The sequence below is a fragment of the Vibrio sp. 10N.286.55.E10 genome, from assembly GCF_002872555.1.
GTDB classification, from domain to species: domain Bacteria; phylum Pseudomonadota; class Gammaproteobacteria; order Enterobacterales; family Vibrionaceae; genus Vibrio; species Vibrio crassostreae.
This window is the reverse complement of record NZ_MCSD01000059.1, coordinates 115344-197832: the sequence shown is the minus strand read 5'-3', so window position 1 is coordinate 197832 and position 82489 is coordinate 115344. Positions and strand designations below refer to the sequence as shown.

Below are 82489 nucleotides of genomic sequence, written 5' to 3'. Positions count from 1 at the left end.
ATGTCGATATAACTATAAAGCTTTGCTGCGGTCGTGGCGGAATTGGTAGACGCACCAGATTTAGGTTCTGGCGCCGAGAGGTGTGAGAGTTCAAGTCTCTCCGACCGCACCATTATTTCTCTTTAATTAGAGAACAAATAATGAATCTATTAGATTTATTATGGCTACTTAGCTCAGTTGGTTAGAGCACATCACTCATAATGATGGGGTCGCAGGTTCAAATCCCGCAGTAGCCACCACTTATACAACGTCTTATTGAAGCACCAATATTCGATATGACTATAAAGATTTGCTGCGGTCGTGGCGGAATTGGTAGACGCACCAGATTTAGGTTCTGGCGCCGAGAGGTGTGAGAGTTCAAGTCTCTCCGACCGCACCATCATTGAATGAAACCCAGCTTTTTAGCTGGGTTTTGTTTTATCTGGAATATGTAAATCTGATAACTCCGTCACCAAGTATTTCTCTCTATCTAATCACTTCATGACTTTTTTATAAGACAATGTCTGCTCCATTTTCTAATTGAGTATGACTTCCCTATGAAAAACCTCACTCTAACGCTCGGTTGCTACACAGACACTCCCAGTAAAAGCCAAGGCGTATATCAGGCTCAATTAGACTTGGAAAGCGGAAAGCTATTACCTTTAGAGCTCGTTGCAGAGTGCACTAACCCGTCTTTTGTCGTAGCGACAAAACTTGGCATCTATACCGCGTCTGAAATTGATCAGCCAAAACAGCCGCAGCTGATTCATATTCCTAGCCCTAACTCAAAGACGGTTAAGAACTTCGGTACTATCGCTGGCGGTCACCCCTGTCACATCACGATAGATCCACACAATAAGTTTGCTATCACGTCGCAATACTCATCAGGCACATTCGATATTTTTAGCTTAAGTATCAATGGCAACATCGATAAGCGCCTCAAAACAATCAAGATGGTTGGTTCCGGGCCAAACAAAGAGAGACAAACTAGCCCGCACGCCCACCAATGTCTGTTCTTACAAAACTCGCCACAGTTTGTGACTGTCGATCTCGGCACCGATCGAATCAACTTCTATTGCTTCGATGAAGAACAGGAAGAGTTTCTAGACGGGCCTATGCAGTCTATTAAAGTGCCAGCTGGCAATGGACCTCGCCATTTAATCTTTAACAAAGCAGAAGACAGAGCCTATGTGATCTGCGAGCTCTCTGAATCAATACTTATGTTGGAAAAGGTTTTGGGTGTATGGAATATCGTAGAAGAAATTGATGCGCTTCCCAATATGGAGAAAGGAGAAGCTACGGCTGCGATAAAACTATCGCCGGATGAGCAATTCCTCTATGTATCTTGTCGACACCAATCAAGGATCAGTTGCTTCAGAATCGAGCCTACAACAAAAATGCCTATTTTTATTGATAGCTATAATACTGAAGGCAACTTCCCTCGCGATTTTCATATTACTGACTGCGGACGATGGGTTATCGCAGCAAACCAACACTCCAATAACATCACCTCATTCAAACGAAATAATGAGGATGGGTCTTTGGTTTATACAGGATACTCTTTAGAGATCGATGCACCGGTTTGCGTTACACAGCAGTTATAGCACTCAGCACCAAACAAAAAAGGAGAGCATCTGCTCTCCTTCTCTATATAGATAATCTGAACTAATAAATTAAAGGCCTAAGGCGTATTTCAATACTTGGGTTTTAATCGGCCCAGAGTTCTCTGCTAATTTTAGCGCAGCATTACGTGCAAACTTGAGCGGACCAATGTCGTTGCTGAATGTCTTGTAGAAAAAATCCATGCCACTCTGCATCATTAGGTTGTCGCCTCTTCTCATCACTTCATAACGTCTTGCTACAAACTGATTCAATTCACCCTTTTCGTTGGTGACATCCAACAGTACTGATACATCTTTAAAGCCTAAGTTAACACCCTGCCCTGCCAATGGGTTGATCGTATGTGCAGAGTCCCCGACTAAAATACAGTTATTCTTCGAATATGATTGAGCATGACGTCGTGTCAGAGGAAAAGAACCCGAATTCAAGACTTTAATATCACCTAACTCTTTAGGAAAGTGAGAAAGTACTTCGTTACGTAGTTTTTCAGGGGTCATTGCTGACAGTTGCTTAATACGCAGTGGAGAATCATACCAAACTAATGACCCCTGCCCGATTTCTTGACCGTCAGAGGTTAGAGAACACAAAGGCAAAAATGAACGAGGACCACTTGGTAAAAATTGCTGCCAAGTAATATCTTGCTGAGGCTGCTCGGTTTCTACGTTGATAAGCATACAGTGCTGGCGGTAGTCCCAAGCAGTAATACCGATACCAGCTTGTTGACGAACGGCTGAATTGGCGCCATCCGCGCCAATCACCCATTTCGCGGATAGCTCAGCCCCAGATTGAAGCTTAACGATATTGATTTCACCAAACTCAATCTCATCGAGCTTTTCTGGACATAGCAATTCGAGGTTGTCGTGTTCAGCAAATTGAGACCATAAACCTAATTGAATGAGTCTGTTCTCAACGATATAGCCCAAACGAGGAAGGTCCAGTGATGCAGCATCAAACCGAGTACGACACTCTGGGTGTTCCCACGTCTCTAAACGCTTATATGAACACACTCGCATCGCTGCAATACTTCGCCATGCACCAAGATCTTCAAGCAACTCGACCGATGCTTGAGAAATCGCTGACACACGAATGTCCATCGTTTGTGACTCATCAAAAGCTTGTGGGGCAAAACCTTCGATTACCGCAACACTCAGACCTTGCTTTGCAAAACCGATAGCTGTTGCTGCGCCAACCATGCCGCCACCGACGACTACAATATCGTAACTGTTCATATTTTGTACTTATCAGTTTGATTCTTTGACTGTTTTTGATTGTACTTTTTCATAACTAACTTGTAACCAAAAACCTTATTCGAAAAAAGGGTTATCCCTTATGGCATATGGCGTTAACGATAATAAAAGCCACTACATAAGAGATTTGTTCAGACTACTAGTCAGTCGGTTTTGAAACCAGTACAATACGCCGCTTGCCGCTAGAGCCTGTCATAAAATTGAATACTGAATTATGACATATGGAGCTAGCGGATGAATAATGGGCGATTTGCTCCCTTAAATTAAACTAACGATCGAGCGAACATATAATGAGTAAGAAACTGCTAATTAAAACTTGGGGCTGTCAGATGAATGAATACGATTCATCAAAAATGGCCGACCTGCTTAACGCTGCAAATGGCTATGAGCTAACTGAAGTACCTGAGGAAGCAGACGTACTACTATTGAATACTTGTTCTATCCGCGAAAAAGCACAAGAAAAAGTATTCCACCAGCTTGGTCGTTGGAAAACGCTTAAAGATAAGAAAGAAGGTGTGGTGATCGGTGTGGGTGGCTGTGTAGCGACTCAAGAGGGTGATCACATTCGTCAACGTGCACCTTACGTAGACGTTATCTTTGGCCCACAAACACTGCACCGTCTGCCAGAGATGATTAAATCATCACTGTCTAACGAAAAGCCAGTAATGGACATCTCTTTCCCAGAGATCGAAAAGTTCGATAACCTGCCTGAGCCAAAAGCTGAAGGTGCGACGGCATTCGTTTCTATCATGGAAGGTTGTTCTAAATACTGTACTTACTGCGTTGTACCATACACACGTGGTGAAGAAGTTAGCCGTCCAATGGATGATGTACTGTTCGAAGTGGCTCAACTTGCAGAGCAAGGCGTACGTGAAGTTAACCTACTAGGTCAGAACGTAAACGCATACCGCGGTCCAACACACGAAGGCGATATCTGTTCATTCGCAGAACTGCTTCGTCTTGTTGCTTCTATCGATGGTATCGACCGTATTCGTTTCACAACTAGCCACCCGCTTGAGTTTGGTGACGACATCATTGAAGTTTACAAAGATACTCCTGAACTAGTGAGCTTCCTTCACCTGCCAGTACAAAGTGGTAGTGACCGTATTCTTACGATGATGAAGCGTCCACACACGGCTATCGAGTACAAGTCTATTATCCGTAAACTGCGTAAAGCTCGTCCTGATATTCAAATCAGTTCTGACTTTATCGTTGGTTTCCCTGGTGAGTCTAAACAAGACTTCCAAGATACAATGAAGTTAATTAAAGAAGTTGATTTCGATATGAGCTTCAGCTTTGTTTTCTCTCCTCGTCCGGGTACGCCAGCGGCAGATTACCCATGTGACGTACCAGCACAAGAGAAGAAAGATCGTCTATACGAACTGCAACAAACGGTAAACACACAAGCTATGCGCTTCTCTCGTCTAATGCTAGGCACAGAGCAACGTATCCTTGTTGAAGGTCCATCAAGAAAGAACCTAATGGAACTTCGCGGCCGTACAGAAAACAGCCGTGTTGTGAACTTCGAAGGTTCTGCAGACCTAATCGGCCAGTTCGTAGATGTGAAGATCACTGAGGTTTACACCAACTCACTACGTGGTGAGCTAGTTCGCACAGAAAAAGACATGGGTCTACGCGTTGTTATGACTCCAGCAGAAATGATGGAAAAAACAAAACGTGAAGACGAGCTAGGTGTAGCGACATTTACACCGTAGGCAATACAACTGTTTGAGCACAAAGCGCAAACACAAAGCTTGAAATTACCTAACTAAGTGACCATCTTAGAAATAGGGATATCACAATCAAAAGCCCGGTCTAAATCGGGCTTTTTGCTCTTTGTTTTATTTAAGAGCGAGTGGCACAAAATGAGAGGCTAATTTGAGCAATAAAATCGTTACCTTAGAGATAAATCTAGAGCCAGCCGACAACAAGCGCTTGGCTAGCTTATGCGGACCATTCGACGACAACATCAAACACCTTGAGCGTCGTCTTGGCGTTGAGATTAATTACCGAAGCAACTTCTTCACCATCGTTGGTAAGCCTCACACAGCAGCCGCTGCTTTAGACATCATCAAACACCTCTATGTTGAAACGGCTCCAGTTAAAGGCAACATAATCGATATCGAACCAGAGCAAGTGCATCTGGCGGTCACCGAATCTGGCATTTTGGAACAACACGTCGAGTCTGAAATCGACTACGGCAAAGAAGTGACCATTAAGACTAAAAAAGGCGTCATCAAACCTCGTACGCCAAACCAAGCACAGTACCTAATGAACATGGTCACCCATGACATCACCTTTGGTATTGGGCCAGCAGGTACAGGTAAAACCTATTTAGCCGTTGCAGCAGCAGTTGATGCACTTGAACGCCAAGAGGTTCGCCGGATCCTACTGACTCGCCCTGCTGTAGAAGCCGGTGAGAAGCTTGGGTTCCTACCGGGTGATTTAAGCCAGAAAGTCGACCCATATTTGCGCCCACTTTACGATGCACTGTTTGAGATGCTCGGTTTTGAACGTGTTGAAAAGCTAATTGAACGTAACGTGATTGAAGTCGCTCCACTGGCTTACATGCGTGGACGTACACTAAATGATGCATTTATCATTCTTGATGAGAGCCAAAACACCACGGTAGAACAGATGAAAATGTTCTTAACCCGTATCGGTTTTAATTCGCGTGCAGTTATCACAGGTGACATTACGCAAATCGATTTACCTCGTGGAGCGAAGTCTGGTCTTCGTCATGCAACTGAAGTGCTGAGTGAAGTGGATGACATCAGCTTTAATTTCTTCATGTCTGAAGATGTGGTTCGTCACCCTGTTGTTGCTCGTATCGTCAACGCCTACGAGAAATGGGAAGCGAAAGACCAGAAAGAGCGCAAAGAGTTTGAAAAGCGTAAACGTGAAGAGCGCGAAGCCAAACTTCTTGAGGCTCAGCAGGCAGTTACGACACAATTAGCAACACAAAATAGTTCTGTGATTACAGAACAAGGTGATAAATAGATGTCTATTGAACTAGACCTGCAAATAGCAGTCGAAAATGAGCAAGGTCTTCCAACTGAGCAAGATATTCAGCTTTGGTTGGACAAGACAATTCCTCAGTTTCAAGAGAACGCTGAGTTGACGGTTCGTATCGTTGATATGCAAGAAAGCCACCAGCTCAATCATGAATACCGTGGCAAAGACAAGCCAACTAACGTGCTGTCTTTTCCATTCGAGGCACCTCCAGGGATCGAGCTAGATCTGCTAGGCGACCTCATTATCTGCCGTCAAGTTGTCGAAAAAGAAGCAGAAGAGCAAAGTAAGCCTCTGCTAGCACACTGGGCTCATATGGTTGTACATGGCAGTCTGCATCTGCTAGGTTATGATCATATCGAAGATGATGAAGCTGAAGAGATGGAATCACTCGAGACAGAAATCATGCAAACTATGGGGTTTGAAGACCCGTATATTCTAGAAAAGTAAATTGATTCTAGTAAAGTAGGTTGCAGAGAAACAATAACTCATCGAACCTGTGATTTCCGCAGGAATCTGAGTTGTAACGTGTGCTATCACACTTCTGATAGCGTTATTTTTTGAGAAATCATGAACGAAGGTAACCCCCCCACTTCTGAGGGAAGTAAAAAATCTGAAGGTCCGAGTAGAAAGTCCTTCTTTGAACGCCTAGGCCAACTATTTCAAGGTGAAGTAAAAGATCGCCAAGAGCTCGTGGATGTAATCCGCGACTCAGAAATTAATGACCTAATTGACCACGACACGCGCGACATGCTCGAGGGTGTAATGGAAATTTCAGAGATGCGAGTACGCGATATCATGCTGCCTCGCTCTCAAATGGTTACAGTTGAACGCACCGATGATTTAGATACATTGATTGCGCTTATTACTGATGCTCAACACTCTCGCTACCCAGTGATCAGTGAAGATAAAGACCATGTTGAAGGCATTCTATTAGCGAAGGACCTACTTAAGTATTTGGGTTCAGAAAGTGCCCCATTTGATATCGAACAAGTGATTCGCCCTGTCGTAGTTGTTCCTGAAAGTAAGCGAGTTGATCGCCTGCTTAAGGAGTTCCAAGAAGAGCGTTACCACATGTCTATCGTTGTCGATGAGTTTGGCGGAGTTTCTGGCCTAGTAACCATTGAAGATATCCTCGAAGAAATCGTTGGTGAAATTGAAGACGAGTTCGACGATGAAGAAGAGTTAGATATTCGTAAGCTGAGTAAGCATACCTTTTCTGTAAAAGCTTTAACCACTATTGAAGAGTTCAACGATACGTTTAACACTGCCTTTAGTGATGATGAAGTAGATACAGTAGGCGGCATGGTTATGACAGCACTCGGTCACCTGCCGGTTCGTGGCGAAATTGTAGAAATTGAAAACTACCATTTCAAGATAACATCAGCAGATAACCGTCGTGTAATTCAGCTACAGGTAACCATTCCTGACGAACAGCCTCTTCCGACTATCGAAGAATAACAACTTCTCTCTAAAGAGATGACAGAAATTAGATGACTAAGACCTTTATTCATCGCCTATTACGGCCGCTTGCGGCCGTTTTTGTTGGCGCTATAACCACCCTTTCATTCGCTCCATACTCCATATGGCCTCTTGCTATTCTCAGCCCAGCTTTGTTGCTGTTACTGATCCACAACCGCTCTCCTAAAAGCGCGCTTTGGATTGGCTACGCATGGGGTTTAGGCCAATTCACGACAGGTATCAGCTGGGTATACGTCAGCATTGATGGTTTTGGTGGCATGCCACTGGCGGCTAATCTATTTTTGATGGCATTGCTCGTTGGCTACCTAGCTGTTTATTCAGGTCTGTTTACCTGGAGTTTGAACAAGTTCTTCCCTGTTAATAATCTAAGCCGCTTTTTCCTCGCTGCTCCAGCATTGTGGTTAGTCAGTGATTGGCTACGTGGATGGGTAATGACGGGCTTCCCTTGGCTTTGGTTGGGCTACAGCCAAATCGATTCGCCATTAAGTTCGTTTGCACCGATTGGCGGCGTAGAGCTAGTAACTCTAGCGATCATTGTTTCAGCCTCTGCATTCGCTTATGCGATTGTTAACAGGGCTTGGAGTATCGCTATCATTCCCGCCGTCGTATTTAGCGCAGGTTTTGGTATTCGAAATATCGATTGGGTCACGCCGAACCCGGAAAAAACTACGTCAGTCGTTTTAATACAAGGCAACGTCGATCAAGACAGTAAATGGCTACCAAGTCATCGCTGGCCGACCATGATGAAATACACCGACCTCAGCAGAGAAAACTGGGATGCGGATATCATCATCTGGCCTGAAGCCGCTATTCCTGCTTTTGAAGTCGAGATACCCTCTTTTCTGCGCAACTTAGACAGCGCTGCTAAGATGAATAACAGCTCAATCATCACAGGTGTACTGAATCAGTCTGAAGACAAGAAGTACTACAACAGCGTTCTCTCACTTGGTGTAAACCCATACGGTGAATACAGCTACGATCCAGACGAGCGCTATCATAAACATCACCTACTGCCATTTGGTGAGTTTGTACCGTTTGAGGACATATTGCGCCCATTGGCACCATTCTTTAACTTGCCAATGTCTTCGTTCAGTCGTGGTGATTTCATCCAACCAAACATCGTGGCCAACGGTCGTCATCTTGCGCCTGCGTTGTGTTACGAGATCATCTTTAATGATCAAGTTAGACAGAATGTGACTGATGAGACTGACTTTATCCTCACGCTCTCCAACGATGCGTGGTTTGGTCGTTCGATTGGGCCATTGCAACATATGGAAATCGCACAAATGCGGGCTCTGGAGCTTGGTAAGCCGCTTATTCGCTCTACCAACAATGGTGTGACGGCGGTGACAGATTACAAAGGCAACATCATCAAACAAGTGCCTCAGTTTGAAACGGCCGTATTAAAAGCTGAACTCATTTCAACGGATGGTCAAACGCCTTATCACACAATAGGTACTTGGCCACTGTATATATGGGCGATGCTCAGCTTGGTGATTGGTTGGCTAATAAGAAAGCCAAAAAGCTAGATTCGAGATTCGAGATTCGAGATTCGAGATTCGACGAAAGGTGATTGGAGGGTTGACTGACTGGGTCAACCCTTTTTATTGCTGTGGTTTTACGTTGATACTGTATTATGGTTCAGGAGCTTACGGCTTAAGGGCTTTACGACTAAACCCTTTAGAACCACATTTAATGCATGGAATGATATTGGTTGGGTGGTTATATTCAGTTTGGTGACCACACTCGTCACATACCAAGGTTCCTAAGCCTATGACTTCACCCGCTTGATACAGCCCCTGATGTTCTAAATCTTGGAACAGTTCAACCCACTCCACCTTAGTGCGGTCAGTGATATCCAACAGTCCTTGCCAAATAGAGTCTGCAATCATCAAATAGAATGGACCACTTTTACTCTCTTCATAGCTTTCAGAAAACTCTTTTAAGTCCGACTTCACGTAGGCAGAAATCAGCGATAGTTCATCTTTGGTCATGTCGTTGGCTGCTTTCGCATACTTGCCTGACGTTTCGATTTTGTTGTTGAGCTCTTCAGGACTATGCTTCAGCGTTTCAATCACCTCTTCGACTACTTCTTCATAGAGCGCTTTTTTCTTCGGCATAACAACCTCCTTAAGATAACCAACCTTTTAGTGAGCAAACGGGTGCGCTGCAATGCACTCCCGCTCACAAACAAATGCAATTCATACTCTTAAGTATAGTTGCCCTGCGAAATTCAGTGAAAATTACACAATCTACTAGGTAGCAACTGCAAGTATGAAGGGTATAACTATTGTTGTACTCAGCTCCTTTAGGTATTCTATGACGATCTGTAAGATTCTGTTCTAACCGAACTCACAAATTCCAAGATAACCGGATACCATCGATGCAAGAACAATATAACCCGCAAGAGATTGAACAAAAGGTTCAACAACACTGGGATAACAGCGAAACTTTCGTTGTAAGTGAAGACCCAAACAAAGAAAAATTCTACTGTCTTTCTATGTTCCCTTACCCAAGTGGCCGACTGCACATGGGTCACGTGCGTAACTACACCATCGGTGATGTGGTATCTCGTTTCCAACGTCTACAAGGCAAAAACGTAATGCAGCCAATTGGTTGGGATGCATTCGGCCTACCTGCAGAAAACGCAGCTGTTAAAAACAACACAGCGCCTGCACCATGGACTTACGAAAACATTGAGTACATGAAAAACCAGCTTAAACTTCTAGGCTTTGGTTACGACTGGAACCGTGAATTCGCAACATGTACTCCAGAGTACTACCGTTGGGAACAAGAGTTCTTCACTAAGCTTTACGAAAAAGGCCTGGTTTACAAGAAGACATCTTCTGTTAACTGGTGTCCAAACGACCAAACAGTACTAGCAAACGAGCAAGTAGAAGACGGTTGCTGCTGGCGTTGTGATACTCCAGTAGAGCAAAAGAAAATTCCACAGTGGTTCATTAAAATCACGGAGTACGCTCAAGAGCTACTAGACGATCTCGACAACCTTGAAGGTTGGCCTGAAATGGTTAAGACCATGCAGCGCAACTGGATCGGCCGCTCTGAAGGTGTTGAGCTGTCTTTCGCTGTCAACGGCGAAGAAGCGCCACTGGAAGTTTACACAACTCGTCCAGACACACTGATGGGTGTTTCTTACGTGGGTATCGCTGCAGGTCACCCTCTTGCAGAGAAAGCATCGAAGAACAACCCAGAGCTTGCTGCATTCGTTGAAGAGTGTCGTAACACTAAAGTTGCTGAAGCTGAACTAGCAACGATGGAAAAGAAAGGTATGGATACTGGCCTAACGGCTATCCACCCTCTTAACGGTCGTGTTGTTCCTGTTTACGTAGCAAACTTCGTTCTTATGGATTACGGCACAGGTGCGGTAATGGCGGTTCCTGCTCACGATCAACGTGACTACGAATTCGCAACTAAGTACGGCATCGACATTATCCCAGTAATCAAACCTGAAGACGGTTCTGAGCTAGATGTGTCTGAAGCGGCTTACACCGAGAAAGGCGTATTGTTCGATTCTGGTGAGTTCGATGGTCTTGCGTTCCAAGAAGCATTCGATGCAATTGCTGCGAAGCTTGAAGCTGAAGGTAAAGGTAAAAAGACAGTAAACTTCCGTCTACGTGACTGGGGTGTATCTCGTCAGCGTTACTGGGGTGCTCCAATCCCAATGGTAACCACTGAAGACGGTGAAGTTCACCCTGTCCCAGCAGACCAATTACCAGTAATTCTTCCTGAAGATGTGGTAATGGATGGCGTAACTAGCCCAATCAAGGCAGACAAATCTTGGGCTGAGACAACGTTCAACGGCGAACCAGCTCTACGTGAGACTGACACGTTCGATACGTTTATGGAGTCTTCTTGGTACTACGCACGTTACTGTTCACCACAAGCAGACGACATTCTAGATCCAGAGAAAGCAAACTACTGGCTACCAGTTGACCAATACGTTGGTGGTATCGAGCACGCTTGTATGCACCTGCTTTACTCTCGTTTCTTCCACAAGCTTCTACGTGATGCTGGTTACGTGACGTCTGACGAACCGTTCAAGCAACTACTATGTCAAGGCATGGTTCTGGCTGACGCTTTCTATCACGAAAACGAAAAAGGCACCAAAGAGTGGATTGCACCGACTGACGTAACGGTTGAACGTGACGGTAAAGGTCGCATCGAAAAAGCAGTCGACGATCAAGGCCGCGAAGTTGAGCACTCAGGCATGATCAAAATGTCTAAGTCTAAGAACAACGGTATCGACCCACAAGAGATGGTAGACAAGTACGGCGCTGATACAGTACGTCTATTCATGATGTTTGCATCACCTGCAGACATGACGCTTGAGTGGCAAGAGTCTGGCGTTGAAGGAGCTAACCGCTTCCTTAAACGTGTTTGGAAATTGGTTCACGCTCATTCTTCTAAAGGTGCAGCTGAATCTGTTGACGCTTCTGCGCTATCTGGCGACCAAAAAGCACTTCGTCGTGATATCCACAAGACTATCGCGAAAGTAACGGACGATATTGGCCGCCGCCAAACGTTCAACACAGCTATCGCTGCAATCATGGAACTAATGAACAAGCTAGCGAAAGCACCTCAAGAGTCTGTACAAGATCGTGCAATTCTTGATGAAGCGCTAAAAGCAGTAGTTCGTATGCTTTACCCTATGACTCCACACATCTCTTACGAAATGTGGATTGCACTTGGTGAATCAAACGTAGACTCAGCAACATGGCCAACTTTCGATGAGAAAGCGCTAGTTGAAGACGAGAAGACTATCGTTGTCATGATCAACGGTAAGCTACGTGCGAAGCTAACGGTTGCTGCTGACGCGACAGAAGAGCAAGTTCGTGAACTTGGTCTAAACGATGAGAACGCTAAGAAGTTCCTAGATGGCCTAACGATTCGTAAGGTTATCTTCGTTCCTGGTAAGCTTCTAAACATCGTTGCTAACTAATTTCGTTAGTACAGTGCAATTGCTAAAGAATTAACGAACTTAATTCATCAAAAGCAGTCTGTAGACAGGGTAGCTAATTGCCCTGTCTACTTATTTAAGCGCTTTAGATTTGAGCCTAACAACTCAATCTAGCTAAAGCCTTTAAATAAGTATTCTACCTTCATGAGAGCCATCAAATAATGCGCCTGATTTCACTATCTTCATTGAAAGTTACTATTGTTGTTTTAACCGTCAGCCTGTTAAGTGCGTGTGGTTTCCACCTGCGTGGTGATTACTCCGTACCAGAAGAACTCAACAAGATCTCCGTAACCAGTTATGACCAATACAGTACGTTTACACGTATGATGAAAGGTCAGCTACGCATGAATGATGTAGAAATCGTGCCACCTGCTGAAAATACCCCTAACCTACACATTATTAGTGAGAGCGTTGGTGAGCGTACCCTTTCTCTATACCAAAACACTCGTGCTGCTGAAATTGAACTTACGTTTTATGCTTCGTATCGCGTAACTATCCCAGACCTTGGCTCAAAGACATTCTCAACCAGTGTAACCCGTAGTTATCTAGACAACCCACTGACTGCACTTGCGAAGTCGGTTGAACGAGACATGATTGAAGATGAGATGCGCAAGTTGGCAACAAGCCAAATCCTACGTCAAATGGCTCGACTAAAAGCGAACATCGCAGCTGATAGCATGGATTTAGAAGCGTTAGAACACGTTCAAGTGAAAGAGCTCGAAAAGCAATACAACATCAAGAATGTTGAAATTGACGACGTTGAGATCGTACCGGCTTCAGAAGAGCAACCAACACTTAGCGAACCGGCTGAGTAATAGGTTTATTTGATGCGTATTTTTGCTGACCGCTTATCAGAGCAACTTGCTAAACAGCTAAGCAGTGTTTACCTCATTTTTGGTAACGAGCCTCTGCTATTACAAGAAAGCCGAGAAGCAATTCAAAAAGCTGCAAAACAACAAGGTTTTGAAGAACGTCACCGCTTTGCTATTGATAGCAGCCTCGACTGGAATCAAGTCTACGACTGCACTCAAGCACTGAGCCTGTTCTCTAGCCGTCAAGTCATCGAACTTGAATTACCAGAGTCAGGCGTCAATGCCGCGATAGCAAAAGAGCTACTCGCGATCTCCGAGCATATCCACAGTGATATCCTATTGATCTTGGTCGGCACTAAGCTAACCAAAGCTCAAGAGAGCGCGAAGTGGTTTAAGGCGCTCTCGAATCAAGGTCACTGGGTCAGTTGCTTGACTCCAGATGTCAGTCGACTTCCTCAGTTTGTCCAAGCTCGCTGCCGTCAAATCGGTTTGACGCCAGATCCTGAAGCGATTCAAATGCTGGCACAATGGCATGAGGGTAACCTATTTGCACTAACCCAAAGCCTAGAAAAACTGGCTCTCCAATACCCAGATGGAAAGCTCACACTAGTACGCTTAGAAGAATCGCTGAGTCGCCATAACCATTTTACTCCATTCCATTGGAGTGATGCGTTATTAGCAGGCAAAGGAAACCGAGCACAACGGATCCTGCGTCAGCTAGAAGCCGAGGGTATAGAGCCAGTCATTTTACTGCGTAGTATCCAACGTGAACTTGCCCTGTTGTTGCAAATGCAGCAACAAATGAAACAGATGCCGATTGGTCAAGTCTTCGACAAACACCGCATCTGGCAATCTAAAAAGCCTCTTTATAACGCCGCGCTAACAAGAGTTTCGATTTCTCAATTACACTCTTTGTTCGCGTTGCTCACCCAAGCTGAATTGATGACAAAGACTCAATATGAGCAGTCGCCTTGGCCACTAATTCATCAGTTAAGCGTAGAGTTTTGTATCCCTTCAGCTTCAATACCATTTCACGCATAAAAGCGTGGTATATTCTAGGGTCAACAGCCCCTAAAAAGCTAAATTCAGATTAAAGGAACACCCCGTGTTACGTGAAGAACTAAAAGATTTTCTTGCAGACAAAGCCGACGACATGAAAGCAGAATCGATTGTGACTATCGATGTAGAAGGCAAATCAAGTGTGACTGATTACATGATTGTTTGTACTGGCACCTCTAAGCGCCATGTTGCTTCTATTGCACAGCATGTTGCTGATGAAGTACGTAAAGCAGGCATGCAACCACTAGGCATGGATGGCCAGCAAGAAGGTGAATGGGTTGTTCTAGATATGGGCACAAGCATGCTCCACGTTATGCAAGAAGAGCATCGTGAACTGTACCAACTAGAAAAACTTTGGGGCTAAGCTTTGAAGATCCAGTTAATCGCAGTTGGTACAAAAATGCCAAAGTGGGTTGAAGAAGGCTTTAAAGAATATAAACGCCGCTTCCCTCATGATATGCCATTAGAACTCATTGAAATCACTGCGGGTAAACGCGGTAAAAATGCGGATATTGCACGTATTCTTCAAAAAGAAGGCGAAGCAATGTTGGCAGCGGTTCCGAAAGGTAACCGCATTGTCACGCTTGATATCCCAGGTAAAAAATGGGATACCCCTCAGCTGGCAGAGCAATTGGAAAGTTGGAAATTGGATGGACGCGACGTTTCTATCCTTATTGGCGGGCCTGAAGGACTAGCACCTGCATGTAAAGCGGCAGCAGATCAAAGTTGGTCTCTATCGGCACTTACTCTCCCTCACCCATTAGTACGCGTTATCATGGCTGAAAGCTTGTATCGAGCTTGGAGCATCACTGCTAACCACCCTTATCATCGAGAATAAGCGTTAATGTTACGTAAACGTAGCCAAATCCGTGACTACAAAGCAGAAGCACGACTATTTACTAGCCGTGCTTTTGTTGCGTTTGCAGGGATCATAGTGATGATGTCGATGTTGGTTATGAATCTTTACAACATTCAAATCAACCAATATCAGGACTATAAAACCCGCTCTAACGACAACCGTATCAAGGTCGTTCCAATCGCACCCAACCGAGGTTTGATTTACGATCGCAACGGTGTACTTCTTGCTGAAAACCGCCCTGTTTTCAATCTAGAAATCACACCAGAAAAAATAAAAGATATGGATGACACGCTCGCCCGCCTACAAGCGTTAATCGAGGTCCCACCAGAACGTGTCGAGCGTTTTAATCGTGATCGTCGTAATTCACGACGCTTCAAGTCAGTACCGATTCTGAACCAACTTACAGAAGAACAGGTTGCGGTCTTTTCTGTAAACCAACATAAGTTCCCTGGTGTTGAGGTCACTGGCACGTTAAAACGTTTTTACCCTTATGGTGATGTGCTGACTCACGTTATTGGTTATGTATCGCGCATCAATGACCGTGATATGCAGCGCCTAGCACGAGAAGAGAAAGACGCCAATTACCAAGCGACTCGCGACATCGGTAAACTTGGCATTGAACGCTACTACGAAGACATGTTGCACGGTACCGCTGGCTATCAAGAAGTCGAAGTAAACAGCCGTGGACGAGTGATCCGTACCCTTAAGTTTGTACCTTCGGTTCCGGGTAAAGATATCGTGCTCAACTTGGACATCAAGCTACAACTATACGTACATAAGTTACTTGATGGCCGCCGTGGTTCAGCTATCGTTCTCGACCCGAAAGACAATGGCGTGTTAGCTATGGTATCTAGCCCAAGCTACGACCCAAATGCATTTGTACATGGTATATCCTCTAAAGGTTACAACGCACTGCTTCAAGACAAAGACCGACCTTTAGTTAACCGTGCAACGCTAGGTATTTATCCACCAGCATCGACGATCAAGCCATTCATTGCTGTTGCGGCTTTGCAAGAAGGTGTCATTACACCGAATACCACACGTAACGACCCTGGCTACTGGAAGATCCCGAACTCTAAAACCAGACCATTCCGTGACTGGTTGCGTTGGGGGCACGGTGTCGTTGATATAGAGAAAGCGATTGAAGAGTCAGTGGATACTTTCTTTTACCAAATTGCTTATGATCTCGGAATTGACCGCATATCCAAATGGATGATGATGTTCGGCTTTGGTGACTACACTGGCATCGATATTTATGAAGAAAGCAAAGCCAATATGCCAACTCGTGATTGGAAAATGGCAAGACACCGTGTGCCTTGGTACCAAGGTGACACCATCCCTGTTGGCATTGGACAAGGCTACTGGACAGCAACACCAATGCAGATTGCAAAAGCCACATCAGTTTTGGTGAATGAAGGTGAAGTAACAGCCCCTCATCTACTTCGTTCAACCATTGATAACGGCCGCCCATTCGATGAACAAATTATGTCGGATATTGAAACTTACCCACCGCTAACCGGAGTTAAGAAGAAGTATTGGGACATCGCTCAGGAAGGTATGAGGCTGGCTAACCACGGTAAGAAAGGCACCGCAAGACGTTCATTCCAGAAGATGTCTTACCAAACTGCTGGTAAATCGGGTACCGCGCAGGTATTCGGCTTAAAAGAAGATGAAGAGTACAACGCGGATGAAATCGCAGAGCACTTACGCGATCACGCCCTCTTTACGGGTTACGCGCCTTTTGAAGATCCTGAAGCAGTCGTGACTATCGTTCTAGAGAACGCAGGTGGCGGTTCGTCTAACGGCGGACCAGTAGTAAGAAGAATTTTAGACCATATTATCCTTGCAGAAGATTATCAAAGTGAGCCAATTAAATAATGAAACTTGATCCTTCAACTGGACGAAATAGAGCCCTATTCGAAAGGCTGCATATCGACCTGCCGCTTTTGCTCGGCATTCTGGTTTTAATGGGCTTTGCCCTACTGATCATGTACAGCGCAAGCGGACAAAGTCTTGCTATGATGGATCGCCAAGCAATGCGTATGGCTCTATCTTTAGGTGTGATGATCTTCCTAGCGCAAATCTCACCTCGCACTTATGAGACCTTGGCACCACTGCTGTTTGCTGGTGGTGTCATCTTACTATTAGGCGTGTTGTTCTTTGGTGAAGCCTCGAAAGGTGCCCAGCGTTGGTTAAACTTCGGCTTTGTTCGATTCCAGCCCTCAGAGCTATTAAAGCTTGCAGTGCCTTTGATGCTGGCACGATTTATCGGTAAGCGTTCACTTCCACCTACCTTCCAAACATTAGCGATCTCGCTAGTGATGGTATTTGTACCGACGATTCTAATCGCAAAGCAACCCGACTTAGGTACATCTATCCTTATCGCCGCATCCGGTATCTTCGTGATATTCCTGGCAGGTATCAGTTGGAAAATCATTGCTAGTGCGGCAATCGCGTTGGGGGCGTTTATCCCAATCTTATGGTTCTTCTTGATGCGTGAATATCAAAAAGTACGTGTAAGAACCCTTTTTGACCCTGAATCAGATCCATTAGGTGCGGGTTACCACATCATTCAAAGTAAGATTGCGATAGGTTCTGGTGGTATATCAGGAAAAGGTTGGCTGCAAGGCACTCAATCTCAACTAGAGTTCATCCCAGAGCGCCACACCGACTTCATTTTTGCGGTAATTGCCGAAGAGTGGGGCATGATTGGTATCTTGTTCTTGCTTGCTATCTATTTGTTTATTATTGGACGTGGCTTAGTGCTTGCTAGCCAAGCTCAAACCGCATTCGGCCGAATGATGGGCGGCAGTATTGTACTGAGCTTCTTCGTCTACATTTTTGTAAACATTGGCATGGTAAGTGGCATTCTACCTGTGGTTGGTGTTCCTCTTCCTCTAGTCAGTTATGGCGGTACTTCAATGGTTACCCTTATGGCTGGTTTTGGTATTTTAATGTCAATCCATACACACAGAAAAGCATTCTCAAAGGCGACCTAATCGATGTCTATTACAACGTTCTCAAAAAAAGCATCCCTGGTTGATGAGCTGCCATTCAAAAAAATAGCCTCTATCTTAGGGCTAGCGATTTTAATCAATGGCTGTTCTTCACAGAAGCCAACAGGTCGCTACGATATTGATTCAGATATTGCGCCAGACGCACCGATCTCGGTAGAGCATTTAGAAGATGCTCACCCTCAGTATGAACCTTATAGTTTAGGTGGTAACACGGATTACACTCTGCGTGGCGAAGACTATAAGATCGTCAAGGAGACGGAAGGATTTACCGAGAAAGGAAAAGCCTCTTGGTACGGTAAGAAATTTCATGGTCATTTAACGTCTAATGGCGAAATCTACGACATGTATTCGATGTCTGCAGCACACAAAACATTGCCTATTCCAAGCTACGTAAAAGTGACCAATACCGATAATGACAAAACAACGATTGTACGCATCAATGATCGTGGTCCATTCCATGAAGGCCGAATCATTGACCTTAGTTATGCGGCCGCTTACAAGCTCGATGTATTAAGAACCGGCACTGCAAATGTTGAGATAGAAGTCATTACTGTAGCTATGCCAACCGACGCTAAGAAAAAGGCCGCTTTGCCACAATTTATTATTCAAGTTGCCACATCTCCACATGAAGATAGAACAGAGAAGTTAGCTAAAGATCTAGCCGAAAAACTAGAAGTAGCAACGTTCTTGCAGTCAAATGATGACAACTACCGTCTGATGATTGGGCCATTTCATGACTATGCTCTGACTCAAGAAAAATTAGAACAAGTTAAGCTAATGGGTTACCCGTCAGCTTATATAAAAAAACACACCCTAACTCGCTAATTAATCTAACAGTTACTTCTGGTAATCAGCGCTCTGGTGTGACAGAGTGATTCTGTTAATATATGAATAGTTCACCAAATAATTGCATTCAAAATGATTAAATCTAATAAACTTGTTAAATCGATTTTTGCTACTTCTGTTGCTCTTTCTGCAACGATAGCTACATCGTCATTCGCCGCTCCTATTGTTGTTCCTGATGCACCTCAAATCGCCGCTAAAGGTTTTGTTCTGATGGATTACCATTCAGGCAAAGTACTAGCAGAGAAAGAGATGAATACTCAACTTTCTCCAGCAAGTTTAACCAAGATGATGACGAGCTACGTAATTGGCCAAGAGCTAGAGCGTGGCAACATCAACTTAAACGACGATGTTGTAATCAGTGAAAATGCTTGGGCTAAAAACTTCCCAGATTCATCTAAGATGTTCGTTGAAGTAGGTACAACGGTTAAAGTTGAAGAACTGAACCGCGGTATCATTGTTCAGTCAGGTAACGATGCTTGTGTTGCCATGGCTGAACACATCGCCGGCTCTGAAGATGCATTCGTTGACCTAATGAACGCATGGGCAAGCTCTATCGGTATGAAAGACACGCACTTTGCTAACGTGCACGGTCTAGACAACCCGAACCTATACTCAACGCCTTACGATATGGCGCTACTTGGTCAGGCGCTGATTCGTGACGTTCCTGATGAGTACCGTATCTACTCGCAGAAAAAATTCACTTACAACGGCATCACCCAATACAACCGTAACGGTCTGTTATGGGATAAGAGCATGAACGTTGATGGCATCAAAACGGGCCACACAAGCAATGCAGGTTACAGCCTAGTAAGCTCAGCGACCGAAGGCAAAATGCGCCTAGTTGCTGTAGTTATGGGCACCAAGAATGCTAATGCTCGTAAAACAGAAAGCAAAAAACTGCTTAGCTACGGCTTCCGTTTCTTCGAAACAGTGGCGCCACATACAGCGGGTGAAACCTTCGTAGAAGAGAAAATCTGGATGGGTAGCAAGGACACAGTTGCGCTAGGTGTCGATGAAGATACTTTCGTAACTCTACCTCGTGGCCAAGCTAAGAACCTAAAAGCAAGCTTCGTACTTGAGAAAGAGCTAGAAGCGCCAATCAGCAAAGGCGATGTAGTTGGTAAACTATTCTACCAAGTCGACGGTGAAGACGTTGCTGAATACCCACTACTAGCACTTGAAGATGTAGACCAAGGCAGCCTATTCAGCCGCCTATGGGACTACCTAGTTCTTCTGTTCAAGGGTTTATTCTAAACCAGCCAAAGGTTTGTTCTAAGTAAAACCTAAGCTTGTTGTATAGCTAACCTAATGAGTAAGTTCATGATTTACTCATTAGTGAGCCAAAAGCCGCCATGTGCGGCTTTTGTTGATCTTGAGTTCAGTGATATTTACACGTAATATTCCGCCTTATTACTCGTGTCTGTTGACCGAACACGCTTTTTATCGACATTTCGCCAATTTGCGAGAGTCTAGCCTTTTGGAGCTAATCATGAACATCAATTCTGATGCAAAACTAAAAGATCTCTTAGAGTTCCCTTGTTCATTTACTTACAAAGTAATGGGCCACGCTAAGCCAGAACTAACAGAGCTAGTGCTAGAAGTGATCCAGCGTCATGCTCCTGGTGACTACAGCCCAACACTAAAACCGAGTGCGAAAGGTAACTACCACTCTGTTTCTATCAATATTACTGCGACTTCAATCGAGCAAGTAGAAACTCTTTATAAAGAACTGGGCGAGATCGAAATCGTTCGTATGGTTCTGTAATCTCCGATTACACATCAAAAACAGCGGCTTATTGCCGCTGTTTTTGTTTAAAGCCCCCTAACGAGTTCAAATTCATTCAACTTAATTTTCAATAAATACAAAGAAAGTTGAAAAACCTTGCAGTCCGTCTGTAGTTAGAATCATGTTTCGCGTTTATAATGCGTTCACTTTATTAATCCTTGAGGGAGTGCAGCTTTGCAAAATAAGCTAATCGTAAAAAAATTAGGCCGTCAGGATTACGAACCTGTATGGAAAGCCATGCATAAGTTCACAGACGAACGCACGGAAGAAGACGTAGACCAAGTTTGGTTGGTTGAACACAACCCTGTCTTCACTCAAGGACAAGCAGGCAAAGCTGAGCATGTATTAAATGCCGGTGATATCCCTGTGATACAAAGCGATCGCGGTGGCCAAGTGACTTACCACGGCCCAGGCCAATTAGTTGCTTACTTTCTGATTAACATCCGCCGCAAGAAATTCGGAGTACGTGATTTGGTTACTCATATCGAGAACCTCGTAATCAATACTCTGAAAGCTTACAATATAGATTCAGCTGCCCGACCTGACGCTCCTGGTGTTTATGTCGATGGCAAGAAAATCTGTTCACTCGGATTACGTATTCGACGTGGCTGCTCGTTCCACGGGCTAGCACTTAACGTCGATATGGACCTGTCTCCATTCCTACGTATTAACCCATGCGGTTACCAAGGTATGGAAATGGCGCAGGTAAGCCAACTTGGCGGACCAAGTGAACTGGAAAACGTTGAGCAACAGTTAATACAAGAGCTCGTAGAGCTACTCGGCTATGACCAAGTAGACATTCAAGCCACCAGTAACATTACAGCAGAAGCATAAAATCATGAGCAAACCAATCCAAATGGAAAAAGGCGTTAAATATCGTGACGCTGACAAAATGGCATTAATTCCCGTAAAGAATATGCCTGCTGAACAGAAAGAAGTTCTACGTAAGCCTGAATGGATGAAGATTAAACTTCCTTCAGACAGCCATCGTATTCAAGAAATCAAATCAGCAATGCGCAAAAACAACCTGCACTCAGTTTGTGAAGAAGCGTCTTGCCCTAACCTAGCCGAGTGTTTCAACCACGGTACGGCAACGTTTATGATTCTTGGCGCTATCTGTACTCGTCGCTGCCCGTTCTGTGATGTTGCCCATGGTCGTCCTGTTGCTCCTGAAGCAGAAGAGCCGAAGAAACTGGCTAAGACGATTAAAGACATGAAACTGAAGTACGTAGTAATCACTTCAGTTGACCGTGATGACTTGCGTGACGGCGGTGCTCAGCACTTTGCTGACTGTAACCGTGAGATTCGCGAGCTAAACCCAAATATTCGTATCGAAACACTGGTTCCAGACTTCCGCGGTCGTATGGATGTTGCGCTTGATCTAATGAAAGACAACCCGCCAGATGTTTTCAACCACAACCTAGAGACAGCACCACGTCTATACCGTAAAGCGCGTCCAGGTGCGAACTACAAGTGGTCTCTTGATCTACTGAAGAAATTCAAAGAACAGCACCCTGATATCCCAACAAAATCAGGTGTGATGATGGGTCTTGGTGAGACGAAAGAAGAGATCGTTCAAGTACTGAAAGACCTTCGCGAACATGGTGTGACTATGCTGACACTAGGCCAATACCTAGCACCAAGCCGTCACCACTTACCAGTAGAACGCTACGTGCCGCCTTCTGAGTTCGATGAACTAAAAGAGATTGCTCTAGAGCTTGGCTTCACTCACGCAGCGTGTGGCCCGTTTGTACGCTCTTCTTACCATGCAGATCTACAAGCTCAAGGTATGGAAATTAAGTAATCACGATTGCTTAACTAAAAATACAAAGGCGCTGAATATTATGTTCAGCGCCTTTTTTCTATCTTCTTGGTGCCGCTAAAAACAACAAAGCCACTCATTAAGAGTGGCCTTGAATAGCAAATATAATGATGTAGCCGTCAGCTGGTCACTATCCGAAAGAAGCCCAAATAACCGTTGCCACCAAGATTGGGCAGACAAATTTCACATACATTGGCCAAACTTTACCAAACCAACCCAGTTGAAAATCAGGGCAGCCTTGCTCAAGCTCTCTCACTTTTGAAGCTCGGCTCCACACCCAGCCACCAAACAGGCAAAACATCAATGCCGCTACAGGTTGAAGGTATTGAGTTGCAATCATCGCTACCATGCCAAACATCGCAGCAAAGTTGTAAACAATCACCACACTAAACAGCGCGATAGCACCACCAATCACCCAGCTTGTTGGCGTTCGTCTAGTATTGAAACGCTCACTCACTAGCGCTACCGGGCCTTCAAGCATCGAGATAGAAGAAGTCAGTGCAGCAATCGTTAGTAGTAAGAAGAAGACAATTGCGAAGATCTGACCAAGCACACCTAAACTATCAAACATCAACGGCAGAACCGTGAATACTAGCGTGTCAGAACTTAATAGTGAGCCGTCTTCCGCGTAGATTTGAACGCCTTTTTGCATCGCAACAAACATTGCAGGCATCACCACTAGTCCAGCAATAAAAGCGACAGCAGTATCAACCAAAGTAACGTTCATTGCCATTTTTGGCAGGTTTTCTTTCTTACTTAAGTAAGAGCCATAAACCAACATTGAGCAGCCACCAATGGTGAGCGAAAAGAAACCCTGCCCCATTGCCGCCAGAATCAGTTTTCTATCCCACACTTTCTCAAAGTCTGGAACGAGGTAATGTTTTAGGCCTTCCATTGCACCAGATTGCGTCATGATGTAAACAAACAATAAGCCAAATAAAACAAACAGCGCAGGCATCAAACGAGTCGACCACTTCTCGATACCTTGCTTAACACCGCCCTGTACAATCAAGATAGTCAGTACATAGAACGCGACGGTACCAAATACGTTGCGCTCAACACTGAAGCCTTTAAACCAATCAGCAGCAGCCTCTAGACCAATCAGATCCGCAACAGCTCCAATTAGGAAGCAAATCAACCAACCGCCAACAATGCTATAAAAGGCTAGCACTGCACTTGGAACACTCAATCCAATCCAACCGACAAACTCACCGACTTTCTTACCCAAAGGGTTTGTCGTCAAAGATCGCATGCTATCAACTGGGTTTGCTTGGCCGTGACGGCCGATAGCCATCTCTACCACCAGCATAGGGAAAGCAACCACGAAGATCATGATCAAATAGACCAAAAGGAAAGCACCGCCACCGTTGCTGGCAACTTGAGTCGGGAAACCCCAAATATTACCCAAGCCAACCGCTGCACCAGCCGCTGCTAAAATAAAGCCTAAACGAGAGCTAAAGTGCTCTCTTGAAGAGGAAGATTGTTGGTCCATATTGCCCGCATTAAAAATCAGTGAACTAGTTGAGAAGTACAGTAATAAAAAGCAATGATAGGCACAACCAATAAATGAACAATTCTCTGATTTTTACAATCAATGCGCTATTTAGAACCACAAAATTAACAAATAACCAGTCTTATCATTCAATCATAAGCAATAAAGCAAAGTGGCGGGCTTGAGAAGCAAATCGATTAAATAGAGATAAATACTCGTTGCGTGGTTCCATTTATACAAACAAAAAGAGCACCAACCGGTGCTCTTGCTATTCATCATTAGATTCACATTAAATTGTGAATACTTGGTAATCTTTTAGGTTCGGAATAATTTCATGCAGTTCTTGCTCTTGCTCTGCCATCTCATCAAGTGAATCACAGAACTCAGTGCCTTCTTCTTCCATTTGCTGAGCATGTTCTTTCATTCGCTCTTCAACTTTCAGCTTTAATTCAGCCATGCTGTCAGCCAATTCAGTCAGGTTTAGGCCACCGTCTTGTTTCATCTTTTCTGACATCGCATTAAAAGCGCTAGATATAAATTCTTGGTTAAAGATTTCTTTCGCCTTCTCGAAATCTTCAGACCAGCCATTTGCCATCGAGTCGAAACTGTCTGCTGGTAGTACTAGCTCACCATCTTTGTAGTAACGCGCCTCAAGTTCAGCAAAATACGTCTTCATTGACTCTTTTACATTATCAAACGACTCAGGCGAATCTAGGCTAGCGGCAATATCATCAATAACGTCATTGGCTAATGCTAAGCTCTCGTTAGCCATTTGCTTTGCGCGAGGTAAATACTCACTCATACTTTCACGATACTTTTCAATTGCCGCTTGTTGGTCTGCATCAAGCTCAACTTTCTCACCATGAATATAGAGATCGTTGTTGTTATCGAACACGGCGCTATTGCCATTTACCTGATGAATTTCGACTTTCTGATCATCGATTCGTAATTCATTCTTCAAATCAACTCGACACTGAGCAGCAAAAGTTGGCAGGCTCACGACAGAGATTACCGCTGTTAACGATGCGATTAATACATTGTTTTTCATAAACATTTTGTTTTTCATAAATACATTGCTTTTCATAACATCCTCTCATCAATCTGACAAATTACTATACCTTGGGTGTATGCTTCTTTGTCAGAGCAACGTCTTATATTCCCTAGCCAATTATTCAGTCAACCGATACCACTTCGTAGCAAAACTGTTTATCAGCGACCTTAAACTCAATTTCATCGCCAACTTCTTTACCCATTAACGCCTGACCAAAAGGCGCATTTGCCGTCACGATAGCTACTTCATTGTCATTCCACGTGACAGCCAGTCCCCCAACTCTCGGCCCCATAAAGAAGTGTTTATATTGGTCATGCTCATCAATCACCACCACATAGCTACTCACAGTAACTTTTTCACTGTCACGCAATACAAGGTTTCGATAGCACTGAATATCATCTTCACACTCTTGCACTCTCACCGCTTGTCCGTGGGCAAGATACGAGGCTTCTAGAGCTAAGGTGTCGTACTTGTGTTCTGGCACTGTCTCTTCATCGGTCGCGGCGTCAATGGCACGTTGAGTGGCAGATTGTGCGATACGCAATCGGGATTCGAGTTGCTCAATGATTATTTGTCGAAGCTCAGGCTTATTCATACTATTGGGGTGCTTTTCTATAGGAGCTACAGAATAGAATTAGGTACAATCAGGTGCAAGACATTTGATTCATCAAGCGACGCTATCATGAATAGGCGCCCGCTTTAGCATCAATACGACACTTAATAACTCAGGTAGAACATAAATGATTGAGCAGAAACTAAAACAAGTATTCGGATTCGACTCACTGCGTAATGGACAAAAGCAAGTCATTGATAATGTTCTATCTGGTCACTCAACTGCGGCCATATTTCCTACAGGCTCAGGTAAATCTCTGTGTTATCAATTACCAGCATTAGAATTGCCGCACTTAACCTTAGTGATATCACCGCTGTTAGCCTTGATGAAAGACCAACTCGCTTTCCTGCACAGTAAAGGCATTAGCGCAGCTGCCATCGAATCAAGCCAAGACAGACAAACCACACAACAGGTCATGCAGTCGGTACGTAACGGTGACACAAAGATCCTCATGATCTCAGTTGAGCGCTTGAAGAACGAGCGCTTTCGTCAGTTTATCTCTCAAGTGCCGATCTCACTGCTTGTGGTCGATGAAGCGCACTGTATTTCAGAATGGGGACACAACTTCAGACCAGATTACCTGAAGCTTCCTCAATACCAGAAACAGCTCAATATTCCTCAAGTACTGTTACTGACAGCAACCGCGACGACATCTGTTATCCAAGATATGAAGTCGAAGTTTGAAATTGATGAGGAACGCGTTGTGGTTACGGGGTTCTATCGTCAAAACCTCGACCTGTCGATTCAACCTTGCGAACAAACCAGCAAGCTAGAAACCTTGAGCAATGTCGTCAACCAAGCTTCTCTCGCTCCGACTATTGTTTATGTCACCCTTCAACAAACAGCAGAGATGGTGGCTCAGCAACTTCGAAACGCTGGCGTTAATGCCGTGGCTTACCATGCGGGTCTTAAGCCTGAAAACCGAGATGCAATTCAACATCAATTCATGAATGATGAAGTGAGCTGTATCGTGGCAACCATTGCGTTTGGTATGGGCGTAGATAAGTCCAACATTCGCCGAGTGATTCACTTTGATTTACCAAAATCGATCGAGAACTACTCACAAGAGATCGGCAGAGCGGGACGAGATGGACAAGCTTCTGAGTGTATATTGCTCGCGAACAAACACGGCTTGAGCACACTAGAGAACTTTGTATTTGGCGATACTCCAGACAACATATCGATCCAGGCAGTATTAAAAGAGATCTACGAAAATCAAAACATTGGCGCTTCTGGTTGGAACCAATGGGAGATCATGCTTAACCAACTATCACGTGAATCCAACATTCGTCAGTTACCGCTAAAAACACTGCTGGTGTATCTCGAAATTGAAGGTGTGATTGAGCCGAAGTACAGCTACTTCGCAGACTACAAATTTAAGTTCATTCGCCCGAAACAGCAAATCACCGAACAGTTCCAAAGTGAACGTCGTCAATTTGTCGAAGCGATTTTCCAATGCTCTCCTCAGGCAAGAGTGTGGTGCCAAGTCGACTTCGATGCGCTTTGGACTCATTTCCAAGCTGATCGTCAGCGCGTGATTGCGGCTATCGACTACTTCAATGAACAAGGTTGGATTGAACTGGAAAGCAAGCAGATCACAGATGTCTATGCGATTCACAATACCTCAGAAGATATGATGCAGCTGTCAGAGCGTCTAACTGAGTTGTTTAAGGTAAAAGAGAACAGTGAAATCAATCGTCTTAATCAGATGCTGAGCTTCTTTGAAGCCGACACCTGCCTAAGCTCGCGCCTTGCAAGTTACTTTGCCGATGATAAGGCGCCAGCAAACTGCGGTCATTGCTCTGTATGTCGAGGAGAAGTGGCAATCTTACCAACCGTTGATGTTGAACCTGTCGATGATGAGACGGTGATGACATGGATACATGAGTTTATTTCGACTAGCCAACAACTGATTACCGACGAGGCAATTACTCGCTTCTTATGTGGAATCGCTACCCCGCTTTCAACCAAACTCAAAGCCAGCAAAATGGTTGGTTACGGCAAGCTAGAGCAGCAACCGTTCAGTGATACCTTAGCGCGAGTTAAACAGCTTCCTAGATAAGCCAACTTCCATACTTAGGTAAAAACCGATTAGGCTGTGAAGTCTAGTCGGTATTCAAATACCAACAACACTTTCAACAACATTTCTAAGCCGAACCTCTCAGAGCCTTTCCCTAAAAGAAACTCAACTGACGCATTTGGTCTTTGGGTTGCAGCATTACGCTTAAACCAAGCAGACGTATCTCTCGCCCCTGTTGTCTTTTCAGTATTTCACTTAGCAGTTCTTTGAAGTGTTCACGATCTAAAGAGGCGTGGATATGTTCAATCGTGGTTTGCTGAAAGTCGGCGAACTTGAGTTTGATTCCCTGCTTGATGATCGCTTTAGTTGGGCTGGCTTTTTCTAAGCGAGTTTCGAGCTCAGGAAATAGCTTGTCTTCGATTACCTGCCAACATTCAGCGTAAGTTGAAATATTTTGAGTGAAGGTGCGCTCTACGCCTACCGATTTTCGCTCGCGCTCGATGATAACTTCTCGATCATCAATGCCATGACTGCGCTTCCAGAGTGATGCACCTTGACGGCCAAACTTGAGTAGGAGGTCTCGATAGTCAGACTCTTTAATATCCTTACAAGTAAAGAAACCTGCTTGATGCAGCTTTTCAATGCTCACCTTGCCGACACCGGGAATCTTTTCTAGTGGCAACTCATCAATCACTGATTGTACGTCTTGTGGAGGGATAACAAACTGACCATTGGGCTTATTCAGATCCGAGGCAACTTTGGCTAAGAACTTGATCGGGGCAATGCCAGCCGAAGCGGTCAGGTTGAGTTCATTCCAGATATCACGGCGAATCGACTCAGCAATAAGTGTTGCTGAACCATGACACTGCGTAGAATCGGTGACATCAAGAAACGCTTCATCTAAGGAAAGAGGCTCTATGACAGACGTGTATCGAGAGAAGATTTCACGGATCTTTTTAGATATCTCGACATAGACCGACATTCTTCCCGGCACAACCAATAGATTAGGACAAAGCTGTAGCGCTTTTCCGGTCGGCATTGCAGAGCGAACACCAAACTTGCGGGCTTCATAATTACATGTGCTCAAAACACCGCGTTGCTTCTCATGCCCACCAACAGCTAACGGGCGATTTCGGTAAGCTGGGTTATCACGCATTTCTACAGCCGCATAAAAACAATCCATATCGACATGAATTATTTTTCTTATTTTCTCTTCGCCTGCGCTACACATCTAGGAATGACTCGACCTTACAACTGTATCAATAAACAGTATAATCCAAATTTTATCAGATTTAAAACGATCTCGAGTCCAGCTAAAAAGGTTTCGCTTCAATAGTCATAAGCTCTTCTGATACTATTGTTAACGAGTATTTAGTCTATAAGTAGGGATCGCTTGTGAGTGAAAAAATACTAGTGGTGGAAGATAGCCGAGCATTCCGCAACTACCTGTACCAACAGCTTAAAAATAGCGGTTATGAGGTCGCACTTGCTGAATCTATTGCAGAAGCAAAAAACATCTTGGAACAAGAGACGGATTTCTTATGTGCCGTATTAGATTACTGCTTACCTGACGGGCAAGACGGTGAGATCATTGATCTCGTATTAGGCTATCAACAGAAAATAATTGTTCTTACCGGGATGTTCGACAATCAACTGCGAGAGCAAGTCCTAGCAAAAGGCGTTATTGACTACATACTTAAAGACAGTATGTCATCAGTAAGCTACCTACTCCCTCTGGTTCAAAGAATTTCGAATAATCGCCACCACAAAGCATTGGTTGTCGATGATTCAGCGGTTGTTCGCCGTTACATAGCTCAACTTCTAGAACACCAATATATCCAAACTATCCAAGCCGAAGACGGCGAACAAGCATTAAAGCTTCTTCATAACGATCCCGATATTACATTCGTTGTTACAGACCATGATATGCCGAACAAAGACGGTATAGCGATGATCCGTGAAATTCGACGCGATCACGATAGAAACCAGTTGGCTATTTTAGGGCTATCAGGTAGCGATGACCGCACCATGACAGCGCGATTCCTTAAAGCGGGTGCTAACGATTTCCTTTACAAGCCTTTTAACCAAGAAGAGTTTTTCTGCCGTATCCATCAACTGCTTGATATGAAAGAAGCGGCCAATGAGCTATTTCGACATGCCAACGAGGATGCTCTTACTGGCTTATGGAATCGTCGCTACCTGTTTAATCATCCTTGTAAGGGCTGCGATCAACGAAACATCGCGATGATGGATATCGACTTCTTTAAGAAAGTGAATGATACCTTTGGCCACGATGGTGGTGATGCCGTGCTGATCGATGTAGGGAAAATCATCAAAGATCATTTCAAAGACGATGTCGCTGTGCGCTTCGGTGGTGAAGAGTTTTGTATTCAGTCATGCGGTGCATTTGAGAGCTTTGTTGACAACTTAGAGTCCATGAGAGAAGCCATTGAAAGCCATGTTGTTGAGCATGACTCTCAAAGAATCAAGGTCAGTATTAGCATCGGCGTAACCGATTTAGACGCCAAGTTAGATGAGCAGATCAAAGCCGCTGATGAGCTTCTTTATACGGCAAAAGAGCAAGGTAGGAATCAGCTAGTGTTTGCGCGTAACAGCATGCAAATCGAACAATAGTCATTCGTTTTTGTTTCCATCGTTAATCTGCCAAGATAAATGACTAAGCCTCAAAACCAAAAAAGCTCAAGATGATAATCTTGAGCTTTTCAATTTAAGGGCATAGATAACTCTACCCCTTATGACTGTCACCCATTAAGCGATACGGTCTTTACTCCAAGCCGCTTCTTTTTGTTGGCGCTCAGCCAGCTTCTCTTCACGGTAAGCTTCACGTGCTTCACGCTTCTTACGCGCGTCGCAAGGTTCAGGGCAGTTACATACTTTATCAATACCAACAGCACCTAAGCCACCACAGCTACCTTTCACAACTTTCTTTTGGATAATGTAGCCAATTGACATCGCTGCGATTACTGCAAGAAAAACACCAAATGTAATCAGAAATGTATTCATAATTATCTCGCTTACCTTATTTACCTAAGTATGGCTTAAATGCTTCAGAAGCAATTTCTTTAAAGCCATCTGCTGTTTTTACCACCATGAACACTGGGATGTTATGCTGGTTTGCGACTTCCATTCCTTTTTCCTCACCTAAGACCATAAGGCCAGTAGATAAGCCGTCTGCAGTCATTGAAGACGGGTTTAAAACAGTCACAGAAACCACTTTATGATGAAGAGGCTTTCCTGTTTCTGGGTTGATGATGTGTGAGTAACGAACACCATCACGCTCAAAATAGTTGCGGTAGTCACCAGACGTTGCGATCGCCATATCACCAGGCTCGATGATCTCTTGGATGTTACGTTCGTCAATACTTGGCTTTTCGATGGCAATACGCCAGCCTACACTTTCACGGTTTAGGCCTTTCAAACGGATTTCACCGCCTACTTCTACCATGTAGTTGTGAATACCAATTGAATCAAGGTAATCGGCAACAACATCAACGCCCCAACCTTTTGCAATAGTTGACAGGTCGACATACAAATTAGGCAAGTCTTTAGTTAGCTTGTTGCCTTCAACGCTCAAGTGGTGAATACCAACCTTAGCTTTACGAGCAGCAAGTTCTTCATCTGATGGAACGACTTCCGGACGCGCTTCAGGACCAAAACCCCAAAGATTAACCAATGGGCCAACCGTAACATCCAACGCACCTTCAGTAAGACCGTTCAAACGAATGGCTTCTTTCACAACGATAGCAGTTTGTTCAGATACTTCGAATGCGTCCGCACCTTTGTGTTGATTGAAACGGCTCAGCTCTGAATCTTCACGGTAAGTCGACATTTGATCATTCACTTCTTCAAGTAGACGATCGATCTCAGTATGAACTTCATTAGATTCAGGAAATTCATCACCATTGATATATTTAATATTGTAACTGGTACCCATTGTTGGGCCACTTAAATGCACTTGCTCTCTTGCCTGATCACAGCCCGCAAGAAAAATCAAAGAAGTTAATGCAACAAGCCAAATTCTCACTTGCTTACTCCTGTCTAATGTTAAGGATTTATATAAGGAAAAATAAGAGTAAAAAATAGGTATTTTGAATGCCTTACTCTTTCTTATATAAGCCAGTATGTTGTCAAAAATAGTCTTAGAAAAACAAATGGCTGACTCGTGAGAGTCAGCCATAATATCAATCACTTAAATGGATTAACCACCGAAGTCATCTAGTAGGATGTTTTCATCTTCTACACCAAGATCTTTCAGCATGCCGATAACAGCCGCGTTCATCATTGGTGGACCACACATGTAGTACTCACAGTCTTCAGGAGCTTCGTGATCCTTCAGGTAGTTTTCGTACAATACGTTATGGATGAAACCTGTGTAACCGTCCCAGTTGTCCTCTGGTTGAGGATCAGACAGAGCACAGTGCCACACGAAGTTCTCGTTTGCAGCCGCTAGGCCATCGAAATCTTCAATGTAGAACATCTCACGCTTAGAACGTGCACCGTACCAGTAAGACATCTTACGAGTAGAGTTAAGACGCTTAAGTTGGTCGAAGATATGTGAACGCATTGGCGCCATACCTGCACCACCACCGATGAATACCATTTCATTGTCTGTGTCTTTAGCAAAGAACTCACCAAATGGACCAGAAATAGTACATTTGTCGCCTTCTTTAAGAGACCAGATGTATGAAGACATCACACCAGGAGCTACGTCAGGGTTGTTTGGCGGCGGAGTTGCGATACGCACGTTAAGCTTGATGATGCCTTTCTCTTCTGGGTATGAAGCCATAGAGTAAGCACGGATCGAGTGCTCTTTAACGATAGACTCGTAACGGAACAAGTTGAACTTATCCCAGTCACCACGGTATTCCTCAGGAATATCGTAATCTGCGTATTTCACGTGATGTGGTTCAGCTTCAATCTGAATGTAACCACCCGCGCGGAACGGAACTTCTTCACCTTCAGGGATCGCTAGAGCAAGTTCTTTGATGAAAGTAGCTTCGTTGTTATTCGAGATAACAGTACATTCCCACTTTTTAACACCAAAGATATCTTCGTCTAGTTCAATCTCCATGTCAGTTTTCATAGCAACTTGACATGCAAGACGTTCACCTTCGCGAGCTTCACCTTTTGTGATGTGATCAAGTTCAGTTGGAAGGATGTCGCCACCACCAGACTTAACTTTTACACGACACTGACCACAAGAGCCACCGCCACCACAAGCAGAAGATACGAAGATACCAGCGCCAGCTAGGGCACCAAGTAGCTTGCTACCAGGTTGAGTAACGATCGCCTTTTCAGGGTCGCCGTTTACAGCAATAGTGATGTCACCTGATGGTACTAGCTTAGACTTAGCGAAAAGAATCACTAGTACTAGAGCCAATACAATAATGGTAAACATCGCTACGCCAAGAATAATGCTTTGCATTTGTTATTCCTTATTACTGGGTGCTTACCCTACAGTTGAACACCAGAGAAAGACATAAAGCCTAACGCCATCAGACCAACAGTAATGAACGTGATACCAAGGCCACGAAGACCTGGAGGTACGTCAGAGTACTTCATCTTCTCACGGATACCCGCAAGAGCAACGATAGCTAACATCCAACCCACACCAGAACCGAAGCCGTAAACAACAGATTCCGCAAAGTTGTAGTCACGAGTTACCATGAAAGATACACCACCAAAGATTGCACAGTTAACTGTGATCAGTGGAAGGAAGATACCTAGTGCGTTGTACAAAGGTGGGAAGAAACGGTCTAGAACCATCTCTAGGATTTGTACAAGTGCCGCGATAACACCGATGAATGCGATGAAGTTAAGGAAACTTAAATCGACACCTTCAACAAGCGCGTTTTCTTTCAGGATGTGTGTGTAAACAAGGTTGTTTACAGGAACAGCGATTGTAAGTACTACAACTACCGCAACACCAAGACCAAAAGAAGTTTTAACTTTCTTAGATACCGCTAGGAATGTACACATACCTAGGAAGAAAGAAAGCGCCATGTTTTCGATGAAAATCGATTTAACTAGCAGACTAATATAATGTTCCATGACTACCTTACCCCTTCGCTTCTACTTGTTCTGGTTTGAACACACGAATTGCCCAAATCAAGAAACCAATTAGGAAGAATGCAGAAGGTGCTAGAAGCATCAAGCCATTTGGCTGATACCAACCACCGTTGCTCACTAGAGGTAGTACTTCCATACCAAATAGTTTGCCAGAGCCTAGAAGCTCACGGAAGAAACCAACAGTGATAAGAACGAAACCGTAACCAAGACCGTTACCAAGACCATCGATTAGAGATGGGATTGGCGCAGACTTCATTGCGAATGCTTCAGCACGACCCATTACAATACAGTTAGTAATGATTAGGCCTACGAATACAGATAGCTGCTTAGAGATATCGTATAGGTATGCTTTAAGCACTTGGTCTACCACGATTACTAATGATGCGATGATTGCCATCTGAACGATGATACGCACACTGTTAGGAATGTGGTTACGGATCAAAGAAACGAAGAAGTTAGACAGAGCAGTAACGAACATTACCGCGATAGTCATAACAAATGCTGTTTCTAGCTTAGTGGTTACCGCAAGAGCAGAACACACACCAAGAACCTGTAGCGCGATTGGGTTGTTGTCCAACACCGGCGCTAAGATGCTCTTTTTAATTTCTTTTGCACTAGACATTAGTTCAGACCTCCGTCACGAACTTTTGCTAGGAACGGACCAAAGCCCATATCACCTAACCAGAAGTCAAATGTATGTTGAACACCAACGCTAGTCAGTGTTGCACCAGAAAGGCCATCTACACCGTGCTCAGAACCTTGAGGAGCGCCACCTTTAACAACCTGAATAGCAGGTTTGTGGTTTTCGTCGAATAATTTCTTACCAACGAATTGAGCGCGCCAAGTTGGGTTCTCAACTTCACCACCAAGTCCAGGAGTTTCACCTTGCTCGTAGTAAGTGATACCAGAAACTGTGTTGCCATCAGTTTCTACCGCAACGAATGCGTACATCATTGACCATAGACCGTTACCGTGAACAGGGATGATAACTTTAGAAGTTTCAGCGCCATCTTTCACAAGGTATACAGTACCTGTGTTAGCACGACGAATGATCTTAGCGATGTCATCTTCAGCTGAAAGCTTAATTGACTGAGCTGGATCTTTTGCCGCTTTACGTTGGTCGTATGCAGCAGCATCGCCGTCAACGAAATCACCAGTAGCGAAATCAACTAGACGAGGTTCAATGTTCTCTGCGTACAGTGCTGGAATGTTACCCGCAAGTTCAATGCCCGCAACTTCAAGGATCTTAGTTTGCTGATCCAGAACCGCGTTAGCTTGTTGCTTAGGTTTAAGAACAACTGCAGCTGTTGAAACGATGATTGAGCACACTAAGCTCAATGCGATAACAACAAACAGCGTCTTTTTAATGCTATCGTTATTACTTGCCATAGCGCGCTAGTCTCCGCTTAATGTTCTTCTCGATTACAACGTGGTCAAACAGAGGAGCAAATAGGTTTGCGAATAGAATCGCAAGCATCATGCCTTCTGGGTATGCAGGGTTAACTACACGGATCATTACACACATTGCGCCGATTAGGATGCCGTACCACCACTTACCTTTGTTGGTAAATGAAGCTGATACTGGGTCAGTCGCCATGAAGAACATACCGAACGCGAAGCCACCAAGAACTAGGTGCCAGTGCCAAGGCATGCTGAACATTGCGTTAGTATCAGAACCGATCACGTTAAACAGCGTAGACACAGCAATCATACCGATCATTACACCAGCAATGATACGCCATGAAGCGATACGCATGTATACGATCATCGCAGCACCGATCATAAGTGCTAGAGTCGATACTTCACCGATAGAACCTGGGATGTTACCAATGAATGCGTCCATCCAAGTGATTGCTTCACCAGATGTTACGTTCATTAGTGCGCTACCGCCGCCTTGAGCCCATTGGCTAAGAGCAGTTGCACCAGAGAAACCGTCTGCAGCAGTCCAAACTACGTCACCTGAAATCTGTGCAGGGTATGCAAAGAATAGGAACGCACGGCCAGCAAGTGCAGGGTTCAGGAAGTTACGACCCGTACCACCGAAGATCTCTTTAGCGACTACAACACCGAAGGTAATACCTAGTGCTGCTTGCCATAGAGGAAGTGTTGGCGGAACGATAAGCGCAAATAAGATAGAAGTAACAAAGAAGCCTTCGTTTACTTCGTGCTTACGCACCATACAGAACAGAACTTCCCAGAAACCACCAACGATGAATACCGTTGCGTAGATAGGTAGGAAGTATGTCGCACCAAGTAGCATCTTGCTGCCAACACCTGCATCGGCTCCTAAGGAGGCGCCAAGCATTTCGGTTAGCCAGTAGTGCCAGTTACCACTGATAACAGATGCTAGTTCAGCGCCTGCGTACATATGGTTAAGTGCTGCGATAGCTTGGCCACCCGCGTTGTACATACCCCAGAACATTGCTGGGAATACCGCGAACCAAACCATGATCATGATACGTTTTAAATCAACGCTATCACGAACGTGCGAGCTTTTCTTTGTAATAAGACCTGGCGTGTAGAACACTGTCGCTGCTGCTTCGTAAAGCGCAAACCACTTCTCGTGTTTACCACCTGGCTCAAAATGATGCTCGATGTCTTCAAGAAACTTTTTAAGGCCCATGAAAATTACCCTTCCTTCTCAATCGTATCTAGGCATTCACGAAGTAGTTGACCGTACTCGTACTTACCTGGACATACAAAGGTACACAATGCTACATCTTCTTCGTCTAGCTCTAGCGCACCAAGTGCTTGAGCACTATCAATGTCGCCTGCACATAGATCACGAAGCAGCAATGTAGGTTCCATATCTAGAGGCATTACGCGCTCGTAGTTACCAATTGGAACCATTGAGCGGTCACTACCGTTTGTCGTCGTTGTCATGTTGAACAACTGACCTTTAAACAGGTGACCAAGGAATGAACGAGTAACAGAGAACTTGTTCTTACCAGGCATAGCCCAGCCGAATAGCTCTTTATCACGACCTTCACGTAGAACAGAAACTTGCTGATGGTAACGACCAAGGAAAGCATGTGGACCTGTTGCTTCAGTACCCGTAAGTACAGAACCAGAAATCACACGAACTTCGCCTGGCATTAACTCGCTGTCTGTCAACTCTTCAAGGCTAGCACCAATTTGAGTACGAACTAGACGTGGGTTGTTAACCACTGGACCAGCCAGAGAAACAACACGCTCAGAGTAAATCTCACCAGTAAGGAAAAGCTTACCGAATGCGATAACATCTTGGTAGTTAATGCTCCACGCTACATTTTGTGCATTTACCGGATATAGGTAATGCATATGCGTGCCTGCAAGACCTGCAGGGTGTGGGCCATCAAAAACATGTTCTTCAACGTTAGACTGAGCTGAACGAGGTAAGCTAGTACCTTTTTTACAAACGTACACTTTACCGTTAGTCAGAGTTGAAAGAAGATCTAAACCAGCAACGAAAGCATCAGACTGCTCGTTAATGATTAATTCTGGCTCAGCTGCTAGTGGATTAGTATCCATAGCAGTAACGAAAATAGCCTGAGTTTCAGAATCAACTGCTGGAACCTTGCTGAACGGACGAGTTCGCAAAGCGGTCCATGCGCCAGACTCAACTAACTGAGCTTTAACCGTTTCACGGTCAAGACTTGTTAGTTGGTTAGCTTCATAGCTATTGAACGTGATTTGCTCATTACCTGCTACTTCAATCACTACTGATTGAAGAACACGCTTAGCACCACGGTTCACTTCAATAACTTTACCGCTTGCTGGAGAAGTAAATACAACACCTGGGTTCTTTTTATCTGCAAAAAGAACTTGGCCTTTCTTCACTTCATCACCAACGCGAGCATGCATCGTAGGACGCATACCAACGTACTCTTCGCCAAGCAAGGCGACTTTAGTGATGGACTTACCATCATTAATCACCTGGGATGGAGTTCCTGCGATAGGAAGATCCAAACCCTTCTTTATTGTAATCATACGCACTTGCACTACTTTATCGGGAAAAAGATTCTTTTAATTGCGTAAATTCGGGACGTTTTAAAATCGCCCTTAGACACGACATTACAGTGTCCGGTTTTGATATATTTGAGATACCAAAATCGCAACATTACATTAATAAACTCATCACAAAGATTATGTGAGATTTATCAGGTGCCGTATTCTAGCATTTTTTGACAACTTGATGCCATGACCAATAACTTGAATACGGCCTTTATTTGGTGAGATTTGAAGCATATGGACTCTCAAATATGTATAAATTTGACGAGCCGCACAGATAAAATGGCTTTTGAAACGTGTTTTAAACAAGAGATTAATACTCTGTCACAAACTAATATTTTACGAGTTATGTTGAAACACTGTTAATAAAAACATTACTCATTGTAGGTATTTTCAGCCGTTCGATTTACCATCAGTTTGAGTGATATAACAACGAAAAACAGATGAATTTGACGACAAAAAAGGCGGCATCGCCACCTCTTCTATATTCGTAAGCTTTCTTACTTACCGCCGCCCATACACATCGGGCTATCTGGCACGTTATCTAGCTGCTTCATCCATTCATCTTTTGTATAAGTGTGAATGGACAATGCATGAATATTGTTCGCCAGCTCTTCTGAAAGGGCTTTATTTACCGCTCGATGACGAGCAATAAGACGCAAACCTTCAAACACATCGCTGACAACAATCACTTTGAAATGACTCTCAGAACCAGCCGGAACATTGTGCATATAGCTCTCATTGACCACGTTTAAATGACTTGGTGAAAACTCATTGTGCAATTTTGTTTCGATAACTTCTTGGATCATTGTGATTCCTTAATAACGTATTGGCATTATCCGTGGGGTGAGTATAAACCCTAACAGGTCGAGTGTCTGAGTATTTCATAGCGAATGGCATAGGTTTGGTTGAGTTTTTTCTATCTTGTTCAGCCTGCATTTGAGACAATATCTTTGTTATTTCTTACATAAGTATCTCAAGCAATGAAAACCGAACTTACTCTTCACGACAGAACTTTGACCTTACATCGTTTCCCTAAACGTTCAAATGAAACCCTTCAAGCTTGGGATGCAGGCGACGAATACCTGATCAGTCATGTTGAAGAGATGAACCTTGAACCAGGTAAACACATCCTGATCATGAACGACAGCTTCGGTGCTCTATCGACTTGGTTCTCGAAAGATCATGATGTCACTATGATGAGCGACTCATTTATCTCTCACCGTGGTGCTCTGAAAAACTTGCAGCGTAATCAAAGTAACCGAGTGAACTTCTTGAACACAATGGATGATATCCCACACGGTATCGATCTTGTGATCATGCAGCTGCCGAAAACAAATCGTCACCTAATCTGGCAATTGAGTCAGCTACGCCAAGCTTTGCCGGAAGGCTGCCAAGTGATCGGTGTCAACAAGGTAAAAGAGATTCACACTTCTACGCTTAACCTGTTCGAGAAGTACCTAGGCGAAACCAAAACATCACTAGCGAAGAAAAAACACCGCTTAGTATTCTCGTCTCCAAACTGCCAGCCAATTCAAACGGTAGAGCCTTTTGTTGAATGGGATGTGGACGGTGAAGATATCCGCCTGAAAAATTTACCAAATGTTTACTCAGGGGAAGCACTCGATCAAGGCGCTCGCTATATGCTAGAGCACATCCCTCAAGATCCTGAGCTGCGTCATATCATCGACCTAGGCTGTGGCAACGGTGTATTGAGTGTAAAAGCTGGGCAATTGAACCCACAAGCTCGTATCACTTGTGTGGATGAAAGCTTTATGGCAGTGGAATCAGCACGCCAAAACGTCAAGGATAACCTTGGTGAAGAAGGTAACTTCCAGTTCATCGCCAACAACTGTTTAGATGGCTTCAAGAAAAACAGCACCTACTTAGTGATGTGTAATCCTCCATTCCATCAGCAACAAGCGATTACGGATCACATTGCGTGGCAAATGTTCTGTGATGCAAAGCATGTTCTAAGCAATGGAGGCAAATTAATTGTTATTGGCAACCGACACCTCGGATACGATGTCAAACTAGCAAGACTATTTGGTGAAGCTAACGTTGAAACGCTTGAACTAAACCAAAAATTTGAGATATTACAAGCAACAAGAGAACCTGCGAATTTTAATAAATAAGCAGAAACGACTTCACAAGAATTTAAGATACCGAGCTTCTGGTGTGAATTTAGAAAGGATAAAGGAATGAAAAAACTGATTTTGGCTGCTTCTATTATGGCTTTGACAGCATGTTCAGCCCCTCAGCAAGAACAGATCAATGTAATGCCAGAAGCTTCACTAAGCTCAAGCAACCTTGTACAAGGTAAAACATACACACTAACCAGTAAAGATGTTCGTGCCGCTCAATATGTTGCATTGGTTGATAGTGGCCGTTCAAACATTCAGCCAATTCATGCTAAGCAAAACATGCGTATTTCTCTAGAAAACGCTGTGGCTCAACAGTTAGAGTCTCAAGGTTTTCGTGCAAGCGTAAACAGTGAAAACTCAATTGTTTTAGAAATTCAAGAAGCACTCGTTACCGTAGAACACACCATTATGGAAAACAAAATGGACGGTAAAGTAACGCTTGAAGTTACCGTTGAAACACCGGAAGGTAAGCTCGTTAAAACATTCAACGGTACTGCTACTCGCACAGGAGCATTAAGCGCTTCAAACGATGATATCGCGATAGTGCTTAACGATGTAATCAACTTGGTATTGAAAGAGATTGCCAATGACCAAGAGCTACAAACTTACATGAAGGAACGTTTCTAATGGGTCGCATTCTATCTTTTATTGCATTAATGCTAGTGAGCGTGAGCGTGAGCGTTTGGGCTGGTCCTAAAGTGAACGTAGAAACAACATTAGGCGACTTCACTATCGAGCTTAACCAAGAGCAAGCACCAGTTAGTGCTGAGAACTTTTTAAAGTACGTTGCTGACGGCAGCTACGAAGGTACTATCTTCCACCGTGTTATTCCTGGCTTTATGGCGCAAGGTGGCGGCTTCGATCAAGAGATGAATCAACAAGCGACTTATGCTCCTATCAAAAATGAAGGCAGCAACGGCCTAAAGAATGATACAGCAACGATCGCTATGGCTCGCACTAATGCGCCAGATTCTGCAACTCGCCAGTTCTTCATTAACTTCTCTGATAATGATTTTTTGAACGCAAAAGGTGGTAACCCAGGTTACGCAGTATTCGGCAAAGTAACTGAAGGTTTTGATGTTGTACAAAAAATGGCAACAATTCCAACTAAACGAATGGGCCGCATGTCAGACATTCCAGTCGACCCAATCGTCATCACTAAAGTGACCCTTCTTAAGTAATCCAATGCAACGCCCTTATTTCTTAAGGGCGTTTTTCTATACAAGGACGCCCTATGTCATCAGGCACTCCCTCTCTTTCTTGGATGCAGACTTTTCGCAGCTACCTAGATAAACGCCTACTTTGGGTGTTTATGCTCGGCTGTTCGAGCGGCTTCCCATGGGTTCTTATTGGATCCAACATGTCTGGTTGGTTAAAAGATGCAGGTTTAACACGAGCAGCCATTGGCTACTTTGGTAGTGTGTTTGCCGTCTATGCGATTAACTTTCTATGGGCACCATTGGTAGACCGAGTAAAACTGCCGGTGCTTCACGCAATACTCGGCCAGCGCCGCAGTTGGATCTTTTTCTGCCAAACCATTGTTTTGATTGGCACCTTATTCATCGCAGGCGTCAATCCCGCAGAAAATTTGGCGTTTACCTCAATGTTGGCGCTCGCTATTGCTATTGCCTCAGCCACGCAAGATATCGCGATTGATGCATTTCGTATTGATACCTTCCCAAAATCCGAAGCATCAAAACTGCCGCAAGCTTCTGCAATGGCCGTCATTGGTTGGTGGACAGGGTATTCTCTACCAGGCTACCTTGCCTTTATTAATGCAGACTCAATCGGTTGGAATGGCGTGTATTACGGCATGGCAGGTGTCGTTGTTGTATTAATGCTGTTTACTCTTTTTGTCGGAGAGCCAAACACACAACGTGAAGCCCTACAAGAGCAAGCACAGCAGCGCCACAATAAAGTGGTCGGCTCAAAGCTTGTCGCTTGGTTCAGTGTAACGGTAATTGAACCGTTTTATGATTTCTTCAAAAGAAACGGCGTTCAAGTTGCCATTACTCTATTGCTGTTTGTGTTCCTATTTAAGATAGGTGAAGCCTTCTTAGGTCGCATGTCGATCACCTTCTATAAAGAGATAGGTTTCAGTAACGAACAGATCGGTCACTACTCCAAGTTAATTGGCTGGGGAGCAACCATATTCTTCACTTTGGTAGGCAGTGTCTTCAATGTGAAATTTGGCATTGTACGCGGACTGATGATCGGTGGTGTGGCAATGGCAGCAAGTAATCTAATGTTTGCGTGGATCGCTCAGACAGGCCCGAGTGAAACCTTGTTCTTGGCAACCATTATTGTCGACAACTTCACAACTGCCTTTTCTACCGTTGCGTTTGTCTCTTTCCTAACGTTATTAACAGGCCAAGCGTTTTCGGCAACACAATACGCCTTACTCGCATCCTTAGGTAACTTCGGTCGCACCACACTAGCTTCCTTCAGCGGTGAGTTGGTTGATTACCTCAATGACTGGTCAACCTTCTTTATATTGACTGCTCTCATGGTGATACCAAGTTTGATCATGCTCTATTCGTTGCGCCACTTTTTCACAGATTTACTAGAAAAAGCCAAAACCAACCACGAATAAGAGAAAAAGAAGACAGAATAGAAAGAGGGTAGCTTCACGCTACCCTCTTTTACTTTGTCACTACTGATTTAGTAAACGCTAGTCTGTTGTATCACTCACAATAAGGTTGAAGCCTGTGCCAGCCGAATCGTCGATCGCCACAACTTGATACACCACGCCATCAGCCAAGGTCGCCTGTGCTGAATTAACAGCGATTGTTGATGGGTCACCTGCAACGGTAATCGTTACATAATAAGTTCCCGCTGCAACATAAATGCCATTCGCATAATCTTTGAATTTCACATCACTCAGCGCCGGAGTGCTACCAGAGATCCCCGCATTTTCTGTTAAGTAGATATCCACCGATGCCGCAATTGGGTTAGCAGCGGCGTGGGTAATGTTTAACACCGCACTGGTCGCAACCGGACGACGGTTTTCAGGAACAACCAAAGGTTCCAAATTCAGTGGACTTACTGTCCCTACCGCATAGATGCTGTAATCCATGCCAGCAAATACAGCTAATCCATCAACATCAATAAATGTCGGAGACGTCGTTCCCGTTTCGTATATATCAATATCATAACTGCCTGCTGCTAAATCTAAGAAACCGCGAATTTCTTTAAACATTAAACCATCAAGAGGAGCAAACTTAGCAGAATTAACAAATACATCTACAGCTGGTGCGCCATCGACCAAATGCCCGACTCTCACTTCGGCAGTTTCTGACATGTCGTATATTAAAGAGGAACCGCTACCATCCATCACCATCAACTTAACTGGAGATGTACTGTTTGAGTCAGCTCTTGGCACAGCTGCAATCGTTAGCTCGCTACCGCCAGACAGAGTGATCTCTCCTGAATCAAACGCGATAGCACTACCAGTTACTGTTTCAAGTCTCACGCGATATTGACCAGCAGGAATATTGAGCACATCGGTAAAATCTTTATAAGCCAACGTCCCCAACGGTGCACCCAATGGATCGCTAGGACCTGTTACATACAAGTTTACATCGCCGACACCTGTCGCCGCATGGACTACTTGCACATCTAAACTTGAACTTGTTGCCGTGCCCGCAGCAGGACGAGTAACAACTAAAGCCTCAACCGGGTTATTAGAACCATCAGCATCGCCGACCACCATCACGGTGTAATCTAGGTCTGGGCTCAGGTTAAATTGGCTTTGAGGTATGACGGTTGCGACGGCCTCTCCGGGAAGCTGAACGTCAACTTGCACTGAAGTCTGCCCTTCTGACACTGACACGTACCCAGACGCTTGAGCATAATCGACGCCAGTCCAACGAGCTTGACTGTTGACGATAACATTAGCCAAAGGTGCATCAGGTGATGCGTGAACGGCTTGAAGTTGTGTAGTAGGTTCATCGTCATCGTCACACCCAACAATGAACAGCGCTGATATTGCTACCGCTAGTAATGGTGAATATTTCATCGGTCTTCTCTCCAAAAAGTTAGACCAGTTCGTCACACAAAAGATAAGCTCAGTAAAAAATCTTTAAATACTCTCTCAGTATTTAGTGCAGTGAACTGTCTCAATAATATCTGTGATGGGAAAAGTAATAAGGCTGACATTCCAAATTACTCATCACATGAGTTGTTCATCAATTGATTCCCCCACCATTACGGAGCTGGTTAAAAATAGATCAAAGAGTGGATCTAACTGAGGAGAGATTTAGTCGTTTTCTGGGGGTAAATTACATAGAAAAGAATACTGTTGATTTTGATATGCATGTCACTCTAATTAGTAGAATCGTTTGCTTAGCGTAGTATTTCACCTATTTATCCACAAAATAATCAAATTTCACAAAATCAATAGAATTAGAGGTGCATCTAGATGCATTGCCACTTTAAAGTTCCATCATTTAGATCGTTAGTGTGATCAACCTCACCTTAATAATTGTAGTTTTCACTCTGTCTCACTTTTATTTGAGAACAAAATCGCTATTATGCTCGGCATTCGGACATTATAAACACGCACGGATTAGCGGGTTATTCATTTTTAACATAGAGAGTTCCATTATGCGTAAATCACTTTTAACTCTTGGCCTACTTGCAGCAGCATCTGCTCCAGTAATGGCGGCTGATTATTCTGACGGCGACATCCATAAGAACGATTACAAATGGATGCAGTTCAACCTTATGGGTGCATTCAATGAGAAAGGCGTTACTGAGTCTACTCATGATTACCTAGAGATGGAATTTGGTGGTCGCTCTGGAATCTTTGATCTTTACGGTTACGTTGACGTATTCAACCTAACTTCTGATCCAGGTAGTGATAAAAATGGCCAAGAAAAAATCTTCATGAAGTTTGCTCCTCGTATGTCTCTTGACGGGCTAACAGGTAAAGATCTTTCTTTCGGTCCAGTTCAAGAGCTTTACGTATCTACGCTTATGGAATGGGGTGGTAACTCTGGCGTTAACACTCAAAAAGTTGGTCTAGGTTCTGATGTAATGGTTCCATGGTTTGGCAAAATGGGCCTAAACCTTTACGGTACATACGACTCAAACAACAAAGACTGGAACGGTTTCCAAATCTCGACTAACTGGTTCAAGCCATTCTACTTCTTCGAAAACGGTTCATTCATCTCTTACCAAGGTTACATCGATTACCAATTCGGTATGCAAGATGAGTACTCTCAAGTAAGCAACGGCGGCGCGATGTTTAACGGTCTTTACTGGCACTCAGATCGCTTTGCAGTTGGTTACGGCTTGAAACTATACAGCGATGTATACGGCTTTAAAGATGGCGCAAACCTTCCATGGGATGCATCTACACAAGCTGAATCTTCTGGCGTAGGTCACTACGTAGCAGTAACTTACAAGTTCTAATCGAACTTCTAAGAAAGTTTCCAAAATGGCACCCTCGGGTGCCATTTTTTATTGCTTTCATTTAATGCCTCGCTATCCTTGCAGCATCACTTTCTTATCTCGGTATTGCTGTGAACATCACTATTGTTGGACCTGGAGCAATTGGCTCTTTATGGGCGATAAAACTACTTCAAGCTGGTCATAATGTCTCTTTGTGGAGTCGCTCCACTGATAACTCAATTGACTTATCACTTGATGGACAAGCTTCACTTTCCTTCAGTAACAACAATATCGAAAAGCTATCAGCGAGTGACTTAGTGATCTTCACAGTCAAAGCTTGGCAAGTAGAAGAAGCCACCACTCCGTTACTTCAATATCTCGACTCTGATTGCATTCTCATGTTCATGCATAACGGAATGGGCGCAGTTGACAACATTACCACTAAAATTAATGCTCACCCGGTAGTACTAGCAACCACCACCCAAGCCGCATTCAAGCCCGACAAGAATAATGTTTGTCATAAAGGGTTAGGACAAACTCAACTGGGTGCTTTTAACCTCAAAGGTCAGCAATGCACTTTTTTGGTTGATGTGTTGGAACACGCCCTACCGACCGTGAATTGGAACCCAGAGATAACAGCCGCGCTTTGGACTAAGCTCGCCATCAACTGTGCTATCAACCCACTGACTGGGTTGAAACAAGTCAAGAATGGCGAACTTGCAGACCAAAAGTTTGGGGATACTTTAAGCTCTATCGTTGAAGAGCTCACAAAAGTTATGCAAGCCGAAGAGATCGCTTGTTCATTCGACGAATTAGAAGCCAGCATCAAACAGGTAATCCAAGCCACAGCCCAGAACAACTCATCCATGAAGCAGGATATGTTTTACCAACGCAAGACAGAGATCGACTTCATCACTGGTCACCTAATAAAAACAGCACTTAAGCATCAGATAAAAGTTCCCGTTAACCAAAAGCTGTTCGATCAGGTCAAAAAGCAAGAAAATAGCTGGAATCATCAAGATTAGTCAGCAACGGTTAACAAGTCGCGATAAAATAACAATACCGCTAAGCACAACGCTAGCACCAATTTCCAAGATTTTAGGTAAGAATAGATGTTTGATATCAATCACATCCGAGAGCAGTTTCCTGCGCTATCACAAACCATCAATCAACAACTATTGATTTACTTAGACAGCGCGGCAACAACACAAAAACCTCAGGTAGTTATTGATGCCATTAGCCAATATTACTCCAAACAAAATGCCAATGTTCACCGTGGTAGTCATAGCTTAACAGCGAACGCGACCAGTCAGTTTGAAGCTGCTAGAGATAAGGTCGCTCAGTTCATTGGCGCAGCCTCATCAAAAGAGATCATCTGGACTCGTGGTGCCACCGAAGCACTCAATTTAATTTCTCAAACTTACGCAAGAAGTACCCTTCAACCTGGCGATGAGATCTTAGTGAGTGAAATGGAACATCACGCCAACATAGTGCCTTGGCAAATTGTTGCAGAACAAACCGGCGCTAAAGTAGTTAAAGTGCCAATGACATCTGATTGCGAATTTGATCTACAAGCTTTTGATCATCTTCTTAATGATAAGACCAAGATTGTTGCCTTAGCTCAGATCACCAATGTCACAGGTTCTCGTCAGCCAATTGAACAAGTCATCGAAAAAGCTCACAAGATGAATGCGGTTGTGGTGGTTGATGGCGCACAAGGTATCGTTCATGAATCAATTGATGTTGCAGCTTTAGGCGCTGATTTCTACGTATTCTCTGGGCACAAGCTCTATGCTCCCGCCGGCATTGGTGTACTTTACGGCAAGCTTGAATTGCTCGAAGCGATGCCACCATGGCACGGTGGAGGTAAAATGGTTGAGCGAGTATCATTTTCTGGTACCACTTTTTCAGAATTACCGGGCAAGTTTGAAGCAGGCACGCCAAATGTTGCCGGAGCGATAGCATTAAGTACTGCAATAGAATGGTTAAGTGGTTTTACACAGCAAGATGTCGAAAATCATATCCACCAGCTACAGCACGAGACTTACCTTGCGCTCAGTAAACTGGATGACATTCAGATTTTGGGCTATCAACCCAACGCCAGTGTGATTACGTTTGTAATGGATGGCGTTCACCATCAAGATATAGCGACTCTACTGGATCAGCAAGGTATCGCAGTACGTGCAGGGCATCATTGTGCTCACCCATTGATGGATGCTCTTAATGTGAAAGGAACGGTTCGTATTTCATTTGGCATTTACAACAACATGGATGATGTTGAAAGGCTCGTAGCGGCGATAGAAAAAGCCGTTGATATGCTTTAGGGTGTTGCGAGACTAAGTTAGAGATCGTCATTCCAGAATTGAGGAACGAAGTATTTGGAACCACTAACAGTAATGCTATCCAAAAACGAGATTCCCTATTACGCTCCTTCGTCGCTTTAGGGAATGACGAAACACAATTAGAAATCGTCATTCCAGAACTGAGGAACGAAGTATCTGGAACCTCTTTAAAGCACTACGATGAAAAGGTGTGGGACAATTACGAGCTAGCGAGGTTCTTGATTTGCTCAACAATCGCTTTTAATCCATTACCGCGAGATGGGCTTAGATGGGTGATTAGACCGATTTTTTCGAAGTAGCCATCAATATCGAATGCTTGTACCTGCTCTGATGTTTTTCCATCATACGCAGCCATCACTAATGCGATTAGCCCGCGAACGATACGAGCATCAGAATCAGCACAAAAGTGCCAAACACCATCGATATTCTGAGAAACTAACCACACTTGGCTTTCACAACCAGACACTACAACCTGCTCACTTTTCAGTTCATCAGGCATGTTAGGTAGTTTTTTTCCCCATTGAATCACTTGGCGATAACGGTCTTCCCAGCCGCTGAATGTCTGCATTTTCGCGACAATATCATCACTGGTAATTTCAGTGCCGAAAGGAGAGCTTGGGAAGGTGGTCATTTTCATATCCAGTCGATTGTTAATTGAGTAGAAGACGTTACTTAGCGTGCTTTTGAATCAGCTTTTCTACAATACGTGAAACAGCCACAAAACCAAACGTAGCAGTTACCACCGTTGCCGCACCAAAACCCGTCGCACAATCCATGCGCTTTGGACCTTCTGCGGTCGCTTTCGCAGCGCATACACTGCCGTCAGCTTGAGGGTATTTCAGCTGTTCAGTTGAGAACACACAATCGATACCAAACTTACGCGCTGGATTCTTAGGGAAATTATGATGACGACGAAGGGTATCTTTTAGCTTCTTCGCTAGCGGATCTTGAATCGTCTTGGTCAAATCGGCCACTTTGATTTGAGTCGGATCGATTTGACCACCAGCGCCACCGGTAGTGATCACCTTGATTTTGTTGCTACGACAGTACGCCAGCAGTGAAGCCTTCGCTTTCATGCTATCAATAGCATCTAACACAAAGTCGAATTCTTTCGATAGGTATTCAGCCTGATTGTCTGGGCCGATAAAGTCATCAATCAGGTTAACCTTACACTCAGGATTAATCAGCTTGACGCGCTCTGCCATCACTTCGATTTTGCTCTTACCAACGGTACCCGACATAGCATGAATCTGGCGGTTAATGTTAGTTACACACACGTCATCCATATCGATCAACGTCAGCTCACCTAAACCGGTACGAGCAAGCGCTTCAACCGCCCATGAACCTACACCACCAATACCGATCACACACACATGTGCTCCTCTAAGTATGTCGACTTCACTATTGCCATACAGGCGACGAGTGCCACCAAATCGTTGGTCATAGTTTTCTGAAGCTGGAGTGGTCAATTCACGCATTGTTGCCGCCAATTTATTTCTGAGAAAAAGAAAAGAGTGCGTTTTATACGCACTCTTGAATAAAAAGTCTAGGGGATTAGCGATTCGCTTTCAATGCCCCATTTTATTGTCGCTTACTCTACCTTTTCAGGAGGCAAAGCCCAAGGCGCTTCAGTTGCGCTACCATCTAAGCCGAGCTTCCACACACGACCAAAATGCTTGTAATGACCCGCTTCAGTACCCGCTCGAGGGCCCATGCCGTGGTAAAGGTCCAAATGGTTTTGCTTAACCGCGCCGCCCGTATCCAAAACCAGTAACAGTCTTAATTGGTGTGCACCGCTCCAAGTACCATCCGCATTCAATAAAGGAACCTCAGCCAGAATTGGAGTTCCCATAGGCAAGATAGAGCGATCGCCAGCTACTGCAGCCATTGGCAATAGAGGAATCCCAGCACTACCCATTACTGACAAGTCGTCTCTCGCTTCAAAAAACACGAAAGATGGATTTTGCTCAAGCAACTCTTTGACCACTTCAGGGTCGTTTGCCAATACCCACTCTTTGATTGCTTTTAGTGACATTTTTTCGCGTGGAACTAAGCCTCGCTCAATCAAAACACGGCCAATGCTCACATAAGCTTTATTGTTCTTACCTGCGTATGCGAAATACTGCAGCGTATCATCATCTCCGAAATGCACAAAGCCACTGCCCTGCACTTCCATCATAAACGGGTCGATACGGTTCGCAGCGTAGCCAAGCTCAAGCCCTTGACCGTCTAAAGCGCCATTGTAAATCTCTTCACGGGTTGGGCACTCTTTATCGCAGTCAGGAAGCCCATAAACAGGGAATCGATATTCTTCATTGGCTTCATGGCGTAATTCCATCACAGGAGAGAAGTAGCCCGTGAACAAAACATTGCCTTGCTTATCGCCACCACCCAGTTGAGCAGTCTGAACGCCAAAGTTTGCTAGTTGGCTTGGATCACCGCTTTGCAGCGCCCACTCATTGAGTTGCTGATAAAGCGGCTCATAGATTTTCGCCATCGAAGGAGATTTAGATACCACCATCTCAGCTTGTTCAGCGAATGCGGTGTAGTCTCTTGGCTTATTGGATTCAACCTGATCGACCTTATTTAAGGTGCGAGGAAATTCATCATCAAGATGTTGTTGAGCAAGATCGGTGGGTTGAGCACAGCCAAATAGTAAAGAGGCGGCAACAAGGGGAAGCCATTTTTTAATCACAAGAGTCATCCTAAAAATTCTATGCATCGAGGATGACAAAAACAGTCAGATAACACAATCTTAGATTGTAAGAGTTTACAATAAGATAACCTACCGGACGGAGTTATCGATGTGACCTTTAAGGCGGAAGATAGGGTTATAGTGGCTGTCAGAATCGAGCACCATTTCTGTATTGTCAGAATTAGTCATGCGGTAGCGATAGGTCTTTTCACCGGCCTTATATTCGAAGTAGTGGCCATCAAAGTCAAAGTTCGTCGAGATAACAGACCCACGAACTGACACACCATTAGCATTCAGTACAAACTCATCTGTCGCATAATGTGCAACATCCTGCTCTATCCAAGTACCATATATTAGATGATCAGGCGTCGCCGCATCTTGCACTCGGGAAAGCACATCACCGAATAAAGAAACCACAGCAAATGAACCCACCAAGGCTAAAACCATTAAGCAGCGCTCAATGATCTTACGCTTCAACTTAGATTGATTGCGCTGATCTGCTTCACTGTAGAGGCCTTTGGTTATCTCATCGATTTTGTTCTTTGTAGCTGGAACTTGCTGCATTCGTTTACGACTCATAAGGATGCTATGCGCATTCTACACTGAGACAGTTTATATATTGAAGTCTAGATAAGAATAGTTTGCGCTTTATTCCAAAAAGGTGTTGTTTACATTTGAATTTAAATGCTAAATTAACGAATAAATAAACATAAATGGACTTGTTCTGTGAAATTAAGAAGTACAGCGCTAGTAAAAGGTTTCAGACAATCAACCCCTTACGTGAATGCTCACCGTGGCAAAACCATGGTCATTATGCTGGGAGGCGAAGCTGTTGCCGATAGAAACTTTGGTAACATTATTAGCGACATTGCCCTACTCCATAGCCTTGGCGTGAAGATTGTTCTCGTTCACGGGGCAAGGCCACAGATCAACCAACTGCTAGAAAAACAAGATTGCCATACGCCTTATCACAAGAATATTAGAGTCACGGATGAATACTCTCTGGGTGTTGCTATGCAGGCAGCTGGCCAGCTACAACTAGCCATAACTGCTCGCCTTTCAATGAGCTTGAACAACACCCCTATGGCAGGCACTCAACTCAATGTGATGAGTGGCAACTTCATCACAGCACAGCCACTGGGTGTGGATGATGGCACCGACTATTGCCATAGCGGACGTATTCGTCGAATCGATATTGAAGGGATTAATCGAACGCTCGATCAAGGTTCTATCGTGTTACTTGGCCCTATTGCGAGCTCCGTGACTGGCGAAAGCTTTAACCTACTCTCTGAAGAAGTCGCTACCCAAGTGGCGATTCGTTTAAAAGCCGATAAGCTTATTGGCTTTTGCTCTGAGCAAGGGGTAACAGATCAAAACGGCAATGTACTCGCCGAGCTGTTTCCTAAAGATGCTAAACATATTCTCGAACGCTTAACTGAAGATCATAATCCAGTTGAAGACATGAGTACCGGGACCATGCGCTTCCTAAAAGGAGCAATTTCCGCTTGTCGTGCAGGCGTACCTCGTTGCCATCTAATCAGCTACAAAGTCGACGGCGCATTAATCCAAGAGCTGTTCTCTTTTGATGGTATTGGCACCCAAGTGGTCATGGCGAGTGCAGAGCAAGTAAGACAAGCTCAGATTGACGATATTGGTGGCATATTTGATCTCATTCGTCCTTTAGAAGAACAAGGCATCTTGGTTCGTCGTTCAAGAGAGCAATTAGAGCAGGAGATCCACCGCTTTACCATTATCGAAAAAGACGGACTGATCATTGGTTGCGCGGCGCTATACGCCTACCCGGAAGATCACATGGCAGAGATGGCGTGTGTTGCAATCCACCCTGATTATCGTGATGGAAATCGTGGGCAATTACTGCTGGATTACATGCGCCACCAATCAAAATCTCGCGATATCGACCAAATATTTGTCCTAACGACACACAGCCTTCATTGGTTTCGTGAACAAGGTTTTTACGAGATAGCAGTTGATGAGTTACCGATGGAAAAACAAGGGCTATACAACTATCAGAGAAACTCAAAGATCCTGGCGCTCAACGTATAAATAAAGTTTTTGGAGCGGAATCTCACTTCAAAATAAAAATAATTGCAAACGTAATCGTTTTCTATATGAGATTTATTAACTATGCACTTTAACTCACACGCAAAATTGTATAGAATTTAGTCGCTTTAACAAAATAACAAATGTTTTTATTGGAATTACCATCTCGGTTGTCATATCACATGCATTGAGGTGGTCACTGCACGGATTGCTATACCCGTTGACGGTCAGCACGCTAACATTAGCTCTGCTCGTTAATATAAACAGCAAAAAGAGCAACATTGATATGAGAACCATTGTTTGTAACTCGCTGCAAAGTTTTTGGGATATGGCTGATAACCAATTCTTAGAAGGGCTAGACGTACACTGCGTGTTCCCTGTGAGCGAGAATCTAAAAGAGTTTATTTTGAATTGCCAAGCAAAATACAAGATAAACCACATATCGTTTACTCGAGCGTTTTTAGGCACTGATTCCTAGCACGCTCAAAGCAACCAGGGATGGTTGCTTTGTACATGTACCTCAATCACCTTTAGCTAGTTAAGCGGCTTCCTAAACCACTCACTCGCTCTGTTTTCACCTTAATCCCACGCTTTAATACATTAGTATCACTGAACATCATCAGTTGCTTCTTCGCTCGCGTAATACCTGTGTAGATAAGCTCTCGCGTTAAAATAGGGCTGAAATCCGGCGGCAAGATCATTAAGGTCAGATCAAATTCACTACCCTGAGATTTATGTATCGTCATCGCATAAGCGGTTTCATGATCCGGCACTCGGCTTGGTAACACCGCTTTTACGCTACCATCAGGCAACTCAAAATAGACCTTCAAGCGAGGTGATGAATCAGGTTGGCTTGAATCCGATTCAAGCATGCAGATACCAATATCACCATTGTATAAACCCAAGCCATGATCGTTACGCGTTACCATCACAGGTCGCCCGTGATACCACAATTCATCGTTGTGTGGATTCACTAAACGTCTTGCGGCAAGCGCTCTTTCAATACGATGGTTGAGACCTTTAACACCAAAATCACCTTCACGAATAGAGCACAACAGTCGGCATTGGCTAAACAAATCGAGTACCAATTTGGCTCTCGATTCTTGAGTTTCTAATTCTTCCAACGGCACGTTCATTCTATTGAGGTACGCACCATACTCATGAACCAAAGTACGTAGCATCAAGTTGTAGCTGTCACTCGATAGAGGATGATTTTCAATATCGCCAAACCCTTTGGCAAACACTTGGTCTACTTGATTCGCAGAGCCGTTATTGATTGCTTTTGCTAACTGCCCGATACCTGAACGTGCATCGAAACGATAACTCTTCTGCAGCATACACAAGCTATCTGCAATCTCCGGAGGATTAACGGCTCCCGCTTTTGCTTGTTGTGTATTGGCTATCGCATCAAAGCCTGTCATCTCCGCAATCAAGTTGCCTTGCACTGTGCTATAGCCTGTTGAATTAAATGAGCAGATATCACCTAACACCGCGCCCGCCTCAACAGAAGCGAGTTGGTCTTTATCACCCAACAAGATAAGCCTTGCGTGTTCAGGAAGTGCATCCACCAGCTTATACATCATCGATAAATCAACCATAGAGGCCTCATCCACCACCAAGATATCAAGGTGGAGTGGATTGCGTCGGTTATGTCTAAATTCAGCACGGTTAGGAATCGCGCCGAGTAATCTGTGTAAGGTACTCGATTCAGTTGGTATGTTGGCTTTCACTTCAGGCGCTAATGGCAACTGTTCAATCGCTTTACCAATCGACTCAGTTAAACGCGCCGCCGCTTTACCCGTTGGTGCCACTAGCTTAATCGTAGGTGTTTTTCCTTGGCTTAATGATTGCTCGACCATCGCCGACAATAACTTGGTTACTGTGGTCGTTTTACCAGTACCCGGCCCACCGGAAATCACCGCAAAGCGACGACTCAGCGCCACCGCTGCCGCCACTTTTTGCCAATTCAAACATGCCGATAACGGTACCAAGCTATCTAGGACATCTAAGTCTGTTACCTGCTTGGCTTGGATAATCGCTTGGTCGATTGCTCCCCAATCTAGAGCCTGCTCATTCACAATATCAAGATGATCACACACCAATTGTTGGCGTAACACCTGAGACGTTTGTTGGCTTGCTTCAGCCTTGGCTAAGGCGTTAAACAGGAAGTGATAGCTGCGTGCAAAGAGCTGATTGAGTGTTTCCGTCAGCGCCTTTTTCTGTTCAATATTGAACTCTACAGGCTTACTTAAACGGTTTAAGGTGTCAGCCAGTACAACCTCGTAGTTCCAGTAACGCTGTAAGTAGACACGCTGTCCATCAAACATCAGCGGCTTAACACAGTCATTGGTTGCTCCAACTAAATTGGACGATTGAAGTACCGCCAACCAATCAATACCTAACAGCTTTTGATTCAATTGCAGCGCCGTTTCACCATACAACCCAAGTAACTGGGCTAGATCTGCCGTTTGTGCAGGGCCTATCGTATGCTGCTGTATAAGCTGAGAACAAATGTGCCCTTTGCCTAATTCATGACTCACTACCCCCGCGAGAAAGCCGATTTCTTGAGAGTAACTCGTGGCTTGCTGAGCAATAAAACGGGCAAACTGATAATCCAACTGACGAATCGAACCTTTGTCCGCTAGGAACTTTAATACATCCATGAGCTGCTCAGGGATAAGTGAAACTGGCTTAACTGTGTTCGCAGCTTCTATGCTGGTATTAGTGGTCGTTGTTGTCATTATAGAAGCCCCATCTGTCCAGTTTCATTGTCATTCAATTGTGCTGAACGTCTGTCTATCACTTTACCGTCAATCAATTGATCCATTTCATCGAGCAAAGCCAATGTAGGTTTAGCCGAGAAAATACCTTGTTGAGATTGGCCGTCCATTCCTCTTAAAAACAAGTAATAAACCCCACCAAAATGTTGTTCATAACTGTAATCTGCAACGCGGCTGCGTAAGAAACGGTGCAGAGCCAACGCGTAGATTTGATATTGCAGATCGTAACGGTGGTCGGCCATCGCCGATTTCAATGCCTCACCATGGTAGACGGCAACGTCATCACCTAAATGGTTCGATTTCCAGTCGAGCACATAGTATTTACCTTGATGCTCGAACACCAAATCGATGAAGCCTTTCAACATGCCTTGCACGGTTTGGAAGCCTAAGTCACCCGCTTTGGCCGATAACGGATCGTGATATTGAATGGTTTGATTCAATTCAGATGCGGCCAACACTTCGATCGGCAACAAGAACTCCATTTCGACTAATCGTTGAGTCGAGTCTTTCTCACTTAGCTTTAGATTTTTGCCATCCAACGCGGTGTTCAGCACCGTATCAACCAGTTGTTGAAGCACAGGTAACCACTCTAGTTCGTATTGCTCCGACTCTAATAAGTGAGTGATTACTTGCGTGTTATGTTCACTGGTTGCTGGCTCAGTAAATTCAACATCCTCAAACAAGGTGTGCAAGAAGGTACCTGGGCGAGCGCCGCGAGGGAACGTGAATATAGAACGTTCAGGTTCAATCAGTTCCGACTCATCTTGTTCATCAGCCGAGTCAATATCGAAACCAGACACCTCAATGGTAGCGTCATGGCTCGCGCCGTGACTGCCTTGTTTTACAAGCCCTGAATAACTGGTGATACGCCAAGCTCGGTCAATTGAAGCTTTAAGTTCATTGGCCTGTAAGTCGTCACTCACTTGCTCTGTTTGCACAAAAACTTGTTCGTGAGCGGTTGGTGTTTCAGACAGCAATACGCTTGAATTCTTACCCTCAATCGCTGACAGAGCTTGATGTAACTCAGCGATGCCTTGCTCTTGTCCGTTTTGAACCAAGTAGCCCATGGCACTTAAGTGAACGCCGGTCGGCTCTTTGGTTGAACGCCCTTTACGTAAAGGAGCCATACCAATAAAACAGCCATAAACGGCACGAGTAAGCGCCACGTAAATCAAACGCAGGTCTTCCGCGAGTCGCTCTTTATCGGCTTGCGCCAAAGCACTGTCGCTACCGGTAATATCAAGCACTGTGGTATCTGATTCGTGATCGTAGAACTTGCCTTCACTCGCTTCACGGTAACTCGCGACAAACGGCAAAAATACGAGGTCATATTCCAAGCCTTTTGATTTGTGGATGGTAACGATTTGAACCAAGTTTCTCTCTGATTCAAGACGTTGAATGTCGTCTTCACTGCCACCTAAACCATTTTGCGCATCTGATATCGCTTCTGCTAACCAACGTAACAAGCCATAGTCGCTGTCGAGTTCTTGCCTAGCTTGTTGCAGCAATTCGCCAATGTGCATCAAATCAGTGAGTGAGCGCTCACCATTTTCTTCTTCTAGTAAGCGTTCGGCGAGGTGCCTTTTACTGATCACGCTGCGAAGCATTGGTAATACGCCACGTTGCAACCACAACTTACGATATTCTCGGAATTCGTTAACGACGTTTTCCCAAACCACTTCATCGTTATTGAGTTCATCCAATGATGCGGCATCCAAAGCAAACAACTCCGACGCTAAACTCGCGCGCAATGCACGGTCGTTTTCAGGAGTCAGCACCGCTTGCAATAGGCGTTGAATATCTTGCGCGACCAAGCTGGTGAACACGCTATCTCGGTTAGACAAATACACGCTCGCAATGCCTTGTTCCGACAATGCATTTTTAATTAGACGCCCTTCACTGCCGGTTCGAACCAAGACAGCAATATCACCTGCATTCACGGCATGTTGTTTTTTACCGTTATCAAAATAGGCTTGCTGGTTTTGAGAAGCAGTCAGAATGGTTTGAATTTGACTCGCCGTCGCCTCGGCCATTGCCTTGTGGTATTCGCCTTTCGGTAAGGGCTTTTCTTCCGCCTCTTGCAGCCAAAAGGTGAGCGCATGCTGAGTTTCACCATTCATCACCCATTGGCGTTTGTCGGCCGATGGGCTGGCTGCGACGGGCAAAAATGGAATATCTTGGTCGTAGATAAATGGGCTATCCGAATTCATAAACACTTGGTTTACCGCGCTGACCATATCCGCACTCGAACGCCAGTTAGTGCCTAACGTGTAGTGAGCACTAACTTGGTTTCTCGCTTTGATATAGGTAAAGATATCTGCGCCGCGAAAGCCATAGATAGCCTGCTTCGGGTCGCCGATCATAAACAAGCCACATTGCGGGTTATCTAGGTAGATTCGACTAAAAATACTGTATTGCAGCGGATCGGTATCTTGGAATTCATCGATCATCGCTACTGGGTATAAGGTGCGAATTCTCTCCACCAGCAGTGATTGCTCATCGACATCGATTGACGCGGATAACTGAGTCAACAAATCATCAAACGATAACCACTGCTTTTGTTGCTTAGCCTTGGCTAGCATAGTTCGACAATGGGTAATGGCATGCGCCAGCAATGGAGCTTTTAGATCTGCTGGAGAATTTAAGAAGTCCTCAATCGCTTCGAAAACGGCATGCTGAGGCGCGGTGCCTTTCGGTGTTTTTTCAATTAACGTGGCTTGAGAGAACTTCTCTAACTTGTCTGGATATTGATAATCATGAGTGTCGCTCTGCGCCCATGCTGTGACCGCTTCTAACCATGTTGGCAGAGACTTCTTGGTGTAACTGCGCTTGTTCACATCTGAACTTGAGATCAAAGCCAAAAAGTCCGCTTCAGACTCACACCACAGCGCTTTGAGTTGCTTCACTTTGTCTAGGTTCTGCTTGTGCAGAGTTTGTAAGTCACCCGACATCGCTTCTACGGTTAGCTTCAATGGAGAACCCGTCAGATAACGATTGACGTCTGCTAATAACGCAGCCGGTGAGCCCCAAATATTACGAACCTCACCAGCCAGTTGAATAGGCAGCGGGTAAAACTGCTTACGCCAATAGTCAGCAACCACTTGCGCTTTCAGATGACTTTCATCGGTCACAAATTCATTATCAAAACGGCTTCCAGACTCAAAGGCATTTTGAGTCAACATTCGCTGACAGAAGCCGTGAATGGTGTAGACAGCCGCTTCATCCATTTGCCTTTCCGCATTAAGCAGTGTTTTCGCAGCGCCAGCGTGGTCTTCGATCTCTTGCAACAAAGGAGCAATCACTGGGTCATCACTTTGCCCGCGAGCAAACGCTATGCGTGCATCATGGATTCGGGCACGAATACGATCCCGCAGCTCTGCGGTTGCCGCTTCGGTAAAGGTCACTACTAGGATTTGATCTACGGTCAGTGGCTCATGGTGTCGGGTAGCTTCTGTAAGCTCACCTTGTGGTGCTGCCGTGCCGTGCCCGAGCAGTAGGCGTAAGTACAGGCCGGCGATGGTAAATGTTTTACCCGTACCCGCCGATGCTTCAATTAAACGCGCGCCATGAAGTGGAAACGTCATGGTATTGAGTGTCTGTGGAGCAATTACCTGAACACTGCTTGTGGTCGTCATGCCTTACTGCCTTCTGATAAATATGTTGTTACAAATGTGACCTAGCGTGGAAAACGTCATTCAATTTACGTCCTACGCTGATTTGTTAATAGTTAGTGCGATCTCTCTCACGGATCAATTCAGATCGCCTCGCTACTATGCGCCCACGAGTTCAGGAGCGCGTACGAGTTTTGTACTTTACGGCGTTACTTTGAACCACAGAATAATGGTCCCTCTGACCTGTGGCCGTACAGCGAACGCCCTACACTAATAATGATTTACTGGCGGCCACTTTATTTCCTGTACCTTGCTTCTGTTCACCTTGATTCCCTTTACCTGGAAAGTAAGCACCCCAAATGCTTACCAGCGACTCTCTTTCGTTTTTCATTAATTCAGCGCACACGCTACTGATCTTGTCGATCACAGCCACTTACTCCTGATCTTCCAGATCGGCAGCAGCCAACCTTGCCGCCTGTAACACAAGCGTTGAATACATACGCGACTCAGCCGCCAGCTCCTCGTCCCACTTAGGCCAAATACGCGAGATGTAGCTATCTCGACCCTCGCCCGTGAAAGCGAAGCTATCATTAAAAGTATCGGCCATTTTCTTGAGCGACTTCTCTTCATCATCGACCCATTTACCACGGCTAAAGCCCGCTTCAACGCCAGCCAAGGCGGTTTTCGGGAAGTAAGGTAATGGTGCTGTCATGCCTTGATAAAACAATCGCACTAACTCAGCCAGCAAACTCTTCGCTTGCTGCGCATCGCCGATAGGTTGTAGCGTTTGATGAACCACACCTTCTTTTCTGTCGTAGCCAATAATATGAGTCGTTTTTCCGTGTCCCATCACCGCGCAACATAGATGATCAATCCACGCGGCCAAATAATCTTGCGAGCGTATTTTACCGCTACGGAAACGAACTAGACCCGATTGATAGTTTTGAGTCAGCCAACCCATCAAGCGAACAGGTTTGCCTTCGCCTAACACATCAAATTCGATATTCACTTCGAGATCTTGTTGTGGCTGCCCACTTACAAATCGAATCTCTTTGGCTAAGTCTTCTGCTTGAACGCGGTTGGTTTCAAATTCGATATCACCAAAAGCGCCAACCGGTAATCGACCTTGAGCTTTTTGCTCAGAGACAAACAAGCGAACCGCTTCATCCGCCCCTTCAGGATGATCGAGTAATACTTGAAGCAAAGCGTCTTTTAGTTGGAAACTTTCTAAACCATTAAGCACGAACGGTTCATCGTCTTCCATTACCGGAAGCGGGGGCTCAAACACCACTTTTAGGCGGCGATTAAAGAAGTATTGCACTGGCAAGCGCCAGAAACGCTGTAGCTCAACCAAATCCAATTCCAATGGATAGGTCGCACCAAGCAAATAGTCATCCAAGGCACGATTGAATTCACCACTGCGTTCACCGGAACGGTTAGCCGCAGGAAGCCATTCTTTGGCGTAACTCAGCACATGGCTTGAATCACCTTGAGTAAAGGCAGCCGGGCTAAATGGCGTCATGGTGTGTTCAAAACTGATCGCTTGAGTCAGCTTGATACCAGAATCATCACTTGGTAGCGCTTGGTCTTCACTTAGGCAGTAGTTCTGCTGGCAGTACTCAATCAACTCTGAAACCAATACCGACGGCACTCGCTCAGTATTATCTTGAATCGAACGGCCGACATAGCTTATGTACAAACATTCTTGCGCTGACAACATCGCCTCTAAGAATAGGTAGCGGTCATCATCACGACGAGAACGGTCTCCGGGACGAGTGCGCCCGTTCATCAAATCAAACCCTTCTGGTGGCATTGAGCGCGGGTAAACACCATCATTCATGCCTAATAGACAAACGGTTTTGAACGGAATAGAACGCATCGGCATCAGGGTACAGAAGTTAACTTGTCCCGCTAAGAAACGCTGACTAATACGCGCGCCCGACAGTTTATTATTCAAGTACTGATAGATAATGCTTGGCGATAGCTCTTGTTCGTACAAGGCATCATCAAGCTGTTCATTCAGTTGAGAAAGTGCATCGCGAATCGACTTAAGCACCACCTCACCTTCTAACTCAACCGCAAAGAAATCATCAATCATTTGCAGCAAGGTTTCACGCCACATGTCGATAGATTGCGTCTCAGCAAGGCGTTGACGGTAATGAGCAATGCGGTCAATAAAATGCGCTAACTTACCTGCAAGTTCGGCGTTAATGCCCTGAACTTCGTTATAAGCGGCAATTGGAGAGTGTTCAGTTTCAAACAAACCTGCAGAATCCGACATCGCATAGCCCAGTAGCATTCGCTGGATACCAAATAGCCAGGTATTTTGTTCAGTAGCAGGTAAGTCAAATTCAGTTGCGGTAGAAGAATCGACACCCCAACGGATACCCGCTTCTTCAACCCACTGCTTAGCTTGTTCAAATTGAAATTCATCAATACCGAAGCGTGCCATCATCGCTGGGATTTCTAATAACTCTAGAAGTTCAGAAGCTAAACAGCGCGTGTTTGGTAGCGCGACTAGCTGCATGAACGCCGTCAAAATTGGGCTCTCTTGATCTGCGGTTCTATCTGAGATTGAATATGGGATATAGCGCTCACCCGGGGCATTACCAAATACCGCCTGAATCGCAGGGCTGTAGGCATTGATATCTGCCACCATCACGATGATATCGCGTGGCTTTAGTGTCGGGTCAGCGTCAAACATTGCTAACAGCTGATCATGAAGAACTTCAACCTCACGCATTGGGCTGTGACAAGCATGTACAGTCAACGAGCGATCGCCCAGCTCAACCACTTGTTTGTGGTTGCTGGAGTCTAAAATTTCATCATTGCGATGCTCTTCCAATTCAAGGATATCTCTTTGAATTTGATGCAATAAGCCATCTCGCTCTACATCAATAAAAAATTGATACTCCTCAATATCTCCCTCAGAGAGCAAAAGTAAGTTATCTCGTCCTAATTTTCCCATCGAAGCTAATAAGTTATTTCCAATGGCATTATCAATATGTAGTTCATCATGCACTTCATATTTCCCCCCTTCCATTAGGGAAGACGAGCCAGCTGATGAGAGCATATTGTTAGACAAAGCGAGTTTTTTACGTTGCTTAGCCTCAAACCTTGCTAAATCTTTGAGGCTTTTGATGTCTCCCCAATAAGGCTTACTTGGGTTGGTAAACATCAGGTGGACATCAATCTGTTCGCCAAGCGCTTTCAAGGCATCCATGTAGCGAGGAGGCAGTGACGAAATACCAAATACAAACAAACGTTTCGGCAGGTGTTGTAACTGGCCTTGTTGATTAGCTAACGCTTCAATGAAGTCGTGATACAAGTTGCCACGGTGATACTTTGATTGGCCTTGAGAGAGCGTTTGCTCGTAGAGTGCCTTCCACAAAATTGGCTGCCAAGGGTGCTCTTGTTGCCCTTCACTATCAATCAATTCTGCAACGGGTTCTCCCGCTTCCCACATCGCCATCCACTCAGGTCGATACACCAAGTAACCATCGAAGATATCGGCAATTTTCTCTGCCAATTGATACAGCTTAGAGCCGTCTTCGTCGTTTTCAAGATAGCGCTGTAGAGGTAAGAAATCAGGGTGGTCAAGTTTCGCGGGTAACAAACTCATCAGCTTCCACGTCATCGCTTCTTTATTAAAAGCACTGCGTTTCGGTACATCAGGAAGCACTTGGGTAAACATATCCCAAATGAAGGTTGCTGGGAGAGGAAAATCGATATTTGCTGCTACACCAAACTCTTTGGCGAGTTCCATCTTAAGCCATTGAGACATACCAGGGCTCTGAACCAAGATCTGCTCTTTTTCGAAAGGATTGGCTAAAGGGTCACTTTTGATTAAGTGAACGAGAAGGATTTTTAAAGTATCAACTTTATTGGAATGATAAACAGTAAACAAAGTGCACTCACGCTAATCTTGCCACAATATACAGCCAGATTAGCATAAGTGCTGAGTTTGGATGAGGAATATAAGCTTATGAAATACCGAAAGCTTAAGCTTCGTTTATCTTTTGAACTATTGCCTCTTACAATCTACCCGCTACCGCGCCTAAAACACGATGAGGTTTGTAGTTCATGTAGTAACGAACAGCGACATAACCCACAACCAACGTAGCCACAATCAATTCAAGATACGCTAGGCCAAACACTTGATTGATGTAATGCGCTTCAATACCTTGTGCTTGCATCCACGCAGCCAGTTTAAACAAGGCTGTTGCACCAATCACGATTGGGAAGGTAAACGCTGCATAACCAGGGCTAAATGGAAGACGAAGTAGTTTGAAAAACGCCATATAGATAATGAACGTCATCAACACTGCAATACCAAATAGTAAACCAATGATCACAGGTGAAGGGCTAGCAGTAACGGTTAAGTAACCCGCCAAAGATAGGCTTGCCGGTGCTGCCATAATCGCAATCGTTGGTTTTGCAGCATCTGGCACTTCGTGAGAGAAGATCAAACGGTAAACCATGATTGGTAGCATTACTGCGTAAACCAATAAGCCGAATACCAAAGTCGCGTTAGCTACTGGCTCTAAAACTGGATTACCAGAGAAAGAGACGTCAGCGACGATAATACCGATCGGTGGCACAAACCAGCTTGGCACCATGTGGTGAATCTCAAAGTTTTTAGCTCTGTGGTACAAAAAGCTCATTAGAAACACAACGTGCAAAGCCACAGAAGCCAACCACATAGCTTCTTGTAAGAATTGAGAGATTGGCGCCAAAGACGCTGACACCACCATGCACCCCATTGCAAATGTTGGTACCACACTGCCGACAACAGGGTGAGCAAGATCTTCACGCAATAGATGACCATGAATCAAAAATTTCACAGCTAAAACAAGAAGCAATACCGCTGCAATAGCTGCACTGATCCACTGCACTAAGCCTGGGGTGTGCAAAATACCTTGTGCGACTAAAACGCCATCCCAGCACCAGCCTAAGCTTGCGATTGCTAGCGCTAACCCTGCCATGGGTGTTGGAGCTCCTGTTAATCTATATTTAATACGTTGAATCATGTCAGCCTCTCTTAAACTTAATTCACTAAACTTGTGAACTCATCAGCTTGTTGAAGCCATAATACGCTTGCGCTTCGTTAAACAATATCCAATTATATATAACAAGTGTTCATTAATACTGAACAGAACCCGTTTTCACCAGCAGAGCAAAACTAGGAATCTGATGGCTAATATTTCAATTAAACAACTCAAAGTGTTTGTCACTATTACCCAGCATTCGACGCTTACCGCAGCATCAGAAGCGCTATTTTTGTCTAAAGCTGCGGTCAGCATGGCACTAGGCGAAATGGAGAAACAACTCGGCCACTCTCTATTTGACCGGGTCAACAACCGATTAATTCTCAACCAAGAGGGACATAAGTTACTTCCTTTGGCTGATGAAATACTTCACCGAGCTGCGGGTATTGATGTTTTGTTCCGTGACGACCAGCCTTTAAGTGGCAATTTAAAGGTCGGCGCGAGTGACACGATTGGTAATCAGGTCGCACCGTTTATTTTGTCAGGTTTTCGTGAACGAACTCAGCACCAGGATCAAAGCTTGTTCATTTCAAACAGTGCACTGATCTGTCAAAAGTTGGTGGATTATGAACTTGATATCGCGCTAATTGAAGGAAAAACATTACACCCTGAACTCATTTCGAGTCAGTTTAGCAGCGATGAAATGTGTATTATTGTTAGTAATCAACATCCTCTCGTTTCAAAAGAAAAAGTAACTTTAAGCGATTTAGAAGGCAGCCATTGGATTCTACGTGAATCAGGCTCAGGGACTCGCGAGTTTTTCCTTCGTGCCGTCGCACCACGTATCGAACACTGGTATGAATCTTTTGAACTCAACACGACAGAGGCGATCATCAATTCGGTTTCTGCCAATCTTGGATTCGCGTGTTTATCACGATTGGCGGCGCAACGAGCGATTGATTCAGGCCGGGTGAAAGCGCTCGATGTGCCACTCGACATGAAACGACGTTTCTGGATGCTGGTACATAAAGACAAATACCAGAGCCCGCTGCTGAAATCTTTCATGAGTTATTGTGAAGACTGGGCTACACATCAAGATTGAGGCCGCATAGTTGGGGCTCCAGCTGGACTTTTAACATCAGAAACTGTATAAAAAGCCAGTAAAATTTATCAAACTTAGAGGATTAACCATGGCTGTTATCGTCAAGTACGTGGTGGAACGCAACGGAGAAGAGAAAATGACTTTTACCTCTAAAGCCGAAGCTGACGCATACGACAAAATGCTGGATATGGCTGATGAGCTTTTTGAACTGTTAGGCAAAAGCGATTTAGTTGAAGATGAAGGCAAGCAAGAAGAACTTGCAATGTACCTAGCGAAGAACAAAGAAGAAGTTCTTTACGCATTAGGTGCTAAGCGTAAGCCAGCTCCGAAAAAAGCTAAGAAGCTTGAAGCTGTTGAAGACGCAGAAGAAGATGCAGCTTAACTAGCTGATACCTTTCTAAAAAACGTCAATGACGCCTCTAATCAGAGTTCGTTATTGGCGTTTTTTTATACTTTTCGAAATATAATGAAGCTTGTTTATAGTCGAAATCGCTCTAAACATTCGCTTGCACAAAAGTGTGATAAAGATCTAATCTATAGCCATCAGGTGATGGGGTTCCACCTAAGCTTTTGCTTCAACCGCCCGTTCTTTTCGAACAGTGCTAATGACTCCTACAGAATCGAAAACAGGTAATACTGTTGGATGTATCGCTATTCCTCCATTTTGAAATGGACTTAGTCTATTGAGACCAAGACCCATGACACCTTTGGATTATCGATACTCAAGATCTGTAGTGAATTAGCCGCACCTCTTCCAACACGTCCTGCTTTCTCAACGCCCTAGGTCTTAAATGGCTCTACAAGTGAGAAAACATTATGCACTACTCTTCAGAAATTCAATCAATGTGCCCTATTCAAAGGGGTGACCTTCACAATTCAGCTCCAATTCCAGTTGAAGGCGCAATGGTTAGCCCAAAAGATGTCATCGCTATTTCTGGCTTAAGCCACGGTGTTGGCACTTGTGCACCACAACAAGGTGCTGCAAAACTGACTCTTAACGTAAAAAACGGCATCATCGAAGAAGCACTAATCGAAACGATTGGTTGTTCAGGCATGACTCAATCAGCCGCGATGGCCGCTGAAATCCTCACCGGAAAAACTATCCTAGAAGCACTTAATACAGACTTAGTATGTGACGCTATTAACGTAGCCATGCGTGAAATCTTCCTGCAGTTTGTTTACGGTCGAACTCAATCAGCTTTCTCTGAAGGTGGTCTAGAAATTGGCGCTGCATTAGAAGACTTAGGTCAAACACAGCGCAGCCAAGTGGGTACCAGTTACTCAACCGCTGCAAAAGGCGTACGTTACCTAGAGCTTGCAGAAGGTTACGTGACCAAGCTTGCACTTGATGATCACAGCGAAGTGATTGGCTACGAATATCTCAACCTCGGCAAAATGATGAAGGCGATTAACCAAGGCGTGCCAGCGAATGAAGCGGCCGACCTTGCGACAGGGACCTATGGCCGCTTCGATGAAGCCGTGACCACTATTAACCCACGCCAACACTAATTGCCAATTTAGAGGAAAGATATGATGAACACTCAATTTAATGAATCAGTAACTCGCGTATTGGCAGAAATGAACTTCGACTCTTTGGAGCAAGCTGACCAATACTGTAAAGCCCACAACGTTGATCCAAAAGCGCTAGTGATGGATACCCAACCTATCGCTTTTGAAAGCGCTGCAGATGCTTATATCCTTGGCTCAGCACTGGCGTTATTTCGTAAAGCCACCAGCGCAGAACAAGCCGCTAATATTATTGGTGAAGGTCTTCAAGCATTCACCAAACCTGGCAGTGTTGCTGAACAACGCCAAGTTGGTATTGGACATGGCGCGCTAGCCGCTCGTCTTCTCAATGAAGAGAGCCACTGCTTCGCCTTCCTAGCGGGTCACGAATCTTTTGCTGCAGCAGAAGGTGCGATTAAAATTGCGCTAAACGTCAACAAATCACGCAAAAACCCATTGAAAGTGATCTTAAATGGCCTAGGTAAAGATGCGGCTTATCTTATCTCGCGCATCAACGGCTTCACTTACGTGCGCACTCAATACGATTACCAAACAGGTGAACTTGTTGAAACTGAACGTCGCCGTTTCTCACAAGGCCCTCGCGGCGACATCTTGTGTTACGGCGCTGATGATGTACGTGAAGGTGTGGCTATCATGCACAGAGAAGAAGTGGATGTCAGTATTACGGGTAACTCAACCAACCCTACTCGCTTCCAACACCCTGTAGCGGGTATCTACAAAGCAGAACGTACTCGCCAAGGTTTGCCATACTTCTCAGTAGCTTCAGGCGGCGGTACCGGTCGTACATTGCACCCGGACAACGTAGCCGCTGGCCCTGCGTCTTACGGCATGACAGATACCATGGGCAGAATGCACGCTGACGCTCAATTTGCAGGTAGCTCTTCTGTTCCAGCTCACGTCGCCATGATGGGCTTCATCGGCATGGGTAACAATCCAATGGTCGGTGCTACAGTTGCATTGGCTGTCGCTGTGAGTGAATCTCAAAACGCATAGCGCCAAAACGATCTCCACCGTCGGCCTGTTGTATAGAGGCAGTTGTGTCGAGCTTAATAATTGAGAAACTCGCAATAACGCGCGACCAAAACTCTACACCTATCACTAAAATCAAACAGCCAGCCTTATGCTGGCTGTTTTTTATTCACACTTGCTCTACTATCTATTTCTAATAATTATTTGTATCTAAGATTAAATACACTAGCCATTAGTATTTAACTGCATCTTTTCAAAGGAATAATATGAAAGAGCTCATCATTCATACCATTACCGTGTTCATGGGCTTTTTTGCCATCATGAACCCAATCGCTAATACGCCAATCTTTCTTGGATTAACCGGTGACAATGACAGGGAAACGGTCAAGTCCATCGCCTTCCGTTCAGTGTTTATCGCATTCGTCATCGTCAGTACGTTTGCACTCTCTGGCAAACTGATCTTTGACCTCTTTGGTATCACGCTTTACGCACTGCGTATCACGGGCGGTATTCTGGTCTTTTTGATTGGCTTTCACATGCTACAAGGCGACTCAACACACGCCAAAGCGAAAGAGAAGGTCAACTCAGATGCCCAACGAGACGCGGCGCTAAGTATCGCAGTTTCACCTTTAGCTATGCCAATACTGGCCGGCCCGGGCACCATTGCCACTGCGATGAACTTTGCCAGTACCGAGGGGATTTACGAGACCATCATCACCATCGTCGCCTTTGGTCTACTGTGTACTTTAACCTATGTATTATTTGTATTCGGCGAACGCTTCGTGAAAGCCGTTGGGCCAAGTGCACTGAATGTGATTACTCGAATGATGGGTTTGATACTAGCGGTAATCGGTATGCAGATGTTGATTGAAGGTATTGAACAAGCTCATAAGGCGCTGTTTGTTTAAGCTCAGACTACAAAAATCTAAAACAAAAATAGCCAGCGATTCGCTGGCTATTTTCTTTTACTGTTAATCTATACCCTTGTCTTTTAAGGCTTTGAATAACAATAAATAACGCTCCGACAAGTGCGGTATCAGTACTATTTATATTCCATCGTTGTTGTTTCAAACCCTAGTGGTTCTAGTACTTTCTTATGCTCAGCCCAAGAGATAAATGATTCAGCATCAGTATTACATATGTCACCTGAGCCTTCCGCACATGGTTTAATACCACCGTCATAGATGACGCTATACTTCTCGGTACTTCCATCGTATGACAAGTTGTTAACTTTGTAAGTTTTAAAACTATCGCCTGAAATAACTATGTCTTGACGATCTGTTGATGTTAATTGAGCATCGCCTAATACATTCCAACCATCACTACCGCTTGCATTATAGTTATTAACGATAACAGTGTAGTCAGCGGCATCGTTCATTGTCGCCCATACTGGGTTTACTTCTGTTCCAGTATTTACCTCTAGATTCGTAACTGTACCTGATACACCTTTCACATCTTCTGTAAACGTGTAACGCATACCCGATACATACGGGAACTTACCAGCATGAGCACCTTCAGCAAGCGTCGGCTCAATTGTGCTGTCAATAAGGTTTCGAATCACCTCGCCTTTCACTGTTAAAATCGACAGGTAGTTCGAGAATGGTAATAATTCTAGCGTAGCGTTACCTTCCCTGAAATCACCTGACGCGATATCCGTTCGAACACCACCAGCTCCCACCAAACCAATCTGGACATTTTTACCGGTAACAGTTGCTACCGACGCTTGATTTGCCCAATAAATCATACCTTGAGCTATCATAGGTGCAACATCAGAACCGTGCACATCTGTTCCAGCATCACCAGGACGACGCTCATGACTGATTTCAGTCGGTGCGGCTGCAACAACATCACCATATGCAGCTTCAAGAGCAGGCTTATAAGTCGCGTCGATACGGGTTCTTAAATCAACATCTTCATTTTTAATCGTGATTTTATCGTTATCATCAATAAACGAAGTTACATCATCTTTATCAGAGCTAACCATTTGATGTTCTCGATGAGAATCATGATAAAACTCATCATTTGATAATAAAGTATTATTCCCAACACATGATAGGAGGTTGCCATTTATATCAAATGCTACATCAACGTCTCCGATAGCTTCGGCATACTGACCAGCTTGAACCACACAAGTATTTTGTGCCTTATCTTTTTGCGGGATCATTTCGGCGTAAATACCATTATTACCTTGGTCAAGGTCGGTAAAATCACCAAGTAAAGTATGAGAATGACCGCCAACAATAATATCGATACCCGTTGTATTGGCAGCTAGATCCTTATCGGCAGCATTTCCTATATGTGATAGAACAATGATTTTATTCACACCCTTGGTTTTTAAATCATTTATAGTGGCTTGAGTTGCTGTAATTTGGTCACTAAATGTCACATCACCAGTCCCGGTAGCTATCGTTGGCATATCCCCCAAAACAACACCGATTACCGCAACAACTTTCTCATCATCACTTGCATCAGAAACAGAGGTAATTGCTCTTTTTTCTGAGCCTTCAAATGCAAACAGTTGATAAGGGTATAAATTATCTACATTACTTAAAGACTGATCTTTTGATGCATCCATATTATTTGCTAATATCGGAAAACTAACCGTATTGATGAACGATGCGAGCTTGTCGGTATCTAAGTCGAATTCATGGTTCCCAAGTACCATTGCATCTAACCCCATCAGGGACAATAAGTCTGCGTTTGCAGCACCTTCATTTAGCTTAAAGTAAGCGGTACCTTGCCATGCATCACCACCATGCAAGAATAACAAAGGTTCTTTGTCTGCTTTAGCCCCTGCTTTGATATCGTCAGCGGCTTTCAATAGGCGAGGATAGCCGCCAAATTCGTTATAAACCTTCTTGCCATCAGCACCCATAGTAAAACTGGATTTTACAGGATCAAAATTTGAGTGAGTGTCATTCACATGTGCTATGCGCAATGTCATATCGGGAACAATAATATCGTCACTGTCCGAGCCACAACCAACCATCGCTACGCCGATAGAGAGCACCAGTAAAGACTTAGTAAAATTCATAGAAGATCCTTTATTAATCGTTTTAATGTCGTTATGGCTGGAAATATACTTATATCCTTAAGTGTTTTAGTGATCGCTATCTTAATTACACAGCGGAAAAACTGAGTAATTACTCGGACTGTAGGCACAAGCGATTAATCAACAGAACTCGATTAATTCCGATACTAAACAGATATTTATAAAGAATTTGTGACTAGCTCTATTGATATAGCGAACAAGAGACTTCTTTCTAAGTGCAGATTTGGGATGAGAATGGAGCGGTGCAAAGCAGCTTAAGCAATGATCAATACAATAAGCTCAGAGAGTAATATCCGGATAATGAAAACTATCGCCAGAAAGACAAGCAATATCATTTTACAGACTTTATCCCGATACGCCCTTTCATAACGAGAGCGCTCTCTTTATGATGAACGCAATTAAATTAACTTTGCTAACGGCAGCGCTTGTTATTCGAGCCGCTGTTATGAAATAGCAAAATCAAGACTCAACACATGGAGATTCAACATGGCTTACTTTTCACTAGCCTTCGGTACGGCAACCAAAAACCGCGACAATAAAATCATTGAAGCGTTCTTCCCTAACCCACTTCTAAACCCAAGTGACGCTCTTGTTGCGGCTGTGGCTGAAGTATCAGGTTACACTGAAGGCAACCAAGCTATCGAAATCTCTGCTGCACAGAGCGCGGAACTAGCGAGAGCATTCGCAGCAAACGACGATGCAGCAAACGCATCTTTCGCAGAAAAAGCAGCAGCATCTGAGCAGCCACTTGTTCTTGTTGTTCTTGCGACTGACGAGAAGCCAGCATCGGTTGCTGAAGGCTTCCTAAAGCTTCAACTTATCTCTAACCGCCTAGTTCAACCGCACGGTACAGTACTGGACGGCATCTTCGGCCTACTGCACAACATCGCATGGACAAACGAAGGCCCAATCGATCTTCCTGAACTAGCTGAGCGTCAAATCGAAGCTCGCCTAGCTGGTCGTGCTCTATCTGTAGATTGCGTAGACAAGTTCCCTAAAATGGTGGATTACGTGGTACCAACAGGTATTCGTATTGCTGACACTTCTCGTGTTCGTCTTGGCGCACATGTGGGTGAAGGCACAACGGTTATGCACGAAGGTTTCATCAACTTCAATGCAGGTACAACTGGCGTAAGCATGGTTGAAGGTCGTATCTCTGCTGGTGTTGTTGTAGGTAACGGTTCAGACATCGGTGGCGGCGCTTCTATCATGGGTACGCTATCTGGTGGCGGTACTATGGTTATCTCTATCGGCGAAAACTGCCTACTAGGCGCAAATGCAGGTCTTGGCTTCCCAATGGGCGACCGCTGTACTGTTGAGTCTGGCCTATATGTGACTGCTGGTACGAAAGTTCGCATGCTAGATAAAGAAGGCAACGAAGTAGAAATCATCAAAGCGCGTGACCTAGCTGGCGTTTCTGATCTTCTGTTCCGTCGCAACTCGATCACTGGTCAAATTGAATGTCTAGCGAACAAGTCTGCTGTTGAACTGAACAGCGAGCTACACAGCAACAACTAATTTAAGCGCTAGATGCTAAATTACTAGATACTAAAAAATACGAAGCCGCTGGGGTTAACTCCAGCGGCTTTTCTTTTATTAGTCTCTAGCTGAAAGGGTTACGCTTTCTCTGCGGCTAGCTGTTCAAGCGCTTGAATAGAGGTCTCTGATACTAGCGTGCCATCCATGTAGTAGCTGACCTTATCGCCATCACGAACACCCGTCAGAACGGCTTTCTGGCCATCGTTGTAGGTGATGTCCATGCGAATGGTGTTCTCATCGATTTGTTGCATCTCACCCCATTCAATCTGGCGATTATTGAAACCAAGTGGCGCTTCTTTTAGTGAATCATCAAGGCTGTCGTTCACATCAATCATGGTGTCGACTTTGCTATCAAAGATGTGAGGCGCGCCTGTGAGTGGGTTTTTACCCGCCCAGAATTCGATTGAGTTAAAGACAATGTAATCGGCTGCGGTGGTTAGTGCGTAAACCGGAGCAAGCAAGAAGTTGACGCCTGCACGAGCGTAACGGTTATCTACCACCTCGACGTTGAACTTCATTAATTTCCCAGTAACCGCGTTACTACCTACACACCCAGCTAACGACATAACAATCGCTGCCACTGCAACGGCTTTTGTAATTGTTGTTTTCATAGATCCCTCTTATGCCACGATGATTGATTCAGTTTTTGCATAGCCGAACGAAGCTTTCCTTGCTCGAGTGCAAGAATTATTCGCCTAACAAATTGATTCCATAACATTTAGCGTAGTGGAGATTTTTAGAACAGCAAACTGCAAACCTCAATTGTTTCGCACCGGTTCCTAAATCTTAGGAAATAAAAAAGCGCAGACCTTTCGATCTGCGCTTTTCATTTTTGCATAACCTAGCCTAGATTAATGCGACCTGTAAGAAAGTGATTAACCTACATTCTTCCGAGCGTTTTGGAACATACGCATCCAAGCGCCATTCTCGCCCCAACCTTCTGGAGACCAAGAGTTTGCAACCGTGCGGAATACACGCTCTGGGTGAGGCATCATGATTGTCACGCGGCCATCCGTCGTTGTTAAACCAGTGATAGCGTTTGGCGAACCGTTCGGGTTGTTCGGGTATTGCTGCGTTTGGTTACCGTTGTTATCAACGTAACGTAGGGCAACTGTACCTGAGTTTTCAATCGCGTTTAGGTGGTCGTTGTCACGCACTTCTACGCGACCTTCACCGTGAGAAACCGCAATTGGCATACGAGAACCTTCCATGCCATTGAAGAATACGGAATCAGACTTCTGAACTTCAACTAGGCTGAAACGAGCTTCAAAACGCTCAGATTCGTTGCGAACGAAACGTGGCCAGTACTCAGCTCCTGGGATAAGTTCACGTAAGTTAGAAAGCATCTGACAACCGTTACACACACCTAGTGAGAAGGTATCTTCACGCTTGAAGAAGTTTTCAAACTGGTCACGCGTCGAATCGTTAAACAGAACCGACTTCGCCCAACCTTCACCAGCGCCTAGTACGTCACCGTAAGAGAAGCCACCACAAGCCACAAGCCCGTTGTACTCTTCAAGAACCGCTTGACCCGTTAGGATGTCGCTCATGTGAATATCTGTCGCTTCGAAACCTGCACGGTCGAATGCTGCTGCCATTTCCACGTGAGAGTTAACACCCTGCTCACGTAGAATCGCCATCTTAGGCTTAGCGCCAGTGTTGATGAACGGTGCAGCGATATCTTCATTTACGTCGAAGCTTAGTTTCACGTTCAGACCTGGGTCTGAGTTGTCTTTCTTCGCTTCGTGCTCTTGGTCAGCACATGCTGGGTTATCACGTAGACCTTGCATCTTATGCGTTGTCTCAGCCCAGATAGTACGTAGTTCAGTACGGTTACGTTGGATTACAACGTCTGCGCCTGACTTAATCACTACCTCGTCAGATGCTTCAACAGAGCCAATTACGTGTGAACACGCTTCTAGGCCATTTGCTGCAAGAGTAGAAAGAACTGCGTCTAGGTCGTCGTTGCGAACTTGGATTACCGCACCTAGCTCTTCGTTGAATAGTGCTGCTAGTGTGTCTTCGCCTAGCGCTGCAATATCAGCGTTAACACCACAGTGACCTGCGAACGCCATTTCAGCTAGCGTTACGAATAGACCACCGTCGCCTTTATCGTGGTAAGCGACAACTTGGTCGTTAGCCACAAGTGCTTGAACGCCTTCGTAGAAACCTTTTAGTTGTGCTGCGTTGTCTACGTCTGCTGGCTTGTCACCAAGCTGCTTGTAAACTTGCGCTAGTGCTGTAGCACCCATACGGTTTTTGCCGTTACCTAAGTCGATAAGAACTAGGCTTGTATTACCCTTGTCAGTGCGAAGTTGAGGCGTAATCGTCTTACGAACATCTTCAACACGTGCGAACGCAGTGATAACAAGAGATAGCGGAGACGTTACTTCTTTCTGCTCGCCATTCTCTTCCCACTTAGTCTTCATCGACATTGAGTCTTTACCCACAGGGATAGTTAGACCTAGCGCTGGACATAGTTCTTCACCAACTGCTTTCACCGCTTCGTAAAGACCTGCATCTTCACCTGGGTGACCCGCTGGAGACATCCAGTTAGCCGACAGTTTAATGTGTTTGATATCGCCGATATTGGTCGCTGCGATGTTTGTGATTGCTTCACCAACCGCTAGACGAGCAGATGCGCCGAAGTCTAGTAGTGCCACTGGCGTACGCTCACCAAGAGACATCGCCTCACCGTGGTAAGAGTCGTAACTTGCCGCAGTTACAGCACAGTTAGCAACAGGAACCTGCCATGGGCCAACCATTTGGTCACGAGCCACAAGGCCAGTTACCGAGCGATCACCGATAGTGATAAGGAATGTTTTCTCAGCCACTGTTGGTAGACGAAGAACACGGTCAACCGCTTCGTTCATCTCGATACCAGAACGGTCAATCGCTGGGTTATTTGCTTTTAGCGTTTTCGCGTCACGGTGCATCTTAGGTGTTTTACCTAAAAGGATGTCCATTGGCATGTCGATTGGCGTGTTGTTGAAGTGTGAATCTTCAAGTTTAAGTTCACGCTCTTCCGTTGCTTTACCAACCACTGCGTAAGGTGCGCGTTCACGCTTACAAATAGCGTCGAACGTTGCCATGTCTTCGTCAGCAACCGCCATTACGTAACGCTCTTGAGATTCGTTACACCAGATCTCAAGTGGGCTCATGCCCGGCTCATCGTTTGGCACATCACGTAGGTTAAAGATACCACCACGCTCGCCATCGTCTACTAGCTCAGGAAGAGCATTAGAGATACCGCCAGCGCCCACATCGTGGATAAATGCGATTGGGTTCGCATCACCTAGCTGCCAACAACGGTCGATAACTTCCTGACAACGACGTTCCATTTCTGGGTTTTCACGTTGTACAGAAGCGAAGTCTAGATCTTCAGAAGAAGAACCCGAATCCATTGAAGATGCCGCACCGCCACCAAGGCCGATGTTCATCGCAGGACCACCAAGAACGATTAGGCTTGCACCTACTGGGATCTCTTTCTTCTGAACGTGCTCATCACGGATGTTACCAAGACCACCAGCTAGCATGATTGGTTTGTGGTAACCACGTACTTCTTCACCAGCGTGAGAGTTAACTTTCTCTTCGTAAGTACGGAAGTAACCTAGCAGGTTTGGACGACCAAATTCGTTGTTGAATGCTGCGCCGCCAAGAGGACCTTCAAGCATGATATCCAGAGCAGTAACGATACGGCTTGGCTTACCAAAGTCTGTTTCCCAAGGTTGAACGAAGTTCGGGATCTTAAGATTAGATACAGAGAACGCAACCAAACCAGCTTTTGGTTTACCACCAATACCAGTCGCGCCTTCATCACGGATTTCACCGCCTGAACCTGTCGATGCGCCCGGCCATGGAGAGATTGCCGTTGGGTGGTTGTGCGTTTCAACTTTCATCAAGATGTGTGTTTTTTCTTGGTGGTAGTTGTATTGGCGAGTTTCTGGATCTGGGAAGAAACGACCGACTTCAGAACCTGTCATTACCGCTGCATTATCTTTGTAAGCAGACAGAACGTGCTCTGGTGTCGTTTCAAAGGTGTTCTTAATCATCTTGAACAATGATTTTTCTTGCTTAACGCCATCGATAGTCCAATCAGCGTTAAAGATCTTGTGACGACAGTGCTCTGAGTTCGCTTGTGCAAACATCATTAGCTCGATGTCAGTCGGATTACGACCTAGCTTCTCAGTGAAGCTTTCAAGAAGGTAATCGATCTCATCTTCTGCAAGTGCAAGACCTAGGGTAACGTTTGCTTTTTCAAGCGCTTTACGTCCGCCAGTTAATAGGTCAACTTCCGCATAAGGAGCAGGCTCAGCAACCGTGAATAGTGCCGCCGCTGATTCGAAGTCAGTGAAAACCACTTCCATCATACGGTCGTGCAGAATCGCTTTCAGCTCAACAAGTTGAAGCTCAGAAAGTTCAGAAGAGGTTTCAATGTAGAAAGCAGTACCGCGCTCTAGACGTGACACTTTAGCCAGCCCGCAGTTGTGTGCGATATCTGTTGATTTTGAAGACCAAGGCGAGATAGTGCCCGGGCGTGGCGTTGCAAGCAGCAGTAAACCTTCAGGTTCATGCTCTTCAATCGTTGGACCGTAAGTCAGTAGCTTTTCTAGCTTCTCAACTTCAGACTCATCTAGGTCTGCCGTTAGATCAGCAAAGTGGGCAAACTCAGCGTAAATACCTGTTACAGGTAAGCTTAATTCACGACAAAGCTCTAAAAGCTTGTTAACACGAAACTCAGATAGAGCTGGGGAGCCACGCAAAATTCTCATGTGCTTACGTCTCTTATGCAGTTGATTAAGGTAGTATTGGAATAAATTCAGTGGGTTATAGGAACAACCTAACTGTTTTCTTCGAAGCTATTCCCGAAGGTTGCCAAACCTATGCCGATTCCACCTCTTCAATGCGAGCGCATTATAAAGCATTTCTTTTTGTGACGTAACACCAAAAGCAACCGTTTGCGTGATTTTTTTTATCTTTCTGCGTAAATGGTACTTTTGCTGCATTTATCACCACTTTTACAACTGTTTAATTAAACCTACTTTGCCAGCCTTGCGGGGTTTGGTATAAAGGGGCTTCCACTTTTCGAGATTTCATTTTGATGCCTAAATTTACGCTCATCTTTTCGTCTAAGTTCCTTCTGCTCGCCATCGCCCTCTTTGGGTTGGCTGGATGTCAGATTGAATCTGAACCTAAAAGTGTCCTTGAGCAGATACGAGATCGTGGCGTTCTTCGTGTCGGCACCCTCAATAACCAACTCTCATATTACATCGGTCCTGATGGCCCTGCTGGCTTGGATTACGAATTAGCGCGTGAATTTGCGCAGGAGCTTGGTGTAAAGCTTGAGGTTAAACCCGCTTACCGTTTGTCTGGCCTGTTCCCTGCCCTGCAGAAAGGCGAAATCGATCTTATCGCAACCGGCTTAACGCAAAACAATAAACTGACACGCGCTTATCGTGCCGCACCTGCTTATTACTATGTAAGCCAACAGGTCGTATACAAAAAAGGCCAGTGGCGACCAAGAAATCTTGAACAACTGATCAATTTCGAGAATGAGCGTCAGGCTGAATTTGTAAAAGCGCAAACTGAATCAGAAGAGGCGGCGTCTACTGACACATTAACGCCATCTTTGGTTGTAGTGAAAGACTCACACTTTGAGCCAACACTAAAGCAGCTGCAAAAAACACACGATGACTTTATCTATGATGCGGTCGGCAATGCTGATATCAACGACCTGCTTAAAGAAGTCTCGACTGGGGAGCGCTTATTCACTGTGGCTGACTCAATTGAGCTGTCACTTGCACAACGTTTATACCCAGACGTAGCTTTGGCTTTTGAACTGACAGAAGACCAACCTATCTCTTGGTATTTGCAGAAGTCTGAAGATGAAAGCCTTTATGCTCTGTTGATTGAGTTCTTCGGTAACCTAAAACAGTCTGGTGAACTCGCTTCACTGGAAGAGAAATACATCGGCCACATCGGTACTTTTGACTATGTTGATACTCGTGCCTTTATCCGTGCACTGGACAGCAAGTTACCAAAATGGTCACCGCTGTTTCAGAAGTACTCGCAAGAGTTTGATTGGCGCTTGATTGCTGCATTGGCATACCAAGAGTCACACTGGAACCCTGTTGCGCGCTCGCCAACTGGTGTGCGAGGCATGATGATGCTAACACTGCCTACTGCTAAGAGTGTTGGTGTAACCAACCGTCTTGACCCGAAACAGTCGGTACAAGGTGGTGTTGAATACCTGCGTCGGATCGTGAACCGAGTGCCAGATTCAATCACACAACATGAAAAGATCTGGTTTGCCCTAGCCTCATACAACGTAGGTTACGGACACATGATGGATGCTCGACGCTTAACCAAAGCACAAGGCGGAGATCCTGATGCTTGGGGCGATGTAAAAGACCGATTGCCTCTATTGAGACAGAAGAAGTACTACAGTAAGACTCGTTATGGGTATGCTCGTGGTGATGAAGCAAGGAATTACGTTGAGAACATTCGCCGTTATTACCAGAGCATCATTGGCCATGTGAATAAGCGCAATAAAGAGCAAGAAGCGAGCCTTGAAGGTTTGGTGGTGATCCCGCCTTTAGAAACCTCAGGTGCTGAATCAAGCATTAGTGCTGCTCAATCGACAGTAAGCAGTTCGGAACCTTCGCAGTAGATACTAAAAGAGCAATGCCATTAAGCATTGCTCTTTTTTATTGTGCTTTTTATAACTGCGCGAAAAAGAACAAGCTCGACAAAAGGCCATGAAACTCGATGTGTCATATTGCAGTAACAATCGAACTTTATAACGGCACACCATAATCAAAAATTACGTTCTGTTGCACATCAGTGCTGGGTTTAGCTAGAGCTGCTCTTCTGGGTAAGCCAAGCGCGCGACAAGCCAAATAAACGAATAACACTATAATTAAATCGTTAGCCCAAACTAAAAAGTCAGACGACAAATAGGAAATCATTGAAATGATGAAGAAACTGAAATCGAAACGCCTTGATAAGACCGTTGCTGCAAACCGTCGTAAGCGTATGCTTTCAAATAATAAAAAGAAGATCATTTGGCGCAATCGCGCTTTCATGCAGATGATTGCCGAGTAAATGTAGTTACTCAGTCAGTTTGCTTGGCACTCTTGCGATTGAGAGTGCCGAAAGCACGCTGCTATTTCTTGTTGCTAGCCTTCATCTCTGCTTCTAAACGCTGCTCTTCCAACAGACGTTCTTGCTTTCGCTTCTCTTTTATCTCTTTTCTACGACGCTTGAAAAACGCCTGCAATTGTTCACGGCACTCTTCCTCTAACAAACCATGCTCGACGTCGGCATAGTGGTATGAGGCTTGGCTTTCAAACAAATTCAACACTGTACCTGCAGCACCCGCTTTTAAGTCTGGGGCGCCAAACACAATGCGCTTTACTCGGCTGTGTAACAAGGCACCTGCGCACATTGGGCAAGGCTCTAGCGTGACATATAAAGTGGTATCGAGTAGCCGATAGTTTTCTAAGGTTTGACCGGCTTTACGCAAGGTTTCAATTTCTGCGTGTGCCGTTGCATCGTGGCTGCCAATCGAACGGTTCCATCCTTCAGAGATAATCTCCCCATCTTTCACTAATACAGCACCCACAGGAACCTCTCCCTCACTCTCTGCTTGCTTAGCAACCTCAATGGCGCGTCGCATGAAGATTTCATCTTGAGGGGTGAATTGATGGTCTGACAAAGGGAACTCCAAAAAACATAGGATAAAAACGAAAATAGGTATGCGGTGAAGCATACCTAATCTTCGTGATAATGAACAATAAAGAGGTTAAGACAACAAAAGACAATGAACCATTGCCGCTTGTTGGTTGATCTGACTGTTAGCTATTAGCATCTTCTGTGTCATCGACTATTGGCGTCGCCTTGATACTCACTATGCGATTGTTCTCAACAGAGATAATTTCAAACTGCCACTGCTGGTATTGAACAACTTCGCCTGCATCCGGTAAACGCCCGATTAACCAAGTCACAAGGCCATTCAACGTTTGGAAGCTCTCACTTTCGCCCTCAAAATCCGATAGCTCTAAACGGTTTTTCAGTTCACTGATAGGAATCAATCCATCCACCAGCAAACCGTCTTCCACTTGCTCGGTCCAAAGATCGTTCGGGTTATTCGATAGCTCACCAGCAATCGCCTCAAGAATATCGTAATGAGTCACAAGACCTTGCACATCGCCATACTCGTCGACAATGAATGCCATCTCAGTACCCGACTCTTTAAAGTAGCCAAGTAAACGCAGAGCTTTCATCGATTCTGGAACATAGATCGGCGAGCGAGACAGCCCCATGATCACTTGAATGCTTAGATTGCCCGCCTGATTCAGCAAGGCTTTGGCTGACACCGTACCGACCACTTTATTGAGGTGATCTTGGCACAATGGAAACACACTATGCTTTGATGAACGCAATTGCTTAAAGATATTCTCAACAGGCTGATCGATATCCAGAAAATCGATGTCTCGACGCGGAGTCATCAATGAGCTCACAAGGCGATCATCAAGCTGCAAGATATTGCGAATCATCTCTTGTTCGCCGCGTTCAATCACACCCGATTCCGAGCCCTCTTTCACCAGTGCATGGATATCATCTTCAGTCACGCTATCTTCTTCACCGCCTCGACCCATCAACTTAAGAATACCTTCCGTTGAAGCCGACAACGCAAATACAAACGGCGTCGCGATTTTAGATAGCCAGAAGATTGGCAGCGCGACTAACACAGCAATGTTTTCAGCTTGAGACTGAGCAAAACGCTTTGGTACCAACTCACCGACAACGATAGCGAAATAAGTAATACCCACCACCACAACCGCGGTAGACAAGATATTCGCTTGTGTTGGGTCTAATCCCCACAGTTCAAGTTGAACGGCCAATGGAGCCGATAGCGTCGCCTCACCCACAATACCGCTGAGCAGGCCGATTACCGTGATACCGATTTGAATGGTTGAGAGGAAGCGGGTTGGGTTTTCTTTGAGTTCAAGCGCAACCTGAGCGGAACGGTGTTTTTCGGCTAAGCGTTTCAACCGACTATTCTTTGCTGCTACCAATGCAATCTCTGACATGGCAAACAGACCATTTAAAACAATTAACCCTACTAAAAGCAGAATCTTCATGTGGCTTGGATTTCCTAAATTTACCGGCCAACAATTAGCCGTAATCCGGAGTATAAGCTGAGTGCCTTTACCTTGGATATAAAAAGTCTCAGATATAAAAAATAGCGAAAAAAAAGCCCGCACATTTCGGTGCGGGCTTAGCAATGAATAAAGCTTAATTTTGCTTAGTTCAATCTTACATTGTGTAAGTGTAAGGTGCTTGGATACCTAGTGGGATACCAAGAGCCCAGTAAGCTAGCAAGAAGATAGACCAACCGATTAGCATAGCAATCGAGAATGGCATCATTAGAGAAGCTAGAGTACCGATACCTGTGGACTTAACGTAGCGTTGACAGTAAACAACAACCAGTGGGAAGAACACCATTAGTGGAGAGATGATGTTAGACACTGAGTCACCTACACGGTAAGCCGCTTGAGATAGCTCAGGAGAGATACCCACAACCATTAGCATTGGAACTAGGATTGGACCGATAAGAGCCCACTTAGCTGAAGCAGAACCTACAAGCAAGTTAACTGAAGCTGTTAGTAGAATCATACCAACAACCGTTGCTTCACCAGGAAGGTCCATCGCTTTCAGGCCTTCAGCACCGTAAAGTGCCAGCATAGTACCGATGTTTGATTGACCGAATGCAGATAGGAACTGTGCACAGAAGAACGACATTACAATGTATGCGCCCATCGTTGCCATCGTCTCAGACATTGCTTTGATTACGTCATTGCTGTTCTTGAAAGTACCCGCTACACGGCCGTAGACGATACCTGGAATGATGAACAGGATGAAGATCAGAGGAACGATAGACTTCATTACTGGTGCAGAGAATGCTGTTAGCTCACCTTCAGGCGAACGAAGCGCTGAGTTTTCAGGAATAAGAGCCGCGATCAGCAGACCAATACCTGCAACCATAGCCCAACCTGCAAACTTGAATGCTTTAGATTCAATTGCAGTGAACGTACCAAGATCTGGTGCTGCTTCTGCATCTTCATCAACTGGCGTGTTAGCAAGGCGAGGCTCGATGATCTTCTCAGTTACGTACCAACCGATAGCAACAATAAGAACTGAAGATAGGCCAGTAAAGAAGATGTTCGCTAGAGGGTTAATCACGTATTCAGGGTCAAGAACGTTTGCCGCAGTTTGAGTGAAACCAGCTAGTAGCGGGTCAATACCTGAAGGAATGAAGTTCGCTGAGAAACCACCTGATACACCAGCAAACGCTGCTGCAATACCCGCTAGGGGGTGACGACCCGCAGCGTGGAAGATGATACCGCCAAGAGGGATTACTAGAACGTAACCTGCATCTGCTGCTGTGTGAGACACGATAGCAACAAGAATTAGCATTGGCGTTAGTAGCTTAGCTGGCGTGAAG

The 82489-nt window shown here is 44.8% G+C and carries 68 protein-coding genes, 3 tRNA genes and 1 riboswitch (1 of these 72 running past the window's edge); of the genes, 40 read left to right on the top strand and 31 right to left on the bottom strand.

Annotated elements, in window-relative coordinates; translation table 11 throughout:
- Positions 1–27 precede the first annotated feature (27 nt).
- From BCV39_RS21175 to BCV39_RS21160, 4 genes are all read left to right on the top strand, one after another.
- Positions 28–112: transfer RNA gene (locus tag BCV39_RS21175), tRNA-Leu, on the top strand.
- Between the two features lie 50 nt (positions 113–162).
- Positions 163–239 (top strand) — tRNA-Met (locus BCV39_RS21170).
- A 55-nt stretch (positions 240–294) separates the two neighbouring features.
- Positions 295–379, top strand: a tRNA-Leu gene (locus BCV39_RS21165).
- 157 nt (positions 380–536) lie between these two features.
- Positions 537–1583 carry a lactonase family protein gene (locus tag BCV39_RS21160; RefSeq protein WP_102432281.1) on the top strand — a complete coding sequence of 349 codons (1047 nt, stop codon included), beginning with the start codon at positions 537–539 and terminating at the stop codon, positions 1581–1583.
- Positions 1584–1652: 69 nt separating this feature from the next.
- On the opposite strand, the gene BCV39_RS21155 is transcribed toward BCV39_RS21160, so the two are convergent.
- On the bottom strand, positions 1653–2828 hold the full coding sequence (locus tag BCV39_RS21155) for a 2-octaprenyl-3-methyl-6-methoxy-1,4-benzoquinol hydroxylase (protein ID WP_102432280.1): 1176 nt from the start codon (positions 2826–2828) through the stop codon (positions 1653–1655).
- 308 nt (positions 2829–3136) lie between these two features.
- On the opposite strand from BCV39_RS21155, the gene miaB reads away from it, so the two are divergent.
- The 5 genes from miaB (at position 3137) to lnt (ending at position 8869) form a co-directional block, all read left to right on the top strand.
- Positions 3137–4561 carry a tRNA (N6-isopentenyl adenosine(37)-C2)-methylthiotransferase MiaB gene (miaB, locus tag BCV39_RS21150; protein ID WP_012603385.1) on the top strand — a complete coding sequence of 475 codons (1425 nt, stop codon included), beginning with the start codon at positions 3137–3139 and terminating at the stop codon, positions 4559–4561.
- 163 nt (positions 4562–4724) lie between these two features.
- Positions 4725–5846 carry a PhoH family protein gene (locus BCV39_RS21145; protein WP_048663673.1) on the top strand — a complete coding sequence of 374 codons (1122 nt, stop codon included), beginning with the start codon at positions 4725–4727 and terminating at the stop codon, positions 5844–5846.
- On the top strand, positions 5847–6308 hold the full coding sequence (gene ybeY, locus BCV39_RS21140; RefSeq protein ID WP_102432279.1) for an rRNA maturation RNase YbeY: 462 nt from the start codon (positions 5847–5849) through the stop codon (positions 6306–6308).
- 120 nt (positions 6309–6428) lie between these two features.
- Entirely contained in the window at positions 6429–7319 is an 891-nt protein-coding gene (gene corC, locus BCV39_RS21135; RefSeq protein WP_012603382.1) for a CNNM family magnesium/cobalt transport protein CorC, read from the top strand.
- A gap of 32 nt (positions 7320–7351) precedes the next feature.
- Positions 7352–8869, top strand: a complete 1518-nt coding sequence (gene lnt, locus BCV39_RS21130; RefSeq protein WP_102432278.1) for an apolipoprotein N-acyltransferase — start codon at positions 7352–7354, stop codon at positions 8867–8869.
- Positions 8870–8989: 120 nt separating this feature from the next.
- Here lnt and BCV39_RS21125 read toward each other — a convergent pair whose 3' ends face one another.
- Positions 8990–9460 (bottom strand): zinc ribbon-containing protein, encoded by a 471-nt coding sequence (locus BCV39_RS21125; protein WP_009848479.1) that lies wholly within the window; start codon positions 9458–9460, stop codon positions 8990–8992.
- Between the two features lie 263 nt (positions 9461–9723).
- Between BCV39_RS21125 and leuS the strand changes: the two genes are divergently transcribed.
- The 12 genes from leuS (at position 9724) to lipA (ending at position 22501) form a co-directional block, all read left to right on the top strand.
- On the top strand, positions 9724–12300 hold the full coding sequence (gene leuS / locus BCV39_RS21120) for a leucine--tRNA ligase (RefSeq protein ID WP_017068503.1): 2577 nt from the start codon (positions 9724–9726) through the stop codon (positions 12298–12300).
- Between the two features lie 179 nt (positions 12301–12479).
- Complete coding sequence (lptE, locus tag BCV39_RS21115; protein ID WP_102432277.1) at positions 12480–13133, top strand: LPS assembly lipoprotein LptE; 654 nt, start codon at positions 12480–12482, stop codon at positions 13131–13133.
- A gap of 12 nt (positions 13134–13145) precedes the next feature.
- Positions 13146–14171 carry a DNA polymerase III subunit delta gene (gene holA / locus BCV39_RS21110; RefSeq protein ID WP_102432276.1) on the top strand — a complete coding sequence of 342 codons (1026 nt, stop codon included), beginning with the start codon at positions 13146–13148 and terminating at the stop codon, positions 14169–14171.
- Positions 14172–14235: 64 nt separating this feature from the next.
- Positions 14236–14553, top strand: a complete 318-nt coding sequence (rsfS, locus tag BCV39_RS21105) for a ribosome silencing factor (protein WP_004735247.1) — start codon at positions 14236–14238, stop codon at positions 14551–14553.
- 3 nt (positions 14554–14556) lie between these two features.
- Positions 14557–15027 (top strand): 23S rRNA (pseudouridine(1915)-N(3))-methyltransferase RlmH, encoded by a 471-nt coding sequence (gene rlmH / locus BCV39_RS21100; RefSeq protein ID WP_004735246.1) that lies wholly within the window; start codon positions 14557–14559, stop codon positions 15025–15027.
- 6 nt (positions 15028–15033) lie between these two features.
- Positions 15034–16926 carry a penicillin-binding protein 2 gene (gene mrdA, locus BCV39_RS21095; protein WP_102432275.1) on the top strand — a complete coding sequence of 631 codons (1893 nt, stop codon included), beginning with the start codon at positions 15034–15036 and terminating at the stop codon, positions 16924–16926.
- Positions 16926–18047 carry a rod shape-determining protein RodA gene (gene rodA, locus BCV39_RS21090; protein WP_048607962.1) on the top strand — a complete coding sequence of 374 codons (1122 nt, stop codon included), beginning with the start codon at positions 16926–16928 and terminating at the stop codon, positions 18045–18047. Before mrdA ends, rodA begins: the two co-directional genes overlap by 1 nt.
- Before the next feature lie 3 nt (positions 18048–18050).
- Positions 18051–18890 (top strand): septal ring lytic transglycosylase RlpA family protein, encoded by an 840-nt coding sequence (locus BCV39_RS21085; protein ID WP_102432274.1) that lies wholly within the window; start codon positions 18051–18053, stop codon positions 18888–18890.
- 93 nt (positions 18891–18983) lie between these two features.
- Complete coding sequence (locus tag BCV39_RS21080; protein WP_017067140.1) at positions 18984–20165, top strand: serine hydrolase; 1182 nt, start codon at positions 18984–18986, stop codon at positions 20163–20165.
- 232 nt (positions 20166–20397) lie between these two features.
- On the top strand, positions 20398–20676 hold the full coding sequence (gene ybeD, locus BCV39_RS21075; protein WP_026084358.1) for a DUF493 family protein YbeD: 279 nt from the start codon (positions 20398–20400) through the stop codon (positions 20674–20676).
- A 195-nt stretch (positions 20677–20871) separates the two neighbouring features.
- Positions 20872–21531 (top strand): lipoyl(octanoyl) transferase LipB, encoded by a 660-nt coding sequence (lipB, locus tag BCV39_RS21070; RefSeq protein ID WP_004737632.1) that lies wholly within the window; start codon positions 20872–20874, stop codon positions 21529–21531.
- A 4-nt stretch (positions 21532–21535) separates the two neighbouring features.
- Entirely contained in the window at positions 21536–22501 is a 966-nt protein-coding gene (gene lipA, locus BCV39_RS21065) for a lipoyl synthase (protein ID WP_017059920.1), read from the top strand.
- Between the two features lie 148 nt (positions 22502–22649).
- Here the strand turns inward: lipA and BCV39_RS21060 are convergent, their stop codons facing one another.
- From BCV39_RS21060 to BCV39_RS21050, 3 genes are all read right to left on the bottom strand, one after another.
- Entirely contained in the window at positions 22650–24011 is a 1362-nt protein-coding gene (locus BCV39_RS21060) for a sodium-dependent transporter (RefSeq protein ID WP_102432273.1), read from the bottom strand.
- Positions 24012–24300: 289 nt separating this feature from the next.
- Positions 24301–25095 (bottom strand): YggN family protein, encoded by a 795-nt coding sequence (locus BCV39_RS21055; RefSeq protein ID WP_102432272.1) that lies wholly within the window; start codon positions 25093–25095, stop codon positions 24301–24303.
- A gap of 88 nt (positions 25096–25183) precedes the next feature.
- Positions 25184–25657, bottom strand: a complete 474-nt coding sequence (locus BCV39_RS21050; RefSeq protein ID WP_102432271.1) for a GreA/GreB family elongation factor — start codon at positions 25655–25657, stop codon at positions 25184–25186.
- Positions 25658–25802: 145 nt separating this feature from the next.
- On the opposite strand from BCV39_RS21050, the gene BCV39_RS21045 reads away from it, so the two are divergent.
- Positions 25803–27737, top strand: a complete 1935-nt coding sequence (locus BCV39_RS21045; protein WP_102432270.1) for a RecQ family ATP-dependent DNA helicase — start codon at positions 25803–25805, stop codon at positions 27735–27737.
- A gap of 112 nt (positions 27738–27849) precedes the next feature.
- On the opposite strand, the gene dinB is transcribed toward BCV39_RS21045, so the two are convergent.
- Entirely contained in the window at positions 27850–28926 is a 1077-nt protein-coding gene (gene dinB, locus BCV39_RS21040) for a DNA polymerase IV (RefSeq protein ID WP_048657908.1), read from the bottom strand.
- A 164-nt stretch (positions 28927–29090) separates the two neighbouring features.
- On the opposite strand from dinB, the gene BCV39_RS21035 reads away from it, so the two are divergent.
- Complete coding sequence (locus BCV39_RS21035; RefSeq protein WP_048657907.1) at positions 29091–30329, top strand: response regulator; 1239 nt, start codon at positions 29091–29093, stop codon at positions 30327–30329.
- A 135-nt stretch (positions 30330–30464) separates the two neighbouring features.
- Here the strand turns inward: BCV39_RS21035 and nqrM are convergent, their stop codons facing one another.
- From nqrM to bolA, 9 genes are all read right to left on the bottom strand, one after another.
- Positions 30465–30719 carry a (Na+)-NQR maturation NqrM gene (nqrM, locus tag BCV39_RS21030; protein ID WP_009848378.1) on the bottom strand — a complete coding sequence of 85 codons (255 nt, stop codon included), beginning with the start codon at positions 30717–30719 and terminating at the stop codon, positions 30465–30467.
- Between the two features lie 16 nt (positions 30720–30735).
- Positions 30736–31740 (bottom strand): FAD:protein FMN transferase, encoded by a 1005-nt coding sequence (locus tag BCV39_RS21025; RefSeq protein ID WP_048657906.1) that lies wholly within the window; start codon positions 31738–31740, stop codon positions 30736–30738.
- Between the two features lie 174 nt (positions 31741–31914).
- Positions 31915–33141, bottom strand: a complete 1227-nt coding sequence (nqrF, locus tag BCV39_RS21020) for an NADH:ubiquinone reductase (Na(+)-transporting) subunit F (RefSeq protein ID WP_017631923.1) — start codon at positions 33139–33141, stop codon at positions 31915–31917.
- A 29-nt stretch (positions 33142–33170) separates the two neighbouring features.
- The gene (gene nqrE / locus BCV39_RS21015) at positions 33171–33767 is read right to left on the bottom strand and encodes an NADH:ubiquinone reductase (Na(+)-transporting) subunit E (RefSeq protein WP_009848375.1); all 597 of its coding nucleotides are present in this window, start codon (positions 33765–33767) and stop codon (positions 33171–33173) included.
- A gap of 7 nt (positions 33768–33774) precedes the next feature.
- Positions 33775–34407 (bottom strand): NADH:ubiquinone reductase (Na(+)-transporting) subunit D, encoded by a 633-nt coding sequence (locus tag BCV39_RS21010; RefSeq protein ID WP_008223083.1) that lies wholly within the window; start codon positions 34405–34407, stop codon positions 33775–33777.
- The gene (locus BCV39_RS21005) at positions 34407–35174 is read right to left on the bottom strand and encodes a Na(+)-translocating NADH-quinone reductase subunit C (RefSeq protein ID WP_004735209.1); all 768 of its coding nucleotides are present in this window, start codon (positions 35172–35174) and stop codon (positions 34407–34409) included. The genes BCV39_RS21010 and BCV39_RS21005 overlap by 1 nt, the downstream gene beginning before the upstream one ends.
- Complete coding sequence (locus tag BCV39_RS21000) at positions 35164–36408, bottom strand: NADH:ubiquinone reductase (Na(+)-transporting) subunit B (RefSeq protein WP_017067139.1); 1245 nt, start codon at positions 36406–36408, stop codon at positions 35164–35166. The genes BCV39_RS21005 and BCV39_RS21000 overlap by 11 nt, the downstream gene beginning before the upstream one ends.
- A gap of 5 nt (positions 36409–36413) precedes the next feature.
- Positions 36414–37754 carry a Na(+)-translocating NADH-quinone reductase subunit A gene (locus BCV39_RS20995; RefSeq protein ID WP_048657905.1) on the bottom strand — a complete coding sequence of 447 codons (1341 nt, stop codon included), beginning with the start codon at positions 37752–37754 and terminating at the stop codon, positions 36414–36416.
- A gap of 521 nt (positions 37755–38275) precedes the next feature.
- Positions 38276–38584, bottom strand: a complete 309-nt coding sequence (gene bolA / locus BCV39_RS20990) for a transcriptional regulator BolA (protein WP_017064186.1) — start codon at positions 38582–38584, stop codon at positions 38276–38278.
- Between the two features lie 174 nt (positions 38585–38758).
- On the opposite strand from bolA, the gene BCV39_RS20985 reads away from it, so the two are divergent.
- The 4 genes from BCV39_RS20985 (at position 38759) to BCV39_RS20970 (ending at position 42512) form a co-directional block, all read left to right on the top strand.
- On the top strand, positions 38759–39910 hold the full coding sequence (locus BCV39_RS20985) for a methyltransferase (protein WP_048607983.1): 1152 nt from the start codon (positions 38759–38761) through the stop codon (positions 39908–39910).
- A 66-nt stretch (positions 39911–39976) separates the two neighbouring features.
- On the top strand, positions 39977–40546 hold the full coding sequence (locus BCV39_RS20980; protein WP_102432269.1) for a YajG family lipoprotein: 570 nt from the start codon (positions 39977–39979) through the stop codon (positions 40544–40546).
- Positions 40546–41100 (top strand): peptidylprolyl isomerase, encoded by a 555-nt coding sequence (locus tag BCV39_RS20975; RefSeq protein WP_102432268.1) that lies wholly within the window; start codon positions 40546–40548, stop codon positions 41098–41100. The genes BCV39_RS20980 and BCV39_RS20975 overlap by 1 nt, the downstream gene beginning before the upstream one ends.
- 53 nt (positions 41101–41153) lie before the next feature.
- On the top strand, positions 41154–42512 hold the full coding sequence (locus tag BCV39_RS20970) for an MFS transporter (RefSeq protein ID WP_048657901.1): 1359 nt from the start codon (positions 41154–41156) through the stop codon (positions 42510–42512).
- Positions 42513–42590: 78 nt separating this feature from the next.
- Here the strand turns inward: BCV39_RS20970 and BCV39_RS20965 are convergent, their stop codons facing one another.
- Entirely contained in the window at positions 42591–43937 is a 1347-nt protein-coding gene (locus BCV39_RS20965; RefSeq protein WP_102432267.1) for a DUF4397 domain-containing protein, read from the bottom strand.
- Positions 43938–44524: 587 nt separating this feature from the next.
- Between BCV39_RS20965 and BCV39_RS20960 the strand changes: the two genes are divergently transcribed.
- The 3 genes from BCV39_RS20960 to csdA all read left to right on the top strand — a co-directional run bounded on the left by BCV39_RS20960 (position 44525) and on the right by csdA (position 47637).
- Complete coding sequence (locus BCV39_RS20960; RefSeq protein ID WP_048657899.1) at positions 44525–45334, top strand: outer membrane protein OmpK; 810 nt, start codon at positions 44525–44527, stop codon at positions 45332–45334.
- A 110-nt stretch (positions 45335–45444) separates the two neighbouring features.
- Complete coding sequence (panE, locus tag BCV39_RS20955) at positions 45445–46338, top strand: 2-dehydropantoate 2-reductase (protein ID WP_102432266.1); 894 nt, start codon at positions 45445–45447, stop codon at positions 46336–46338.
- Positions 46339–46425: 87 nt separating this feature from the next.
- Positions 46426–47637, top strand: coding sequence for a cysteine desulfurase CsdA (csdA, locus tag BCV39_RS20950; RefSeq protein ID WP_102432265.1), 1212 nt, complete (start codon positions 46426–46428; stop codon positions 47635–47637).
- A 217-nt stretch (positions 47638–47854) separates the two neighbouring features.
- On the opposite strand, the gene csdE is transcribed toward csdA, so the two are convergent.
- The 4 genes from csdE to BCV39_RS20930 form a co-directional block, all read right to left on the bottom strand.
- Complete coding sequence (gene csdE, locus BCV39_RS20945) at positions 47855–48286, bottom strand: cysteine desulfurase sulfur acceptor subunit CsdE (protein ID WP_102432264.1); 432 nt, start codon at positions 48284–48286, stop codon at positions 47855–47857.
- A gap of 37 nt (positions 48287–48323) precedes the next feature.
- The gene (gene tcdA / locus BCV39_RS20940) at positions 48324–49133 is read right to left on the bottom strand and encodes a tRNA cyclic N6-threonylcarbamoyladenosine(37) synthase TcdA (RefSeq protein WP_048657895.1); all 810 of its coding nucleotides are present in this window, start codon (positions 49131–49133) and stop codon (positions 48324–48326) included.
- A gap of 113 nt (positions 49134–49246) precedes the next feature.
- On the bottom strand, positions 49247–50359 hold the full coding sequence (gene mltA, locus BCV39_RS20935; protein ID WP_048657894.1) for a murein transglycosylase A: 1113 nt from the start codon (positions 50357–50359) through the stop codon (positions 49247–49249).
- 81 nt (positions 50360–50440) lie between these two features.
- Positions 50441–50914, bottom strand: a complete 474-nt coding sequence (locus BCV39_RS20930; protein ID WP_048657893.1) for a DUF2850 domain-containing protein — start codon at positions 50912–50914, stop codon at positions 50441–50443.
- Between the two features lie 162 nt (positions 50915–51076).
- On the opposite strand from BCV39_RS20930, the gene argA reads away from it, so the two are divergent.
- Both argA and BCV39_RS20915 read left to right on the top strand, forming a co-directional pair.
- Positions 51077–52414 (top strand): amino-acid N-acetyltransferase, encoded by a 1338-nt coding sequence (argA, locus tag BCV39_RS20925; RefSeq protein WP_102432263.1) that lies wholly within the window; start codon positions 51077–51079, stop codon positions 52412–52414.
- Positions 52415–52697: 283 nt separating this feature from the next.
- A complete protein-coding gene (locus BCV39_RS20915; protein WP_008223046.1) occupies positions 52698–52889 on the top strand; it encodes a hypothetical protein in 192 nt (63 codons plus the stop codon).
- Positions 52890–52941: 52 nt separating this feature from the next.
- On the opposite strand, the gene recD is transcribed toward BCV39_RS20915, so the two are convergent.
- The 5 genes from recD to BCV39_RS20895 form a co-directional block, all read right to left on the bottom strand.
- Complete coding sequence (gene recD / locus BCV39_RS20910) at positions 52942–55152, bottom strand: exodeoxyribonuclease V subunit alpha (protein ID WP_102432262.1); 2211 nt, start codon at positions 55150–55152, stop codon at positions 52942–52944.
- On the bottom strand, positions 55152–58826 hold the full coding sequence (gene recB, locus BCV39_RS20905; RefSeq protein WP_102432261.1) for an exodeoxyribonuclease V subunit beta: 3675 nt from the start codon (positions 58824–58826) through the stop codon (positions 55152–55154). Before recB ends, recD begins: the two co-directional genes overlap by 1 nt.
- Before the next feature lie 241 nt (positions 58827–59067).
- Positions 59068–59193 (bottom strand): hypothetical protein, encoded by a 126-nt coding sequence (locus BCV39_RS23465; RefSeq protein ID WP_277870820.1) that lies wholly within the window; start codon positions 59191–59193, stop codon positions 59068–59070.
- 42 nt (positions 59194–59235) lie between these two features.
- Positions 59236–62709: an exodeoxyribonuclease V subunit gamma gene (gene recC, locus BCV39_RS20900; RefSeq protein ID WP_102432260.1), complete on the bottom strand. Its 3474-nt coding sequence runs from the start codon at positions 62707–62709 to the stop codon at positions 59236–59238.
- A gap of 127 nt (positions 62710–62836) precedes the next feature.
- Positions 62837–63787: a TDT family transporter gene (locus BCV39_RS20895; RefSeq protein WP_170960774.1), complete on the bottom strand. Its 951-nt coding sequence runs from the start codon at positions 63785–63787 to the stop codon at positions 62837–62839.
- 208 nt (positions 63788–63995) lie between these two features.
- Between BCV39_RS20895 and BCV39_RS20890 the strand changes: the two genes are divergently transcribed.
- The 5 genes from BCV39_RS20890 (at position 63996) to BCV39_RS20870 (ending at position 68296) form a co-directional block, all read left to right on the top strand.
- Positions 63996–64892, top strand: coding sequence for a LysR family transcriptional regulator (locus BCV39_RS20890; protein WP_048657887.1), 897 nt, complete (start codon positions 63996–63998; stop codon positions 64890–64892).
- A gap of 88 nt (positions 64893–64980) precedes the next feature.
- The gene (locus BCV39_RS20885; protein ID WP_008223840.1) at positions 64981–65274 is read left to right on the top strand and encodes a YebG family protein; all 294 of its coding nucleotides are present in this window, start codon (positions 64981–64983) and stop codon (positions 65272–65274) included.
- 155 nt (positions 65275–65429) lie between these two features.
- A riboswitch (Fluoride riboswitch) is annotated at positions 65430–65514 on the top strand.
- A 194-nt stretch (positions 65515–65708) separates the two neighbouring features.
- A complete protein-coding gene (locus BCV39_RS20880; protein ID WP_102432259.1) occupies positions 65709–66401 on the top strand; it encodes an iron-sulfur cluster assembly scaffold protein in 693 nt (230 codons plus the stop codon).
- Positions 66402–66422: 21 nt separating this feature from the next.
- On the top strand, positions 66423–67412 hold the full coding sequence (locus tag BCV39_RS20875; RefSeq protein ID WP_050645517.1) for a GGGtGRT protein: 990 nt from the start codon (positions 66423–66425) through the stop codon (positions 67410–67412).
- Positions 67413–67654: 242 nt separating this feature from the next.
- A complete protein-coding gene (locus BCV39_RS20870) occupies positions 67655–68296 on the top strand; it encodes a MarC family protein (RefSeq protein WP_065676366.1) in 642 nt (213 codons plus the stop codon).
- A gap of 134 nt (positions 68297–68430) precedes the next feature.
- Here the strand turns inward: BCV39_RS20870 and BCV39_RS20865 are convergent, their stop codons facing one another.
- Complete coding sequence (locus BCV39_RS20865; protein WP_102432258.1) at positions 68431–70422, bottom strand: bifunctional metallophosphatase/5'-nucleotidase; 1992 nt, start codon at positions 70420–70422, stop codon at positions 68431–68433.
- 504 nt (positions 70423–70926) lie between these two features.
- Between BCV39_RS20865 and dapD the strand changes: the two genes are divergently transcribed.
- Entirely contained in the window at positions 70927–71958 is a 1032-nt protein-coding gene (gene dapD, locus BCV39_RS20860; RefSeq protein ID WP_102432257.1) for a 2,3,4,5-tetrahydropyridine-2,6-dicarboxylate N-succinyltransferase, read from the top strand.
- Between the two features lie 98 nt (positions 71959–72056).
- On the opposite strand, the gene BCV39_RS20855 is transcribed toward dapD, so the two are convergent.
- Positions 72057–72590 carry a DUF3332 domain-containing protein gene (locus BCV39_RS20855; protein ID WP_008223831.1) on the bottom strand — a complete coding sequence of 178 codons (534 nt, stop codon included), beginning with the start codon at positions 72588–72590 and terminating at the stop codon, positions 72057–72059.
- A gap of 264 nt (positions 72591–72854) precedes the next feature.
- Positions 72855–76751, bottom strand: coding sequence for a phosphoribosylformylglycinamidine synthase (gene purL, locus BCV39_RS20850; protein ID WP_102432256.1), 3897 nt, complete (start codon positions 76749–76751; stop codon positions 72855–72857).
- 329 nt (positions 76752–77080) lie between these two features.
- Between purL and mltF the strand changes: the two genes are divergently transcribed.
- The gene (gene mltF / locus BCV39_RS20845; RefSeq protein WP_102432255.1) at positions 77081–78649 is read left to right on the top strand and encodes a membrane-bound lytic murein transglycosylase MltF; all 1569 of its coding nucleotides are present in this window, start codon (positions 77081–77083) and stop codon (positions 78647–78649) included.
- A 302-nt stretch (positions 78650–78951) separates the two neighbouring features.
- Complete coding sequence (locus BCV39_RS23460) at positions 78952–79083, top strand: hypothetical protein (protein WP_017059878.1); 132 nt, start codon at positions 78952–78954, stop codon at positions 79081–79083.
- A gap of 61 nt (positions 79084–79144) precedes the next feature.
- Here BCV39_RS23460 and tadA read toward each other — a convergent pair whose 3' ends face one another.
- The 3 genes from tadA to BCV39_RS20830 form a co-directional block, all read right to left on the bottom strand.
- Positions 79145–79750, bottom strand: coding sequence for a tRNA adenosine(34) deaminase TadA (gene tadA / locus BCV39_RS20840; RefSeq protein WP_057623811.1), 606 nt, complete (start codon positions 79748–79750; stop codon positions 79145–79147).
- A gap of 85 nt (positions 79751–79835) precedes the next feature.
- Positions 79836–81125, bottom strand: a complete 1290-nt coding sequence (locus tag BCV39_RS20835) for a hemolysin family protein (RefSeq protein ID WP_048657877.1) — start codon at positions 81123–81125, stop codon at positions 79836–79838.
- A 175-nt stretch (positions 81126–81300) separates the two neighbouring features.
- Positions 81301–82489, bottom strand: partial view of an AbgT family transporter gene (locus tag BCV39_RS20830; RefSeq protein WP_048657876.1) — the 3' portion only. It continues 374 nt past the right edge of the window; the window shows 1189 of its 1563 coding nt (coding positions 375–1563); its start codon lies beyond the right edge, outside the window — the gene reads right to left on this strand; its stop codon occupies positions 81301–81303.

What these genes read in the sequence shown, in the direction of transcription:
- miaB (WP_012603385.1), top strand. Translation starts at nt 3,137, where the DNA reads ATGAGTAAGAAACTGCTAATTAAAACTTGGGGCTGTCAGATGAATGAA.
- tadA (WP_057623811.1), bottom strand. Translation starts at nt 79,750, where the DNA reads ATGCTTCACCGCATACCTATTTTCGTTTTTATCCTATGTTTTTTGGAG.
- lnt (WP_102432278.1), top strand. Translation starts at nt 7,352, where the DNA reads ATGACTAAGACCTTTATTCATCGCCTATTACGGCCGCTTGCGGCCGTT.
- mltA (WP_048657894.1), bottom strand. Translation starts at nt 50,359, where the DNA reads ATGACTCTTGTGATTAAAAAATGGCTTCCCCTTGTTGCCGCCTCTTTA.
- mrdA (WP_102432275.1), top strand. Translation starts at nt 15,034, where the DNA reads ATGTTACGTAAACGTAGCCAAATCCGTGACTACAAAGCAGAAGCACGA.
- BCV39_RS21055 (WP_102432272.1), bottom strand. Translation starts at nt 25,095, where the DNA reads ATGAAAAGCAATGTATTTATGAAAAACAAAATGTTTATGAAAAACAAT.
- BCV39_RS20885 (WP_008223840.1), top strand. Translation starts at nt 64,981, where the DNA reads ATGGCTGTTATCGTCAAGTACGTGGTGGAACGCAACGGAGAAGAGAAA.
- BCV39_RS20880 (WP_102432259.1), top strand. Translation starts at nt 65,709, where the DNA reads ATGCACTACTCTTCAGAAATTCAATCAATGTGCCCTATTCAAAGGGGT.
- nqrM (WP_009848378.1), bottom strand. Translation starts at nt 30,719, where the DNA reads ATGAATACATTTCTGATTACATTTGGTGTTTTTCTTGCAGTAATCGCA.
- BCV39_RS20975 (WP_102432268.1), top strand. Translation starts at nt 40,546, where the DNA reads ATGGGTCGCATTCTATCTTTTATTGCATTAATGCTAGTGAGCGTGAGC.
- BCV39_RS20865 (WP_102432258.1), bottom strand. Translation starts at nt 70,422, where the DNA reads ATGAATTTTACTAAGTCTTTACTGGTGCTCTCTATCGGCGTAGCGATG.
- BCV39_RS20930 (WP_048657893.1), bottom strand. Translation starts at nt 50,914, where the DNA reads ATGCAGCAAGTTCCAGCTACAAAGAACAAAATCGATGAGATAACCAAA.
- BCV39_RS23460 (WP_017059878.1), top strand. Translation starts at nt 78,952, where the DNA reads ATGATGAAGAAACTGAAATCGAAACGCCTTGATAAGACCGTTGCTGCA.
- bolA (WP_017064186.1), bottom strand. Translation starts at nt 38,584, where the DNA reads ATGATCCAAGAAGTTATCGAAACAAAATTGCACAATGAGTTTTCACCA.
- purL (WP_102432256.1), bottom strand. Translation starts at nt 76,751, where the DNA reads ATGAGAATTTTGCGTGGCTCCCCAGCTCTATCTGAGTTTCGTGTTAAC.
- BCV39_RS20995 (WP_048657905.1), bottom strand. Translation starts at nt 37,754, where the DNA reads ATGATTACAATAAAGAAGGGTTTGGATCTTCCTATCGCAGGAACTCCA.
- recB (WP_102432261.1), bottom strand. Translation starts at nt 58,826, where the DNA reads ATGACGACCACAAGCAGTGTTCAGGTAATTGCTCCACAGACACTCAAT.
- dinB (WP_048657908.1), bottom strand. Translation starts at nt 28,926, where the DNA reads ATGTGTAGCGCAGGCGAAGAGAAAATAAGAAAAATAATTCATGTCGAT.
- holA (WP_102432276.1), top strand. Translation starts at nt 13,146, where the DNA reads ATGCGTATTTTTGCTGACCGCTTATCAGAGCAACTTGCTAAACAGCTA.
- lipA (WP_017059920.1), top strand. Translation starts at nt 21,536, where the DNA reads ATGAGCAAACCAATCCAAATGGAAAAAGGCGTTAAATATCGTGACGCT.
- BCV39_RS21045 (WP_102432270.1), top strand. Translation starts at nt 25,803, where the DNA reads ATGATTGAGCAGAAACTAAAACAAGTATTCGGATTCGACTCACTGCGT.
- BCV39_RS20965 (WP_102432267.1), bottom strand. Translation starts at nt 43,937, where the DNA reads ATGAAATATTCACCATTACTAGCGGTAGCAATATCAGCGCTGTTCATT.
- BCV39_RS20855 (WP_008223831.1), bottom strand. Translation starts at nt 72,590, where the DNA reads ATGAAAACAACAATTACAAAAGCCGTTGCAGTGGCAGCGATTGTTATG.
- BCV39_RS20985 (WP_048607983.1), top strand. Translation starts at nt 38,759, where the DNA reads ATGAAAACCGAACTTACTCTTCACGACAGAACTTTGACCTTACATCGT.
- BCV39_RS20890 (WP_048657887.1), top strand. Translation starts at nt 63,996, where the DNA reads ATGGCTAATATTTCAATTAAACAACTCAAAGTGTTTGTCACTATTACC.
- BCV39_RS21010 (WP_008223083.1), bottom strand. Translation starts at nt 34,407, where the DNA reads ATGTCTAGTGCAAAAGAAATTAAAAAGAGCATCTTAGCGCCGGTGTTG.
- BCV39_RS21125 (WP_009848479.1), bottom strand. Translation starts at nt 9,460, where the DNA reads ATGCCGAAGAAAAAAGCGCTCTATGAAGAAGTAGTCGAAGAGGTGATT.
- BCV39_RS21005 (WP_004735209.1), bottom strand. Translation starts at nt 35,174, where the DNA reads ATGGCAAGTAATAACGATAGCATTAAAAAGACGCTGTTTGTTGTTATC.
- dapD (WP_102432257.1), top strand. Translation starts at nt 70,927, where the DNA reads ATGGCTTACTTTTCACTAGCCTTCGGTACGGCAACCAAAAACCGCGAC.
- BCV39_RS20970 (WP_048657901.1), top strand. Translation starts at nt 41,154, where the DNA reads ATGTCATCAGGCACTCCCTCTCTTTCTTGGATGCAGACTTTTCGCAGC.
- csdE (WP_102432264.1), bottom strand. Translation starts at nt 48,286, where the DNA reads ATGACCACCTTCCCAAGCTCTCCTTTCGGCACTGAAATTACCAGTGAT.
- BCV39_RS21050 (WP_102432271.1), bottom strand. Translation starts at nt 25,657, where the DNA reads ATGAATAAGCCTGAGCTTCGACAAATAATCATTGAGCAACTCGAATCC.
- BCV39_RS20980 (WP_102432269.1), top strand. Translation starts at nt 39,977, where the DNA reads ATGAAAAAACTGATTTTGGCTGCTTCTATTATGGCTTTGACAGCATGT.
- BCV39_RS20960 (WP_048657899.1), top strand. Translation starts at nt 44,525, where the DNA reads ATGCGTAAATCACTTTTAACTCTTGGCCTACTTGCAGCAGCATCTGCT.
- BCV39_RS21155 (WP_102432280.1), bottom strand. Translation starts at nt 2,828, where the DNA reads ATGAACAGTTACGATATTGTAGTCGTCGGTGGCGGCATGGTTGGCGCA.
- BCV39_RS20915 (WP_008223046.1), top strand. Translation starts at nt 52,698, where the DNA reads ATGAGAACCATTGTTTGTAACTCGCTGCAAAGTTTTTGGGATATGGCT.
- BCV39_RS20870 (WP_065676366.1), top strand. Translation starts at nt 67,655, where the DNA reads ATGAAAGAGCTCATCATTCATACCATTACCGTGTTCATGGGCTTTTTT.
- ybeY (WP_102432279.1), top strand. Translation starts at nt 5,847, where the DNA reads ATGTCTATTGAACTAGACCTGCAAATAGCAGTCGAAAATGAGCAAGGT.
- csdA (WP_102432265.1), top strand. Translation starts at nt 46,426, where the DNA reads ATGTTTGATATCAATCACATCCGAGAGCAGTTTCCTGCGCTATCACAA.
- BCV39_RS20895 (WP_170960774.1), bottom strand. Translation starts at nt 63,787, where the DNA reads ATGGCAGGGTTAGCGCTAGCAATCGCAAGCTTAGGCTGGTGCTGGGAT.
- leuS (WP_017068503.1), top strand. Translation starts at nt 9,724, where the DNA reads ATGCAAGAACAATATAACCCGCAAGAGATTGAACAAAAGGTTCAACAA.
- corC (WP_012603382.1), top strand. Translation starts at nt 6,429, where the DNA reads ATGAACGAAGGTAACCCCCCCACTTCTGAGGGAAGTAAAAAATCTGAA.
- BCV39_RS21000 (WP_017067139.1), bottom strand. Translation starts at nt 36,408, where the DNA reads ATGGGCCTTAAAAAGTTTCTTGAAGACATCGAGCATCATTTTGAGCCA.
- mltF (WP_102432255.1), top strand. Translation starts at nt 77,081, where the DNA reads ATGCCTAAATTTACGCTCATCTTTTCGTCTAAGTTCCTTCTGCTCGCC.
- nqrF (WP_017631923.1), bottom strand. Translation starts at nt 33,141, where the DNA reads ATGCAAAGCATTATTCTTGGCGTAGCGATGTTTACCATTATTGTATTG.
- lptE (WP_102432277.1), top strand. Translation starts at nt 12,480, where the DNA reads ATGCGCCTGATTTCACTATCTTCATTGAAAGTTACTATTGTTGTTTTA.
- rodA (WP_048607962.1), top strand. Translation starts at nt 16,926, where the DNA reads ATGAAACTTGATCCTTCAACTGGACGAAATAGAGCCCTATTCGAAAGG.
- tcdA (WP_048657895.1), bottom strand. Translation starts at nt 49,133, where the DNA reads ATGCGTGAATTGACCACTCCAGCTTCAGAAAACTATGACCAACGATTT.
- BCV39_RS23465 (WP_277870820.1), bottom strand. Translation starts at nt 59,193, where the DNA reads ATGAAAAACGAAAGAGAGTCGCTGGTAAGCATTTGGGGTGCTTACTTT.
- BCV39_RS20875 (WP_050645517.1), top strand. Translation starts at nt 66,423, where the DNA reads ATGATGAACACTCAATTTAATGAATCAGTAACTCGCGTATTGGCAGAA.
- BCV39_RS21085 (WP_102432274.1), top strand. Translation starts at nt 18,051, where the DNA reads ATGTCTATTACAACGTTCTCAAAAAAAGCATCCCTGGTTGATGAGCTG.
- BCV39_RS20835 (WP_048657877.1), bottom strand. Translation starts at nt 81,125, where the DNA reads ATGAAGATTCTGCTTTTAGTAGGGTTAATTGTTTTAAATGGTCTGTTT.
- BCV39_RS21080 (WP_017067140.1), top strand. Translation starts at nt 18,984, where the DNA reads ATGATTAAATCTAATAAACTTGTTAAATCGATTTTTGCTACTTCTGTT.
- BCV39_RS21160 (WP_102432281.1), top strand. Translation starts at nt 537, where the DNA reads ATGAAAAACCTCACTCTAACGCTCGGTTGCTACACAGACACTCCCAGT.
- recD (WP_102432262.1), bottom strand. Translation starts at nt 55,152, where the DNA reads ATGACAACAACGACCACTAATACCAGCATAGAAGCTGCGAACACAGTT.
- BCV39_RS21060 (WP_102432273.1), bottom strand. Translation starts at nt 24,011, where the DNA reads ATGGACCAACAATCTTCCTCTTCAAGAGAGCACTTTAGCTCTCGTTTA.
- nqrE (WP_009848375.1), bottom strand. Translation starts at nt 33,767, where the DNA reads ATGGAACATTATATTAGTCTGCTAGTTAAATCGATTTTCATCGAAAAC.